The 97,827-nt window shown below is 64.0% G+C and carries 95 protein-coding genes and 1 tRNA gene; 63 read left to right on the top strand and 33 right to left on the bottom strand.

What is annotated here, in order from left to right; translation table 11 throughout:
• Nucleotides 1-65: 65 nt before the first annotated feature.
• Nucleotides 66-1,610: an acyl-CoA synthetase gene (locus XI08_RS18955; protein ID WP_271575549.1), complete on the bottom strand. Its 1,545-nt coding sequence runs from the start codon at nt 1,608-1,610 to the stop codon at nt 66-68.
• Nucleotides 1,611-1,789: 179 nt separating this feature from the next.
• Nucleotides 1,790-2,962, bottom strand: coding sequence for an acetyl-CoA C-acetyltransferase (locus tag XI08_RS18950; protein ID WP_271575548.1), 1,173 nt, complete (start codon nt 2,960-2,962; stop codon nt 1,790-1,792).
• Between the two features lie 213 nt (nt 2,963-3,175).
• On the opposite strand from XI08_RS18950, the gene XI08_RS18945 reads away from it, so the two are divergent.
• The 8 genes from XI08_RS18945 (at nt 3,176) to XI08_RS18910 (ending at nt 12,302) form a co-directional block, all read left to right on the top strand.
• A complete protein-coding gene (locus tag XI08_RS18945) occupies nt 3,176-3,778 on the top strand; it encodes a TetR family transcriptional regulator (protein ID WP_442869839.1) in 603 nt (200 codons plus the stop codon).
• Between the two features lie 67 nt (nt 3,779-3,845).
• Nucleotides 3,846-4,604 (top strand): SDR family NAD(P)-dependent oxidoreductase, encoded by a 759-nt coding sequence (locus XI08_RS18940; protein WP_271575546.1) that lies wholly within the window; start codon nt 3,846-3,848, stop codon nt 4,602-4,604.
• A gap of 196 nt (nt 4,605-4,800) precedes the next feature.
• The gene (locus tag XI08_RS18935) at nt 4,801-5,607 is read left to right on the top strand and encodes an enoyl-CoA hydratase/isomerase family protein (RefSeq protein ID WP_271575545.1); all 807 of its coding nucleotides are present in this window, start codon (nt 4,801-4,803) and stop codon (nt 5,605-5,607) included.
• A gap of 43 nt (nt 5,608-5,650) precedes the next feature.
• Complete coding sequence (locus XI08_RS18930; protein ID WP_271575544.1) at nt 5,651-7,522, top strand: AMP-binding protein; 1,872 nt, start codon at nt 5,651-5,653, stop codon at nt 7,520-7,522.
• Between the two features lie 160 nt (nt 7,523-7,682).
• Nucleotides 7,683-8,810: an acyl-CoA dehydrogenase family protein gene (locus XI08_RS18925; RefSeq protein ID WP_092187376.1), complete on the top strand. Its 1,128-nt coding sequence runs from the start codon at nt 7,683-7,685 to the stop codon at nt 8,808-8,810.
• A 136-nt stretch (nt 8,811-8,946) separates the two neighbouring features.
• Nucleotides 8,947-10,194 (top strand): acyl-CoA dehydrogenase, encoded by a 1,248-nt coding sequence (locus XI08_RS18920; protein ID WP_271575543.1) that lies wholly within the window; start codon nt 8,947-8,949, stop codon nt 10,192-10,194.
• A 9-nt stretch (nt 10,195-10,203) separates the two neighbouring features.
• Nucleotides 10,204-11,451, top strand: coding sequence for an acyl-CoA dehydrogenase (locus XI08_RS18915; protein ID WP_271575542.1), 1,248 nt, complete (start codon nt 10,204-10,206; stop codon nt 11,449-11,451).
• 137 nt (nt 11,452-11,588) lie between these two features.
• The gene (locus tag XI08_RS18910) at nt 11,589-12,302 is read left to right on the top strand and encodes a nitroreductase (RefSeq protein WP_271575541.1); all 714 of its coding nucleotides are present in this window, start codon (nt 11,589-11,591) and stop codon (nt 12,300-12,302) included.
• A gap of 92 nt (nt 12,303-12,394) precedes the next feature.
• Here the strand turns inward: XI08_RS18910 and XI08_RS18905 are convergent, their stop codons facing one another.
• Nucleotides 12,395-12,943 carry a sigma-70 family RNA polymerase sigma factor gene (locus tag XI08_RS18905; RefSeq protein ID WP_011090521.1) on the bottom strand — a complete coding sequence of 183 codons (549 nt, stop codon included), beginning with the start codon at nt 12,941-12,943 and terminating at the stop codon, nt 12,395-12,397.
• A complete protein-coding gene (locus XI08_RS18900) occupies nt 12,943-13,176 on the bottom strand; it encodes a NepR family anti-sigma factor (protein WP_027543308.1) in 234 nt (77 codons plus the stop codon). The genes XI08_RS18905 and XI08_RS18900 overlap by 1 nt, the downstream gene beginning before the upstream one ends.
• Nucleotides 13,177-13,401: 225 nt before the next feature.
• Between XI08_RS18900 and XI08_RS18895 the strand changes: the two genes are divergently transcribed.
• The gene (locus XI08_RS18895; protein WP_027543307.1) at nt 13,402-14,208 is read left to right on the top strand and encodes a response regulator; all 807 of its coding nucleotides are present in this window, start codon (nt 13,402-13,404) and stop codon (nt 14,206-14,208) included.
• Nucleotides 14,209-14,280: 72 nt separating this feature from the next.
• On the opposite strand, the gene XI08_RS18890 is transcribed toward XI08_RS18895, so the two are convergent.
• On the bottom strand, nt 14,281-15,054 hold the full coding sequence (locus tag XI08_RS18890) for an energy transducer TonB family protein (protein ID WP_271575540.1): 774 nt from the start codon (nt 15,052-15,054) through the stop codon (nt 14,281-14,283).
• A gap of 190 nt (nt 15,055-15,244) precedes the next feature.
• Here XI08_RS18890 and XI08_RS18885 point away from each other — a divergent pair, with 190 nt between their 5' ends.
• From XI08_RS18885 to XI08_RS18845, 9 genes are all read left to right on the top strand, one after another.
• Nucleotides 15,245-15,844: a nuclear transport factor 2 family protein gene (locus XI08_RS18885; RefSeq protein WP_271575539.1), complete on the top strand. Its 600-nt coding sequence runs from the start codon at nt 15,245-15,247 to the stop codon at nt 15,842-15,844.
• A gap of 247 nt (nt 15,845-16,091) precedes the next feature.
• Nucleotides 16,092-16,496: a hypothetical protein gene (locus XI08_RS18880; RefSeq protein ID WP_271575538.1), complete on the top strand. Its 405-nt coding sequence runs from the start codon at nt 16,092-16,094 to the stop codon at nt 16,494-16,496.
• A gap of 145 nt (nt 16,497-16,641) precedes the next feature.
• The gene (gene htpG, locus XI08_RS18875; RefSeq protein ID WP_271575537.1) at nt 16,642-18,516 is read left to right on the top strand and encodes a molecular chaperone HtpG; all 1,875 of its coding nucleotides are present in this window, start codon (nt 16,642-16,644) and stop codon (nt 18,514-18,516) included.
• 206 nt (nt 18,517-18,722) lie between these two features.
• Nucleotides 18,723-18,998, top strand: a complete 276-nt coding sequence (locus XI08_RS18870) for a DUF3551 domain-containing protein (protein WP_271575536.1) — start codon at nt 18,723-18,725, stop codon at nt 18,996-18,998.
• Nucleotides 18,999-19,225: 227 nt separating this feature from the next.
• Nucleotides 19,226-21,040 (top strand): long-chain-acyl-CoA synthetase, encoded by a 1,815-nt coding sequence (locus XI08_RS18865; protein ID WP_271575535.1) that lies wholly within the window; start codon nt 19,226-19,228, stop codon nt 21,038-21,040.
• A 151-nt stretch (nt 21,041-21,191) separates the two neighbouring features.
• Nucleotides 21,192-21,437: an acyl carrier protein gene (locus tag XI08_RS18860; protein WP_027543300.1), complete on the top strand. Its 246-nt coding sequence runs from the start codon at nt 21,192-21,194 to the stop codon at nt 21,435-21,437.
• Complete coding sequence (locus XI08_RS18855; protein WP_271575534.1) at nt 21,424-22,806, top strand: class I adenylate-forming enzyme family protein; 1,383 nt, start codon at nt 21,424-21,426, stop codon at nt 22,804-22,806. Before XI08_RS18860 ends, XI08_RS18855 begins: the two co-directional genes overlap by 14 nt.
• Nucleotides 22,799-23,521, top strand: coding sequence for an SDR family NAD(P)-dependent oxidoreductase (locus XI08_RS18850; protein WP_271575533.1), 723 nt, complete (start codon nt 22,799-22,801; stop codon nt 23,519-23,521). Before XI08_RS18855 ends, XI08_RS18850 begins: the two co-directional genes overlap by 8 nt.
• Nucleotides 23,522-23,649: 128 nt before the next feature.
• Entirely contained in the window at nt 23,650-23,859 is a 210-nt protein-coding gene (locus tag XI08_RS18845; protein WP_271575532.1) for a hypothetical protein, read from the top strand.
• 4 nt (nt 23,860-23,863) lie between these two features.
• Here the strand turns inward: XI08_RS18845 and XI08_RS18840 are convergent, their stop codons facing one another.
• Complete coding sequence (locus XI08_RS18840) at nt 23,864-24,250, bottom strand: hypothetical protein (RefSeq protein ID WP_027543296.1); 387 nt, start codon at nt 24,248-24,250, stop codon at nt 23,864-23,866.
• A gap of 220 nt (nt 24,251-24,470) precedes the next feature.
• On the opposite strand from XI08_RS18840, the gene XI08_RS18835 reads away from it, so the two are divergent.
• Nucleotides 24,471-25,616 (top strand): DUF3095 domain-containing protein, encoded by a 1,146-nt coding sequence (locus tag XI08_RS18835; RefSeq protein WP_271575531.1) that lies wholly within the window; start codon nt 24,471-24,473, stop codon nt 25,614-25,616.
• 4 nt (nt 25,617-25,620) lie between these two features.
• Here XI08_RS18835 and XI08_RS18830 read toward each other — a convergent pair whose 3' ends face one another.
• The 3 genes from XI08_RS18830 to XI08_RS18820 all read right to left on the bottom strand — a co-directional run bounded on the left by XI08_RS18830 (nt 25,621) and on the right by XI08_RS18820 (nt 28,142).
• Nucleotides 25,621-26,055, bottom strand: a complete 435-nt coding sequence (locus tag XI08_RS18830) for a DUF2147 domain-containing protein (protein ID WP_271575530.1) — start codon at nt 26,053-26,055, stop codon at nt 25,621-25,623.
• Between the two features lie 92 nt (nt 26,056-26,147).
• Entirely contained in the window at nt 26,148-27,533 is a 1,386-nt protein-coding gene (locus XI08_RS18825; RefSeq protein ID WP_271575529.1) for an MATE family efflux transporter, read from the bottom strand.
• 81 nt (nt 27,534-27,614) lie between these two features.
• Nucleotides 27,615-28,142 carry a GNAT family N-acetyltransferase gene (locus XI08_RS18820; RefSeq protein ID WP_271575528.1) on the bottom strand — a complete coding sequence of 176 codons (528 nt, stop codon included), beginning with the start codon at nt 28,140-28,142 and terminating at the stop codon, nt 27,615-27,617.
• A gap of 233 nt (nt 28,143-28,375) precedes the next feature.
• On the opposite strand from XI08_RS18820, the gene XI08_RS18815 reads away from it, so the two are divergent.
• The 12 genes from XI08_RS18815 to XI08_RS18760 all read left to right on the top strand — a co-directional run bounded on the left by XI08_RS18815 (nt 28,376) and on the right by XI08_RS18760 (nt 37,302).
• The gene (locus XI08_RS18815; RefSeq protein WP_014491764.1) at nt 28,376-28,972 is read left to right on the top strand and encodes a superoxide dismutase; all 597 of its coding nucleotides are present in this window, start codon (nt 28,376-28,378) and stop codon (nt 28,970-28,972) included.
• Between the two features lie 281 nt (nt 28,973-29,253).
• Nucleotides 29,254-29,865 (top strand): permease, encoded by a 612-nt coding sequence (locus XI08_RS18810; RefSeq protein WP_271575527.1) that lies wholly within the window; start codon nt 29,254-29,256, stop codon nt 29,863-29,865.
• Entirely contained in the window at nt 29,862-30,362 is a 501-nt protein-coding gene (locus XI08_RS18805) for a hypothetical protein (protein WP_008138982.1), read from the top strand. Before XI08_RS18810 ends, XI08_RS18805 begins: the two co-directional genes overlap by 4 nt.
• 43 nt (nt 30,363-30,405) lie before the next feature.
• Complete coding sequence (locus tag XI08_RS18800; RefSeq protein WP_271575526.1) at nt 30,406-30,642, top strand: hypothetical protein; 237 nt, start codon at nt 30,406-30,408, stop codon at nt 30,640-30,642.
• A 2-nt stretch (nt 30,643-30,644) separates the two neighbouring features.
• Nucleotides 30,645-31,400: a metal ABC transporter ATP-binding protein gene (locus tag XI08_RS18795; protein ID WP_271575525.1), complete on the top strand. Its 756-nt coding sequence runs from the start codon at nt 30,645-30,647 to the stop codon at nt 31,398-31,400.
• A gap of 6 nt (nt 31,401-31,406) precedes the next feature.
• Nucleotides 31,407-32,276 (top strand): metal ABC transporter permease, encoded by an 870-nt coding sequence (locus XI08_RS18790; protein ID WP_135175481.1) that lies wholly within the window; start codon nt 31,407-31,409, stop codon nt 32,274-32,276.
• 5 nt (nt 32,277-32,281) lie between these two features.
• The gene (locus tag XI08_RS18785) at nt 32,282-33,145 is read left to right on the top strand and encodes a metal ABC transporter solute-binding protein, Zn/Mn family (RefSeq protein WP_271575524.1); all 864 of its coding nucleotides are present in this window, start codon (nt 32,282-32,284) and stop codon (nt 33,143-33,145) included.
• Nucleotides 33,146-33,199: 54 nt separating this feature from the next.
• Entirely contained in the window at nt 33,200-34,246 is a 1,047-nt protein-coding gene (locus XI08_RS18780) for a CobW family GTP-binding protein (RefSeq protein WP_271575523.1), read from the top strand.
• Nucleotides 34,246-35,265: a WD40 repeat domain-containing protein gene (locus XI08_RS18775; RefSeq protein ID WP_271575552.1), complete on the top strand. Its 1,020-nt coding sequence runs from the start codon at nt 34,246-34,248 to the stop codon at nt 35,263-35,265. The genes XI08_RS18780 and XI08_RS18775 overlap by 1 nt, the downstream gene beginning before the upstream one ends.
• A gap of 30 nt (nt 35,266-35,295) precedes the next feature.
• A complete protein-coding gene (locus tag XI08_RS18770; protein WP_011090491.1) occupies nt 35,296-36,012 on the top strand; it encodes an MgtC/SapB family protein in 717 nt (238 codons plus the stop codon).
• Nucleotides 36,013-36,113: 101 nt separating this feature from the next.
• Nucleotides 36,114-36,446 carry a hypothetical protein gene (locus XI08_RS18765; protein ID WP_271575551.1) on the top strand — a complete coding sequence of 111 codons (333 nt, stop codon included), beginning with the start codon at nt 36,114-36,116 and terminating at the stop codon, nt 36,444-36,446.
• Nucleotides 36,447-36,561: 115 nt separating this feature from the next.
• Nucleotides 36,562-37,302 (top strand): acetoacetate decarboxylase, encoded by a 741-nt coding sequence (locus XI08_RS18760; protein WP_271575522.1) that lies wholly within the window; start codon nt 36,562-36,564, stop codon nt 37,300-37,302.
• 101 nt (nt 37,303-37,403) lie between these two features.
• Here XI08_RS18760 and XI08_RS18755 read toward each other — a convergent pair whose 3' ends face one another.
• The 5 genes from XI08_RS18755 to XI08_RS18735 form a co-directional block, all read right to left on the bottom strand.
• Nucleotides 37,404-38,846, bottom strand: a complete 1,443-nt coding sequence (locus XI08_RS18755) for a homospermidine synthase (RefSeq protein WP_135175475.1) — start codon at nt 38,844-38,846, stop codon at nt 37,404-37,406.
• A gap of 47 nt (nt 38,847-38,893) precedes the next feature.
• The gene (locus XI08_RS18750; RefSeq protein ID WP_027543280.1) at nt 38,894-39,283 is read right to left on the bottom strand and encodes a RidA family protein; all 390 of its coding nucleotides are present in this window, start codon (nt 39,281-39,283) and stop codon (nt 38,894-38,896) included.
• A gap of 148 nt (nt 39,284-39,431) precedes the next feature.
• Nucleotides 39,432-40,019, bottom strand: coding sequence for a GNAT family N-acetyltransferase (locus tag XI08_RS18745; protein ID WP_271575521.1), 588 nt, complete (start codon nt 40,017-40,019; stop codon nt 39,432-39,434).
• Between the two features lie 147 nt (nt 40,020-40,166).
• Nucleotides 40,167-41,309, bottom strand: coding sequence for a type III PLP-dependent enzyme (locus tag XI08_RS18740; RefSeq protein WP_271575520.1), 1,143 nt, complete (start codon nt 41,307-41,309; stop codon nt 40,167-40,169).
• 679 nt (nt 41,310-41,988) lie between these two features.
• Nucleotides 41,989-42,240 carry a hypothetical protein gene (locus XI08_RS18735; protein WP_271575519.1) on the bottom strand — a complete coding sequence of 84 codons (252 nt, stop codon included), beginning with the start codon at nt 42,238-42,240 and terminating at the stop codon, nt 41,989-41,991.
• Between the two features lie 138 nt (nt 42,241-42,378).
• Between XI08_RS18735 and XI08_RS18730 the strand changes: the two genes are divergently transcribed.
• Genes XI08_RS18730 through XI08_RS18715 form a run of 4 tightly spaced genes read left to right on the top strand, consistent with a single transcriptional unit; the run spans nt 42,379 to nt 46,866 of the window.
• Entirely contained in the window at nt 42,379-44,460 is a 2,082-nt protein-coding gene (locus XI08_RS18730; RefSeq protein WP_271575518.1) for a M3 family metallopeptidase, read from the top strand.
• The gene (locus XI08_RS18725) at nt 44,460-45,107 is read left to right on the top strand and encodes a DUF1007 family protein (protein ID WP_271575517.1); all 648 of its coding nucleotides are present in this window, start codon (nt 44,460-44,462) and stop codon (nt 45,105-45,107) included. The genes XI08_RS18730 and XI08_RS18725 overlap by 1 nt, the downstream gene beginning before the upstream one ends.
• Nucleotides 45,108-45,130: 23 nt before the next feature.
• Nucleotides 45,131-45,763 carry a DUF1007 family protein gene (locus tag XI08_RS18720; RefSeq protein WP_271575550.1) on the top strand — a complete coding sequence of 211 codons (633 nt, stop codon included), beginning with the start codon at nt 45,131-45,133 and terminating at the stop codon, nt 45,761-45,763.
• A complete protein-coding gene (locus XI08_RS18715) occupies nt 45,754-46,866 on the top strand; it encodes a nickel/cobalt transporter (protein WP_271575516.1) in 1,113 nt (370 codons plus the stop codon). Before XI08_RS18720 ends, XI08_RS18715 begins: the two co-directional genes overlap by 10 nt.
• Nucleotides 46,867-47,040: 174 nt before the next feature.
• Here XI08_RS18715 and XI08_RS18710 read toward each other — a convergent pair whose 3' ends face one another.
• Nucleotides 47,041-47,439 carry an MAPEG family protein gene (locus tag XI08_RS18710; protein WP_135175469.1) on the bottom strand — a complete coding sequence of 133 codons (399 nt, stop codon included), beginning with the start codon at nt 47,437-47,439 and terminating at the stop codon, nt 47,041-47,043.
• Nucleotides 47,440-47,521: 82 nt separating this feature from the next.
• Here XI08_RS18710 and hemH point away from each other — a divergent pair, with 82 nt between their 5' ends.
• From hemH to XI08_RS18690, 4 genes are all read left to right on the top strand, one after another.
• On the top strand, nt 47,522-48,559 hold the full coding sequence (hemH, locus tag XI08_RS18705) for a ferrochelatase (protein ID WP_271575515.1): 1,038 nt from the start codon (nt 47,522-47,524) through the stop codon (nt 48,557-48,559).
• Between the two features lie 25 nt (nt 48,560-48,584).
• Entirely contained in the window at nt 48,585-49,556 is a 972-nt protein-coding gene (locus tag XI08_RS18700) for an ABC transporter substrate-binding protein (RefSeq protein WP_271575514.1), read from the top strand.
• A gap of 228 nt (nt 49,557-49,784) precedes the next feature.
• On the top strand, nt 49,785-50,777 hold the full coding sequence (locus XI08_RS18695) for an SPFH domain-containing protein (protein WP_027543270.1): 993 nt from the start codon (nt 49,785-49,787) through the stop codon (nt 50,775-50,777).
• A 78-nt stretch (nt 50,778-50,855) separates the two neighbouring features.
• Nucleotides 50,856-51,299: an NfeD family protein gene (locus XI08_RS18690; protein ID WP_271575513.1), complete on the top strand. Its 444-nt coding sequence runs from the start codon at nt 50,856-50,858 to the stop codon at nt 51,297-51,299.
• Nucleotides 51,300-51,426: 127 nt separating this feature from the next.
• Here XI08_RS18690 and XI08_RS18685 read toward each other — a convergent pair whose 3' ends face one another.
• Nucleotides 51,427-51,801 (bottom strand): winged helix-turn-helix transcriptional regulator, encoded by a 375-nt coding sequence (locus XI08_RS18685; RefSeq protein WP_271575512.1) that lies wholly within the window; start codon nt 51,799-51,801, stop codon nt 51,427-51,429.
• 73 nt (nt 51,802-51,874) lie between these two features.
• Here XI08_RS18685 and XI08_RS18680 point away from each other — a divergent pair, with 73 nt between their 5' ends.
• On the top strand, nt 51,875-52,423 hold the full coding sequence (locus XI08_RS18680; RefSeq protein ID WP_271575511.1) for a carboxymuconolactone decarboxylase family protein: 549 nt from the start codon (nt 51,875-51,877) through the stop codon (nt 52,421-52,423).
• 280 nt (nt 52,424-52,703) lie between these two features.
• Here XI08_RS18680 and XI08_RS18675 read toward each other — a convergent pair whose 3' ends face one another.
• On the bottom strand, nt 52,704-53,711 hold the full coding sequence (locus tag XI08_RS18675) for a KpsF/GutQ family sugar-phosphate isomerase (RefSeq protein ID WP_271575510.1): 1,008 nt from the start codon (nt 53,709-53,711) through the stop codon (nt 52,704-52,706).
• A gap of 192 nt (nt 53,712-53,903) precedes the next feature.
• Between XI08_RS18675 and XI08_RS18670 the strand changes: the two genes are divergently transcribed.
• The gene (locus XI08_RS18670) at nt 53,904-55,646 is read left to right on the top strand and encodes an outer membrane beta-barrel protein (protein ID WP_271575509.1); all 1,743 of its coding nucleotides are present in this window, start codon (nt 53,904-53,906) and stop codon (nt 55,644-55,646) included.
• A gap of 200 nt (nt 55,647-55,846) precedes the next feature.
• Here the strand turns inward: XI08_RS18670 and XI08_RS18665 are convergent, their stop codons facing one another.
• The gene (locus XI08_RS18665; RefSeq protein WP_271575508.1) at nt 55,847-57,298 is read right to left on the bottom strand and encodes a glutamate synthase subunit beta; all 1,452 of its coding nucleotides are present in this window, start codon (nt 57,296-57,298) and stop codon (nt 55,847-55,849) included.
• 156 nt (nt 57,299-57,454) lie between these two features.
• The gene (gene gltB, locus XI08_RS18660) at nt 57,455-62,188 is read right to left on the bottom strand and encodes a glutamate synthase large subunit (protein WP_271575507.1); all 4,734 of its coding nucleotides are present in this window, start codon (nt 62,186-62,188) and stop codon (nt 57,455-57,457) included.
• A 489-nt stretch (nt 62,189-62,677) separates the two neighbouring features.
• On the opposite strand from gltB, the gene XI08_RS18655 reads away from it, so the two are divergent.
• Entirely contained in the window at nt 62,678-63,442 is a 765-nt protein-coding gene (locus XI08_RS18655) for a hypothetical protein (protein ID WP_271575506.1), read from the top strand.
• 245 nt (nt 63,443-63,687) lie between these two features.
• Here XI08_RS18655 and XI08_RS18650 read toward each other — a convergent pair whose 3' ends face one another.
• Nucleotides 63,688-64,458, bottom strand: a complete 771-nt coding sequence (locus XI08_RS18650) for an alpha/beta fold hydrolase (protein ID WP_027545655.1) — start codon at nt 64,456-64,458, stop codon at nt 63,688-63,690.
• 344 nt (nt 64,459-64,802) lie between these two features.
• Nucleotides 64,803-65,273: an Hsp20 family protein gene (locus XI08_RS18645; RefSeq protein ID WP_027545656.1), complete on the bottom strand. Its 471-nt coding sequence runs from the start codon at nt 65,271-65,273 to the stop codon at nt 64,803-64,805.
• 208 nt (nt 65,274-65,481) lie between these two features.
• Between XI08_RS18645 and XI08_RS18640 the strand changes: the two genes are divergently transcribed.
• Nucleotides 65,482-66,429, top strand: coding sequence for an alpha/beta fold hydrolase (locus tag XI08_RS18640; RefSeq protein WP_027545657.1), 948 nt, complete (start codon nt 65,482-65,484; stop codon nt 66,427-66,429).
• Between the two features lie 172 nt (nt 66,430-66,601).
• Here XI08_RS18640 and XI08_RS18635 read toward each other — a convergent pair whose 3' ends face one another.
• Complete coding sequence (locus XI08_RS18635; protein WP_271575505.1) at nt 66,602-69,409, bottom strand: di-heme-cytochrome C peroxidase; 2,808 nt, start codon at nt 69,407-69,409, stop codon at nt 66,602-66,604.
• Between the two features lie 163 nt (nt 69,410-69,572).
• Complete coding sequence (locus XI08_RS18630; RefSeq protein WP_271575504.1) at nt 69,573-71,369, bottom strand: tetratricopeptide repeat protein; 1,797 nt, start codon at nt 71,367-71,369, stop codon at nt 69,573-69,575.
• Between the two features lie 222 nt (nt 71,370-71,591).
• Between XI08_RS18630 and XI08_RS18625 the strand changes: the two genes are divergently transcribed.
• On the top strand, nt 71,592-72,224 hold the full coding sequence (locus XI08_RS18625; RefSeq protein WP_271575503.1) for a LysE family translocator: 633 nt from the start codon (nt 71,592-71,594) through the stop codon (nt 72,222-72,224).
• A 176-nt stretch (nt 72,225-72,400) separates the two neighbouring features.
• On the opposite strand, the gene XI08_RS18620 is transcribed toward XI08_RS18625, so the two are convergent.
• Nucleotides 72,401-73,153 (bottom strand): sulfite exporter TauE/SafE family protein, encoded by a 753-nt coding sequence (locus tag XI08_RS18620; protein ID WP_271575502.1) that lies wholly within the window; start codon nt 73,151-73,153, stop codon nt 72,401-72,403.
• 94 nt (nt 73,154-73,247) lie between these two features.
• Here XI08_RS18620 and XI08_RS18615 point away from each other — a divergent pair, with 94 nt between their 5' ends.
• Complete coding sequence (locus XI08_RS18615; protein ID WP_271575501.1) at nt 73,248-74,138, top strand: LysR substrate-binding domain-containing protein; 891 nt, start codon at nt 73,248-73,250, stop codon at nt 74,136-74,138.
• Nucleotides 74,139-74,260: 122 nt separating this feature from the next.
• On the opposite strand, the gene XI08_RS18610 is transcribed toward XI08_RS18615, so the two are convergent.
• From XI08_RS18610 to XI08_RS18600, 3 genes are all read right to left on the bottom strand, one after another.
• Nucleotides 74,261-75,226 carry a Bug family tripartite tricarboxylate transporter substrate binding protein gene (locus tag XI08_RS18610; RefSeq protein WP_271575500.1) on the bottom strand — a complete coding sequence of 322 codons (966 nt, stop codon included), beginning with the start codon at nt 75,224-75,226 and terminating at the stop codon, nt 74,261-74,263.
• 75 nt (nt 75,227-75,301) lie between these two features.
• Nucleotides 75,302-76,084 carry a histidinol-phosphatase gene (gene hisN, locus XI08_RS18605; protein WP_271575499.1) on the bottom strand — a complete coding sequence of 261 codons (783 nt, stop codon included), beginning with the start codon at nt 76,082-76,084 and terminating at the stop codon, nt 75,302-75,304.
• 544 nt (nt 76,085-76,628) lie between these two features.
• Nucleotides 76,629-77,519, bottom strand: coding sequence for an N-formylglutamate amidohydrolase (locus XI08_RS18600; RefSeq protein ID WP_271575498.1), 891 nt, complete (start codon nt 77,517-77,519; stop codon nt 76,629-76,631).
• Between the two features lie 376 nt (nt 77,520-77,895).
• Between XI08_RS18600 and cpdR the strand changes: the two genes are divergently transcribed.
• The 4 genes from cpdR to XI08_RS18580 all read left to right on the top strand — a co-directional run bounded on the left by cpdR (nt 77,896) and on the right by XI08_RS18580 (nt 80,525).
• Nucleotides 77,896-78,255 (top strand): cell cycle two-component system response regulator CpdR, encoded by a 360-nt coding sequence (cpdR, locus tag XI08_RS18595; RefSeq protein WP_007597092.1) that lies wholly within the window; start codon nt 77,896-77,898, stop codon nt 78,253-78,255.
• 72 nt (nt 78,256-78,327) lie between these two features.
• Nucleotides 78,328-78,402: transfer RNA gene (locus XI08_RS18590), tRNA-Val, on the top strand.
• A 416-nt stretch (nt 78,403-78,818) separates the two neighbouring features.
• The gene (locus tag XI08_RS18585) at nt 78,819-79,580 is read left to right on the top strand and encodes a hypothetical protein (protein ID WP_271575497.1); all 762 of its coding nucleotides are present in this window, start codon (nt 78,819-78,821) and stop codon (nt 79,578-79,580) included.
• 216 nt (nt 79,581-79,796) lie between these two features.
• On the top strand, nt 79,797-80,525 hold the full coding sequence (locus tag XI08_RS18580) for a hypothetical protein (protein ID WP_271575496.1): 729 nt from the start codon (nt 79,797-79,799) through the stop codon (nt 80,523-80,525).
• Here the strand turns inward: XI08_RS18580 and XI08_RS18575 are convergent.
• Entirely contained in the window at nt 80,491-80,763 is a 273-nt protein-coding gene (locus tag XI08_RS18575) for a hypothetical protein (protein ID WP_271575495.1), read from the bottom strand. The two genes, XI08_RS18580 and XI08_RS18575, sit on opposite strands and share 35 nt — an antisense overlap.
• Nucleotides 80,764-81,200: 437 nt before the next feature.
• Nucleotides 81,201-81,362 (bottom strand): hypothetical protein, encoded by a 162-nt coding sequence (locus XI08_RS18570; protein WP_271575494.1) that lies wholly within the window; start codon nt 81,360-81,362, stop codon nt 81,201-81,203.
• Between the two features lie 548 nt (nt 81,363-81,910).
• Here XI08_RS18570 and XI08_RS18565 point away from each other — a divergent pair.
• A complete protein-coding gene (locus XI08_RS18565) occupies nt 81,911-82,387 on the top strand; it encodes a DUF3833 family protein (protein ID WP_135179502.1) in 477 nt (158 codons plus the stop codon).
• Nucleotides 82,388-82,905: 518 nt separating this feature from the next.
• Here XI08_RS18565 and XI08_RS18560 read toward each other — a convergent pair.
• Nucleotides 82,906-83,214 carry a hypothetical protein gene (locus XI08_RS18560; protein ID WP_333927708.1) on the bottom strand — a complete coding sequence of 103 codons (309 nt, stop codon included), beginning with the start codon at nt 83,212-83,214 and terminating at the stop codon, nt 82,906-82,908.
• A 115-nt stretch (nt 83,215-83,329) separates the two neighbouring features.
• On the opposite strand from XI08_RS18560, the gene XI08_RS18555 reads away from it, so the two are divergent.
• From XI08_RS18555 to XI08_RS46345, 10 genes are all read left to right on the top strand, one after another.
• The gene (locus tag XI08_RS18555; RefSeq protein ID WP_027548238.1) at nt 83,330-83,545 is read left to right on the top strand and encodes a hypothetical protein; all 216 of its coding nucleotides are present in this window, start codon (nt 83,330-83,332) and stop codon (nt 83,543-83,545) included.
• A gap of 71 nt (nt 83,546-83,616) precedes the next feature.
• Complete coding sequence (locus XI08_RS18550; RefSeq protein WP_271575492.1) at nt 83,617-83,907, top strand: GNAT family N-acetyltransferase; 291 nt, start codon at nt 83,617-83,619, stop codon at nt 83,905-83,907.
• A 169-nt stretch (nt 83,908-84,076) separates the two neighbouring features.
• On the top strand, nt 84,077-84,448 hold the full coding sequence (locus tag XI08_RS18545; RefSeq protein ID WP_271575491.1) for a GNAT family N-acetyltransferase: 372 nt from the start codon (nt 84,077-84,079) through the stop codon (nt 84,446-84,448).
• A gap of 258 nt (nt 84,449-84,706) precedes the next feature.
• Nucleotides 84,707-85,372, top strand: a complete 666-nt coding sequence (locus tag XI08_RS18540) for a cytochrome P460 family protein (protein WP_271575490.1) — start codon at nt 84,707-84,709, stop codon at nt 85,370-85,372.
• A 981-nt stretch (nt 85,373-86,353) separates the two neighbouring features.
• Nucleotides 86,354-87,580, top strand: a complete 1,227-nt coding sequence (locus XI08_RS18535) for a GNAT family N-acetyltransferase (RefSeq protein ID WP_442869838.1) — start codon at nt 86,354-86,356, stop codon at nt 87,578-87,580.
• Nucleotides 87,581-87,856: 276 nt separating this feature from the next.
• On the top strand, nt 87,857-89,227 hold the full coding sequence (locus XI08_RS18530) for a (Fe-S)-binding protein (protein ID WP_271575488.1): 1,371 nt from the start codon (nt 87,857-87,859) through the stop codon (nt 89,225-89,227).
• 181 nt (nt 89,228-89,408) lie between these two features.
• The gene (locus XI08_RS18525) at nt 89,409-89,963 is read left to right on the top strand and encodes a thioredoxin family protein (RefSeq protein ID WP_271575487.1); all 555 of its coding nucleotides are present in this window, start codon (nt 89,409-89,411) and stop codon (nt 89,961-89,963) included.
• 616 nt (nt 89,964-90,579) lie between these two features.
• Nucleotides 90,580-91,446 (top strand): aldo/keto reductase, encoded by an 867-nt coding sequence (locus XI08_RS18520; protein WP_271575486.1) that lies wholly within the window; start codon nt 90,580-90,582, stop codon nt 91,444-91,446.
• A gap of 114 nt (nt 91,447-91,560) precedes the next feature.
• Nucleotides 91,561-91,998 carry a hydrogenase gene (locus XI08_RS18515; RefSeq protein ID WP_271575485.1) on the top strand — a complete coding sequence of 146 codons (438 nt, stop codon included), beginning with the start codon at nt 91,561-91,563 and terminating at the stop codon, nt 91,996-91,998.
• Nucleotides 91,999-93,264: 1,266 nt separating this feature from the next.
• Nucleotides 93,265-93,561 carry a methyltransferase family protein gene (locus tag XI08_RS46345; RefSeq protein WP_442869837.1) on the top strand — a complete coding sequence of 99 codons (297 nt, stop codon included), beginning with the start codon at nt 93,265-93,267 and terminating at the stop codon, nt 93,559-93,561.
• A 259-nt stretch (nt 93,562-93,820) separates the two neighbouring features.
• On the opposite strand, the gene XI08_RS18505 is transcribed toward XI08_RS46345, so the two are convergent.
• Together XI08_RS18505 and XI08_RS18500 are read right to left on the bottom strand one after the other, a co-directional pair.
• Entirely contained in the window at nt 93,821-94,003 is a 183-nt protein-coding gene (locus XI08_RS18505; RefSeq protein WP_135178334.1) for a hypothetical protein, read from the bottom strand.
• 426 nt (nt 94,004-94,429) lie between these two features.
• On the bottom strand, nt 94,430-94,864 hold the full coding sequence (locus XI08_RS18500; protein WP_271575484.1) for a hypothetical protein: 435 nt from the start codon (nt 94,862-94,864) through the stop codon (nt 94,430-94,432).
• Between the two features lie 488 nt (nt 94,865-95,352).
• Between XI08_RS18500 and XI08_RS18495 the strand changes: the two genes are divergently transcribed.
• The 3 genes from XI08_RS18495 to XI08_RS18485 all read left to right on the top strand — a co-directional run bounded on the left by XI08_RS18495 (nt 95,353) and on the right by XI08_RS18485 (nt 97,082).
• Complete coding sequence (locus tag XI08_RS18495; protein WP_271575483.1) at nt 95,353-95,649, top strand: hypothetical protein; 297 nt, start codon at nt 95,353-95,355, stop codon at nt 95,647-95,649.
• Between the two features lie 282 nt (nt 95,650-95,931).
• The gene (locus tag XI08_RS18490; RefSeq protein WP_271575482.1) at nt 95,932-96,450 is read left to right on the top strand and encodes a hypothetical protein; all 519 of its coding nucleotides are present in this window, start codon (nt 95,932-95,934) and stop codon (nt 96,448-96,450) included.
• Between the two features lie 338 nt (nt 96,451-96,788).
• Nucleotides 96,789-97,082: a GYD domain-containing protein gene (locus tag XI08_RS18485; RefSeq protein WP_027548304.1), complete on the top strand. Its 294-nt coding sequence runs from the start codon at nt 96,789-96,791 to the stop codon at nt 97,080-97,082.
• Between the two features lie 188 nt (nt 97,083-97,270).
• Here XI08_RS18485 and XI08_RS18480 read toward each other — a convergent pair whose 3' ends face one another.
• Complete coding sequence (locus XI08_RS18480) at nt 97,271-97,471, bottom strand: DUF6494 family protein (RefSeq protein WP_027548237.1); 201 nt, start codon at nt 97,469-97,471, stop codon at nt 97,271-97,273.
• Nucleotides 97,472-97,827 lie beyond the last annotated feature (356 nt).

Genomic DNA, 97,827 nt, shown 5'->3' with positions numbered 1-97,827 from the left:
ACTGTTTGTCTCTGCGAAAACAGAAGAGGTGGATTACGCTTCGCTAATCCACCCTACGAAGCGCCTTAAATCTTCGCTGCCGTCTTCGGCCAATATCTGTCGCGCAGGTGACGCTTCACCAGCTTGCCGGTCGGCGTGCGCGGCAGCTCGGCCTCGAAATCGATCGAGCGCGGGCACTTGATGGCGGAGAGGCGGCCCTTGCAGTAGGCGATCAGGTCGGCTTCCAGCGCCTTGCCCGCACGCGTCATGTCGTGCGGCTGCACCACCGCCTTCACCTCCTCGCCCATCTCCTCGTTCGGCACGCCGAACACGGCGACGTCGGCGACATCGGGGTGGGTGATGAGCACGTCCTCGGTCTCCTGCGGGTAGATGTTCACCCCGCCCGAGATAATCATGTAGGACTTGCGATCGGTGAGATAGAGAAAGCCGTCCTTGTCGAGATAGCCGACATCGCCGAGCGTCGACCAGCCCTTGGCGTTGTAGGCCTTCTTGGTCTTCTCGGGATCGTTGTGATAGGTGAAAACGGGCGCGTCGGCGAAATAGACCGTGCCGATCTCACCTAGCGGCTGCTCCTCGTCGTTCTCGTCGAGAATCTTGATCTTGCCGACCACGGCGCGGCCGACGCTGCCGCGATGCTCCAGCCATTCTTTCGAATTGCACACGGTGACGCCGTTACCTTCCGAGCCGGCGTAATACTCGATCAGGATCGGTCCCCACCATTCGATCATTGCTGCTTTGACGTCGACCGGGCAGGGGGCGGCGGCGTGGATGGCGCCCTTGAGCGTCGAGACGTTGTACTTCGTGCGGATCTCGTCCGGCAGCTTCAGCATGCGTACGAACATGGTCGGCACGAGCTGCGATTGCGTGATCTTGTACTTCTCGGCCAGCCTCAAGAACTCTTCGGCGTCAAAACGCTCCATGATGACGGAAGTGCCGCCGAGCACGATCGCCATCATGTTGAAGCGCAGGGGCGCCGCGTGATAGAGCGGCGCCGGCGAGAGATACGTGCTCTCCGCATTCATGCCGCACATGTCGGCGCATAGCACGCGCAGGAAGGCGTTCGGCAGGTCGATCCTGTTGCCCTCGAACGCCTTCTTGATGCCCTTGGGCCGGCCGGTGGTGCCGGACGAGTACAGCATGTCGTAGCCGGCGACCTCGTCGGCAATCGGTGTCGTTGGCTGCGCGGCGGCTTCCTTGTCGTAGGAACGGAATCCGGGCAGCGGCTCGTCCATCATGTAGAAGACCGGCTCGTCGGGCGTACCCTTGATCAGGGCCTTGATCTGGTCGGCGCATTTCGGCGTGGTGATCACGACCTTGGCCCCGCAATCGGCGATGATGTAGTCGATCTCGTCTTGCTTCAGATAGCGGCTGATCGCGGTGTAATAGAGCCCGCTGCGCTGCGCGGCCCAGCAGATCTCCATGAAGGCAAGCCGGTTCTCCATCAACAGCGCGATGTGGTCGCCGGCCTTCAGGCCGAGCGAGCGGAACAGGTGTGCGCCCTGGTTCGAGAGCTCGTCGAGCTCGCGATAGGTGATCGCCTTGCCGGTGCCGGCCATCTGGTAGGCGATCTTGTTCGGCGTGGTCTTCGCGTAGACGGACGGATGGGTCATAAGCGTAGGTCCCAAAAGGCACACGAGATGTCGTTCCGGCGAAAGCCGGGACCCATAACCACAGGGCGTCGTTTGGCGGAGGGTCGTCGTTCGGTACTGCGACCAACCACGATCGATAGATTTCGCGGTATGGGTCCCGGCTTTCGCCGGGACGACACCGCTAGTGTGGCAGCAGCAGCTTACAGCCGCTCCACGATCGTCACATTGGCCATGCCGCCGCCTTCGCACATGGTTTGCAGGCCATAACGCTTGCCACGCTGGTGCAGCGCGTGGACCAGCGTCGTCATCAGCTTGGTGCCGGAGCCGCCGAGCGGATGGCCGAGCGCGATGGCGCCGCCATTGACGTTGAGCCGCTCCGGATCGGCGCCGGTGGTCTTCAGCCAAGCGGTCGGCACCGAGGCGAAGGCCTCGTTGACCTCGAACAGGTCGATGTCGCCGATCGTCATGCCGGCCTTCTCCAGCGCGCGCTTGGTGGCGTGCAGCGGCGCGTCCAGCATGATCACGGGATCGCCGCCCATCATGGTCATGTGATGGACGCGCGCGAGCGGCTTGACGCCGAGCTGCTTCAACCCGCGCTCGTTCACCACCATGACGCCGGAAGCGCCGTCGCAGATCTGGCTGGCGCTGGCCGCGGAGAGCTTGCCGTTCTCGGCGATCAGCTTGACGCCCTTGATGCCGTCGAGCGTGGCGTCGAAGCGGATGCCCTCGTCGATGTGGTGGGTATCCTTGCTGCCGTCGGCGCGGGTGATCTCGAACGGCACGATCTCCTTCTTGAAGTGACCGGCTTGCGTCGCCGCGATCGCGCGCTGATGGCTGTTGAAGGAATATTCGTCGAGGTCATTCTTGGAGAGGCCGTACTTCTCGGCCATCATCTCCGCGCCGGTGAACTGGCTGAACACGATGTTGGGGTACTTCGCCTCGATGCCCGGGCTCTTGTAATTGCCAAAGCCGTTCTTGGCCGGGAGCTGCGAGGACAGGCCCATCGGCACGCGCGTCATCGATTCCACGCCGGCGGCGATCACGACGTCCATCGCACCGGACATCACGGCTTGGGCCGCGAAGTGCAGCGCCTGCTGCGAGGAGCCGCACTGGCGGTCGATCGAGGTGCCCGGCACGCTTTCCGGCAGCTTCGAGGCCATGATCGCATTGCGCGCGACGTTGTTGGACTGTTCGCCGACCTGCATCACGCAGCCCATGATCACGTCCTCGACCAGGGCCGGATCGACCTTGGTGCGATCGACCAACTCGTCCAGCACCTTGGCGGCGAGATCGGCCGGATGCCAGCCGGCGAGGCGGCCCCCCTTGCGCCCGCCGGCGGTACGCGCAGCGGCGACGATGTAAGCCTCGGCCATTTCGGTTTCTCCCTGAATTTTTCTGGATCGGGTTGGTTGTCGGGGCGGATTAAAAGGGCGCGACATCATTTAGTCAATCGATCAATTAACTCTTGTGATGAGGCGCTGCTTGGGCTTATCTGCCCCCCGCTTCAAGCAGCGAGGACAGGGAACTCCGTGGCTACCAGCGTACCGACCAAGCTCCCCAGCGGAAAGAATTCCACGGCAGGGAAATTGCTCGTGGCCGCAAGCGAGCTGATGATCGAACGTTCCTCGATCGAGATTTCGCTCTCCGACATCGCCCAGAAGTCGGGCGCCAACGCCGCGCTGGTCAAATATCATTTCGGCAACAAGGACGGCCTGCTGTTGGCGCTGCTCGAGCGCGACGCGGGAACGGAGCTGTCCAACCTCGAATATCTGCTGGCCCAGCCGATCACGCCGACCGCGAAGCTGAAGCTGCATATTGGCGGCATCATCCGGGCCTATCACCGGTTCCCCTACATGAACCGGCTGATCCACTATCTCCTGCACGAGAGCGTTGCCGGCTCCGCCGACGAAGTCTCGAAATTCTTCGTCGCGCCGCTGCTGGATTTTCATCGCCGCCTGCTCGCCGAAGGCGTCAGCAGCGGCGAATTCCGTCAGACCGATCCGGTGCTGTTCTACACCAGCCTGATCGGCGCCTGCGATCACCTGTTCTTCGGCCGGCACGCGATGTCTCGCGCGACCGGCGTCGGCCCGGTCACCGACGAAGTCTGCCGGCAATACATCAAGCACATGGAAACGCTGATCTGCGGCGGCATCCTCACGCAAGCCGAGGAAGCTGCCGCGGCCGGATGATCCGGCCGAACCCGTCAAGTCCAGAGAAGAAACGCCCAAGGAAAAGGTAGAGGAAAGGTAGCTTACGATGCAGCTGAAAGACGTAGCCGTTCTCATCACCGGCGGTGGTTCGGGCCTTGGTGCCGCGACCGCCCGCGCCATGGCCGCCAAGGGCGCCAAGATCGGCGTGATCGACCAGAGCAAGGAAAACGCCGAGAAGGTGGCCGCCGAGGTGAAGGGCGTCGCGCTGCATGCCGACGTCACCGACGAGGACGGCATCAAGGCTGCGATCGCCAAGGCCGAAGCCGCGCATGGCGTCGCCCGCGTGCTGATGAACTGCGCCGGCATCGGCGGCTCGCAGCGCATCGTCGGCAAGGACGGCGTCTATCCGCTCGCCAAGTTCGCCCGCATCATCAACGTCAATTTGATCGGCACGTTCAACTGCCTGCGGCTGTTCGCGGAGCGCCTGGTCAGCGTCGAGCCGATTGGCGAGGAGCGCGGTGTCATCATCAACACCGCGTCGGTGGCGGCCTATGAAGGTCAGATCGGCCAGATCGCCTATGCGGCGTCGAAGGGTGGCGTCGTCGGCCTCACGCTGCCGGCCGCGCGCGACTTCGCGAGCCAGAAGATCCGCGTCAACACCATCGCGCCCGGCCTGTTCCTGACGCCGCTGCTGATGGGCCTGAACGAAGAGGCCCGCAAGAGCCTTGGCGCCCAGGTGCCGCATCCCGCGCGCCTTGGCGATGCCGCTGAATACGGCTCGCTGGCCGTGCACATCGTCGAGAACCCGATGCTGAACGGCGAGACCATCCGCCTCGACGGCGCCATCCGCATGGCGCCGCGGTAAAGCTCTCTTCCCGTCTCCCCCTGTGGGAGAAGGTGGCGCGCGCAGCGCGACGGATGAGGGGTTCTCTCCGCGATCTCACCTGTGGAGGCAGACCCCTCACCCGAGCGAATGCGCGGCGAGCGACGTACATGCCCTCTCCCACAAGGGGAGAGGGCGCAGCAATCGGCACCATTGTTGCGGATGAAGGAAGTCGCGCATGTCCCAACCGCTGCTGATCGAGCATGACGACGGCCTCGACCGGGTGACGCTCAATCGTCCTGACAGCCTCAACGCACTCGATCCCGCGCTGATCGATGCGCTCAACGTCTATTTCCAGGGCCTCCAGCGCAACCGCGAGACGCGCGTTGTAGTGCTGAAGGGCGCCGGCAAGAATTTTTGCGCGGGCCTCGATCTCAAGGCCGCGATGGCGCGCCGGGCTGGGCAGCAGGAGCCGCCCGGCGTCACCGAATCCCTGGACTCGCAGCGGCGCATCGCCGACATCGTGATGCTGATGCGGCGCTGTCCGCAGCCGATCCTGGCGCTGGTGCAGGGCGCGGCGGCCGGCGGCGGCTTTGCGCTGGCGCTGGCGGCCGACATCCGCATCGCGACGAAGTCGGCGCGGATGAACTGCGCCTTCATCAAGCTCGGCCTTGGCGGCTGCGACATCGGCACCAGCTATTTTCTGCCGCGCCTCGTCGGTGTCTCCGTCGCCTCCGAGCTGATCCTCACGGGGCGCTTCATCGGCGCCGAGCGGGCGCTCGCGGTCGGTCTCGTCTCCGAGGTCGTCGACGAGGACAAGCTCGATGACGCGGCCGAGCCTTACATCGATGCGATGATCACGGCCTCGCCGGTAGGTCTGCGCCTCTCGAAAGAGTGCCTCAACATGAGCGTCGATGCCGGATCGCTGGAAGCTGTTATCGCGATGGAAGACCGCAATCAGGTCCTGTGCAGCCGCTCCGAGGAATTTTCGGAAGGCATCAGGGCCTTCCTTGAGAAGCGAAAGCCTGTCTATATCAGGCGCTGAACGACGAAGATCCGCAAAGGACAGTAATTCCGGGAGACGCAAAATGAGTGGAAGCGCGGCGGCGGTGATGACGAAGCCCGCCTTTCGCAAGGTCGAGTGGCTGGCACGCGACATCGACGTCGAGCGCCGCGGCGACGGCACGGTGGTGCTGAAGTCGCGCATTCCGCTGCAACCTCACGAGAGGCACATCCCGGCCTCGCTCGCCAAATGGGCGAGGGAAGCACCCGAGCGCGTCTGGCTCGCCCAGCGCGGCGGCCCGAACCGCGAATGGCGGAAGGTCTCTTACGGCGACGCCAAGCGCACCGTGGATTCGCTGACGCAAGGCCTGCTCAATCTTGGCCTCAATGGCCGCCCGGTCACGATCCTGTCCGGCAACTCGATCGAGCATGCGCTGATGACGCAGGCGGCGATGCAGGCGCGCGTTCCGGCGGCTCCCGTGTCGCCGGCCTACTCGCTGATGAGCCATGATCACGTCAAGCTGAAATACCTGTTCGACCTGATCAAGCCGGCCGTGGTGATGGTGCAGGACGGGCCGACCTTCGAGAAGGCACTCAAAGCGCTCGATCTCACCGGCGTCACCGTGGTCCACGTCCTGCGTCCCTGCGACGGCATCAAGAGCGTCAGCTTTGCCGAGCTTGCGGCAACGCCGGTGACCGCCGCCGTCGCGGAGTCGATTGACAAAATCACGCCCGACACCGTCGGCAAGCTGCTCTTCACCTCCGGTTCGACCGGCATGCCGAAAGCCGTCATCAACACGCAGCGCATGATGTGCGCCAATGCCGCGATGATGATGCAGGTGCGGCCGCGCGATCCAGGCGGTCCGATCTCGACCATGCTGGACTGGATGCCCTGGAACCACACGATGGGCGGCAATGCCGCGTTCCATCCCATCCTGGTCGACGGCGGCACGCTCTATATCGACGACGGCCGGCCGATGCCGGGCCAGTTCGAGGAGACGCTGCGCAATCTGCACGAGATCGCGCCGACCTATTACGCCAACGTGCCCGCCGGCTATGCCGCGCTCGCCGCTGCCATGGAGAAGGACGATGCGCTGTGCCGCTCCTTCTTCAAGAACCTGTCGATCATGGCCTATGGCGGCGCGCGGCTGCCTGACGATCTCTATGAGCGCATGCAGGCCCTCGCGGTGAAGACCACCGGCGAGCGCATCGTGTTCTATACCGGCTGGGGCTCGACCGAGACCGCGCCGACCTCGACCGGCACCTATTGGGACACCGAGCGCGTCGGCCTGATCGGCCTGCCGTTTCCCGGCGTCGAATTGAAGATGGTGCCGTGCGGCTCGAAATACGAGCTGCGCCTGCGCGGCGTCAACGTCACGCCCGGCTATTTCGGCCAGCCGGATCTGACCAGGAAGATGTTCGACGAGGAAGGCTTCTACTGCATCGGCGACGCCGGCATCTTCGTCGACGACGCCGATCCGGTGAAGGGCATCGTCTTTGCCGGGCGCGTCGTCGAAGACTTCAAGCTGACCACCGGCACGTTCGTCCATGTCGGCTCGCTCCGCACCGACACCATCGCAGCCGCAACGCCCGTCGTGCATGACGCGCTGGTCGCGGGGCAGGATCGCGCCTTCATCGGCCTGCTCGCCTGGCCGAACCTGCATGCCTGCCGCCAGCTTGTCGGCAATCCCGATCTCAGCTTTGAGCAGGCCGTGAAACATCCCGAGGTGATCGCCTGTTTCAGGCGCGGTCTGGAAGCGCACAACAGGGAGTGCGAAGGCGCCAGCAGCCGCATCATCGCGCGCGCCATGCTGATGGTCGAGCCGCCCTCGATCGACGGCAATGAGCTGACCGACAAGGGCTACATCAACCAGCGCGCCGGCCTGGAGCGCCGGGCTGTGCTGGTGGAGCGGCTCTATGCGGACAAGCCGGATCAGGATGTGATCGTGCTGCGATGAAGCACTCCTCTCTCCATTCGTCATTCCGGGGCGCGCATAGCGCGAACCCGGAATCCATCGGGCCGCATACGCGTGGCGAAATGGATTCCGGGCTCGCGACTTCGTCGCGCCCCGGAATGACGGCATCAATTCAAGTGACCCAATAAGAAGGCAGGCCGCCATGAACTTCGACTTCTCCGACGACCAGAAGCAACTCCGCGACCAGGCGCGCAAATTCCTCACCGAAAAATGCTCGCCCAAGGCGGTGCGCGTCGTGCTTGACGGCAAGGCACCCTACGACAAGGAACTCTGGAAGGGCCTCGCCGAGATGGGCTTCCTCGGCGTCGCGATCCCCGAGGAATTCGGCGGCGCCGGCGCCGGCCATCTCGAGCTGTGCGTGATCGCGGAAGAGATGGGCCGGGCCAACGCGCCGGTGCCGTTCTCCTCGACCGTTTATCTCGCCGCCGAAGCGCTGCTGATCGCCGGCAGCGATGCGCAAAAGAAAAAGTGGCTTCCCGCGATCGCCTCGGGCGAGGCGATCGGGACGCTGGCGCTGTTCGAGGGCAAGGGCAATCCGTCGCCGAAGGCCATCAAGCTGACTGCTGCGAATGGCGTGCTCAACGGCGTCAAGAAGCCCGTGGCCGATGGCGCGATCGCCGACTTCGCCGTCGTTGCAGCGCGCACGGGGTCGAGCGGGCGTGAGAGCGACATCTCGCTGTTCCTGGTCGATCTCAAGGGCGGCGGCGTCGAGGTGAAAAGCCTGACCAACCTTGATCCGACGCGTGGCCAGGCGGAGATCACTTTCAAGGACTGCAAGGCCGAGCCGCTGGGCGCGGCCGGCGAGGGCTGGAGCATCCTCACCCAGGTGCTCGACCGTGCCGCGGTGCTGTGCGCCTTCGAGCAGGTTGGCGGCTCCGACCGCGCGCTGGAGATGGGCCGCGACTATGCGCTCGACCGCATTGCCTTCGGCCGCCAGATCGGCTCGTTCCAGGCGGTGAAGCACATGCTCGCCGACATGTACGTCTCGGCGACGCTGGCGCGCTCCAACAGCTATTACGGCGCCTGGGCGCTTTCGACCAATGCGTCCGAATTGCCGGAAGCCGCCGCCGCCGCCCGCATCAGCGCGACGCAGGCGTTCCAGCACTGCGCCAAGAACAACATCCAGGTGCACGGCGGCATGGGTTTCACGTGGGAGTTCGACTGCCACATGTACTACCGCCGGGCGAACGCGATGGCGCTGGCCCTCGGCAGCCTGTCCTATTGGGAAGACCAGTTGATCGACCGCATGCGCAAGAAGAACGCGGCTTGATGTCATTCCGGGGCGCCGCAACGCGGCGAACGATGATGTGCAATTGCACATCTGAGAATCCAGAGATGAGTGAATAACATCTAGATTCCGGGTTCGCACTGCGTGCGCCCCGGAATGACGGATAAAGAGAGACGTCATGAACTTCGACGACACCCCGCAAGAGGCCGAATTTCGCGCCACCGCACGCGCCTGGATCGCAGCGAACGCGCCCAGGCAGTACGAGGACGAGCTGCGCAAATCCTCGCTTGGCCGCACCCAGCTCAAGAACGCTGACATCCTCGAGGTCGCCAAGGCCTGGCAGAAGAAGAAGGCCGATGCCGGCTGGGCCTGCCTGCACTGGCCGAAGGAATATGGCGGCCGTGGATCGTCGCCGATCGAGCGCGTGATCTGGCAGCAGGAAGAGGGGCCGTTCGGCAAGCTCTCCCATATGTTCATCATCGGCCACGGCATGTGCGGGCCGACCGTGATGGCATTCGCACGGGAGGAGCATAAGCGCACCTATCTGCCGCCGCTCGCATCAGGCGAAAAGGTGTGGTGCCAGCTGTTCTCCGAGCCGGCCGGCGGCTCCGACGTTGCCGGCTTGCGCACGCGGGCAGAGAAGGACGGTGATGAATGGGTCATCAACGGCCAGAAGATCTGGACGTCGGGCGCGCATTACTCCGACTACGGCATCCTGCTCACCCGTACCGATCCGACCGTGCCCAAGCACAAGGGCCTCACCATGTTCTTCCTGGACATGAAGAGCGAGGGGGTCGAGGTGCGGCCGATCAAGCAGGCGAGCGGTGCTTCCGACTTCAACGAGGTCTATTTCACCAACGTGCGTATCCCCGACCATCAGCGTCTCGGCGAGGTCGGTGACGGCTGGAACGTCTCGCTGACCACGCTGATGAACGAGCGCATGTCGATCGGCGCGGGCGTCTCGACCGGTTTCCCCGAACTGTTCGACTATTGCTCCAGCCTGATGCTGGACGACGGTCCGGCGATCGAGGATCGGGCGGTGCGCTCGAAGCTCGCCAACTGGGCGGTGAAGGCGAGCGGCCTGCGCTACACCAGCATGCGCGCGATCTCGGCGCTGTCGAAGGGCGAGCGGCCGGGGCCGGAGAACTCCATCGGCAAGCTCGTTGCCGGGTCGATGATCCAGGACGTTGCGACCTACGCGCTGGACTTGCAGGGCGCGAGCGGTGTCATCAGCGGCCCCGAGGATGCCGAAGTCGCCGGCCGCTTCCAGGCCATGCTGCTGCGCGCGCCGGGCACCCGTGTCGAAGGCGGCACCGACGAGATCATGCGCAACATCATCGCCGAGCGTGTGCTGGGCCTGCCCGGCGACATCCGCGTCGACAAGGACGTGCCGTTCAACAAGATCCCGACGAAGGGAAGAGGTTAGAGGTCCGCCATGAATTTCGACGACACCCCGCAGGAAGCCGCATTCCGCGAGACCGCGCGCAAATGGGTCGAGGCCAACGCGCCGAAGGAGTTTTTGGCGGAGCTGTCCAAATCCTCGCTCGGCCGCATCCGGCTCGCCCAGCACGACATCGTCGATGTCGGCAAGGCCTGGCAGAAGAAGAAGGCGGAGGGCGGCTGGGCCTGCCTGCACTGGCCGAAGGAATATGGCGGCCGCGGCGCCACGCCGATCGAGCGCGTGATCTGGCAGCAGGAGGAGGGCGTCTACGGCAAGCTGACGCAGCCGTTCCAGATCGGCGAAGGCATGTGCGGCCCGACCGTGATGGCCTTCGGCAGCGAGGACGCCAAGCGCCGGTACTTGCCGAAGCTCGCCTCGGGCGAGGAGATCTGGTGCCAGCTCTTCTCCGAACCCTCGGCCGGCTCGGATGTCGCGGGCTTGCGCACGCGCGCGGAGAAGAAGGGCGACAATTGGGTCGTCAACGGCCAGAAGATCTGGACCTCGGGCGCGCATTATTCCGACTTCGGCCTTCTGATCGCGCGCACCGATCCGAACGTGCCCAAGCACAAGGGCCTCACCATGTTCTTCCTGGACATGAAGAGCGAGGGGGTCGAGGTGCGGCCGATCAAGCAGGCCAACGGCATGCAGGAGTTCAACGAGGTCTATTTCACCGACGTGGTGATCCCTGACAGCCAGCGCCTCGGCGCCGTCGGCGAGGGCTGGAGCGTCTCGCTGACCACGCTGATGAACGAGCGCATGTCGATCGGCTCGCGGCTTGCGACCGGCGTCCCTGAAATGTTCGAGTTCTGCGCGAACCTGATGCTCGAGGACGGGCTCGCCATCGACGATCCTGCGGTGCGTTCCAAGCTTGCGAGCTGGGCGGTGAAGTCGAGCGGGCTGAAATATACCAGCTACCGCGCGATCTCGGCGCTGTCGAAAGGCGAGCGGCCGGGCCCGGAGAACTCGATCGGCAAGCTGGTCTCGGGCATGATGCTCCAGGACATCGCGACCTACGCCATGGACCTCCAGGGCGCGGCCGGCGTTCTCACCGGCAGCGACGAGGAGACGGTGCAGGGCCAGTTCCAGCAGATGCTGCTGTCCTCGCCCTCGATGCGCATCGCCGGCGGCACCGACGAGATCCTGCGCAACATCATCGCAGAGCGCGTGCTGGGCCTGCCGGGCGACATCCGCGTCGACAAGGACGTGCCGTATAACAAGATCCCGACCAAGGGGCGGGGGTAGCCGTCATTCCGGGGCGATGCGAAGCATCGAACTATGATGTGCAATTGCACATCTGAGAATCTAGAGATGAGTGAATAACATCTAGATTCCGGGTTCGCGCTGCGCGCGCCCCGGAATGACAACGAAGAGAGCATGCCATGGACGCGAAAACACCGAACGCCCGCCACTCTACCCAGGACCGCATCGGCGTGCTCGAAGAGCTCCTCAACGAGCGCTACTCGGTGCGCGCCTTCCTGCCCAGGGAGGTCGATCGCGCCACCATCGAGCATGTGCTGAAGACCGCGCAGCGCACCGCGTCCTGGTGCAACAGCCAGCCCTGGCAGGTCATCATCGCCAGCGGCGAGGCCAAGGAGCGCTTTCGCCAGCTGATCTACAAGGAAGCCTCCGGCGGACTCGGCGACGATTACGATTTCATCCCGCCGCGCGAATATGTCGGCGTCTATCTCGATCGCCGCCGCGAAAGCGGGTTTCAGCTCTACAACACGCTCGGGATCCCCCGCGGCGACAAGATGGGCTACGCCAAGCAGGCGCTGGAGAACTACAATTTCTTCGGCGCGCCGCATGTCGCTGTCATCCACACCAACGAGCCGCTCGGCATCTACGGCGCGATCGATTGCGGCGCCTATGTCTCCAATTTCATGCTGGCCGCCCAGGCGCTCGGGCTCGGCACCATTCCGCAGGCCGCGCTGGCGCGGCACTCCGGCCTGATCCGCCGTCACTTCAATCTGCCCGATGACCGCCGCGTCGTTTGCGGCATCTCGTTCGGCTATGCCGACCACGCCCACAAGGTCAACAGCTACCGCACCTCGCGGGCGAGCGTCGCCGAGACCGTGACCTTCATGGACAAGTGAGCGGCCCAAGCAGCGCCATCGGACGCACGGAAAGGCGGCCGCGTGAACGGCCGCCTTTCCATTTGTCGCCTCAGTCCGATGACGGCCTGCCGCTATCCGCCGCTGCCGCCGATCACGGCGCGGACGGTCTCGTCGGGCCCGAAATCCTCGGCGCCGTCGACATAGAGCAGCGCGGCGAGTTTCGAACGTGCACGGTTGACCCGGCTCTTGATCGTGCCGACCGCACAGCCGCAGATCGACGCTGCATCCTCATAGGAGAAGCCGGAGGCGCCGACCAGGATGAGCGCTTCGCGCTGGTCCTGCGGGAGCTTTTCGAGCGCGGTGCGAAACTCCTCGAACTCGAGATGCGCGTTCTGCGAGGGCTGTGTCTTCAGCGTCTTCGCATAATTGCCCTCGGCGTCCTCGACCTCGCGCCGCCGCTTGCGATAGTCGGAGCGGAACAGGTTGCGCAGGATCGTGAACAGCCAGGCCGGCAGGTTGGAGCCGGGCTGGAAGGAGTCGATGTTGGCTAGCGCACGCAACAGCGTTTCCTGCACCAGATCGTCGGCGCGGTCGGCGTTGCCGCTGAGCGAGATCGCGAACGCGCGCAGACTTGGCACGGCCGCAAGGATGTCGTTACGCAGGGAGTCCGTGAGAGGCATTAATCCCTCCCATTGTTGTTGTCGTTGGATCCGCCCTCATTTTCCACGTGGGGTGTCGCTCCCGGCGCATCAAGCTTCTTGATCAGTTCCGCGAACCGATCCGGAACCCCCTGCCGGACGACGTCGTCGTACATGGCGCGGAGTTGATGCCCGATCCGGGATTGGATCTCCGGAGTGAGCCCTCCCTTGCCGGGGGTCGTGCTTTTGCTGGCTTGAGACTTGAGATCTTTCATGACCTGTTCCACGTTTCCCCGAGTTAAGTGACTGTAAATTCGAGAAGTTTTCTCAACCGGGAGCCGTTCCCTGGATAGGCTCAATTCCAGGTTCGAGAAAAAGTTCCGCCGGCTACGGAACTTTTCTTGCCTTGAGACGTAGACAGCCCGAGCAGGGGAACCCGGGCCTCCCCTCGTGATCTCTCTAAGTCTTCTAAGGTCGGTCCGAAGATGAATGGAGTGGGGATGTCCCGTTCACAGCTTGTCGCTGAACACTTGCCGTTGTTGCGCCGGTATGCACGCGCCCTGACGGGCAGCCAGGCTTCCGGCGACGCCTATGTCGCAGCCATGTTGGAAGCCATGCTCGGGGATCCCGCCGTGCTCGACGAGAGCCATGGGCCGCGGGCCGGCCTGTTCCGGCTGTTCACCCAGATCTGGAATTCCGTCTCCGTCAACGACGACGCCGAGGTGACGACCCTGCCGATGCCGCCGGAGCGGCGGCTGTCGAACATCACGCCGCTGCCGCGGCAGGCCTTCCTGCTGCTTTCGCTCGAGGGATTTTCCGAGGAGGAAGTCGCCTACATCCTCGGCACCGATGTCGCCGAGACGCGGCGGCTCGCGGACGCTGCGGGACGCGAGATGGCGGCGGAGATCGCCACCGAAGTGCTGATCATCGAGGACGAGACCTTCATCGCCATGGATCTCGAGAGCCTGGTGAAGAATCTCGGCCACAACGTCGTCGGCGTCGCGCGCACCCATGCCGATGCTGTGGCGCTGGCCAAGAACAGGCGGCCCGGCCTGATCCTCGCCGACATCCAGCTCGCCGACGGATCGTCGGGTCTCGATGCGGTCAACGAATTGCTGCGCACCTTCGAGGTGCCGGTGGTGTTCATCACGGCCTATCCGGAGCGCTTCCTCACCGGCGAGCGCCCCGAGCCGGCGTTCCTGATCTCGAAGCCGTTCCAGCCGGCGATGGTGTCGGCGGTGGCAAGCCAGGCGCTGTTCTTCCAGCGCAACTCGCGCAACCGCGCCCCGAAGGCGCCGGCGGCGTAAGGAAGTCTCTATCGAATAAGAGAACGGCGCGTCGCAAGGCGCGCCGTCTTTTTTACTCGCCGGCCTCCTGCTTCAGCAGCCTCGGCAGACATTGTTGATCTTGGCCTTTACCTTGGCTTCGTCCTCGATCCACGGCCGATACGTTCCGTCGAGCGTCATCAGGACGGTCACCCTCTGGAGATCGTCCTTCGCCTCCGGAGGTGGCTTCGGAAATGGTTCGCTCCGCTCCACCATCTTGAGAGCCGCCGCATCCAGCGGCGGGGAGCCTGTACTCTCTACCAACGCGTGCGAGATCAATTTGCCCGAGCGGTCGACCACGAATGTGACGCCGGCATCGCCCTTCAGGCCTATCGCGTCTGGCGGAAACGCCCTGTTGCGCCAGACATGCTCGGTGACCGTCTTGCGCCAGGCGGCCATGGCATCGGACTCCGTGAGGGCGGGACCCGTCCGGCTCAGCACCAACCCGGAGGACGGCACCTGGAATTGGCGGCCGTTGAAGACAATCGGCACCGTGAAAGAGAACGTATCCTCCTTCAGCTCCGAAGGCGGCTCCGGAAACGGCTGGGCGCGGGCGACGATCTCCAGCGCAGCAGCATCGAGCGGCCGCGAGCCGGTGCTCACAGCCAGCGTCCGCGAGACCAACCTGCCGGATCGGTCGATGACGAATGCAACCTTGGCCTCGCCGGTTTGTCCCAGTCCCTCAACAGGAAATTGCCTGTAGCTGCCAATATGTGCCCTCAGCCTCACCTTCCAGGCTTTGATGTTCTCGCTCTGCGGTTCTGTCTGCGCATGCGCGGGAAGAGCCGCCAACAATCCGAGAAGCGCGGCCAGCAAGGGGAATTTCATCTGCATCGGTGTCGATACTAATCGCGGTCTGGTTGATTGCAAGGCTAGTTGCTCGTATAGCGCTTGCTTGGCTGTGGGCAATTCGAAAGGCCGCGAAGCTTGGGCTGCTTGACGGCGAGCAAATTGCCTCGTTGATACGTCGGGCCGACGACACCCATCGCAGCTTCAAGCCGTCAGGAGATTTCGCATCATGGACCAGCAACTCCTCGATCGCCTCGCCATCCGCGATCTCGTCGAGAACTGGGCGGTGTGGCGCGATGCCGGCGACTGGGAGCGCTTTGCGACCGTCTGGCACGAGGAAGGCTGGATGTCCGCCACCTGGTTTCAGGGACCGGCGCGGGACTTCATCCGCGTCAGCCAGGAGGGCTTTGCCAAGGGCGTCCGCATCCTGCATTTCCTCGGCGGCACCAGCATCGATTTGTCCGGCGAGCGCGCCATCGCGCAGACCAAGATGACGATCTCGCAGCGCGCGGGCGTGCACGATGTGCTCTGCGACGTCGTCTGCACCGGGCGCTTCTACGATTTCCTGGAGAAGCGGCAGGGCCGTTGGGGCATCGTTCGCCGCCAGCCGATCTACGAGAAGGACCGGATCGACCCGGTCGATCCCGCTGCGACGCTTCGCCTCGACCAGACAGCGCTCGCCGGGCTTCCCGAAGGCTACCGCCATCTCGCCTACATGCAGGAGCTGATCGGCTACAAGGTCAAGCGCGACATGCCGGGCCTGACCGGCGCCGAGGTCGAGAAGCTCTACGGCGAGGGGCGGGCGTGGCTGGCCGGGAAGGCGAAGTGAACCCCAGACAAAAGTAAGGCGCGACTGGCATCACCACAGTCGCGCCCTACGTCGCCGGCTTATGGGGCAGGGGGGAATAGCCGGCTGCTGAGACGACTCCCAGCCGCGAAAGTCGTTCCAGGGCTCCGGAAATATTTTTCGGGGCGCGACTTTTTTGCACACGGTTAAGTGATCGTTTCTGCCGAGAACCCCCGCTCCTCCGGCCGCGTTGTTCCCTCGATCGCCATGGGGCGAGGGGTCGACAGCCATGTCACAGATTCAAAAGGTATTTTTGAGCGCCGTCGCGATTGTCGCAACGCTCGGCGCGGTGCAGGTACAATTGGCCTCCGGCCATGATCTGGCCGACCGCTGGCAGGCGGTCGCTGACAAGCCCGGCCACGACGTCAACCGGACCGGCAAGGCCGACCGGCTCGCCGAGCTCAAGCCGGGTGCGGTATCCACCCGCACCGTGTCGATGCGGCTGAACGACCTTGCCGATACCTCGGTGCTGCTGCGGGTCCCCGCGGTGATCGAGACCGGCAACGCCAAGCCGCCCGCGGCGCTCCAGAACCAGAAGCAGGGCCGCAACAAGCCGACCATCGCTTGCGAGCCGATGGTCAGCTCCCTGACCGAGGTCGCCAAGCTGCTCCAGCCGGGCCGCTGCGTGACCTGATCGCCCTGGGGCCAAGCTTGCCAAGGGATTTGGGCCAAGGGACAGGTGCCCCTGCCGCGGGCAGGGGCGGCTTCTCACGTCCTCTTGATCCGCTGTCTCATCGCGTTATATCCCGGTTTTCCATTTCGATTGACCGGGTAAACGCATGACGACGTCAGATACGGCTGTGCATACGCAGCCCTTCCAGGCCGAGGTTTCCGAACTGCTGCACCTCATGGTGCACTCCGTCTATTCGGAGACCGACATCTTCCTGCGCGAGCTCGTCTCCAACGCCTCGGATGCCTGTGACAAGCTGCGCTACGAGGCGATCGCCAGTCCGGCGCTGCTGGGCGAGGGCGACGCGCTCAAGATCCGCATCATCCCGAACAAGACGGCCGGCACGCTCACGATTGCCGATAACGGCATCGGCATGGAGCGGCAGGAGCTGATCGACCATCTCGGCACCATCGCCCGCTCCGGCACCAAGGTCTTCGTGTCCAAACTCAGGGAGGCCAAGGACGGCCTCGGCCTGATCGGCCAGTTCGGCGTCGGCTTCTATTCCGCCTTCATGGTTGCCGAGAAGATCGTCGTCGTCAGCCGCCGCGCCGGCGAGAGCGACGTCTGGAGCTGGACGTCCTCCGGCGGCTCCGGCTTCGAGATCGCCCGTGCGAGCGACGAGGAAGCGGCGCGCGTCGTGCGCGGCACCGAGATCGTCCTGCACCTGAAGGACGACGCCAAGAAATATCTCGAGACCTACGAGATCGAGCGCATCGTCAGTGCCTATTCCGACAACATCCTGTTTCCCATCGAGCTCGTGCCGGAAGAGGGCGAGCCGCGCCAGATCAACTCGGCGAGCGCGCTGTGGCAGCGCTCGAAATCCGAGCTTTCGGCAGAAGACTACAAGAAGGCCTATCAACAGATCGCGTCCGCCTTCGACGATCCCGCGATGACGCTGCACTACCGCGCCGAGGGCCGCTACTCCTACGCCGTGCTGCTGTTCGCGCCGTCGACAAAGCCGTTCGACCTGTTCGAGCCGAACCGCAAGGGCCGGGTGAAGCTCTACGTCCGCCGCGTCTTCATCACCGACGATGCCGACCTCTTGCCGGGTTATTTGCGCTTCATCCGCGGCGTGGTCGACAGCGAGGATCTCCCCCTCAACATCTCCCGCGAGATGCTGCAGAACAATCCGCAGCTGGCCCAGATCCGCAAGGCCGTGGCGACACGCGTCGTGTCCGAGCTCGAAAGCCTCGCCGAGAAGGACGCCGAGAATTTCGCCAAGATCTGGGACGCCTTCGGCGCGGTACTGAAGGAAGGCATCTACGAGGATTTCGAGCGCCGCGAGAAACTGCTGGCGCTGTCGCGCTTCACCACGACGTCAGGCGAGAAGCGGTCGCTCAAGCAGATCATCGCCGATTTCAAGCCGAACCAGACCGATATCTATTATCTGGTCGGCGAGAGCATCGAGCGGCTGAAATCCAATCCGCGGCTGGAGGCGGCGACCGCGCGCGGCATCGAGGTGCTGCTGCTGTCCGATCCGGTCGATGCGTTCTGGACCTCGATGCCGACGGAGTTCGAGGGCAAGCCGCTGAAGTCGCTGAGCCAGGGCGATCTCAACCTCGACCTGATCCCGCGCCTCGACGACAAGGACGAAGCGAAGAAGGACGAGCCCGAGGCGGATGAAGCCGCCACCATCGCCGTGATCAAGGCCGCGCTCGGCGAGCGCGTCAGCGACGTCAAGGCTTCGACGCGCCTCACGAGCTCCGCCTCCTGCCTCGTCGCCGACAGCCAGGGCCCGAGCCGCGAGCTCGAGCGCATCCTGGCGCAGCAGAACCGCGGCATGCGCACCAAGCCGATCCTCGAGATCAATCTGCGCCATCCCCTGGTCACCGCGATCACCAAGGCGCAGGCCGGCTCGAAGACGGTCGACGATCTCGGCCTGCTCCTGCTCGAGCAGGCGCAGATCCTGGATGGCGAATTGCCGGAAGATCCGGCGGCGTTTGCGGCGAGGCTGAACCGGCTGGTGCTGCAGGGGCTCGGCTAGCCGCTACGCGTCAGGCCGGGGCAAGTCCCGGCCGTGACGCCTGCGGGCTTGTGCAAGGCAACCGCCGAAACGGTCGCGTCTCTACAGCGCGCGATACTCACCTTGCCGTCATCTGTCCTCGGGAACGGTCGCCTCCGGCGCGGTGTTATGCCATATGAGGTCGCCGGCATCAGAGTCGCCGGCGCGACCGATACGAGGATTTCTCCATGCGCCTGCCCTTCCTGACCCTCACCGCGATCTTCACGCTGCTGGGCGTAGCGGATGCCAGCGCGCAGAGATACGATCCGGCCTATCCCGTTTGCATGCACCGCTACATTGGCGGCGGCCCCGGCGGCGGGGGCGGTGATTATTTCGACTGCTCCTTCACCTCGTTGCAGCAATGCCGTGCCACGGCGTCAGGGCTCGCCGCGACGTGCGACGTCAATCCTTATTACGCCTATAACGGGCCGCCGCCGCGCCGGCCCTACAAGAAGGTGCACTAGCGATCCGCACAGATCGCCCGATTGTGCGCCTCTCGGTGATGCGGCATCAGCCGCATCGTCGTCGATTTGCTATCGCAAGGATCACGCCAGGCCGCGCGCCGGTCCCGTCGGCTTGGTAAAGGATGACCAGAGTTAATCGCGCACTAACGGGCTTTTACCTTGTCTCTTAACACCTGGGCAGGGCGCGCGGACTAAGCTGGCGGAACCAGCAGACACGTTCCGAAAGCATGAACGGCATGACCACCTGCGTCATCGAGCAACCGAAGGCCGCGCGCGCGCCATCGGCGTCAAAGATCTGGCTGAAGGCGATCGAGCTCACCGCGCGGATCGAGGCGCTGCCGGGCCGGCTGTTTGCCGACGTCATCGACGATTGGGCGCAGCGTCAGCCCGATCGCGTTGCGCTGGTCACGGATGACGCAACGCTCGACTACGAAGGTTTGTCGAAACGCATCAACCGCTATGCGCGCTGGGCGCGCTCGGTCGGCGTCGCCAAGGGCGACACTGTCGGCCTGATCATGCCGAACGGCATCGACTATGTCGCCGCCTGGCTCGGCATCAGCCGCGTCGGCGGCGTGGTGGCGCTGATCAATACCAAGCTTGTCGGGCAATCGCTCGCCCATTGCCTCGATGTTGCGAGGCCCCTGCACCTCATCGTCGCGCACGACCTGGCGGAGACGCTGGAGAGTGCGAAGCCGCATCTGAAGACCGAGGCCAAGGTCTGGACCCATGGCGACGCCCGCAGCGAACGTGCCATCGATGTCGCCCTTGCCGCTCTCGACGATGGCCCGCTTTTTCCCGAAGAGCACGGCGACGTGACCATCGACGACCGTGCGCTGCTGATCTACACGTCCGGCACCACGGGCCTGCCCAAGGCCGCCAGCATCAGCCATCGCCGAATCCTCAATTGGGGCTTTTGGTTCGCCGGCCTCACCGGCGCCGGCCCACAGGATCGGCTCTACGATTGTCTGCCGCTATTCCACTCGGTCGGCGGCATCGTCGCGCCGTGCAGCATGCTGGCCGCCGGCGGCTCGGTGGTCATCGCCGAAAAATTCTCTGCGTCGAATTTCTGGCCCGACATCGTGCGCCACGACTGCACGCTGTTCCAATATATCGGCGAGCTCTGCCGCTATCTGCTCAAGGCGCCGCCGTCGGAATACGAGAACCGCCATCGCCTGCGGCTCGTTTGCGGCAACGGCCTGCGCGGCGACATCTGGGAGGACTTTCAGACTCGCTTCGCCATTCCCCGCATCCTCGAATTCTATGCGGCGACCGAAGGCAATTTCTCCCTGTTCAACGTCGAGGGCCAGCCGGGCGCGATCGGGCGCATCCCGCCGCTGCTCGCGCATCGCTTTCCTGCGAGCCTCGTCAAGCTCGACCCTGATAGCGGCGCGCCGTTGCGCAACGAAGAGGGCCTTTGCATTGCCTCCGCCCGCGGCGAGGCGGGCGAAGCCATCGGCCGCATCGGCACGGCGGACCAGGGCGGCGGCCGCTTCGAGGGCTACACCGACACCGGCGAGACCGAGAAGAAGATCCTGCGCAACGTCTTCGCCAAGGGCGATGCGTGGTTCCGCACCGGCGATCTGATGCGGCTCGACGACAAGGGCTTCTTTCATTTCGTCGATCGCATCGGCGACACCTTTCGCTGGAAGGGCGAGAACGTCGCGACCTCGGAGGTCAACGACGCCATGCGCGATTTTACCGGCGTCATCGACGCCACCACTTACGGCGTCAGCATCCCCGGCACTGATGGCCGCGCCGGGATGAGCGCGATCGTCGTGAACGAGGGTTTTGACGTCGCGGCGTTACCTGCGCATCTCGCAGGGCGCCTGCCGGCTTACGCCCGCCCGGTCTTCATCCGCATCTCACGCGAGCTCGATGCGACCGAGACGTTCAAGCAGAAGAAAGGCGAGCTCGCGCGCGAGGGATTTGACCCGGGCGCGATCTCCGATCCGCTATTCATGCTCGATCCGAAGTCCGGCGCCTATGTCGCACTCGCTTCCGGCGCCTATGCTCAGATCGCGGGTGGTACGATCAGGCTCTAGCGGAGCCGAAATCCGCCAGATAGGTCCAATTTTATCTGAATTGTCCAAGAAGCCATTTACTTCTGTCGGGTAAACAGACCTCATGGGAGGCGGTCATCAAGAGCCGCCGCAAGACATCCGATCGATCAACAAAGCAAGAGGCAAGCCAACCATGTCGGTAAGGTCCAAGGTCATTGAAGCGATCCAGCAGATCGCCAGGGAACAGCACGTCACGCTTCCCGCACTCTCGGACGATCTGTCCCTGCACGAGACGGGTTTCGACTCGCTCGCCTTCGCGATCCTCGTCGCCCGGCTCGAGGACGAAACCGGCGTCGATCCCTTCACCATTTCCGAGGACGCAGCGTTCCCCGCCACGATCGGCGATTTCGTGCGGGCCTACGAAAATGTCCCCGCGTGAGACCTTTGCGCTTCGCGACAATCTCGGCGCGGAGCTGAAGGGCCGTACGCTGTCGGATGCGCACGATGTCGTGTCGCTGACCGACATCCTGTCGCAGACGGTCTTGGGCGGCCGCCTGCGCGAGCTGTCCGGCCGCGCCGTGCTGCTCAAATTGTCCGACCAGCTGCGGTCGGGCATTGCCATGATCGAGCTCGACGGCATCGCCCGCCGCATGCTGCTGTGTCCGCCCGATCTCAACCCGACCTATCTGGACGCGCTGATCGCGGATGCCGGGATCGATGCCGTCGTCACCGACGAGCCCGATCGCTGGGCCGAGACCGGCGTGCCGCTGGTCGTCACCGCACAATTGCCGCTTCAAACCACCGTGCCCGCGCAGACCGAGCGCGCCACCGAATGGCTGATGCTGACCTCGGGCACGTCTGGCGTGCCCAAGATCGCCGGCCATACGCTGGAAGCGCTGACCGGCGCGATCGTCGCCGAAGGCCCCGCGCGCGGACCGGCGCCGGTCTGGGCGACGTTCTACGACATTCGCCGTTATGGCGGCCTCCAGATCTTCCTCCGCGCCATTCTCTCCGGCGGCTCCATGGTGCTATCGGATCCGCATGAGGCGCTCTCCGATCACGTTACGCGGCTGAATGCGCGCGGCGTCTCGCACATCTCCGGTACGCCCTCGCATTGGCGCAAGCTTCTGATGAGCGGCTCGGCCGCGCAATTCGCGCCGGCTTACGTCCGTCTCTCCGGCGAGATTGCCGACCAGGCGGTGCTCGACGGCCTGAAGGCGGCGTTCCCCGATTCCTCCGTCGGCCATGCCTATGCCTCGACCGAGGCCGGCGTCGGCTTCTCCGTCAATGACGGGCTCGAAGGCTTTCCGGCCGACTATCTCGGCAACCGCAACGGCGTCGAGATGAAGGTCGTGGACGGCTCGCTGCGCATCCGTTCCACACGCACGGCGCATGCCTATATCGGCCGCAACGCCACCGCGCTCACCGACGACGATGGGTTTGTCGACAGCGGCGACATCGTCGAGCTGCGCGGCGACCGCTATTATTTCGTGGGCCGCCGCGGCGGCATCATCAATATCGGTGGGCTGAAGGTCCACCCCGAAGAGATCGAGGCGGTCATCAACCGCCATTCCGACGTGCGGATGTCGCGGGCCAAGTCGCGGAAGAGTCCGATCACCGGCGGCATTGTCGTCGCCGACGTGATCCTCGCCGACGGCACCGATCAGGCGCGCGTGCAGGAGATTCGCGATCAGATCCTGGATCTGTGCCGCGCCCAGCTCGCTTCCCACAAGGTGCCGGCGGTGATCCGCTTCGTCGAGACGCTCGACGTCACCCCGGCCGGAAAATTGGCGCGCACCGATGCATAATGTCCTCGTCACCGGCGGCAGCCGCGGTATCGGCCTTGCGATCGGCAAGCGCCTCGTCGGCGCCGGCTACAACGTGATCGCTGCGGCACGGCGCGAGAGCGACGAACTCAAGGCGGCGATCGCCGAGTCCGGGGGGCGCCTGCATTTCCGCGCCTGCGATCTTGCCGTGATCGACGCGATTCCCGCTTTCGCAAAGCTCGTGCGTGACGAATTCGGTCCGATCTACGGCCTCGTCAACAATGCCGGCCTCGGCACCGAAGGCCTGCTCGCCACCATGCACAATTCCGAGATCGAGGCGCTGGTGCAGCTCAACGTGCTGTCGCCGATCATCCTCACCAAATATGTCGCGCGGCAGATGATGGCCGATGGCGCCGGCCGCATCATCAACATCTCCTCGATCATCGCGACCACCGGCTATAACGGCCTGTCCGTCTATGGTGCGACCAAGGCCGCCGCCACCGGCTTCACGCGCTCGCTCGCGCGCGAGGTCGGCAAGCTCGGCATCACCGTGAACGCGATCGCGCCTGGTTTCATCGACACCGAGCTGACCCACAATCTCTCCGACGAGGGACGCAAACGCATCGCGGGCCGCAGCGCGTTGCGCCGGCTGCCGGAAACGGAAGACGTCGCACGCATGGTGGAATATCTGCTTGGCGAGGGCGGCCGCAACGTCACGGGCACCGTGTTCACGGTCGACGCCGGGAATACGGCGTAAAGCGGAACCTCGCCGCCACAATTGCATTGATTCGGCGCAATGACATTCGACCGGATTTGGTCGTAAGATGCCCCCGCAATCGATTGGGTTACGTCAATCGATCTGCCCCAATCGACAGGGAGCAGTCCATGACCACGCGAAACATGACCGCTTCAAATCAGGGCCGGACGGAGCAAACGTGCGCGAAGCCGGACGACGTCCGTTGTCCGCCGATGACGCATCAGAATTCCGGCGATCACGGTCACGAGATGTACCCGCAGCAATTCGTGCGCTTGGTCGGTTGCCATGACGCGTCTGTCGAGGCCTTGCGCAAGCGTGAGGATGAGAAGCTGCACTAGTCGCTCACGTCCGATGCTTTGGCAGGTCAATCCGTTCATGTGAGAATTCCGGCGGCCCTTCGGTGAGGCGGCGGATGCGGCGCTCGCGTTCGTCCTCCGGCAATGCGGGATCGAGCAGTCCCTCGATCTCATGCACCGCGAGCTCCTCGAGCCTGGTCGCGTCCGAGGCGACCGTGGACCCTGATGCCGGTGCGGCAGGCGCAATCCTCAGGCCGAGCTCGACCAGCTTGCAGATCGCATCCGAGCGCGACAGTTGATGGGCCTCGGCCCAGGCATCGACGCTCGCGGTCAGCACCTCCGGCATTTTCACCGCACTGACCGCATCGAGCCCCGTGCGTCGGCGTACCGGCGAGGTGGAGTCCTTGTTGCCAAAATCAGACACCCCGATCATCCCGCGCAATCATTTCAGATAGCTCAACCGTAAACGTCGTTTGCGGCCGGCTGTTTGATGCCGATCAATGACGAACTGCGGCATTGCGGCGCGGTGCGATCTTGTCGTCCGCCTCCATTTCGGCCAATGATCGGGACTTCGCCGCGCATCGGCCGGCGAACCCGAATCGATCCTGCCACGTATTTCTCCTGGACGCGTCCCAACCATTCGGCATCCCCCGATGACATCAGGCGAATCCTTCTATGGCGGCATTCCCGTCTTCCGCGGCTTCACCAGCCTGATGGACCCCGCGCTCTATGCGCCGCTGCCGGATGACTGGAGCATCGGTGTCGCCGACATCGTCGATTCCACCAAGGCGATCGCGGCGCAGCGTTACAAGGCGGTCAACATGGCCGGCGCCGCCGTGATCGCGGCGGTGACCAATGCGCTGGAGGGACGGGAATTTCCCTTCGTGTTCGGCGGTGACGGCGCCAGCTTTGCGGTCGCGCCCGGCGATCTCGATCGCGCCCGGGACGCGCTGGCTGCGACCGCGACCTGGGTGCGGGAGGATCTCGATCTGACGATGCGTGTTGCGCTGGTGCCGGTGAGTGCGATCCGGGCGCAAGGTCTCGACGTGCGCGTCGCCCGCTTCGGTCCGTCGGCGAACCTGTCCTATGCGATGTTCTCCGGCGGCGGGCTCGCCTGGGCCGACGCCGCGATGAAGCGCGGCGAGTTCGCCGTCGCCGAGGCGCCGGCCGGCACGCAGCCGGATCTGTCCGGCCTGTCCTGCCGCTTCGAGGTGATTCCGGCCTCGCGCGGCCTGATCCTGTCGGTTCTGGTGATGCCGGTGCGTGGCGCGGACCCGCTGGCGTTCCGCAAGGTGATCGAGGACGTCATTCACCTCGTCGAGCGCAGCCCGGACGGCGCCCGTCCGGTGCCGCCGCAAGGGCCGCCGCTGAAATGGCCGCCGCAGGGGCTCGACTATGAAGCCCGCACCAAGCGCGGCGGCCCGCTGCTCGCGCGCCGCGCCGGCGTGCTGGCCTATACGCTGTTCGCCTATCTGATCATGCGCTTCGACATCAAGGTCGGCGGCTTCGTGCCGAGCCTCTACAAACGTCAGGTGGTCGAGAACTCGGACTTCAGGAAATATGACGACGGCCTGCGCATGATCCTCGACTGCACGGCCGAGCTCGAACGCGCCCTCAGCGATCGTCTCGCGGCTGCCGCGCGCGAGGGCATCGTTCGCTACGGCCTCTACCAGCAGGACGCTGCGATGATGACCTGCTTCACGCCGTCGGCGCTGCGCAGCGACCACGTGCACTTCATCGACGGCGCGCGGGGCGGTTATGCCTCGGCGGCGACAGCCCTGAAGGCGATGATGGCTTGAAGCGCTAGTGTCCCGAGCGCGTCCAGGTCTCGCCGCCGCAGAGCGCGCCGACGCAGCCCTCGACCCGCAGCGAATCCGCACCCGTCACGGAGACGCTGCTCGCATAGGTGCTGCCGTCATCGGCATTGTAGATCTGGCCCGACCATTTGTTCGAGCCGGATGGCTGCATGCCGCTGAACAACGGCAAGCCGATCATCGAGCGTTTGGCGAGCGCAGGATTGGGATTCTTGCTGTCGGTCGCAGGCTGGCCGGTCGCAGTGTCATAGGGCTCGCGCAGCCAGATGATATGGCCGCAGATGCCGCCGCCGCACTTGCTGATCTTGACGCGGGCGTCACCGGCCTGCGTCAGCCAGGTCCCGTCGGCGCTCTGCGCTTGGGCGGTGGTCGCGCCAAGCAGCGCAGCCAGAAGGACGATGAGAGCAGCGAATCTGGTAATCATGGAGAAGCCCCGAAGTGGAGCGCCTCCATAGCAGCCCGGCAGGATAGTGCAACGCTAGATGGAATCACATTCCCGCGCTTATTTGCCTGCGCTCATTTGCCCCAGCGGGCGAAGGCGACAGAGGCGGCAGTCGACAGCCCGAACACCACCATGGCGCCGCCGACCAGCGCGAACAAGGTCCAGGCCGGCGCCTGCGCCATCATGAGGCCGATGCCGCCGATCGCGACGATCAGAAGCCGCGCGGTGGAGGCCAGCACCGGTCCGCCGACGCGCGCCGCGCCCTGCGATGAGAAGTACAGCGACACGCCCATGCCGAAGAACGCAAAGGCCGGGCCGGCCCAGTGGAAATAGCTGTGCGCGGCGGCGGTGACGCCGGGGTCGGCCGTGAACAGCGACACCCACAACGCGGGATCGAGCGCGATGACGAACCCGATCAGGCCGACGGTGAGGGCGGACGCCGCGGCTGCGGTCCAGGCCACGCGCCGTGCGCGCTTCACATGTCCGGCGCCGATCGCCATGCCGACCATCGGCACCGAGGAGATGCCGATGGCGAAGGTGATCGGAATCAGCAGAAATTCCAGCCGCGAGCCGATGCCGTAACCGGCCAGCATCTCGGTGCCGAACGTTGCCAGAATCTTCGTGAAGATCAGGATGGTGAGCACGGTCTGGAGCGGCGAGAGGCAGGCAACCGCGCCGACCCTGAGAATGTCCAGAAACATCGCGCGCTCAAAATGAAACGCGCGGAAATCCAGTGGCAGCCGGCTGCGGCCGGACAAGAGATACCAGAGGAAGAAGATCGCGGCGCAGCTGAATGCGATCAACTGGCCGGCGGCGACGCCCGGCATGCCGAATTGCTTCACGCCGAACAGGCCGAGCCCCAGCGTACCGCCGAGCGCGATCTGGAGCACGCTCGCCCCGATCAGCGTCATCGAGGGCAGGCGCATGTCGCCGGTGCCGCGGATCACCGAGGCCAGCGTATTGACGAGCCAGATCGCGACCGCGCCGGAGAACAGCACCTGCGAATAACCGCTGGCTTCCTCGAGCACGCGCTCGCGGCCGCCGAGCAGCGTGAAGAACGAGCGGCCGAAGACGAGCATCATCACCGTGAAGAAAAGCCCGCCGCAGAGGCCGATGATGGTGGCATGCGGCGCCAGCGTCGCGGCGCGGTCGCGATCCCCGGCGCCGAGCGCGCGGCTGATCGCGGATGAGACGCCGCCGCCCATCGCGCCCGCGCTCATCATCTGCGTCAGCATCGCGAACGGGAACACCAGCGCGATCGCCGCGAGCGGAATGGTGCCGAGCCGGCCGATATAGGAGGTCTCGGCGATCGCAACCAGCGTCGAGCCGACCATCGCGATCATGTTGGGGATCGCGAGCCGCAGCAGCGTCGGCAGGATCGGCGCCGTCAGCAGGCTGGCGATGGGGGAGGCGACCGGTGCACGCGGCGGTGCGGCGTCTATGGGGGCGTCGATCGTCATGTTCACCGGGCGGAATATTGAATGATAAGCGACATATTATAAGGCGCGCGGCTGGCGCGCCAGCCGCGCCTCACGCAGGGCTCACCAGGGCAGGCCGCAGAGGTCGATGGTGCCGAGCGTCGGCGCGCGGACGATGTTGAAGACATAGGGCGCCATGTGGGTGAAGCGGATCCTCCCCTCTGGCTGCTCGCAATAGACCTCGCCCTTGAAGGGCAGCCAGCTGCGGGCCTCGTAGAACGCAAAATTGTGCGGTTCGCAGAACAGAAGTGCGAAGCGGACCGCCTCGTTGGCCCGGATGGTGTGTACCGCCGCGTCGATCGCCATGGTGGCGTAGCCGCGGCCGCGCCGGTCCTCGCGGGTGCAGACCCCGCCGATGCCGCCGATGTGAACCTTCTGTCCATTCCAGGTGACGGTGCGGAAGTAGATGCCGACGTGGCAGACGAGGCCGTCCTCGGGCGTCTCGATCAGCACGCGAAGGTCGGCATTGGCCCATTTGACGTGGCTCCACGACGGCTTCTCGGCAGCGTCGTGTCCCCAGACCGCGCTGAGCAGGGGCTGTGCGATCCGCCACGAAGCGTCGCCGTTCAGGATGTCGATCTCGATGCTCATTGCTTTCTCTTTCGCGTCTCCGCGCCGTGGTGCGTTCGTTCTGCCATAAGCGCCTCAAAGGCAATGATATTTTACGGCCAGTCGAAGCGACCCCCCACGATGCGACGATTTTATGCAATCCGGCCAAGCGGCCGCATCACGCCTTTTCGCAAATTGACGGTATTTAACGGCGACGGAACCTTCTATAAGGGGTGACCGTTAGAACGTTCCCCACCAGTTGCGGACAAGAACCCATGACATTCACGCTGCCCCCACTCCCTTACGCCTATGACGCCCTCGGCCAGTTCATGTCGAAGGAGACGCTGGAATTCCACCACGACAAGCATCATCAGGCCTACGTCACCAACGGCAACAACGCGCTCAAGGGCACCGAATGGGAAGGCAAGTCCCTTGAGGAGATCGTCAAGGGATCGTTCGGCAAGAACCCCGCGGTGTTCAACAATGCCGGCCAGCACTACAATCACATCCACTTCTGGAGCTGGATGAAGCCCAATGGCGGCGGCACCAAGCTGCCCGGCAAGCTCGAGAAGAAGATCAACGAGGACCTCGGCGGCTTCGAGAAGTTCAAGACCGACTTCCAGGCGGCCGGCGTCGGCCAGTTCGGCTCTGGCTGGTGCTGGCTCCAGGTCAAGAACGGCAAGCTCGAAATCTCCAAGACCCCGAACGGCGAGAATCCGCTGGTGCACGGCGCCACCCCGATCCTCGGCTGCGACGTCTGGGAGCACTCCTACTACATCGACTATCGCAACCGCCGTCCGGACTATCTCAAGGCGTTCGTCGAGAACCTCGTGAACTGGGAATACGTCGAGTCCCTGTTCGACAAGGCGTAATTGGAGTCATTCCGGGGCGCGCGAAGCGCGAGCCCGGAATCCATTTGTCCACTCGGGCTGACGCCCGATGGATTCCGGGCTCGGCGCTCGCGCGCCGCCCCGGAATGACGAAAACAAGAGGCGGTCGCATGCGCGGCCGCCTTTTTGCTGTGCGGAATTCGACTGCTGCTTCGCATGGGCCTGCGCGAGGTGCGCATCGCTTCCCGTCATCGTACTGTTTGCATCGCATGGGCGGCGCCCTTAATCAGGATGGGCATCACCCTCGAGCCGACCCGAGCCCGTTGTCAGACCCTTCCCCGAAAGACCCGGCGCCTGCCGAGGACGCGGAGTCCGAGCCGCGGCCGGGCCGTGTGCGCAAGCCGATCGGCTGGTCGACGATCATCATCGCGGCCCTGGTGGCGGTCAGCGCGGCGCTGGTCTGGCGGCGTGACGGCACCGACGGCGTTCTCGACATTCTCACCCACGACCTGTCGCTGTTCGGCGGCATCCTGCCGCGCGTGCTGGCCGGCTGCCTGCTCGGCGCCTTCATCTCCGAGATCCTGCCGCACGAAAAAGTCTCGCGCTCGCTCGGGCCGCAACCCGGCCTGAAGGGCCTTCTGATCGGCACCGCCTTCGGCGCGATCCTGCCGGGCGGGCCATTCACCGCCTATCCGGTGGCGAGCGCGCTGCTGGCGGTCGGCGCCGATTTCGGCGCCACCATCGCCATGGTCGTGAGCTGGACCCTCATCGGCTACGGCCGGGCGGTCGCCTGGGAAATCCCCATCATGGGCACCGATTTCACGCTGTGGCGGATCGTGATCTCGCTGCCGCTGCCGGTGCTCGCAGGCGGCCTCGGCCGCTTCGTCTATGTCCGGCTCTATCCGAAGCGCGACAGCGACGAGGAGGCGAATTGAGCGCGGCGCTCCTGATCGACATCCTGCTGTGGGGCTCGGTGTTCGGCGTCGGCCTGATCGCCTTCCGCCGCGGGCCCCCGGTGTTCAAGGCCTCGCTGCGCGAGGGCTCGATGGACTTCATCAACATCGTGCCGCGGATTGCGCTGGGCGTGATCGGCTCGGGCTATATCGCCGCCATCATTCCGCAGGAGGTGATCACCGGCTGGCTCGGACCGGACAGCGGCTGGCTCGGGGTTGCGACCGCCGTGGTCGCCGGTGCCGCCACGCCCGGCGGCCCCGTGATCGGCTTCTCCATCGGGACCGTAGCGCTGAAGTCGGGCGGCGGGGTGCCCCAAGTGGTCGCCTATGTCGTCGCCTGGGCGCTGTTCGCCTTCCAGCGGGTGATCTTGTGGGAAATCCCGTTCATGCCGGCCCGGTTCGTCTGGTTCCGCTGCGCCGTGTCGGTGCCGTTCCCGTTCGTGGCGGCCGCCATCGCGATGGTGATCGGCAAGCCCTGAGCCCGGCGTGGACAGGCGTAATGTTATAATATAACGTCATGGCATGGTTCCCGCCGCGTCCCACGCCCACCATCACGACCATGCGCACGGCCATTCTCATGGCGACGCGCATTCGCATGGGCACGACCACACCCACGCCCATGTCCATGATGCGGCCTCGCCGCACCCGGCCCAGGCCGCGACCTGGTCGATCCTGCGCATGACCATGGCGGGCCGCCTTGGGGCGGCGGTCGCCGTTTGTGCCGTGCTCTGGGGCATCGTCTTTCTGGCGATGAGGTGACGATGGCGGCGCTGCATTTCCACAACGTCACGCTCGGTTACGACCGGCATCCGGCCGTGCACCATCTCAACGGCGAGGTCGCGCCAGGCGCGCTGGTCGCCGTGATCGGCCCGAACGGGGCCGGCAAGTCGACCCTGCTGCGCGGCATCGTCGGCATCCTCAGGCCGCTCGATGGTAGCATCCATCTCGGCGGGCTCGACTCCCGCGATATCGCCTATCTGCCGCAGAGCGCGGAGATCGACCGCAGCTTCCCGATCTCGGTGTTCGACTTCGTCGGCACCGGCCTGTGGCGCGGCACCGGCCTGTTCGGCGGCATTGGCAAAGCGGCGCGCGACAAGATGCTCCGCGCGATCGCGTCCGTCGGTCTCAATGGCTTCGAGAACCGCCCGATCGGTACGCTCTCCGGCGGTCAGATGCAGCGCGTGCTGTTCGCCCGCGTGTTGCTCCAGGATGCGCGGCTGATCGTGCTCGACGAGCCCTTCAACGCCATCGACAGCAAGACCACGACCGACCTGCTTGCGCTGGTGAAGCACTGGCACGGCGAGGGCCGCACGGTGCTCGCCGCATTGCATGACATGGAGATGGTGCGCAGCCATTTCACCGAGACCCTGGTGCTGGCGCGGGGCCCCGTGGCCTGGGGCCCGACGGCGGAGGTGCTGACGCCGGAGAACCTCATGGTCGCGATGCGGATGTGCGAGGCGTTCGACGACAGCGCCGCGGCCTGCGCGGACGACGATGCCCGCTCGCGGGCGGCGTGACGCCCAATGCTCCATGACGCGCTGATCGGTCCGTTCACCGAATTCGAGTTCATGCGGCGGGCGCTTGCCGCCGTCATCGCGCTGTCGCTGGCGGGCGCGCCGATCGGCGTATTCCTGATGCTGCGGCGGATGAGCCTCGTCGGCGATGCCATGGCGCACGCGATCCTGCCCGGTGCTGCCGTCGGCTTCCTGCTCTCCGGCCTCAATCTGTTTGCGATGACGGCCGGCGGCCTGATCGCGGGCTTTGCGGTCGCGATCCTCGCCGGCGTGGTCGCGCGCTCGACCGGGCTGAAGGAGGACGCCTCGCTCGCGACCTTCTATCTGGCCTCGCTGGCGCTGGGGGTGACCATCGTCTCGATCAAGGGCACCAATATCGACCTGCTGCACGTGCTGTTCGGCAACATCCTCGCGATGGACGACCAGACGCTGCTGGTGGTCGCCTTCAACGCCACGGTCACGCTGCTGGTGCTGGCCGTGATCTACCGCCCGCTGGTGATCGAGAGTGTCGATCCGCTGTTTCTGCGCACGGTCAGTCGGGCCGGGGGACCTGCGCATCTCGCTTTCCTCGCGCTCGTCGTGATCAACCTCGTCAACGGCTTTCAGGCGCTCGGCACGCTGCTCGCGGTGGGCTTGATGATCCTGCCGGCCGGCATCGCGCGGTTCTGGTCGCGCGATCTCACCGTCATGATCTGCATCGCGGTCGTCGCTGCCGCGGTCTCGGGTTATGCCGGCCTCGTGCTGTCGTTCCAGACCCGCGTGCCGTCGGGCCCTGCGATCATTCTGGTCGCGACAATGCTCTACATCGTCTCGGTGCTGTTCGGCCGCGTCGGCGGCATCGTCCGGCAGTTGTTTCCCGGCCGGCATCTGGAAGCGTGACGGCGATGCGCTTCCTTCCGCTCTTTGCCCTGCTGCTGATCGCCTCGCCGCTGCATGCCGCGGAACGGCTCAACGTCGTCGCCAGCTTCTCGATCCTCGGCGATTTCGTCCGCAATGTCGGCGGCGACCGGGTCAGCGTCACGACGCTGGTCGGCCCCGACAGCGACGTCCATGTCTATACGCCGGCGCCAAGCGATGCGAAGCGGATCGCGGACGCAAAGTTCGTTGTCGTCAATGGGCTCGGCCTCGAGGGCTGGCTGCCGCGCCTCGTGCAATCCTCTGGCAGCAAGGCAACGGTCGTCACCGCCAGCGCGGGCATCGCGCCGCTGAAGCTCGGCTCGGCTGCAGATCCACATGCCTGGCAGTCCGTCCCCAATGCCAAGGTCTACGTGACGGATATCGCCAACGCGCTGGCCGCGGCCGATCCTGATGATGCGGAGTTCTTCCGCGCCCAGGCCAAGGCCTATCTGGAAAAGCTCGAAACGCTCGACCGCGAGGTACGCGAGGCCGTTGCGAAAATTCCGCCCGAGCGGCGCAAGGTGATCTCCACCCATGACGCCTTCGGCTATTTCGCCGCCGAATACGGTATCCGGTTCATCGCGCCGCTCGGTGTCTCCACCGAAACCGAGCCCAGCGCGCGGGACATCGCCGCCATCATCGGCCAGATCAAGGCCCAGAAAATCCCGGCCGTTTTCCTGGAGAATATCAGCGACGACCGCCTGATCCGGCGGATCGCCGCCGAGACCGGGGCAAAGGTCGGCGGGACCTTGATTTCGGACGGTTTGACGGGTGAAAAGGGGGCTGCCCCCACTTACATTGACATGGTCAGGCACAATATAAAGGCCCTGACCAGCGCGCTTGACCACTAGGGCAGGGGCCACCCCGCCTCGCGTCGCGCGGAAAAGCCCGACCCCGGAGAAGTTATGTCTGAAGCGACCTCCCAGAAAATTCCCGTGACCGTTCTGACCGGCTATCTCGGTGCCGGCAAGACCACGCTTTTGAACCGCATCCTGTCGGAAAACCACGGCAAGAAATACGCCGTCATCGTCAACGAATTCGGCGAGATCGGCATCGACAACGACCTCATCATCGGCGCCGATGAGGAAGTGTTCGAGATGAACAATGGCTGCATCTGCTGCACCGTGCGCGGCGATCTCGTGCGCATCATGGACGGGCTGATGAAGCGCAAGGGCAAGTTCGACGCCATCATCGTCGAGACCACCGGCCTCGCCGATCCGGCGCCGGTGGCCCAGACCTTCTTCGTCGACGAAGACGTGCAGAAGAACGCGCGCCTCGATGCGGTGGTCACGGTCGCCGACGCCAAATGGCTGTCAGACCGTCTGAAGGACGCGCCCGAGGCCAAGAACCAGATCGCCTTTGCCGACGTCATTGTGCTGAACAAGACCGACCTCGTCACCAAGCCCGAGCTCGCCGAGGTCGAGGCCCGCATCCGCGCCATCAACCCCTATGCGAAACTCCACCGCACCGAGCGCTGCTCGGTGGCGCTGGCCGACGTGCTCGATCGTGGCGCCTTCGACCTCGACCGCATCCTCGACATCGAGCCGGACTTTCTGGAGGCCCACGATCATGACCACGACCATGATCATCACCATCATGGCCACGATCATCACCACCATGATCACGGCCACGGCCTGAAGCACTATCACGACGAGGACATGCAATCGCTGTCGCTCAAGACCGACAAGCCGCTCGATCCGAACATGTTCATGCCCTGGCTCCAGAACCTGGTGCAGGTGGAAGGCGGCAAGATCCTGCGCTCCAAGGGCATCCTCGCCTTCCACGACGACGATGACCGCTACGTCTTCCAGGGCGTCCACATGATGCTGGAGGGCAACCACCAGCGGAAATGGAAGGACGGCGAGCCGCGCGAGAGCCGCCTCGTCTTCATCGGCCGCGAATTGCCGGAACAGGCCATTCGCGAGGGTTTTGAGAGCTGCATCGTCTCGTGATGAAAGAGTTTACGCCGGCGCCCGATTCCGCCTCGATCGTCTCCGTCACCGATCGCGTCAAGCCGGTCGCGCTGGGGATGGCCGTGACCTCGGTGCATTTCCTTGGGCCCCGCGCCGCCTTCGTCGGCGGCGAGGAGAATGTCGCGTTCGTCGACAGCAAGGGCGAGATCACCACCGTCGCCGTGCATAGCGGCGGCATCCTCTCGGCCGCCTCCGACGGCAAGCGCCTCATCATGGGCGGCGACGACGGCAAGGTCGTCGCGCTCGACGCCAAGGGCGAGGTGACGCTGCTCGCCACCGACCCGAAGCGCCGCTGGATCGACGCAGTGGCGCTGCATGCCGACGGTGCCTATGCCTGGTCGGCCGGCAAGACGGCCACCGTCAAGAGCGGCAAGAACGAGGAGAAGTCGCTCGAGGTGCCCTCGACCGTCGGCGGGCTCGCCTTCGCACCGAAGGGCCTGCGGCTCGCGATCGCGCACTACAACGGCGCGACGCTGTGGTTTCCGAATATGGAAGGATCGGCCGAATTCCTGCCCTGGGCCGGCTCGCATCTCGGCGTCACCTTCAGTCCGGACAACAAGTTCCTGGTCACCACGATGCACGAGGCCGCCCTGCACGGCTGGCGGCTTGCCGACAACAGGCACATGCGCATGACCGGCTATCCCGGCCGCGTCCGTTCGATGTCCTGGAGCGCGGGCGGCAAGGCGCTTGCGACCTCGGGCGCCGACACCATCATCCTGTGGCCGTTCGCCAGCAAGGACGGTCCGATGGGCAAGGAGCCCGCGATGCTCGCGCCGCTGCAGGCGCGCGTGTCGGTGGTCGCCTGCCACCCCAAGAACGACATCCTCGCCGCCGGCTATAGCGACGGCACCGTGCTGATGGTGCGGCTCGAGGACGGCGCCGAGATACTGGTCCGCCGCAACGGTACCCCGCCGGTCGCCGCGCTCGCCTGGAACGCCAAGGGCACGCTGCTGGCCTTTGCGGATGAAAATGGGGACGGCGGTCTGCTGGAGCTTTAATCTGTCATCGTTCTGACCGTATAGGGGCTCATGCGGTTTCTAACGACCTTCCAGATTGCTGATTTCGCCGACACGCTGGTCAGCCTGTTCACGGCCTTCGTGCTGGGCACGCTGATCGGCGCCGAGCGGCAATACCGCCAGCGCACCGCGGGCCTGCGCACCAATGTGCTGGTCGCGGTCGGGGCCGCCGCGTTCGTCGATCTCGCCATGCACCTGACCGGCGCGGACGGCGCGGTGCGGGTGATCTCTTATGTCGTCTCCGGCATCGGCTTCCTGGGCGCCGGCGTCATCATGAAGCAGGGCATGGACGTTCGCGGGCTCAACACCGCGGCGACGCTGTGGGCCTCGGCTGCCGTCGGCTCCTGCGCCGGCGCCGACATGGTCGCGCAGGCGGCCGCGCTGACCGTGTTCGTGATCGCTGGCAACACCATGCTGCGTCCGCTGGTCAATGCCATCAACCGCATCCCGCTGAACGAGAAGACTTCGGAGGCGACCTACTACTTCAAGCTCGCGGTGGCGGCGGACGCCTTGCCCGACATGCGCGACCGGCTCGTTGAGAAGCTCGAGGGCGCAAAATATCCGGTGGCCGATATCGACGTGGTCGAGACCGGGGACGATCTGATCGAAATCGTGGCAAAGTTGGTCGCGACCGCGGTCGATCCGAACGAGCTGAATGCGGTGGCGACCGATCTTCAGCACCTGCCGGGCGTGCGCCACGCCACCTGGGAAGTCAGCACCACGGATTGAGCGCGGCGTTTTGGCGCGCGGAGGCACGGTTCCCGCCTTGCCCGGCACGGAACCGCAGTCGGGCCATTTCGTTGATTCCGCGGACAAAGGCGGTGATCGACATGCCCGGCCAATATGACAAGCGCAGACTGAAATTCGACCTGATGATCGCCTGCTTGCTGTTCGCAGCCGGCGTCGTGGTATCAGGCCTGTCGCTGGCGCAAATCCGCGCCGAGAGCCGGATGCAGACGGCGCAGGCGACGCCACCGCTCCAGGGCACGCCGTCCGACGATCAGAGCAAGACTCCGGCTGAATCCAAGCCCGGCGGCGACCGGCCGACCACACCGGCGCCCGAGCCCGCGCGCCCCGATCCGCAGACGCAGGGCGCGGCCACCAAGCCGGCACTGCCGGCGGCGCCCGCGGAGAAGATCGCGCCGCCGATCAGGGAGAAGTAGCCCGACGGCCGGCGTATTGTGACGCGCATTTGACGACCGATGCCGATTATACGATCTCGCCTCGGCAGGCGGCCCGCTCCATAATCCGTCGCGCCAACGACAGATGGGGCCGCCCATGAAGATCGAAGACGTCCGCCGCACCGCTTATTCGATGCCGCTCACCAACCCGTCATTCCCGCCGGGGCCATATCGCTTCTTCGACCGCGAATATTTCATCATCACCTACAGGACCGATCCCGAAGCCCTCGCCGCCATCGTGCCCGAGCCGCTTGAGGTGGCGGAGCCGGTGGTGAAATACGAATTCATCCGTATGCCAGACTCGACCGGATTCGGCGACTACACCGAAACCGGGCAGGTGATCCCGGTCCGCTTCAAAGGCGAGGAGGGCAGCTACACCCACGCGATGTATCTGGACGACGAGGCCCCGATCGCCGGCGGCCGCGAGCTGTGGGGCTTTCCGAAGAAGCTCGCGAGGCCCAAGATCGAGGTCGAGAGCGACGTCCTGGTCGGCTCGCTGCATTACGGCTCGGTGCTCTGTGCTTCGGCCACGATGGGTTACAAGCACCGCAAGGTCGACCACGACGCGGTGCTGAAGTCGATGGCGTCGCCGAACTTCATCCTGAAGATCATCCCGCATGTCGACGGCAGCCCGCGGATCTGCGAGCTGGTGCGCTTTCATCTCGATGACGTCGTGCTGAAGGAAGCGTGGACCGGCCCTGCCGCACTCGGCCTGTTTCCCCACGCACTCTGCGACGTCGCCCGCCTGCCAGTGCGCGAGGTGGTCTCGGCGCTGCATTTCAAGGCGGACCTGACGCTCGGGCTCGGCAGCGTGGCGTTCGATTACATGGCCAAGTAACTTGGCCAAGTAACCTGGCGAAGCAACAAGGCGGGGTAGGCCGCGAAACGAGATGCCCGGCGCGAGGCCGGGCATCATGATCGATCAGGCGTGGTGTGCGATCAACGCACCAGAATATTCCGGAACTGCCAGGGATCGCTGGTGTCGATATCTTCCGGAAACAGTCCCGGACGATCCGTCAGCGGCGTCCAGTCGGTGTAGAAACCCTTCACCGGGCCGAGATAAGGCAGCTGGATTTCCAGCAGACGATCGAAATCCATCTCGTCGGCTTCGACGATGCCCTCGTTCGGATTTTCCAGCGCCCACACCATGCCGCCGAGCACGGCGGAGGTCACCTGCAGGCCGGTGGCGTTCTGATAGGGCGCGAGCTTGCGGGTCTCTTCGATGGAGAGCTGCGAGCCGTACCAGTAGGCATTGTTGTCATGCCCGAACAGCAGCACGCCGAGTTCGTCGATGCCGTCGACGATTTCGTTCTCATCGAGGATGTGGTGCTTTTCCTGCATCTTGGCGGCGCGGCCGAACATCTCATGCAGCGACAGCACGGCGTCGTCAGCCGGATGATAGGCATAGTGGCAGGTCGGCCGATAGACCGCCGTACCGGAGGCGTCTCGCACCGTGAAGTAATCGGCAATCGAGATCGACTCGTTGTGGGTGACGAGGAAGCCATACTGCGCGCCGCGGGTCGGGCACCAGGTGCGCACGCGGGTATTGGCGCCGGGCTGCATCAGATAGATGGCGGCGCCGCAGCCGGCTTCGTGGGTCCGCGCATTTTCGGGCATCCATTTTTCATGGGTGCCCCAGCCGAGTTCGGACGGCTGCACGCCTTCCGACAGGAAACCTTCCACCGACCAGGTGTTGACGAAGACATCAGGCTCTTTCGGCGACTTGGAGCGCTGGGTGTCGCGTTCGGCGATGTGGATGCCCTTGATGCCGGCCTGCCGCATCAGGTCCGCCCATTCGGCCTTGGTCTTCGGCTTGGGGGCATTGAGCTTCAGATCGGCGGCGACATTGAGCAGCGCCTGCTTGACGAAGAAGGACACCATGCCGGGATTGGCGCCACAGCAGGAGACGGCCGTCGTCGAGCCTGCGGGGCGCGCCTTCTTGGCGGCCAGCGTCACTTCGCGAAGGGCGTAGTTGGAGCGTGCCTCCGGGCCCTTCGAGGAATCGAAATAGAAGCCGAGCCAGGGCTCGTTGACGGTGTCGATATAGAGCGCGCCGAGCTCGTTGCAGAGCTCCATGATGTCGGTGGAGCCGGTATCGACCGAGAGATTGACGCAAAAGCCCTGGCCGCCGCCTTCGGTGAGCAGCGGGGTCAGCAACTCGCGGTAATTGTCCTTGGTCACGCCCTTCTGGATGAAGCGGACATTGTGCTTCTCGCAATGCGCCTTGCGGCCCTCGTCCTTGGGATCGATCACCGTGACGCGCGACTTGTCGTAATCGAGATGCCGCTCGATCAGCGGCAGCGTGCCTTTGCCGATGGAGCCGAAGCCGACCATGACGATGGGACCGGTGATCTTCGCGTAGATCTGCGAGGCGGGACTCATGGGATGGTTTCTCCGGAACGTGCTGGCAAACAAAGGGTGAGGGGGGATCAGGCGCTGCGGCGCTTGGCGGTGACTTCGATCTCGACCTTCATCTCGGGCTTGGCGAGAGCGGTGACGACCAGCAACGTCGCGGCCGGTCTGATGTCACCGAGAACCTCGCCGCAGACGGCGAAGTGGGCATCGATGTAGCTGGCGTCGGTGACGTAGTAGGTCGCACGGACGATATCGGCCATCTCGAATCCGCCCTCCTTCAGGGCGGCTTCGATGGTCTTGAAGCAGTTGCGTGACTGGCTCGTGACATCGGCCGGCATCGTCATCGTCGTGTAGTCATAGCCGGTGGTTCCCGCAACGAAGGCGAAATCGCCGTCGATCACGGCGCGGCTGTAGCCGACAGTCTTCTCGAGGGGAGAGCCGGTAGAGATCAGGCGACGGGACATGGTTTGGACCTCGACTGAAAGAGGTGTTTCGCGGGGGTTAAAGGGCGTTTCCGGGGCCTGCGCAACCCCAAAGGAATAGAGCCTAGCGCAGGCGCGGCCGGGCGTTGCCGTTCAAGGCGGCTTCGGTCGTCGCCATCATGGCAATCACTTAGGCCGCGTGCGCCTGGAGGGGGCGAACTACCCTCCGTTTGGGCAGGGCCGCGCCGGTCGGGACGATCATCCCCTCAACGCCATCCAGCGCGCCGGCCTGGAATTCGATCGCCAGCAGGCGGTCGCGCTCGAACGGGCCGGGCAGCATCAGTGCGCCGGTCTTCTCCGCCGAGAAGCCGAAGCGGGCGTAGTAGGGGGCATCGCCGAGCAGGATGACGGCTTCATGCCCGCGCGCCCGGGCGGCGGCCAGCGCTTGTTGCATCAGCGCGGCGCCGATCCCGAGCTCGCGGCAGGCAGGGTCCACCGCCAGCGGTCCGAGGACCAGAGCGGGCCTGCCTCCGGCGCTGACGTGCCACAGCCGCACGGTTCCCACGAGTGTCCCCTCGCGCACAGCCGACAGGGCGAGGCCTGCGGCAGGTGCACGTCCGTCGCGCAGGCGCTGGCAGGTGCGGCCATGGCGGTTCTCGCCAAAGCTGGCATCGAGCAGCACTTCACGGGCGGCGACGTCGGCAGCACGTTCCGCACGGATTGCGAACGGAGCGGCTTTCGAAGTGAGGGCGACTTGTGGCTTCCGAAAAGCAGTCATGGCGCGTCAGTCCCCGCTTGAGACCTGCGTGCGATCAGCACGCCGGCTCAAGGCGTCGTCAGAAATCGAAAATGTGAGGGAGGAGCCGGCAAGCCGGCTCCCGGGTTCGTCAGGCCTCAGACAGAGAGGCGGGTCAGATGTGGCAAATCAGATGTGGTACGTCTTCAGCGGCGGGATGCCGTTGAATGCCACCGACGAGTAGGTCGACGTATAGGCCCCGGTGCCTTCGATCAGCACCTTGTCGCCGATCTCGAGCGTGACGGGGAGCGGATACGGGGTCTTCTCGTACAGCACGTCGGCGCTGTCGCAGGTGGGTCCCGCGAGCACGCACGGCGTCATGTCCGCACCGTCATGGGCGGTGCGGATGGCGTAGCGGATCGACTCGTCCATGGTCTCGGCGAGACCGCCGAACTTGCCGATGTCGAGATAGACCCAGCGCACCTCGTCCTCGTCGCTCTTCTTCGAGATGAGCACGACCTCGGATTCGATGATGCCGGCATTGCCCACCATGCCGCGGCCCGGCTCGATGATGGTCTCCGGGATCTGGTTGCCGAAGTGCTTGCGCAGCGCGCGGAAGATCGAGCGGCCGTAGGTCACGACCGGCGGCACGTCCTTCAGGTACTTGGTCGGGAAGCCGCCGCCCATGTTGACCATGGACAGGTTGATGCCGCGCTCGGCGCAGTCGCGGAACACCTGCGAGGCCATGGCCAGCGCACGGTCCCACGCCTTCACCTTGCGCTGCTGCGAGCCGACATGGAAGGAGATGCCGCACGGCTCGAGGCCCAGGCGCTTGGCGACGTCGAGCACGTCGACGGCCATCTCCGGGTCGCAGCCGAACTTGCGCGACAGCGGCCACTCGGCGCCGGCGCAGTCATAGAGAATGCGGCAGAACACCTTCGCGCCGGGGGCGGCACGGGCGATCTTCTCGACCTCGGCGGCGCAATCGACCGCGAACAGCCGGATGCCGAGCGCGAAGGCGCGCGCAATGTCGCGCTCCTTCTTGATCGTGTTGCCGAAGGAGATGCGGTCGGGCGTCGCTCCAGCGGCCAGCGCCATCTCGATCTCGGCGACCGTCGCGGTGTCGAAGCAGGAGCCCATGGAGGCGAGCAGGGCCAGCACTTCCGGCGCGGGGTTCGCCTTGACGGCATAGAACACGCGGCTGTCGGGCAGCGCCTTGGCAAAGGTCTGGTAATTGTCGCGCACGACCTCGAGGTCGACGACGAGGCAAGGCTCGGTGTCCCGGCCCTCGCTGCGGCGGTTGCGCAGGAATTCCTGAATACGTTCGGTCATAGCACTCTCCCAAACGGCCCAGCGACGGGGATCCGTTCAAAAAATGACGTCGGATAAGAGTGCTCTGGCCGGATCGCGCGATGGAGGCGCGACGAAGCCACAAGACTCAAACCAGACTGTGCTGCCGTGGATTGGTTGGGAATTTCCCGCCCGCACACCTGGCAATGAAGGACAAGCCTTTTCAGTAGCCCGCGCCGGCGTTGGACTGCCGGTAGAGACCAAAAAAGCCCGATCCGTCGTTGCTTTAAGTCGCGTCCCCCGTTGAGAGCGGGGTGCGCCGGTTCGCCTCCGGCTGCCAGTCACGGTTGCAAAGAGTGAAGTCACCTTCGACATGGCATCTCTTGAGAGAGATGCTGGACACTCCGGGTTTGCTTCGTCGTCCGACCTTTCGGTCCTTTGACTTCCGCACTTCCGAAGAGCCCCTCGGCTTCTTCACCCCTTGGCGGCTGTCCGGCCTCTTGTCCGGATACCTACCGACTGACACACGACCACAGGCACGTGCGAAATTGGGCAAGAGCGCACATAAGCGTTTTGACTCTGCTTCGCAACAATTTTTTTAGGTTGAGGACAGATTTGCCTAACATCTGCTTGCGCAGTGTGGCGCGCACGACGCGGAAGATGAACGTGCGTTAAGTTTTCAAGCCTGCGCGCGCGTCTCGCGCGCGCGAGCGAGCGAGCGTCAGCGGCGCTTGGTGAAGGGCTCGACGCGCTGCGCTGCGCGGATGAACGCGGTCATCACCAGCACGCCGAGTGCGAACAGCACGGCCTGGAGGATGTGCGCGCCCTGATCGCCTAAACCGAACAGGATCGCCAGCGCCCAGCCGCCGGCAAAGGCCGCGCCGAACACCTCCGCGCCGATCAGGATGGCGGCGCTCATGACGGTGATGACGCTGGGCCAGACGATCTGGCGGGAGGAGGAAGGCGCGTTCATGGGGCTCAGGAATCCCTAGTCTTCGAGGGCCGCAATCTCTCCGAAAAGGCGGGCGGGAGCAAGGCCAAATGGCCCAAAAAAGCCCCATCGCGTGCTATAGCTGGCCGCAACAAACCAGCTCGAAAACCGGGACTTGCGATGTCAGACCTCCGCCAAACTACGGACGCCGAGACCAACCCGCTGCTGAAGGCCTGGGTGACGCCGTTCGCGACCCCGCCCTTCGACGAGATCACGCCGGAGCACTTCCTCCCGGCCTTCGAGCAGGCCTTCGCCGACCATTCCGCCGAGATCGCGGCGGTCACCAACGATCCGGCCGCGCCCGACTTCGCCAACACCATCACGGCGCTGGAGCGCTCCGGCAAGCTGCTGAGCAAGGTCGCGGCGGTGTTCTACGACCTCGTCTCGGCGCATTCCAACCCGGCCATCCTGGAGATCGACAAGGAGGTTTCCTTGCGGACGGCGCGGCACTGGAATCCGATCATGATGAATGCCGTGCTGTTTGGTCGCATCGCCCAGCTGCACGAGAACCGCGCCAATCTGGGTCTTTCGCCCGAACAGCTCCGCCTGCTGGAGCGCACCTATACCCGCTTCCACCGCTCCGGCGCCGGCCTGTCCGAGGAGGCCAAGACGCGGATGGCCGAGATCAACGAGAGGCTCGCCCAGCTCGGCACCGGCTTCAGCCATCATCTGCTCGGCGACGAGCAGGAATGGTTCATGGAGCTCGGCGAGGCCGACCGCCAGGGCCTGCCGGAGAGCTTCGTCGCCAGCGCCAAGGCCGCGGCGGAAGAGCGCGGCATGGCCGGCAAGGCCATCGTCACGCTGTCGCGCTCCTCGGTCGAGTCATTCCTCAAGAGCTCGGCGCGACGCGACCTGCGCGAGAAGGTCTACAAGGCCTTCACCGCGCGCGGCGACAACGGCAATGCCAACGACAACAATACGACCATCGTCGAGATCCTGAAGCTGCGCGAGGAGAGCGCGAACCTGCTCGGCTACCCGACCTACGCCGCCTACCGGCTCGAGGACTCCATGGCCAAGACGCCGGAAGCGGTGCGGGGACTGCTCGAGCGGGTCTGGAAGCCGGCGCGCGCCCGGGCGCTCGCCGACCGCGACGAGATGCAGACGCTGATCTCGGCCGAGGGCGGCAATTTCAAGCTCGCGCCGTGGGACTGGCGCTTCTATGCCGAAAAGCTCCGCCTCCAGCGGGCCAATTTCGACGACGCTGCGATCAAGCCGTATCTCGCGCTCGACCACATGATCGCCGCCGCCTTCGACTGCGCCACGCGGCTGTTCGGCATCACCTTCGAGGAGCGCAAGGACGTGCCGGTCTGGCACCCGGACGTCCGGGTCTGGGAGGTGAAGGGGCGGGACGGCAAGCACAAGGCGCTGTTCTATGGCGACTATTTCGCCCGACCGTCGAAGCGCTCCGGCGCCTGGATGACCTCGCTGCGCGACCAGCAGAAGCTCGACGGCGACGTCGCGCCGCTCGTTCTCAATATCTGCAATTTTGCGAAAGGGGCCGGCGGCGAGCCCTCGCTGCTGTCGCCCGACGACGCCCGCACCCTGTTTCACGAATTCGGCCACGGCCTGCACGGCATGCTGTCCAACGTGACCTATCCGTCGCTGTCGGGCACCGCCGTGTTCACCGACTTCGTCGAGCTGCCGTCGCAGCTCTACGAGCACTGGCAGGAACGGCCCGAGGTGCTCCAGCAATTCGCCCGCCACTACCAGACCGGCGAGCCGCTGCCGGACGACCTGCTGCAGCGCTTCCTCGCGGCGCGAAAATTCAACCAGGGCTTTGCCACGGTCGAGTTCGTCTCCTCGGCGCTGGTGGACCTCGAATTCCATACCCAGCCGGCCGCGGCGGCCAGCGACGTGCGCGCCTTCGAGAAGAAGGAGCTGGAGAAGATCGGCATGCCCGAGGAGATCGCGCTGCGGCACCGGCCCACGCAGTTCGGTCACATCTTCACCGGCGACCATTATGCCGCCGGCTATTACAGCTACATGTGGTCGGAGGTGATGGATGCCGACGCCTTCGGCGCGTTCGAGGAGGCCGGCGACATCTTCGATCCCGCCGTCGCAAAACGCCTCCACGACGACATCTACTCCTCGGGCGGATCGGTCGATCCGGAGGCCGCCTACGAGGCCTTCCGCGGCCGCCCGCCGGAGCCCGACGCGCTGCTCCGCCGCCGCGGCCTGCTAGACGCTCCGAAGGCGGCCTGATGGGCATGCGCGCCCTTCTCGGTCTGCTGCTCGCCGCCGTCCTCACGCTCGCGGCGGGTGCGGCAAGCGCGCATCCGCATGTCTGGATCACCGCGACCAGCGAACTGCTCTACGCTCCGGACGGCACCATTACCGGCATCCGTCACGCCTGGACTTTTGACGACGCATTCTCGGCCAATGCTGTACAGGGGCTTCGGGAGAAGTCTACGGCCGCCTATACCCGCGAGGAGCTGACGCCGTTGGCGCAGACCCAAGTCGGGTCGCTGAAGGATAACGCCTACTTCACCTTCTTGAGGGTAGACGAGAGGCTCCCGTTTGCAGAGCCGGTCGATTACTTCTTTGAATACAAGGACGGCCGCCTCACTCTGCATTTCACGCTGCCGCTGAAAACGCCTGTGAAAGCGAAGACTGTTCGTCTGACTATTTTTGATCGTTCCTTTTTCATCGATTTTCGATTGGCAAAGGAGCATCCGCTCAAACTCGTCGGTGCGCCCGCCGGTTGTGAGGTATGGCTGCGGCGGTCAATGGGCGACGACCGGGACCGCAAGCTGGTGCAGGATGCGAGCGAGGATACCTTCAAGGAGGGCGGTGCGAACGTCGCTGTCGGCCTTTTGTTCATCGTCCCGATCGAGGTGGAGTGCCCATGATCCTGCCGGTTTGGATGCCTCCGATGCGCCGCCTGTTCGGATGGCTGCTTGCCGCCGCGATGACGCTCGTATCAGGCGCGGCGAATGCGCATCCGCATGTCTGGATCACCGCGACCAGCGAATTGCTCTACGCCGCGGACGGCAGCATCACCGGCGTGCGTCACGCCTGGACCTTCGACGACATGTTCTCGGCCTATGCGGTGCAGGGGCTCGAGAGCAAGACCAAGGGCGCCTATACGCGCGAGGAGCTCGGGCCGCTGGCGCAGACCAATGTCGAGTCGCTGAAGGAATATGCCTACTTCACCTTCGCGCGAGCGGACGGCAAGAAGGAGCGATTCCAGGAGCCGGTCGACTACTTCCTCGACTACAAGGATACGGTGCTGACCCTGCACTTCACGCTGCCGCTGAAGAACCCGGTCAAGCCCAAGCAGCTGGTGCTCGAAGTGTTCGACCGTTCCTTCTTCATCGACTTCCAGATGGCCAAGGACAACCCGGTCAAGCTGGTCGGCGCGCCCGCCGGCTGCCAGATGAAGCTCGACCGTCCCAGCGACGGCACCGCGACCGCGCAGAAGCTCAACGAGCAGACCTTCATGAGCGGTGAGAACAGCAATTTCGGCATGATGTTCGCCAACAAGATCACGGTGGATTGCCCTTGATCGGTCGTCTGCATTCTCCGCTTGCCCGCGGGCTTCTCGCCTGTGCCGCGGCCATCGCCGTGCTGGGCGTGGCCGATGCCGCGCTTCACGAACTTCTCGCGCAAAATCCGTTCGGCGCACCGAAACCCGCGCAGGCGGCCGAGCCCGAGGCCGGCGGCCTCATCGGCTGGCTATTGGCAAAACAGTCGGAGTTCTATCGCCAGATGTCGGCGACCATCCGCGCCGCGAAGTCCGACGGCTCGGCGGTGTGGACGCTGTTCTTCATCTCCTTTGCCTATGGCATCTTCCATGCCGCCGGACCCGGCCACGGCAAGGCGGTGATCGCCTCCTATCTCGTCGCCAACCGCGAGACCGCGCGGCGCGGCATTGCGTTGTCGTTTGCCTCGGCCCTGATGCAGTCGCTGGTGGCGATCCTCATCGTCGGCATCTCGGCCTGGGTGCTGAATGCGACGGCCAAGACCATGTGCAAGGCCGAAGGCGTGATCGAGATCGCGAGCTATGGCCTGATCGCGCTGTTCGGCCTGCGGCTGGTCTGGGTCAAGGGCGGCGCCTTCATCCGCGCGCTTCAGGTGGCGCAGCCGGTGCCGGCGATCGCTGGCGTGCCGCAGCACCATGATCATGGCCATCACCACCATCATGACGCACATGATCATCATGACCACGATCACCATGATCATGGTCACACCCACGCCCATCACGCCCACGTCCATGACGAGCATTGCGGCCATTCCCACGGCCCGGCGCCGAGCGAGCTCGCCGGCCCCGGCGGCTGGCGGCGCGGATTCGCCGCGATCCTGACCGTCGGCATCCGGCCCTGTTCGGGTGCGATCCTCGTGCTGGTGTTCGCGCTCGCCCAGGGCCTGTTCTGGGCCGGCATCGCCGCGACCTTCCTGATGGGGCTCGGCACCGCGATCACGGTCGCGGCCATTGCCGTCGTCGCCGTCTCCGCCAAGGACATCGCCGCCCGCCTGAGCGCAGGTCGCGACGGCGGTGGCGCGCTGTTCATGCGCGGCATCGAATTCGGCGCCGCAGGTCTCGTGCTGCTGTTCGGCGTCGGCCTGTTGTTCGGCTATATCGCCGCCGAACGGACGACGTGTTTTTGAGAAGCCTCGTAGCCCGGATGGAGCGAAGCGCAATCCGGGACAGTGCCGCCGCGGAGGGACCCCGGATTACGCTTCGCTCCATCCGGGCTACAATCAACTATCACCGTCATCCTGAGGTGCTCGCCTTGCAACGCAAGGCGAGCCTCGAAGGACGACGGGTTGAGGTAGAGAGCCTCACACCGGCAGAAACCGCTTCAGCATCGGCATGAAGAAGATCCCGAGATTGATCGCAAAGCCGATGCTCCAGAGGATCGAGCGCAGCGTCGGGCGGTTGCCGAGATAGGTCAGCACGTAGGCGATCCGCACGATCAGGAACAGCACCGCGAGCTCGTCGATCAGCCGCTGCGGCGCGTCCCTGAATTCGGCGAGCAGCACCGCGAAGGCGAAGAACGGAAAGGTCTCGATGCCGTTCTGATGGGCGCCGAGCGCGCGCTGCGCGATGGCGTCTGCATAGAAGGCGGGATCGCGCGGCCGGGAATTGTCGAACCCGCGAAACCGGATCCATTTGATCGAGGCGATTGTCGCAAGATAGAGCAGCAGCGCTCCGAATACGCACCATTCCGCGAGTGTCATCTTCCCTCCCCCGCTTGGGTGTGACCCTAGCGAAACCGGGCTCATCTTGACAAGTTCGGTGCAACGCGCGACGCAACTGATCATGACGACCGTCGCCCTCAACGAGACCACGCAGCCAGCCGTCCAGTCCGGCCAGAAACGGGTCGGCGTGCTCCTGGTCAATCTCGGCACGCCCGATACGGCCGATGCGCCGGGCGTGCGGGTCTATCTCAAGGAATTCCTCTCGGACGCCCGGGTCATCGAGGACCAGGGCCTGGTCTGGCAGTTCGTGCTGAACGGGATCATCCTGCGCAGCCGCCCCCGCACCAAGGCGCTCGACTACCAGAAGATCTGGAACAACGAGAAGAACGAGTCGCCGCTGAAGACCATCACGCGGTCGCAAGCCGACAAGCTCGCGGCCGCGCTGTCGGATCGCGATCACGTCGTCGTGGACTGGGCGATGCGCTACGGCAATCCTTCGATCAGGTCGGGCATCGACGCGCTGATCGCGGAGGGATGCGACCGCATCCTCGCCGTCCCCCTTTATCCGCAATATTCCGCCTCGACCTCGGCAACCGTCTGCGACGAGGTGTTCCGCGTGCTCGCTCGCCTGCGTGCGCAGCCGACGCTGCGGGTGACGCCGCCGTACTACGAGGACGAGTCCTATATCGAGGCGCTCGCCGTCTCGATCGAGACGCATCTGGCAACCCTGCCGTTCAAGCCGGAGCTGATCGTCGCCTCCTTCCACGGCATGCCGAAATCCTATGTCGACAAGGGCGATCCCTATCAGGAGCATTGCATCGCCACGACCGAGGCGCTGCGCCGCCGGCTCGGCATGGACGCGTCAAAATTGCTGCTGACGTTCCAGTCGCGCTTCGGCAATGACGAGTGGCTCCAGCCCTACACCGACAAGACGATGGAGCGGCTTGCCAAAGAGGGCGTGCGGCGCATCGCGGTGGTGACGCCGGGCTTTGCCGCCGACTGCCTGGAGACGCTGGAGGAGATCGCGCAGGAGAATGCCGAGATCTTCAAGCACAATGGCGGCGAGCAGTTTTCCGCGATCCCCTGCCTCAACGACAGCGAACCCGGCATGGACGTGATCCGCACCCTGGTGCTGCGCGAGCTCCAGGGGTGGATATAATGAGCCTGGATTTGATGGGCTCCCCATGAACCGCCGCGAGGTGTTGGGGCTTGTTGGGATGATCGCGGCGCTGCCGTCCCCAGCACTGGCGCAGCAACCGGCGCGGCGGCTCGGCGTGCTCTCGGTCACGGCCGCCGACGATGCGATCGGGCAGACGCGCAGCGCCATCCTGGTCGAGGCGCTTGCCGCCCATGGCTGGAAAGAGCACGACAATCTCAGGATCGACTGGCGCAGCGGCGCCGGCGACCGGGCGCGGATCGCCGGGCTCGCCGAGGAGCTGATCGCGCTCAAGCCCGACATCCTGCTCGCGATCGGCACGCCCTCGGTCGAAGAGCTGCGGCGGCGCACCGCGACGATCCCGATCGTATTCGCCGTGGTGACCGATCCCGTCAGCCAGGGCTTTGTCGAAAACCTCGCCCATCCCGGCGGCAACATCACCGGCTTCACCGATTACGACGGCCCGCTGGCCGGCAAATGGCTGGAGATGCTGACGCAAGTGACGCCCAAAGTGTCCCGCGTCTGCGTCGTCTATAATCCCGCCACTGCGCCGTTCGCTGGCCTCATGCTGCGCACGATCGAGGAGGCCGCACGGACGCTTCATGTGACCGTCGAGACCGCGCCGGTCCATGACGCAGCCTCGATCGCAGCGCTGGCCTCGCGCAAGGTCGGCGGCCTGCTGATCCTGCCGGACTTCTACACGATGGCCAACCGCGCCCATCTGCTCGCGGCGATCGCTGAGGCGCGCGTGCCTGCGGTGTTCTGGAGCCGCACCTTCGTCGACGAGGGCGGGCTGATGTCCTACAGCACCGACAGCGCCGAGCAGCTCCGCCGCGCCGCCAACTACATCGATCGCATCCTGAAGGGTGCGCGGCCCGCCGACCTGCCGGTGCAGAACCCCACCAAGTTCGAGCTTGCGGTCAACCTCAAGACCGCCAAGGCGCTTGGCGTCACCATTCCTCCAAGCCTGCTTGCAACGGCGAACGATGTCATCGAATAAGGTCGTCCGCCACGGACACATGCCCAGATTCGTTAACTTTCGCCGCTAGGTCTGCGCCCGAACGCTTTCAAGAGCCCTTCGGAAATACATATCGTGACCGTTTCCTCCTGCTGTGTCTTGTGCAGAATCGTCCGAATGCCGACGTGAATCGCGACCGCTGAACCGGTAGGGTTGCGATCCCGACCAATGACAGCGCGGGAAAGGGCTTTTTCCTGCCTTGGAGGACATATGAGCGGTTTCGACATTTTCGCGATTGTTCTGGTTTTGCTCGTCATCGTCACGCTGATTGCCGGCGTGAAGACGGTGCCGCAGGGCTATGACTGGACCATCGAGCGGTTCGGAAAATACACCCAGACGCTGAGCCCCGGGCTCAACCTGATCGTGCCCTATTTCGACCGCGTCGGGCGCAAGATCAACATGATGGAGCAGGTGATCGACATTCCCGAGCAGGAGGTGATCACCAAGGACAACGCCACCGTGACGGTGGACGGCGTCGCCTTCTACCAGGTGTTCGACGCCGCCAAGGCGAGCTACGAAGTCTCCAACCTGACCCAGGCCATCACCGTCCTGACCATGACCAACATCCGCTCGGTGATGGGTGCGATGGATCTCGACCAGGTGCTGTCGCATCGCGACGAGATCAACGAGCGCCTGTTGCGCGTGGTCGACGCCGCGGTCTCGCCCTGGGGCCTGAAGGTCAACCGCATCGAGATCAAGGACATCGTGCCGCCCGCCGATCTTGTCGAGGCGATGGGCCGGCAGATGAAGGCCGAGCGCGTCAAGCGCGCCGACATTCTCGCCGCCGAAGGCCAGCGGCAGTCGGAGATCCTGCGCGCCGAGGGCGCCAAGCAGGGCCAGATCCTCCAGGCAGAAGGCCGCAAGGAAGCCGCGTTCCGCGACGCCGAGGCCCGCGAGCGGTCCGCCGAGGCCGAGGCCAAGGCGACGCAGATGGTCAGCGAAGCCATCGCCAAGGGCGACGTCGCGGCGTTGAACTATTTCATCGCCGACAAGTATATCAAGGCGTTCGGGCAACTGGCGGACTCGCCGAACCAGAAGGTCATCATGCTTCCGGTCGAGGCGATGAGCATGCTGGGCTCGCTTGCCGGCATCGGCGAGATCGCCAAGGCGACGTTCGGCGAGAGTGCGGCATCCGCCGCTGCCGCGGCCCGCCGTGGCGGCTCGGTGCCGTCGTCCGGCCCGACGCCGCCAGCGGTGCCGTAACGGGACCATGCGCATGCTCCGGAAAAGTGGACACCGGTTTTCCGATAGGGGCATGCGCCACTTCAAAGAGGTCGTGTCATGACCGACATGTTCGTATCGCTCGGTACCTGGAACTGGCTGATCTTCGGCTTCATCCTGATGGGGCTGGAGGTGCTGGCGCCGGGCGTATTCCTGTTCTGGCTCGGGCTCGCCGCGCTGCTGGTCGGGCTGATCTCGTTCACCGTCGCCGTGTCCTGGCAGGTGCAGCTGGTGATGTTCGCGTTCTTCGCGGCAGCCGCCGTGCCGGTGTGGCGTCGCCTCTCGCGGCCGAATCCCGATGCGAGCGGAAGCCCCTTCCTCAACAAGCGCACCGAGGCACTGCTCGGCCGCGAGTTCACGCTGGAGAAGCCGATCATCGACGGCAACGGCACCATGCGCATCGGCGACACGGTCTGGCGCGTCGCAGGTCCCGATACGCCGGCCGGGACGCGCGTGAAAGTGGTGCAGGTGGACGGCGTGAATCTGACGGTGGCGGTGGCGTGAGGACCCTTCGCCTCTCCCCGCTTGCGGGGAGAGGCCGGATTGCATCGTAGATGCAATCCGGGTGAGGGGGGCTCTCCGCGAGTCGGCTCTCACCGTCTGCGCGGAGGCTCCCCCTCACCCCGCCCTCTCAGCGCGAGCGAAGCTCGTCGCGGCCCCGCAAGCGGGGAGAGGGGGAAGAACTCCCCCACCTCTCCGCAAACCGGTGCAGCGGCATGAACGTCTCGCACAAATCCCGCCCGAGCGGCGTCAGCCCGTAGCCTCCACCTTCGCCGAGCTTCACGAACCCCGCCTCGCGCAAATCGTCCAGCCGCGCTTGCAGCACTGTCGGCGAGGCCTCGTCACAGGCGGTGCGCAAGCCGCGGGAGGTGAGGGGGGCGTCGCGCAACTCCCACAGGATCCGCAAGGTCCAGCGCCGGCCGAGCAGGTCGAGCAGCGCCATGATCGGCCGTCCGGTGCGGGAGCCGCGGACGCTGCGTGTTGTCGAGCCGGCCTGTTTCGCCATCGTCGCCCTCTTGCCTATTGCTACAGATAATGTAGCGTAATGCTACGATAATTGTAGCATACGGAGACGGCCGATGTCCCAGGCCACACCGCGCATTGCGCCGCTCGCGCCGCCTTATCCCCCGGAGATCCAGGCGCAGTTCGACCGCATCATGCGCGGCGCGCCGCCGTTGCTGCTGTTCCGGGTGATGGCGGGCCACAGCCGCGCCTGGGACAAGTTCCGCGCCGGCGGCCTGCTCGATCCCGGGCCGCTGTCGTTGCGTGAACGCGAGATCGTCATCGACCGCACCTGCGCGCTGAACAAATGCGAATATGAATGGGGCGTGCATGTCGCAGTCTTTGCCGGTCCGGCGCGCCTCACCGAGGACGAGGTCCGCGCCACCGTAGAGGGCGATGCGACGTCGCCGTGCTGGTCACCGGGCGAGCAGGTGCTGATCGCAGCCGTCGACGCGCTGCATCACCGCGCGACGTTCACCGATGCGGAATTCGCCGCGCTCGCGGCGCATTACGACGAGGCGCAGATCCTGGAGGTCATGCTGCTGTGCGGCTTCTATCGCACGGTCTCGTATCTGGCGAACGGCCTGAGGCTGTCGCTGGAGGAGAAGGCGGCGCGGTTTCCGTAGCTCTTGCCCCCGTTATTGCGAGCCAACGGGTCCGCGCAAAGCGCGGCCCGATGACAGGCTCCGCGAAGCAATCCAGGGTCTTTCCGCGGAGGCAGTCTGGATTGCTTCGCTGCGCTCGCAATGACGGAGGAGAGAGGGGCGCCACACTTTTCTCGTCATTCCGGGGCGCGACGAAGTCGCGAGCCCGGAATCCATCGCGCCCCGAGTGTGCTGCCCGATGGATTCCGGGCTCGCGCCCAAGCGGGCGCGCCCCGGAATGACGGCGCGGAGAGAGCGTGCCTTACGCCACACCCGCGCGCAGCAGATCGTGCAGGTGGACGATGCCCACGACCTTGTCTGCCTCGGTCACGAGCAGCGTCGTGATCTTGCGGGTGTTCAGCACCTCGATCATCTCGGTGGCGAGCATCGAGGGCGGCACGGTCTTCGGCTGCCTGGTCATGATGTCGTCGACCGTCACCGTCAGCAGATCGGGCCGCATGTGGCGGCGCAGATCGCCGTCGGTGATGATGCCGACGGCCTCGTTCGCGTCATTGACGATGCAGACGCAGCCGAGGCCCTTGGCCGACATCTCGACCACGGCCTCCGACATCTCGGTGCCGAGCGGCTTGAGCGGGATCTCCGCGCCGGTGCGCATGTAGTCGCGAACGAATTTCAGCATCGCGCCGAGCTTGCCGCCGGGGTGGAAATGCGCGAACTCGAGCGCCGTGAAGCCGCGCCCTTCCAGCAGCGCGATGGCGAGCGCATCGCCGATCGCGGCCTGCATCAGGGTCGAGGTGGTTGGCGCCAGATTGTGTGGGCAGGCCTCGCGCGCCTTTGGCAGCTCGATCACGAGGTCGGCGGCCTGTCCGAGCGAGGACGCCGCGTTCGACGTCACCGCGATCATGGGGATCGCAAAGCGCGCCGAATAGTTCACGAGGTTCTTCATCTCCGGCTGCTCGCCGGACCAGGACAGCGCCATGATGACGTCGTCGGTGGTGATCATGCCGAGGTCGCCGTGGCCGGCTTCAGCGGTGTGAACGAAGAAGGAGGGCGTGCCGGTCGAGGCCAGCGTCGCCGCGATCTTGCGGCCCATATGGCCTGACTTGCCGAGCCCGGTGACGATGACGCGGCCCTTGGCCTGCCGGATCAGGTCGACCACCTTGGCGAAGGTCGCACCCAGCGGGCCGCGCAGCGCCGCGGCGAGCGCGTTGATGCCGCCGCTCTCGGTCTCCAGCGTGCGGAGCGCGGATTCGACGCTTGCAGGGACGGGGCCGGATGATTGGGTCATCAGCGGTTTCGAACTCGGCATGTACAGGTCCAGGGAGGAGGGGCGATGGCCCATTGGCGCCTGCTTTAGCACGCCTCAGCGCATGAGGCGACGCGGCCGCCCCGCCCCTCAACGGGTCATTAACCATAATTGTTTTAAGTCCATTAACGATGGTTTCTGCCAGTCGGCGGAGGTCATCGGGAAAGTGTTTGATTTCGTTGGGGTAATTCCATCGTGGGGTCGTCTCCAGGCACGGGCCGGAGCCAACGCGCGCATTTCCTGTGCGCGGCTTTGCCGTGTCTTGTGCTGACGGCCCTGCAAAGCGGCCCAGCGGCCGCCCAGAGCCTCACGCCCGACCTGTTCAATCCCAACCGCGGCGGTTTCGCCGCGCCCGACACCTTGCCCACGCGCCGCACGGCGGGCGTACCGCAGGCGCCTTCGGACGCGCTGCCGGCATTGCCCGATCCCAACGCCGATCCGCGCAAGCGCCAGCAGGCGCCGGCGACCTCGCGCGTCGGCCAGGTGCCGACCTACGGTCTGCCAGCCGCCAACGGCGCCAGCGGCTCGGGTTACGACTCGCTCAACCGCAGGCGGCAGCAGCCCAAGCTCTATCCCGGGCAGCCGAAGCCGAAGCGCCCGGTCGGGCCCGGCTCGCCGGTGCCGCCGGCAACGCCGGACAGGACGCTCGGCCCGCCGCGCATCGCGCCGCCGCCGTCCGAGACTGCGCACAAGGTGCCGGTGTCGCCGGCGATGGCCGGCAACGTGCCCGGCCAGCCGCTGCGCCGCCGCCTCAAGCCGGACGAGGATCCGTTCGGCGCGGTCGGCGATTATGCCGGCAGCTTCCTGATCAAGGGCGGGCTCGAGCTTTCCGCCGGCTATGACACCAACCCGGCGCGTCTGAACAAGCCGGTCGGCTCGCCGGTCTACGTCGTCGCGCCCGACCTCCTCGTGGTGTCGGACTGGGAGCGCCACGCGCTGGTCGCCGATTTGCGCGGCTCGTTCTCGGGCTACACCAACAACATGCCGGCGACGATCGACGGCTTCGCCTCGCCCTCGCCGGTCGAGATCGACCGGCCCGATTTCACCGGCCATGTCGACGGCCGCATCGACGTCGACCGCGACCTCAAGCTGACCTCGCAGCTGCGCCTGCGGCTCGCCACCGACAATCCCGGCAGCCCGAACGTGCAGGCCGGCCTCCAGAAATATCCCGTCTATGCGACCTATGGCACCACCGTCGGCTTCGACCAGACCTTCAACCGTTTCCAGGTCGCCGCCGGCGCCACCGTCGATCGCACCGCCTACACGGATTCAAAACTCACCGACGGCTCGACCTTCAGCAACAGCGATCGCGACTTTAATCAGTACGGCGGGGTCGGCCGCTTCTCTTACGAGCTGAAGCCTGGGCTAAAACCGTTCGTCGAGATCCAGGGCGACACCCGCGTCCACGACCAGGCGGCCGATCGCAACGGCTTCTTCCGCGATTCAAACGGCGGCTATGCCAAGGTCGGCTCGTCCTTCGAGTTCTCGCGCATCCTCACCGGCGAGGTCTCGGTCGGCTATTCCGCGCGCAACTATGTCGACCCGCGCCTCAGCCAGCTCTCCGGCTTCCTCACCTCGGGCTCGCTGATCTGGAACGCCAGCGGCCTCACCACGGTGAAACTTGCGACCGACACGCAGATCAACGAGACCACGGTCCCCGGCTCATCCGGCGTGCTGGTGCACACCTACGGGGTCGAAGTCGATCACGACTTCCGCCGCTGGCTCACGGCCGTCGGCAAGTTCACCTACGGCACCTACGACTACCAAAACCAGAATCGCAACGACAAGACCTACTCGCTCGAAGGCAATCTGATCTACAAGCTCAACCGCAACGTCTGGATCAAGGGCACGCTGCGCCACGACATCCTGGATTCGAACCAGTCGGGCTCGAGCTCGCAGGGCACGGTGGTGATGCTGGGGGTGAGGCTGCAGAACTAGCGATGAGGCGCGCCTTGATGCGCAGTCGTCGCTACCCGCTCAGCTGTCATGCCCCGGCTTGACCGGGGCATCCAGTACGCCGCGGCTTATCCGTATACGTCTGACGTCTCTGGAATACTGGATCGCCCGCTCCAGTGCGCGAGTGCGCACAAGGCGGGCGATGACACTGTTTGTAAATCTGGCGGCGGAGTGAGCCGCGCCTACCGCGGCAGATCCGTCTTCCCCATCAGGAATGTGTCGATCGACCGGGCACACAGCCGGCCCTCACGGATGGCCCAGACCACCAGCGACTGGCCGCGGCGCATGTCGCCGGCGGTGAACACGTTCGGGCGCGAGGTCTGGTAGTCCAAGGTGTTGGCCTTGACGTTGCCGCGCGGGTCGAGCTCGACCGAGAGCAGCTTGAGCAGGCCTTCGTGCACGGGATGGACGAAGCCCATGGCGAGCAGGACCAGCTCGGCGTCGAGCTCGAACTCGGTACCGGCAATCGGCTTGAACTTGTCGTCGACGCGGACGCAGTGCAGCTTCTTGACCTGGCCGTTCTCGCCGGTGAACTTTTGGGTCAGCACGGCGAATTCGCGGATGGCGCCTTCGGCCTGGCTGGAGGACGTGCGCATCTTCAGCGGCCAGTTCGGCCAGGTCAGGCCCTTGTTCTCGCGCTCGGGCGGAGCGGGCATGATCTCGAGCTGGGTCACGGACAGCGCGCCTTGGCGCAGCGAGGTGCCGATGCAGTCCGAGCCGGTGTCGCCGCCGCCGATGACGACGACATGCTTGCCGCCGGCGAGGATCTCGGTGATGCCGTTCAGCGGCTCCTCGGAGACGCGGCGGTTTTGCTGCGGCAGGAAGTCCATGGCGTAGTGGATGCCAGCGAGATCGCGGCCGGGGATCGGCAGGTCGCGCGGGGCTTCGGCGCCGCCGGTCAGGGCGACGGCGTCATACTCGTTGAGCATCTCGCGCGGATCGACATTGCCGTCGGCGCCGACATGGCTGTTGTAGTGGAAGGTGACGCCTTCGCCTTCCATCTGCTTGACGCGGCGGTCGATGATGCCCTTCTCCATCTTGAAGTCGGGGATGCCGTAGCGCAGCAGGCCGCCGGCCTTGGCGAACTTCTCGAACAGGTGCACGTCGTGGCCGGCGCGCGCGAGCTGCTGCGCGCAGGCCATGCCTGCGGGTCCCGAGCCGATCACCGCGACCTTCTTGCCGGTCTTGACGGCGGCGACCTCCGGCTTCAGCCAGCCATTATCCCAGGCGCGGTCGACGATCGCGCATTCGATGGTCTTGATGGTGACCGGGTTGTCGTCGATGTTGAGCGTGCAGGACGCTTCGCACGGCGCAGGGCAGATGCGACCGGTGAACTCAGGGAAATTATTGGTCGAGTGCAGGTTGCGCGAGGCCTCTTCCCAGTTGCCCTGATAGACGAGGTCGTTGAAGTCAGGGATCTGGTTGTTGACCGGGCAGCCGGGCGTGCCGGGCGCGACCGAGCCGGTGCCGTGGCAATAGGGAATGCCGCAATTCATGCAGCGCGCGGCCTGGTCGCGCGTTTCCTTCTCGGTCAAGGGAACGACGAACTCGTTGAAATGCTTCACGCGCTCGGCGACCGGGGTGTACTTGCGGTCGTGCCGTTCGATTTCCAGAAAACCCGTGATCTTGCCCATAAAACCCGAAGTCCTGCCGCTTAGTCGTTTGTTCTCTCACTCCTCATCCTGAGGAGCGGCGCGCTCTTCGCGCCGCGTCTCGAAGGATAGAGGCCCGGATGGTGGTCTCATGGTTCGAGACGGCGCTACGCGCCTCCTCACCATGAGGCTTCTTTATTACGCCCCGATCGCGATCTTCGGCTCGGCGTCCGCGTTGGCCGCCATTTCGCGCAGCGCGCGCCGGTACTCGACCGGCATCACCTTGCGGAATTTGGGCAGCCAGTCCTTCCAATTGGCAAGGATCTCGGCGGCGCGCTTGGAGCCGGTCGCTTTCGCATGGCGCGTGATCAGGACGTGCAGCCGCTCGACATCGGAGTCGAGCAGGTTCTTGAACACGTCGACCCGGCCATGCGCCTCGAGGTCACCGGTGTGATTGTAGGTGCCGGCGTTGATCAGCTCCTCCGACAAGACCGGTTCGAGCTCGACCATGCTGAGGTTGCACAGCTTGTCGAAGTCGCCGGTCTCGTCGAGCACGTAGGCGATGCCGCCGGACATGCCGGCCGCGAAGTTGCGTCCGGTCTTGCCGAGCACGACCACGATGCCGCCGGTCATGTATTCGCAGCAATGATCGCCCGCGCCCTCGACCACGGCGACCGCGCCAGAGTTGCGGACGGCGAAGCGTTCGCCGGCGATGCCGCGGAAGTAGCACTCGCCTTGGATCGCGCCGTACATCACGGTGTTGCCGACGATGATGCTCTCTTCCGGCACGATGGCAGAGTTCTTCGGCGGCTTGACGATGATCTTGCCGCCCGAGAGACCCTTGCCGACATAGTCGTTGGCTTCACCCTCGAGCTCGAAGGTGACGCCGTGGGCGAGCCACGCGCCGAAGGCCTGGCCGGCGGTGCCCTTGAGGCTGACATGGATGGTGTCGTGCGGCAGGCCGGCATGGCCGTAGATCTTGGCGACCGCACCCGACAGCATCGCGCCCGCGGAGCGGTTGGTGCTGTTGATCGAAGCCTCGATCTTCACCGGCGCGCCGCGGTCGAGCGCGGGCGTCGCCTTCTCGATCAGCGTGCGGTCGAGCACCGCTTCCAGATGATGGTTCTGGCGCTCGGAGTGATAGATCTTCTGGCCCTTCTCCTCCTTCTGCTTGACGAACAGCTTGGAGAAGTCGAGGCCCTTGGCCTTCCAGTGCGCGACCAGCCTGGTCTGGTCGAGCAGCTGAACCTGGCCGATCATCTCGTTGAAGGTGCGGAAGCCGAGCGAGGCCATGATCTCGCGGACCTCTTCCGCAACGAAGAAGAAGTAGTTGATCACGTGCTCGGGCTGGCCGGTGAAGCGCTTGCGCAGGACGGGGTCCTGGGTCGCGACGCCGACCGGGCAGGTGTTGAGATGGCACTTGCGCATCATGATGCAGCCGGCCGCGATCAGCGGCGCGGTGGCGAAGCCGAACTCGTCGGCGCCGAGCAGCGCGCCGATCACGACGTCACGGCCGGTGCGGAAGCCGCCGTCGACCTGGACCACGATGCGGCTGCGCAGCCGTTCGCGCACCAGCGTCTGGTGGGTTTCGGCAAGGCCGATCTCCCACGGCGAGCCGGCGTGCTTGATCGAGGTCAGGGGCGATGCACCGGTGCCGCCCTCGAAGCCCGCGATGGTGACATGGTCGGCGCGCGCCTTGGCGACGCCCGCGGCGACCGTGCCGACGCCGATCTCGGAGACGAGCTTGACCGAGACGTCGCCCGTCGGGTTGACGTTCTTGAGGTCGTAGATGAGCTGCGCCAGGTCCTCGATCGAGTAGATGTCGTGATGCGGCGGCGGCGAGATCAGGCCGACGCCCGGCGTCGAATGCCGGACCTTGGCGATGGTCGCGTCGACCTTGTGGCCGGGCAGCTGGCCGCCTTCGCCGGGCTTGGCGCCCTGCGCCATCTTGATCTGCATCATGTCGGAGTTGACGAGATACTCCGTGGTGACGCCGAACCGGCCCGAGGCGACCTGCTTGATCGCCGAGCGCATGGAATCGCCGTTCGGCATCGGCTTGAAGCGGTCGGCTTCCTCGCCGCCTTCGCCGGTGTTCGACTTGCCGCCGATCCGGTTCATGGCGATCGCGAGCGTGGTGTGCGCCTCGCGCGAGATCGAGCCGAAGCTCATCGCGCCGGTGGCGAAACGCTTAACGATGTCTTTGGCCGGCTCGACCTGGTCGAGCGGCACCGGCTTGCGCTTCTCTTCCTCGGCGCTCTTGATCCGGAACAGGCCGCGCAGCGTCAGCAGGCGCTCGGACTGCTCGTTGAGGATCTTGGCGAAGGCGCGATAGCGTTCCAGCGAATTGCCGCGCGCGGCATGCTGAAGCAGCCCGACCGACTCGGCGGTCCAGGCATGGTCCTCGCCGCGGCTGCGATAGGCATATTCGCCGCCGACGTCGAGCGAGGTCTTGTAGACCAGCGCGTCGCCGAACGCGTCGGCATGGCGGCGCACGGCTTCTTCCGCGATCTCGGCGAGACCGACGCCCTCGACGCGGGTATGCGTGCCGGCGAAGAACTTTCCGACGAAGTCCGCCTTGAGGCCGACCGCGTCGAAGATCTGCGCGCCGCAATAGGACTGGTAGGTCGAGATGCCCATCTTGGACATCACCTTCAGCAGGCCCTTGCCGATCGACTTGATGTAGCGCTTGACGATCTCGTAGTCGTCGAGCGAGCCGGGCAGGCGGTCCTTCATCGCGATGATGGTCTCGAACGCGAGGTAAGGATTGATCGCTTCGGCGCCGTAGCCGGCGAGGCAGGCGAAGTGATGCACTTCGCGCGGCTCGCCGGATTCGACGACGAGACCGACCGAGGTGCGCAGTCCGACGCGGATCAGATGATGATGCACGGCGGCGCAGGCCAGCAGTGCCGGGATCGGCACCCGGTCGGTGCCGACCATGCGGTCGGACAGGATGATGATGTTGACGCCCTCGCGGACGGCGGCTTCCGCACGCGCGCAGAGCTCATCTAGCACCTGATCCATGCCGGCCGCGCCGAGACCGGCGTGGAAGGTGGTGTCCAGCGTGCGCGACTTGAAGTGCGACTCGGCGACGTCGGAGATCGAGCGGATCTTCTCGAGGTCCGCATCGGTCAGGATCGGCTGGCGCGCTTCGAGGCGCTTGGTGGTGGCGAGGCCCTGCAGGTCGAACAGGTTCGGGCGCGGTCCGATGATCGAGACGAGGCTCATCACCAGCTCCTCGCGGATCGGGTCGATCGGCGGGTTGGTGACCTGCGCGAAGTTCTGCTTGAAGTAGGTGAACAGCGGCTTGGCCTTGGCCGACAGCGCCGAGATCGGCGTGTCGTTGCCCATCGAGCCCGCGGCTTCCTCGCCGGTGGCCGCCATCGGCGTCATCAGGATGGTGATGTCTTCCTGGCTGTAACCGAATGCCTGCTGGCGATCGAGCAGCGACAGGTTGGAGCGCACGCCGGTGGTCGGAACCTTCGGCAGCTCTTCCAGCACGATCTGGGTCCGCTCCAGCCACTCCTTGTAGGGATGGCTCTTGGCGAGCTCGGCCTTGATCTCGTCGTCGGGGATCAGGCGGCCCTGCTCGAGGTCGACCAGCAGCATCTTGCCGGGCTGCAGACGCCACTTGGTGATGATCTGGTCCTCGGGAATCGTCAGCACGCCCATCTCAGACGCCATCACGATGCGGTCGTCCTTGGTCACGAGATAGCGCGCCGGCCGCAATCCGTTGCGGTCGAGCGTCGCGCCGATCTGGCGGCCGTCGGTGAAGGCGATCGCGGCGGGGCCGTCCCACGGCTCCATCAGCGCGGCGTGATATTCGTAGAAGGCGCGGCGCGTCTCATCCATCAGCGGATTGCCGGCCCACGCCTCCGGGATCATCATCATGACGGCGTGCGGCAGCGAGTAGCCGCCCTGCACCAGGAATTCGAGCGCGTTGTCGAAGCAGGCGGTGTCGGACTGGCCTTCGTAGGAGATCGGCCAGAGCCGGTTGATGTCCTTGCCGTAGAGCTCGGAGCTCACCGAGGCCTGGCGCGCCGCCATCCAGTTGGTGTTGCCGCGCAGCGTGTTGATCTCGCCGTTATGCGCGATCATGCGGTAGGGATGCGCCAGCGACCAGGCCGGGAAGGTGTTGGTCGAGAAGCGCTGATGCACCAGCGCCAACGCGCTCTCGAAGTCCGCCTCGTGCAGGTCGGGATAGTACTTGCCGAGCTGGTCGGCGAGGAACATGCCCTTGTAGATCACCGTGCGGCAGGACATCGAGCAGGGGTAATAGCCCGCAAGGCCGCGGTCGCGGCGCTGGTAGATCGCCTGCGAGATCGATTTGCGCAGGATGTAGAGCCGGCGCTCGAAATCGTCCTCGGTCTTGGCGGTGCCGTTGCGGCCGATGAACACCTGCATGCAGGCGGGCTCGGTCGGCTTCACGGTGACGCCGAGCGAGGAATTGTCGGTCGGCACGTCGCGCCAGCCGAGCAGGGTCAGACCCTCTTCCTTGATCTGGTCGGCGATGATGCTCTTGATGACGTTGCGCCAGGCGGTGTCGCGCGGCATGAACAGCGCGCCGATGGCGTATTCGCCGGGTTGCGGCAGCGTGAAGCCGAGCTCCTTGGCCTTGCGGCTGAAGAACGCGTGCGGGATCTGCACCAGGATGCCGGCGCCGTCACCGGCGCGCGGATCGGCGCCGACGGCGCCGCGATGCTCGAGGTTGCAGAGGATGCTCAGCGCGTCCGAGACGATCTCGTGCGACTTCTTGCCCTTGATGTTGGCGATGAAGCCGACGCCGCAGGAATCCTTCTCCAGGCTCGGATCGTAGAGGCCTTCGGCCGGCGGGCGCGAATTGTGTTCCTGAATCGGATCAGTCGTTTTCGAGGCGACCGTCGCCGACAGTTCTTCTGCCACGATGTTTGCGCGCTCGAATTGCGACCCGTTCATGTCCTCGTCCTCTCCATGCGGCAAGCTGTCTCACCGCCATCTTCGGCGCACCTTGGGCGTTCCGCGGCACCCGCCTCTGGGTCACCGCTCGTCCGCTGCGAGCCGCATTTTCTTAAATTCAGGCCAAGACGTTCTACGTCCCCGTGAACGGCTTTGCCTGTTGCCTTCTTGGTGCTCGGAAGCACCAACTTTCGCTGCAATCCCTATGCCGGAATCGCTAGCAAAATTGAGACAGCTGTCCTGTCCTAACCATCACCTTGCCAAATTTTTGTCTATCACACAAGCGCGCGAAAGTCCCGATTCCCAAAGTGTCAATCATCGCTTTCCGCAAGGCGCGCGGCCCCGGTTTTGAAGCAAACGCGCCCTGATCCGGCCCCGCAGACGCCGGAATCCCGAATGAAGCTTCGGATCGACCCTTCGGAAGGCGCGCCACGCCGCAAGAAGCGAAAGAGCGCGATCCATCCGGGGCCTGACAGGAGCGTGTCGACCATGAAGTTTTTCACAAGATGTGTGGCCGCCGCCGCGCTGGCGCTGGTCGTGACCGCGGCAGAGGCGCAAGTTCCAGCGAACGGTATTGTGGGAGGGGCTACGATCGCGGCGTCGGATTTCGACGGGCCCTATGGGCCGCCGAACGCCGTGCAGCCTCCGCCGCCACGGTACGGTTATGGCTACGAAGAACGCGGCCCGGCGCCGGCGCTGTTGCCGGCCACCGAAGTCTATGCGGTGTTGCGCGACAACGGCTTCTCGCCGCTCGGCATCCCGCGCCTGCGCGGCAGCGTCTACACCATCGCGGTGATCGACCGCCGTGGCGATGACGGCCGGCTGGTGATCGACGCCCGCGATGGACGAATCCTGCGCTTCATGCCCGCCGCCGACGCCTATGGTATGGCCCCCACCTATGAGGGGCGTGCGGTCGCCCCTTACGGTCCGCAAAGCGCGCTGCCGCCGCCGACCGTGGTCCGCAGCGGCCCGCCGCGCCCGCCCGCCCCGATCCCGCGTGTTGCCAGCCGCACCGTGCCGCTGCCGAAGGCGGCTCCTCCGCGCGGCCAAGTGCCGGTCGCAGCCGTGAAGCCGGCCGAGCCTGCGGTACAGCAGGCCCAGGCACCGCAGCCTCAACCTGCGCAGACCGCGGCCGTGCAGCCCAAGCCTACTGAAGCCGCGCCGCAAGCCGCTGCGCCGACAGTGGAGCAGGCAAAGCCTACGGCAACGATTCCGCCGACACAGGACATGCCGCCCGCGCAGGGGCTGGAATAGCAAGCTGCTCGCGTGATGCGACGGCGCTAGTCGAACTCACGGTGTCGTCCCGGCGAAGGCCGGGACCCATACCGCGAGGTCTATCGGTTGTGGTAGATGCCCCAGTCCCGAACGACGGGTCTTCGCCAAACTTCTCCCTGTGAGTATGGGTCCCGGCCTTCGCCGGGACGACGTGGGGGAAGAGCTGAGCAAAACAAAAGGCGCCTGAGATTTCAGGCGCCTTTTTGCATCGTGACGATCGCCTCTCAGCTTCGCCCATACCCCGCAGCTTCCAGGATCAGATTCGCCACTTCCTTCGGATGCGACACGAGCGAGAGGTGGCCGGCATCGAGCTCGATCGTGGTGGCGTTCATGCGCTTGGCGAGGAAGCGTTCGAGATCGGGATTGATGGTGTAGTCGTTCTTCGACACCGCGTACCAGCTCGGCTTGGAGCGCCATGCGGCTTCGGTGGTGCGGCCGCCGAAGATCGAGGCGGCGGTCGGCCATTGCACCGCGTAGAGCTCCCTGGCCTGCTCCGGCTTCACGCCATTGGCGAAATACTTCAGGAAGGCGTCTTCCGAGAGTTTTGTGTAGCCGTCGCGCTCGACGATGCCGGCGCGCACCGGGCCGGTCGGGAACTGCTTCGACAGCGCGACGAAATCCTCGTTCGCGTCGGGCGCGCGTGCGGCGACATAGACGAGGCCGGTGACCTTCGGGTCGGTGCCGACCTGGCTGATCACGGTGCCGCCCCAGGAATGCGCGACCAGCACGGTCGGCCCGTCCTGCTCTGCCAGCGCGCGCTTGGTCGCCTCGACGGAGTCCGCAAGCGACGACAGCGGATTTTGCACGGCGGTCACGTGAAGGCCCGCTGCCTGGAGGATCGGGATCACCTCCGACCAGCTCGATCCGTCGGCCCAGGCGCCATGCACCAGCACGACGTTCTTGGCCTTCACGGTTTGCGGGGTTTGTGCGTGAGCCAGGCTGAGAGGGGCCGCCAGCAGGCTCGCGGCGACGAAAAGGCTGCGCCAGAAAGTCATGATTGTTCTCCGTCTTGTCTTGGGTTCGATCTCCAAATGACGAGGCGCGGGGCGGCGGTGTTACGCCGTTTCACCGCTCTGTGATGCGGCGCAATAGTCCAGCAACGCAGTTCAGCAATCGGTGACGTCCTGGCGAAGGCCGAGACATCACCTCAGGCAGACCATCACCTCGGGGAAGATATGGCATATCCGTCGTTCGGTATTTCTTCCGCGCACGATTGATAGATCTCGCGGTAGGGTTCCCTGGCTTCGCTGGGACGACAACCGGGACGAGGAGAGCCAAACAAAAAAACGCCCCGGGGCACCGGGGCGTTTTCGCAACTCGGAAGTGGCGTGCGTGCGGTTTAGGCGGCGACTTGCGCGGCCGAGTTCTCGATCACCTGCGCCTTGGGCGCGCCGGCATTGATCGCGATCTGGCGCGGCTTCTTGGCTTCGGGAATCTCGCGCACGAGGTCGACATGAAGCAGCCCGTTCTCGAGCGAGGCGTCCTTCACCTGCACGAAATCGGCAAGCTGGAAGGCGCGCTCGAAGGCCCTCGCGGCGATGCCGCGGTAGAGCACCTCGGACTTCGAGTTCTCGCCTGCGACTTTCTCGCCCTTGATCGTCAGCGTGTTTTCCTTCGCGACGATGGAGAGCTCGTCCTTGGCGAAGCCCGAGACCGCAACCGTGATGCGGTAGGCGTTCTCGCCGGTACGCTCGATATTGTAGGGGGGATAACCGGGGCTGCCGTCCGAACCGGCCTGGTCGAGCAGGCTGAAGAGGCGGTCGAAGCCGACGGTGGAACGATAGAAGGGGGTGAGATCGTAGGTACGCATGGTCAAGTCCTCCATTGAGCGACTGTTTGCCAACCCGCCCGCCAATCGGGCCGGGCTTTAGTCTGTGTGCAGCCTGATGTTCCGGTTCCGAAACACTGGTAGCGGCCTGCACCATGGTGATATGGGTTCAGGGGAACGGCGTTCAAGAGGGCGGCAACTTGCGCCTTTTCGGCGCTCCAGCCCCTTGATTTGCAGCATTTCTCGCCCAATGACGCTGATCTCGATTCCGTCCAATCCCGTTCCCGAAGACGTCGTCAGCGGCACCATCAAGACACCCGATGGCGCCGAGCTGCGCTTTGCGCGCTGGGCGCCGCCGGCGAACCGCAAGGGCACGGTCTGCGTCTTCACCGGACGCAGCGAGCAGATCGAGAAATATTTCGAGACCGTGCGCGACCTGCGCGACCGCGGCTTTGCGGTGGCGATGATCGACTGGCGCGGGCAGGGCCACTCCTCTCGTCGCCTGCGCGATCCGCGCAAGGGCTATGTGCGCGACTTCGCCGATTTCGAGATCGACGTCGAGACCTTCGTGCAGCAGGTGGTGCTGCCGGATTGCCCGCCGCCCTTCTTCGCGCTCGCCCACTCCATGGGCGGCACGGTGATGCTGCGCGTTGCGCATGCGGGCAAGCGCTGGTTCGACCGCATGGTGCTGTCGGCGCCGATGATCGACCTGCCCGGCCGCACCACCTCGTTGCCGGCGCGGGCGCTGCTGAAGACGATGCGCCTGATGGGGATGGGCGGCCGCTATGTCCCCGGCGGCAGCGACCGCATTACCGGGCTCGATCCCTTCATCAACAATCCCCTGACCAGCGATCCCGTGCGTTATGCGCGCAATGCCGCGATCCTGGAGGAGGATTCGACGCTCGGGCTGGCGTCACCGACGGTCGCCTGGGCCGATTCCGCCTTTCGTGCCATGCACACCTTCAAGGGCATGAACTACCCCTCCGAGATCCGCCAGCCGATCCTGATGCTGGCGGCCTCCAGCGACACCGTGGTCTCGACCGCGGCGATCGAGGAGTTCGCCTACCATCTGCGCGCCGGCTCCCATCTCGTGATCGCCGGCTCGAAGCACGAGATCCTCCAGGAGCAGGACCGCTACCGCTCCCAGTTCTGGGCCGCCTTCGACGCCTTCGTGCCGGGCACGCCGCTGTTCAAGTGAGGGGCAGTGACGGTGTGCTCCCTCGCCCCGCTTGCGGGGAGAGGGTTGGGGTGAGGGGGAGTCTCCGCAAGGGAGGTGAGAGTTGGACTCGTGGAGAGTCCCCCTCACCCGGATTGCATCTCCGATGCAATCCGACCTCTCCCCGCAAGCGGGGCGAGGTAAGAAGACCAGCTCACAGCGTCTTGAGATACTCGATCAGGTCGTAGCGCTCTTGCTCTTTGAGCACGCGGCCGATGGTGCCGTCCTTGCCGGGGCCCGGCGTGCCATCGAACGAGTGGCCGGCATTGCTGTTGCCGAACATCTCGGTGCCGTCCGACGCTCGCGTCGAGAAGCGCGACTGCCCGGTCTTGCAGCTCTCGCCGTCGACGACCGCGAAGCCGACCTGCTTCGGATCGTAGTCGCGACCACCTCCCATGCAGAACGATTTGGGGCGCTCGGCCGCGGGGCTCAGCATCCAGTAGAGCGAAGGCACCGATCCGTTGTGCAGGTAAGGCGCGGTGGCCCAGACGCCGTTGAGCGGGCGCGCGCGATACCAGGGCGGCGGCTCCTTCTTGTCGGGCGGCTGCGGACCGGGATTAGGGCAGTTCTTGCGCTCACCCCACCAGGCCTGCTGGACCTTCGGGGGGATCTTCGCATCGTCCATCGCTTTGCGGCTGACGATGTCGACGAGCACCATCAGCCCGAGCGAGTACGGCATGTCGGTCGACGAGATATCCGGCAGATTGCAGCTCCACCAGGTATTGAGGTTCTGCGTGGGATCGAGCTTGAGAAACCCCGGGACCTGAACCGTCCGCGTCTGCAGCACGCTGGCCTGGGCGGGATCGGTCCCCATGCCTTTGACGCTTTTCTGGACCTCGTTCAGGAATTTGTCGTTGCCGATGGTCTCCCAACGCGACGAGGACCAGATGCTCTGGTCCGGAAACTCGGTGTCGAACACGGGATCGTTGACCGGCCCGAGATGGCATTCGGTGCAGATCTGCGCGTAGAGCTTGCGGCCGTTCTTGACGCGTTCGCCATCGATCTTCCAGGCATTGTCGCCGAAGATGTCCGACGGCCATTTCGGCGATGTCAGTCCGGAGAGCTGCTTCTTCGGATAGGGCGCCGACCCCTTCAGCAGATCCTCGATCCAGTTCAGATTCTTGATGTCCATCGACGAGCGGAACAGCGTGTCCTTGGGGCTATTGTCGGACAAATTGAGCAGCGCGGTCACGCCCAGTGCTTCGCCGGCGTTGCGGATCAGCGGTTGTTCGATGGACGCGTCATATTGCGCGAATTTGAGCCAGGGCACGGTCCAGATCGGCGGGAAGCTGACCGGCGCGTCCTTGGCATGCAGATTCTTTTCGAAGCCGCTGAGGCCACTGAGCGTCATGTCCTGGGCGAAGACCTGATTGCCGATGCGGTTGAGCGCGTCGAGACGGCCGTATCCTTCCTCGGTGTCCTGCTGCGGCTCTTCCCGCTTCGTCTTCTCGTTGAACCTCGTCTTGCCGTCGATGGTTTTCGCGTAGGTCTTCTCCCAGTCGATCAGGAATGTGCTGATCGCACGCAGCTTCTGCTTCAGCGCATCGCGATCCGCATCGCTGGCGGAGGGGCCGAGCACACGGTCGGCGAAGCGCGTGAAGCGACCCGGCACGAGGAGCGTGTAGGCGATCGACAGACCAGTCGTGACCTCGAGCTTCCTCAAATCGGTCATCGCCGGACCGCCGTCGAAACGGATGTCGATGCCTTTGTAGTGGATCTGGCCGGTGTGGCAGGCGGCGCAGGTCAGGCCGATCCGGTCCTCGCCGATTTGGCCGGTCGCAGGATCGGGTACGCCGGTCATGCGCGCAAAGCCGACGGGCAGGCCGTCGACGTTTTCAGCCTGGGTGCCCCAGTTGACCGGCGGATTCCAAAGCCGCGCCGGCACCGGCTTCGTCTTGTCGTAGACGTTGGCGTAGCCGAACCGGCGCAGCGTGGCGTCGTCGGTGTTGATCGTCTGCGGGCTGGGGATGAAGCCGAAGCGCTGCAGATGGTCGCTGTCGTGTAGCATCCCGGGCTTTGCGAAGAAATGAAGCCGCGGCTGCTCGAGCGCCATGAACCAGTTATAGGGCACCGGGAAGGTCGCGGTGCCCTGGCTGGCGTGATGAAACCAGTGCCGGTCCTCCAGCGCCCAGTTTTGCTCGAGCCAGTACGCGGCCCGGGGTTCGACGTGCTCCGGCAACGGCGGCGCCACCAGGTCCCCGAGGATACCGGGCAGCATCGGCTGGAATTGATCCGGAAAGCGCAGCGCCACGACGCCAAAGACGAGGAGCGCGGCAACGAGTCCGCCGGCAACGCGCAATATGAGCGAGGGCGGGGTGACCGGCTGGCTGACGACCCGCTGGGTGATCCTATCCGGGAATTTGCGCTCGTCGAACAATGTCCTCACCTCGGCCACGCTGAGATAGCGGTCATCGCCGTGACCCTTGCCCATGATCTTGAGCAGGATCGGCCATTCGAACTTCATCAGGATCGGGTAGTACCAGCGCGATTGCTTGCCGGCGCGCTTGAGATTGTCGTCCATGAAGCTCTGGATTTGCGAGGCGTTGAGCCCGGTCTCGGCGCCGCCGTCGGGATCGGCATAGGTGCCGCCGAAACTGGCGAGCCGCGCGATCTCGTCCTCGTTGACGCGCCCGTCGACGCCGAGGATGCGCGAGCCGGCACCGAGCTTGTCGAGCGGGCCGCCGCGCAGCGTATTGAGCTGTGCGCCCCAGCAGATGCTTTGCAGGATGTGACAGGCGCCGTTGGCGATCAGCGCGACGCCACGGGTCTGGATGCGGGCCAGAGTCTTTTTCGCTCCCGTCTCGCCGCTTGCATTTGCGATGGTCTGCGATAGCGTCCGGAGAGGCACGGTGCCGCCGTCGACAAAACCTTCGCCGACGAGGCCGCGCAGGAACGGACAGGGATTGTTCGGCGAGACCTGGATCGAGGGATTGACGGGGGGCTTCGAGGCGGGGTCGTTCATGGCCCAAATTCCTGAAAACGGCGAATCGTGAAATGCAGACGCGCCGATCAAGCGCGGAAAGTCCTAACAAACCGACAGCAGGGTATACTACCTCAGCGTGTGACGAAGTGTGGCCGAATTCACTGTTGTGTCAACAAGAGCCGAAGCGGCCGCGGCCTGCCGGTCAGGACTCGGCGGCGCGTTTGACGTCGCTCTGGACGAGGGTCAGCTTGCCGAGCGGCACGCCCGCCTTGAGCAGCCCGTCGCGGTAATGGGCGAGGTCCTCGGGCCGCTTCCAGTGGAAATTGCGCAAATGGCGGTCGACGTTCAGGGTCGGGTAATTGCCCATGAGCACGCGGGTGGCCTCGACGGCCTCGTCGGTCCGCTCCAATTGCGCCAGTGCCGCGGCACGGATCGCCAGCGCCTGCATGTGGTTCGGGTTGATGTAGAGCTGCTCGCGGGCCCACGACAGGGTCGCGTCATACTGCCCCAGCAGATAATGGCTGAACGCGTTCAGCGCGGCCCATTGGTAGCGCGGGTCGCTGTTGTCGCGCTGCGCGGCCATCGAAAACAGCTCGATCGCCTCGCGGTGCTCGCCGATGACGAAATGGCAGATGCCGAGCACGCCGCGCGCGCCCATGTCGTAGGGGTTGAGCGCGACCGCGCGCTTGGCGGCGTCCATCGCGGCCTCGTAATGCCCCTCCATCGCATGGGCCCAGGACAGGATCGAGAACGCAAAGGAGGAGCGCGGGTCGAGCCGGACGCTGGTTTCGGCGAGGTTCATCGCCTCGGCCCACATCTCCCGCGTGCCCTTGATCCAGCCGAACTGGATGCTCTGGATCTGGATCGTGCCAAGATAGGCGTGCGCGATCGCCAGGTTGGGATCGATCTCGATGGCCTCCCGGAACAGGTCGATTGCGGCGGCCAGGTCCTCCTTGGTCTGCCGGTAGTAATGCGACAGCCCCTTGAGGAAACGGTCCCACGCGGTCACGTCGGTCGAGAGCCGCGCCGGCGCCGAGGCCTCCGCGCGAACGATCTCGGTGGCGATGGCGGCGGACAGGTTGGTGGTGATCTCGTCCTGCATCGCGAAGAAGTCGCCGATGTCGCGGTCGTAGCGCCCGGTCCAGAGCTGCTCGCCGGTCTCCGGCGCGATCAGCTCGGCGGTGACGCGGATCTTGGCTCCGGCGCGCCGCACCGAGCCCTGGATCAGATAGGTGGCGTCGATCTCGCGTGCGATCAGCCGGGTGCTCGTGTTCTTGCCCTTGAAGGCGAAGGTCGAGTTGCGGCTCAGCACGCGATAGAAGGATTGCAGCGACAGTGCGTGGATCAGATCCTCGGTGAGGCCGTCGGAGAAATATTCGTCCTGGGCGTCGCTGAGATTGGCGAAGGGCAGCACGCCGACGATGGCGGTGCGGTACTGCTGCGAGAGGGTGGACGCCTCCCTCAGCTCGGGAGCGAGCGCCGGCGCGCCCTCGGGCTTCCAGGTCCAGACCCCGACCGCATCCTTGATGTTCTTGAAGCGATGGTTGCCGACATCGACCAGCGGCACGGTGAGATGCTTGCTCGCCTCCCTGTAGGCCTTGGCCGAGATGGCGAAGCCGCCGGGGCTCGCCACCGATTCCAGGCGGACGGCAATGTTGACATCGTCACCGAACACCTCGTCCTCGTCGGCGATGACGTCGCCCATGTGGATGCCGAGCCGGAATTGCATGGCGCGGTCGGCCGGCAGGTGGTGGTTGCGCTCCGCCATCAGCGTCTGCATCGCGATCGCGGCCTCGGTGGCGCCGACGATCGAGGGGAATTCCAGCAGGAAGCCGTCGCCGGTGTTCTTCACGACGCGGCCGCCGTGATTGAGGATGATGGGGTGAATCGCGCTGCGATGGGCCTTGAAGGCGGCATGGGTGCCGGCCTCGTCGCTGCCCATCATGCGCGAATAGCCGGCGACATCGGCGCAGACAATGGCGGCCAGACGTCTTTCCATAGCCCCGGAGCTCCAACGGACCGAGGACCGGCCACGGCGTGGCAATCGCCTCGAATCCCGCATTTCAAGAACCCAGCCTTTATAGAACAGATGAGGCCGCGGGAAAGTATGATCCGCATTGCAAATTCAAGGTAAATCCTACGCAGTCCCGGCGGTGGACGACGGCGGCCGAACCGACTAAGCCCGATCTCTTGAGACGGACGGGGCGGCGGGGCACCTCACATGCTAGGCATTCACGAAATCTGGCTCTTCATCCTGTCAGGCGTGCTGCTCAATATCACGCCGGGACCTGATACCGTCTACGTTATCGGCCGCAGCATGCAGATGGGCTGGCGGGGCGGGGCCGCCGCCGCCTTCGGCATCAGTTGCGGCTGTTTTTTCCACGTCGCGGGCGCGGCGATTGGCCTTTCGGCCCTGCTGATGGCCTCATCCACCGCCTTCTCGATCCTGAAGCTGGTCGGCGCGGCCTATCTGGTCGTAACCGGGCTTCAGATGCTGTGGTCGCGGCCGACACTGGCATCGGCGATCGACGAGCCGGCGCGGAGCTCGCTGCGGCGGGTGTTCCTCCAGGGCGTCTTCACCAACGCGCTCAATCCCAAGGTCGCGCTGTTCTTCCTGGCCTTCCTGCCGCAATTCGTCGCAGCCGATTCACCGCACATGCCGCTCGCCTTCCTGACGCTCGGGCTGATCTTCATCTGCACGGGAACGCTGTGGTGCCTGGTGCTGGCGGCGTTCGCCGCAAAGGCCGCGCACCGGTTGCGAAAGTCCGAAGGTGCGATTGCCTGGGTCAATCGGGCCCTCGGCGGCCTCTTCATCTATCTCGGCATCCGCGTCGCCATGCTGGAGACGCGGTAACTCGTTCGAACGAATGACATGAGGCTGCGTAGGGTGGGTTAGCTCCGGGCTGCGCGAAGCGCAGTCCCTTGGCGTAACCCACCACTTCTGTCACCGCGGAAATCAAAAGAGGTGGGTTACGCCTCGCGGCTTGCGCTTTGCGCAATCTGCGAGGCTAACCCACCCTACGATCTGCCTCAGGCGAATTCCTTCAGTAGCGCGCTGCCGGCGAGATAAAGGCCGAGCAGGATCATCGCGATCAGGAACCAGCGGCGGAACGCTTCCGCCGGCATCCGCGCCCGCACCGACTGGCCGATGAACATGCCGGCGAAGGCCATGGCCATGCCCACGGCGCCGGGCACGGCATTGGCCGGCGTCAGCAATCCGCCGGCGGTGAGGTTGAAGGCGAGCGCCAGCGTCGCGGTCGTGAAGAACACGCCCAGCGCCTGCACCAGCTCGTCCTTCTCCATGCCGATCGCCTGCATGAACGGCATCGAGGGGATCACCTGCACGCCGGTCGAGGCGGAGATCACGCCGGTGACCACGCCGACCACGCCGCCGACCCATTTCTCGTTCTGCGGCGCGACGCGGAACTGGAATTTGTTCAGGCCGATCACCGCGTAGATCACGAGCAGGGCGCCGAGCACGATCGTGCCATAGCGCGCATGCGGGCCGGTCAGCGCGCCGGCATTGAGCCAGCAGCCGATCACGGTGCCGATCATCAGCGGCCACAGCCGCCTGAGGATGTCGCGCAGATGGGGGCCGACGAAAGTCTGCCAGATATTGGTGACAATGGCGGGCACGATAACGATGGCGATCGCACGGCTCGGGGCCATGCTCACCGCGAGCAGGCCCATGGAGACGGTCGGCAGGCCGAGCCCGACCACGCCCTTGACGAATCCGGCGATCAGGAAGACGGCGGCGATGACGATGAGGAGAGGGTCGATCATGACCTGCACATTGACCGAAGCCGCGCCCGGGCACAATCTGGAGGTTACGGAGACAGCCTTCGCCATAGACGAAGGCTAGGTTGGAGGAATCCGGATGCGTTTCGATCTCGTCGATCTCCAGCTGTTCATCGCAGTCGCCGACCAGCGCAGCATCACGCGTGGCGCCGAGCGGTCGCATCTGGCGCTGGCCTCGGCCAGCGCGCGCATCAAGGGGCTCGAGGACGCGCTCGGCGTCGCGCTGCTGAAGCGCGGGCGCCGCGGCGTCGAGTTGACCGCAGCGGGCGAGAGCCTGCTCGATCACGCGCGCCTCGTGATCCACCAGATCGACGCCATGCGCGGCGATCTCGCAGGCTTTGCCAGTGGCGTGCGCGCCAGCGTGCATTTCCTCGCCAACACCTCCGGCCTGTCGGAGCATCTGCCGAAGGCGCTGGCCGGCTTCCTGCGCGAGCATCGCGACGTCGCCATCGACATCGAGGAGCGCGAGAGCACCGACATCGCGGCCGCGATCACCGCCGGCGCCGCCGATCTCGGCTTCGCCGCCGAGCACGCGCTGCCCGACCATATCGAGCGCTTCGTCTTCAGCGAGGACCGCCTGACACTGGTGACGTCCAGGCGCGGCCCGTTCGCCGGCCGCCGTCAGATCGATTTCCAGGAGGCGGGCGCGTGCGAGTTCGTCGGGTTGACCAGCGCCACCGCGCTCCAGGTTCATATTTCGAAGCACGCGGCCCGGCTCGGCATGCGGCCGCATTACCGCGCGCGCCTGCGCGATTTCGACGCGATCTGCCAGATGGTCGCCGCCGATGTCGGCGTCGCCCTGGTGCCCGAAGCCGCCGCCCGCCGCTGCGCCAGGCTGATGCCGCTCGCCATGGTCCGCCTGCGCGATGCCTTCGCCAACCGCAAACTCGTGATCTGCGCGCGAAGCTTCAAGACGCTGCCGCGCCCGGCCAAGATGCTGGTGGAGCATTTGCGGGCAGAGGCGGCGTGAGATGGCGGCGCAAACTCGTCATGCCCGGGCTTGTCCCGGGCATCCACGTTCGTGGTGCCGCGTCGCGAAGACGTGGATGGCCGGGACAAGCCCGGCGATGACGGTGCGGCAACTGTCCTTGTCTACTTCGCCGTCTCCACCCCTGCGTCCTTGATCACCTTCGTCCACTTCCTGGTCTCGTCCGCGATGAATTGGCGAAAATGCTCCGGCTCGTCGCCGATCAGCGTCGCGCCTTGTGCGGCGAGCTTTTCCTTCACGGCCGGATCCGCCATCGCCTTCGTCGCCAGGCCATGCAGCGCGGTGATGATCTCCTTCGGCGTGCCCTTGGGCGCGACCATGCCGTACCAGTTCTCGATGCGCAGATCAGGAAAGCCCGCTTCCGCCGTGGTCGGCACCTCAGGCGCCGTCGGTGCGCGCTCGGCCGAGCCGACCGCGATCGGCCGCAAGGCGCCGGCCTTGACCTGCGGCAGCAGCACGGGGAGATCGAGGAACGTCATCTGCACCTGCTGGCCGAGCAGGTCGTTCACCGCGGGCGCGGCGCCGCGATAGGGCACATGCACGATGTCGATCCTGGCGGTCAGCTTGAACAATTCGCCGGCGAGATGCGGCAGGCTGCCGGGGCCGGAGGAGGCGAAGTTGAGCTTTCCCGGCTGCGCCTTGGCGAGCGCGATCAGTTCGCCGATGTCCTTGGCGGGCACGTTGGTGGCGACGACCAGCATTTCCGGCACGGTCGCAACCAGCGTCACCGGCGTGAGGTCGGACAATGTGTCGTAGGCAACCCGCTCCATGCTCGGGCTGATCGCAAGCGCGCCGGCTGAGGAGATCGCGATGGTGTAGCCGTCGGGCGCGGCCTTCGCGACCGCGTCGGTGCCGAGCACGCCACCCTGGCCGCCGCGATTGTCGATCAGCACCGGCTGCCCTGATAGCTCCGACATGCGCTGGCCGATCACGCGCGCGATGATGTCGTTGGGACCGCCGGCCGGGAACGGCACGATCAGCTTGATCGGCTTGGCTGGAAAATTCTGGGCGGAGGCGAGGGCGGGAAACAGAAGCAGGCTTGCGAGGAAGAGCTTACGCCAGTTTTTCATACAAGCCCCCTGAAGCATGATCCGGAAAAGTGTGCAGCGGTTTTCCGAATGGATCATGCGCAAACGACGGGTCGTTTATCCATTGAGCAGTTTCATTGCTTCTTCGTGAACCCTGGCGTCGCCGGCCGCGATGATGCGGCCGCCGCCCTGGGCCGGCTTGCCTTCCCAGGTGGTGACGACGCCGCCGGCGCCGGTCACGATCGGGATCAGGGCCGCGATGTCGTAGGGCTTCAGCTCGGTCTCGACCACGAGATCGACGTGGCCGGCCGCCAGCATGCAATAGGAGTAGCAGTCGCCGCCATAGCGCGACAGCCGCGCGCCCTTCTCGATGCGGCCGAAAGTGGCACGGTCGCGCTCGTTCATGAGCAGCGGGCTGGTGGTGTAGGTCGTCGCCTCCGACAGCGAAGTGCAGCGGCGGACCTGGAGCCGGCGCTCGCCGGAGGGGCCTTTATAGTTGGCCGAGCCGTTGTCGCCGGAAAAACGCTCGCCGATGAAGGGCTGGTGCATCATGCCGAACACCGGCGCGCCCTTGTGCAGCAGCGCGATCAGCGTGCCCCAGATCGGGAACCCGCCGATGAAGGACTTGGTGCCGTCGATCGGATCGAGCACCCAGACATAGTCGGCGTCCTCGCGCTCATTGCCGAATTCCTCGCCGACGATGCCGTGCTGGGGGAAGTTGGCCTTGATCAGCCGCCGCATCACCGCCTCCGCGGCGCGGTCGGCCTCGGTGACGGGATCGAAATCCTTGGTCTTGCTCTTGTCGTCGATCGACAGCGAGGTGCGGAAGAACGGCAGGATGGTTTCGCCGGAGGCGGTGGCGAGCCGTCCGATGAAGGCTGAGAAGTCGATCACCGTCACGGCGCATCCTCAAAACGAAAGTCGGGTGAAGCTCGCATCTGCCTATCTCAATTCGCCTCTCGCGTGCAGCGCTGTCTTGATTTGCACCCTGGTATTTTGGATGCGGAGACCGGCTGCCTCATCCGAGCCATATGCTGGCCAAATATCGATCATTGAGTTGAAAACTTAGTTCCGAACATGCCTTGTTCGTATGCAAATGACTATCAACCCATTGAATTTCCTTATCAAAGAGACTGAATCTGGGTTTCTCTGGAAGCAACAGAGCCATGTGTGTTTTGCATGGGAAACCGCTCAAAAGCCCTTGCACTTTGTGCGGCGCGGCCGCATATTGTTGCGGTGCGGTAGCGCTCTGCGTTACCGCTGCCCTCCTTGGGCGTTTCCTCCCTAGACTTGGGCCGCTTGCGTCATTCGCGAGCGGCCCTTTTTTCTTGGGCCGTCTGTTTCGTTTCGACTGCGCGAAAACGCGAAGTGAAGATCCGGCGTCCGATATGCGCGCAGCTGTGTTCTGTGATTCGCGACGTCGTCGCGCGATGACGGCTTGCGCCTATTCCGCCGCGGCCTGGAACGGGCCGAGATCGCCGAACGGAATCGTGCTCGCCAGCACGTCCGCGAGGACGCCGAAGTCGGTTGCCACCTGCGCAAAGCGCGGACTGCGCTCGCGCCGTCGCTCGTCCATGTAGATCGCGCGGTTGAGTTCGAGCTGCACCGCGTGAAGCCCGCTCGCCGGGTTGCCGTAATGCTCGGTGATGAAGCCGCCGGCATAGGGCTTGTTGCGGCCGATCGAATAGCCGAGCCCGCCCATGGTCTCCTCGACCCGGTCGGGCAAAAACGGCGTGCAGCTCGTGCCGTAGCGGTCGCCGATCACGATGTCGGGCCGGCGCGGCTCGTCTCGGCTGACGCCGACCGAGGGCATCGAGTGGCAATCGACCAGCACCACGGTGCCGAACATCTGGTGCACCTTGTTGATCAGCCGACGCAGCGCGCGGTGGTAGGGCTTGTAGAGCGTCTCGATCCGCGCCAGCGCATCGTCGACCAGGATGCGGTCGCGATAGATCTCCTGGCCGTCGCCGACCACGCGCGGAATGGTGCCGAGGCCGCCGGCGACCCGCATCGAGCGGGTATTGGCAAAGCTCGGCAGCCGCCCGGTGAACATACGGGGGTCGAGCTCGTAGGGCTCGCGGTTGACGTCGACATAGGAGCGGGGAAAGTTGACCCGCACGGTCGGAAAGCCGCGGGCGCTGAGATGGCCGATCAGCTCGTCCATGAAGGAGTCTTCCGACCGCCGCAGCGTCGGCAGGTCGATCCTGGAGGCGCTGAGGAATTCGTCCGGATAGGTCGAGCCGGAATGGGGCGAGTTGAAGATGACCGGCGCGCGCCATTCGGCGGGCTCGACGATCTCGAAGGCTGGCGACATCTCGCCGTCAAACCGGGTCATCTTCTCAGGCTTCGTCCCTTATTCCCAGGCTTCGTCCCTTCACGCCACAAGATCCGGCCCCGCAGGATCCTGCAAGGTCCGGCAAAGGCTTGAACGGATTGATTCGGCCGGTCGAGCGGCTCTTATGTGTCGTCATTGTCTGGAATCGCAACCATTCTGCCAAGCGAAAAGATGTGATTGGCGCTGGAACATGTCTTAACCGTGCGGGCAGCGGGCGGGGATCGACTGGTCGGCTTCGATTGATTCGAGCCGCATTCGGGTTCACAAGGAGCCGGCAGCGCGAGCCGTCCAGGGTAAAGATTTTCACCCCAAATTTACCCTCTGTCGGGCTTAGTGACCTCTGCTGATATCCTCTGGGGATTCGACGTTTCCTGCCATGCCAAAGATCCTGCTCGCCGAAGACGACAACGACATGCGCCGTTTCCTGGTCAAGGCGCTGGAAAACGCCGGTTTTCAGGTCTCGTCCCATGACAACGGCATGGCCGCCTATCAGCGGCTCCGCGAAGAGCCGTTCGAGATGCTGCTGACCGACATCGTGATGCCGGAAATGGACGGGATCGAGCTCGCCCGCCGGGCCTCGGAACTCGACCCCGACATCAAGATCATGTTCATCACCGGCTTCGCTGCGGTCGCCCTGAATTCGGATTCGGACGCCCCCAAGAACGCCAAGGTGCTGTCCAAGCCCGTGCATCTGCGCGAATTGGTCAGCGAAGTGAACAAGATGCTGGCGGCCTAAATCGGCCCCGTTCCGTCCTTGCGCCGGGTCCCCTGAGCCGTTATAGGGACCCCACCGATGAAATGACCTCTAGGGCACGTAGCTCAGCGGGAGAGCACTACCTTGACATGGTAGGGGTCACAGGTTCGATCCCTGTCGTGCCCACCATCCTCTTCAATGACTTAGGCGCCCCGCGCCTGAGGCCTGAAGGGGTGGTTTCCACGAGATTTCCACGAAGGCCCATTTCCGCGCGGGCTGCCCCGTCCAGATGAGGCTGGCTGCCCCGGTGCGGGCGCTCGATTTCCAGACCCCTGGAGAGGGATGCCGAAGCATAGCCTTGCTTCCCCCACGTTACTCCGAAGGTAACGCAGAAGGCCGCGTGCTCTATCTCGATCATCGCTTCGGCCGTAGCCATCACTGCTCTATCTCGCATCGAGCGCGCTAGATCGTATTGACCGGAGACAGCGCGCCCGAACAGTGTCACGCGAAGTGCCTCTTTCGTCAACAACACGTTTCTCGTGGTTAAGCCAGTGCACTGGCTTATACTAATGGGCCCTTGCTCTCTCGATTCGGCCCCTCAGCGCATGTCTCCATCTCCAGGAAGAATAGCCAGCGAGTGGCTCGCTTATATTCGACCTCACGTCCGACCCTACGAGGCGCTGGGCCGGGGCGATCGTCGCGACTACATCGCCAAGCTGTCGAAGCGGGTGAAGCTGAGCGACAACACGCTCCGGCGTTTTATCTCGGCTGCCCAGTACCTGGAGGCCGAGGGTATTACCCAACTGCCATCTGGCGTTCGGATGCCTGTCGCGGCCGTCGAGCGGGTCGCCCGCATTGCAGCACGCCAACCCGAGAAACGACAGCAACTGCTCAAGGATGTTGCCGAGGGCAGGCTTACGATCATTGAACTCAGGGGCCTCCTCAAGAAGAGCACCAAGGCTGTCGCCAAGCGCCAGCGCGTTTCACATCCTGAAGAGCCGCTGGAGAAGCGGGCGTTGGCGGCGCTCGAGGCGCGAGGGGCCCTCAAACGTGCCGAAGCGGTGCTCACGACGTTTCAGGATATGGACCACTGGTCGTACTTCGATTCGCACACCAAGCCTGTCCTGGTTATTCAGCTTCCGCGGGACCGGCGCATCGTCGTCATGGATGACAGATCGATCGGTGGTACGGCCGCCTCGTTCATGAGGCAGCGGAAGGAGTTCTTGCGCAACATTCTCGCGGGTGCGGCGCTATATGACCTTGTGTGCGTCTTCGCCTCGATCTGGCAGGAGGACATCGGGAAATTGATAGGAGCGATGCGGCCAGAGATACGGCGGCGGGTTATTCTGTTAGGGCCGGAGACGTAGCGGCAAAGAGCATCAATCCGCGCGATTTGGTCCGAAGCTGCCCGAAGAAGCAATCAGTAGGTCGAACGGCGGCGGCGATGCGCCCGCGTTCGGCGCTCGGTCGGACCCGGCCTGTTGCAACCGCTGGTTTATCTAGTTGTTAGTAAAGTTTGGTCGCGACGCAATAGTGCTTTCGATTGCTTGACTGCCCAGGAAGCGGGCACTCATTCTGGACGCATGAACTATGATTTCGCGAGTCTGTCCCACAGCGAGTTTGAGGATCTGGCCCGCGACCTCGTCGGGCGCGAGATAGAGCTTCGCTTCGAAGCGTTTTCCGAGGGCCCTGACGACGGGATGGACGGCCGCCATGCGCGTGCGGACGGATCGATCGTGATGCAGGCGAAGCATTACCACGGCTCCGGTTTTGCGGCGTTGAAGTCGAAGATGACTAAGGAGCGGCTATCGATCGACCGGCTGGCGCCGACGCGGTACATCCTTGTGACGTCTGCGCCACTCACGCCAAAGAACAAGAACGCACTAGCCGAGATCATCGGCCCGTCGCTGCGAACGCCGGGCGACATTTTCGGACCCGGCGACCTCAACGCCCTGTTGCGCAAATATCCAGATATCGAGAAGGCCCATCAAAAGCTTTGGGCGCAGAGCACATCGGTTCTGCAAACGGTTATCACTGAGGCTGTCGGAAAGGCTCTTTCAAAGCCGGGGGCGGTTCCCGTCGTCCTTGCCAATCTCCTGCCCCCCAAGGAGGCTACCGGAGACGCAGCGCCTGTCGAGAAAGCGGCGCGGGACACCATATTTCTAATCAAGGCGTCGCCAATCGACGACCTGCTTGAGCTTCCCCAAGGTCCAAGCACCCACGGCCCCGGCCTCAACGCCCACCACGACACCCCACGGCCGGGGCCGTTTTTCCCCGCTATCGATAGCCCATTGCCGGCATCGGCGGCCTAAGCCAATCAAAGTTTGGCCTGACGTCGGCGCCACGCCCGCCGCAGGCGGTGCAGACGAAGCGCGGCTCGATATCTGACAGCCGGACATCGTCGGGCCAGCGATCGGCGCTCAGTGCAACGTGATGGCCGCAATGGCAGTAGACCAGGACGCCACGCAAGCCCATCTGCCGCATCTCGCCGAAGGTGATCTTGATCGGTCGACCGTCGACGTGCGAAGGCGGTGGCGGTGGATGAGGCATGCCGAGATCAAAGCGGCGTCGCCAGCACGTTGCAAATTATCGATTCCTAGTAGCACGGCACGAGCGCGAGCTACTGCCGGTCGTGGGTTAAGTGCCTTGTGCGCAGGCCGCCGGTTCACGCTGGCGGGCCACAATCGGCGTACAATTTTGGATTGTGCGACAAAGTTGTAGGTGCTACTTTTTCCCGGCTATGTGGAGCGAGATACTAGTTCGTATCGCCATTATCTGTGTAGGGCTCACACCTGTCGTGGCGCTAGCAGTGCTGACGTTCTGGAAGTGAGGCCGCCTCAGGTGGCGGTCGGTTTCAAGCTGGCGGGTCTACTCTTGGGCGCGATAGCCCTGGCCGGCGAGCAGCTCTCTGATCCACGCCACCTTCTTTTTGGCGCTGCTCGGTCCCTCTATGGTCTTCCGGATGTCCTCGACCAGGCCCTCTAATCTCAGTCGATGCGCGCGGTCAGCTTCGCGCCGGATGGCATCTGCAATCTCATCGAGAGCAACCATACGGCGAGTATTGCCGATTTTTCCCGATGCGTCAAAGCGCCGTTGGCGGACTCTGACCTGATCGGCTCCTCGAAAGGCCGCCCCCAGCCCGCCTTCATCAGGTCTGCTTCACGCTGTCCGCGATTGCGCGTTCAACTTCTGAGGCGAGAACCGACAGGTGATCAGCCAGCTTCGTAAAAAGCTCTCGTTTCTTCGGGTCGGTCGCCAGGTCACGGATGAGGGCGCACTCGGCAGCATCCGTGCGGAGCTTTCCAACTGAGCCTGCATGTCTTTTGCGATCAGTTCCGTTCCCGAGCGGGAACCATACCGCTTGTGTACGAAAGCGGACAGACCTGATTGCCAGTTTTTCCTAAGCTAGGGATGCTTAGCGCTCCAACCGCCAAGCAAACCTCCAACGGTCCCAGCATAGGGGTATGCTGGGGCCGTTTTTATTGGGCCTCAGCCTTGATCAGCCGCACGAAGGTCCCGCTCTCGTGCAGCTCGAGCCCAACCTTTCTCGACCGCGTTATCCGATCGTATGAATGCCCGTCCTGCAAAGCGTGCTGCGCATGGTAGAGTGCACCGAACCGAGCATGTTTCCGCGCCGGTCGGGAACCTGCCCGATAGAGGCGACTTAGTTCGTTGGACGCTTTTCGAGGGCTTACCGATGGCGATCTATGCTTTCGCTGGCACAACGCCGCTGTTTCTTCCTGAACGATTTTTCGTCGGGCAGCTCGAAGGCTGGGTAGTGCTGGAGAATTTGGTCGGTGGACTACTGAAGCGAGCAGCGATAGCTGGGCACGGCGAACGGGATGCGGACACCGATGCGCTGGTGTTCAACGAGACATATACGTTTGACGATGGACACAGCGACACCTTGCATTGGACGATACGAAAAGGCGAGGCCGGCAAGTACACCGGATTGGAAAACCGACTTGAAGGTGAGGCAGTAGGCGAGCAAGCCGGTTGCGCGTTCCATTGGAAGTACACGCGCGACACACCGCAAGCGGGCGGTAAGTCCATCAAGCTGAATTTCGACGACTGGTTCTATGCGATCGACGACAGGGTTTGCATCGTGCGAGGTAGCGCCGGGCGTGCGGGAATTCCGTTTGCGACGGCACACGTCACCTATCGGAAGCTATAGCTTCGCTTGGTTCAGTAGACTCGGCCGGACGAACGGCTGGGCGAACCAATGGTTTACAATTGAGATAAAAACTCCTGAGAGTTCGGTAGGACCCCGCTCGCTAGTTTCCAAATTTTACCTTGCAGGAACAAACATCTGCTTCCGCCTGGGAGACTAGGGGTCGGAGGTTCAAATCCTCTCGCTCCGACCATTTTTTCCAAATCATCTGTCGGGTGGATTGACCGTCGGCGTGGAGAGCGCCCCGGCCGGTGACGCATGCGCGGCGATCAGTAGCGGATGGCTGCTTAGGGGGCGGCCAGCCTAAAATGCCGAAAACAACCCCATGCACAGTAGCGAGGCCATGGACGGATAACGGTTTTCCGAATCGATTTGACCCGTCGGGCAAAACAGGGGCATGATGTCATCATGCCGGTTCGTGGGATGAACGTCCGGAGCGGAGCTGTCGTCTCCCCGCGCCATGAAGCGTAACCTGTCCTCGCGGCCAGCAGGTCGCGTGCAAGCCCCAGACATCGTTCCACCTACCTCAAATACCCCACCACCATCCGCGTCGTCTCGTCCACCAGCGTCCGCACCGTCTTCTCCGTGAGCATCTCGGCGTGGTTCAGCACCGTGTTGTGCGCGACGGCCTCGATCGCGCTGACGCAGATGAAGGTGGCCAGGGCCGGGTCGATCTTGCGCATCTCGTTGCGGCGGCTTTCGAGATAGGTGCGGACGAGGGCGCCGAGCGCGTGAGCCCGTCCAAGTGCGCCCATGACTCGTGGGTAGCAGGTATCCAAAGCTACTTCCCCGTCTCGCGGGAGTGGATTTGCACGCGCTGCCCGTCGTATCGGGTCGATTGCTCGCGAGCGACGCCACCCCTCCCGGTAGCGTCAAAACGGTCGGGAAAAAACGGAGGAACGGTGAAACGTGGATCGGGTTGATCGAGCACCGTGGAGCGCTGCGATGGACAGAACCTCGATCTATGATGAGTTGGGCCGTGTTGAACGCGAGGTGGTCGCAGGAGAGCGCCAGCTTGCAGAACAGGAGCGGCTAGTTCTCGACTTGAAACGTGAGGGTCAAAATGCTGCAAGCGCTGAAAAGGAGCTGGAACGGCTGCGTGAATGCCAGCGCCTACGCGATCAAGACCGTCAAAGGCTCCTATCACTCCTGCAGCCCTGAGACAGCGAAAACAGCCGGAGGTGCTCGTTGACGAGGATTGATTAGCTCGCGGTAACGGTTTGAGAGTACGGATGTGGCCCTTCGCGAACCTGAACCGCGGATCCGGTCATGTCCGCGAGTTGCTCTCGCTATTCGTGCATCCCGATTTCCAGCGTCGCAGCATAGGGTCGGCTCTTCTGTCCGCATGTCTTGAGGATGCCACGCGGAGGGGGGCGATCATTTCGAACGTGAAGTCTGTGCTCGGTGCAGAAGAGTTTTATGAACGTCATGGATTTGTGGTTGTTGGCTCGGGCTCGACCACCAAGCGGGGAGTGATCATTCCCGACACACGGATGCAGCGCCTAGCTTGCGAACAGGGGTGAAGCAGACCAGTTGCGCTCGCCTTGAGTTTTCCGAACTTTGGTCCGTGTGATGCGTCTCGGCATTCGCCCCCGGCAACGTCAACTGTTATTCCGTCTGCTCGCAACGAAGGTTGGTCCGATGCAGCTACGCAGCTAATATGCGCAAATCTCATCTCCATGGGATTAGCACATGAAAGAAGCCATTATCCGCCGTGCAACAGAACATGATCTGCCCGAGGTGTTGAGCCTTTACCGACATCTTCATCCGCACGAGGCTCGACTGGAAACAAGTACTGCTGAGCGCGTTTGGTCCACGTTGCTTAGATCCGGCTTCATGACCGTAATCGTGGCGCAAGCAGCGAAGCAGCTTGTCTCTTCCTGCACGCTCGCAATTGTGCCTAATCTGTCTCGCGGCGGTAGATCATATGGAGTGATTGAGAATGTGGTCACCCACGCGGATTACCGCAAACGAGGGCTCGGGCGACGGGTTCTTGCTCATGCGCTCGATATTGCATCGCAGGCCGATTGCTACAAAGTTCACTTGGCCACCGGTTCGAAGTAGGAGAGCACCCTACGCTTTTACGAGGAAGCGGGGTTTGAGCGGGGGAGCAAGACGTATTTCGACGTACGGCGATAGTTTGCCCTAGTTGGCGCTTCGATCGCATGTCCGGATGTGGCCCATCCCGACAAATGCAGGAGGTTGTGCTGAGGTCTCCTATCGGAGCCGGAGCTGACAAGATGTGCTCACCGCAGGTATTACGGCACGTGACCCATCTGCGACATCAGGGTCCCACGGCCAGCCGTTTTCATGTTATCTCTAATGGACTTTCTCAAAGCAATTTATCGTTTCACGCGCCCGCTCCGAGCCGGCAATTCTCATGAGCGTCGATCTATTCAAGGAGTGATGCGGCTTTCGCGAGCACTGAGAACGCGACTATCCTCAAACGAAATAAGGACAGCCATGAAACGCAAAAGCAAGCTATCGATCACGGCAATACTCGCCGTCCTGGGCGGAACGGCCGTTTACGCGGAGGACAAGTACTCGCTGAAATCGCCGGATGGAATCGCGTTCTCCGATTTCAAGGGATACGAGGACTGGGCGGTGGTCTCTTCCGCCCGGACCGATGAAGTGCTCAAGGTGATCGTCGCCAATCCGACCATGATCGAGGCGTACAAGGCTGGTGTTCCGAACAACGGCCAACCTTTCCCGGATGGCTCCAAGATCGCGAAGCTCCAGTGGAAGCCGAAGAAGAGCACGGAGGCTCCCTTCGTTGTGGATGTGCCAGATGTCTTCACGCAGGCTTTCGTCATCGAGAAGGACAGCAAGAGATTTCCGAAAAGCGGCGGATGGGGATACGCGCTATTCAACTACGAGGCCGCATCCGACATGTTCACGGCCGATCCCAGCCCCACAGACTGCGGACACGCTTGCCATGTGACCGTGAAGGCGAAGGACTATATCTTCCACCCGTACCAGAAGCGTTGAACCGCGCGTGCCCTCTGCATAGAGCCTTCACCGCGTTATGTCCAAAGGCGAGAAGGCTCAGGCAGTCACAGAAGTCCGCTGTGTCGGGTAGACCGGACATAGGCGGCACAGTCGCCGATCGACGCGATTGACCCTTCTCGGACATCCCACGATGTCTGCTTTTGCGCCGCGTTGATCACCGAGCGCGGAAAGGTACTTGCGCCCGCAATCAGTTTGCGAAAGGGTTCGGGTCCGACGGCGCCCGCAGTTTGGGCGGGGAAGCGTGACGTTCGCCTGGCATCTCCGAACGCATCCGCCATTATTGGTCGAGGGGACTATGAACCCGACCCGACGCCTGCTGCAGCTGTGGATTGTTCTTTCTCTCGTGTGGGGCTGTGTCGCTGGCCCGACAGCCATCCTTATTTGGAAGAGAGACGCACATGTGCGCGCATACGAGCGCGCGGCCGCTGCGGTTTGGGCCAAATACGAGAGTGACTGTGGACCGTCGAAGAGCAAGGGGCCTTTGTGTGATTTTCCGCCTGCCGTCCCGCCGGCTTCTGCGATCCCGAAAGCCGTCTATCCAGTAATGGTCTTGGGTCCTCCTCTCCTACTCTTCTTCATCGGTTGGATAGGGCTCTGGGTAACGAGCGGCTTGCGCCGCTAAACCACGCAGCGGCCAGCCGAGTTCCGCTTTTTCCCGACCGAAGTAGCTCTAAATTTCCACCCTGAATAGAAATTCTTGCAACAATATAGGCGAGCCGCTGACGAGGGATGCGCGGCGACTCCGGGTGGGCTCAAATGAGCAATTGGCGTGCATCGGTACACCATAACTACAGGGTGTTCATCCTCGACAACGAAGGCCACGTCATCAGCCGCGCGCACCTGGCGTCGCAAAATGACGAAGCTGCAAAGGAACGCGCCAGGCACCTCGCCAGCTACGGGCTGGCCGTCGAGCTATGGGACGGCCCCCGCAGGATCGCGATCGCGAGCGAAAGCCGGACGATGCAAGCCAATATTTGCTCGCGATCAAGGCGCGTCGCTTCGGTCGATATCGTCCACGACCTCGCTGCTGCCGAAGCGGTCTGGCGCAGTCTTGAGAGCCCGAACCATTCTGCCACGCCCTATCAGCGGTTCGATTTCCTCGCCGCTTGGCAGCGTCGAGCCGGGCAGCGCGCGGGGCTTTCCCCCTTCCTCGTGATCGCCCGTGACGACGATGGCCGGCCGCTTGGGTTGCTGCCGCTTGCCTTGCAAACAGTCTTCGGCGTGCGCTGCGCGAGCTTCATGGGAGGCAACCACTCAACCTTCAACATGGGCCTGTGGCAGCGCGAATTCGCGGCGACCGCTACCGAACACGATCTCCACTCGCTGACGGCGATGCTCGCCGCGCGCGACAAAGCCGACGTGCTCGTGCTGCGCCGCCAGCCGACTTACTGGCGCGACCTGCAAAACCCCTTGAGGCTGCTGCCTCATGAGCCCTCGACCGTTCACTGCCCGGTGCGAACGATCGAGCCGGGCGCGACAACGGTGACCCTGATCAGCGAATCTCTCCGCCGCCGGCTGCAGCGCAAGGAGCGCAAGCTGCAGTCGCTTGCCGGCTACCGCTATTACATCGCGTCTGATGACGTCGAGATCAGCCGCCTGCTCGACTGGTTCTTCCAGGTCAAGCCGCAACGAATGGCGCAGCAGAAGCTGCCAAGCGTGTTCGCCGACCCTGGCGTGCAGGAATTCATCCGCAGCGCCTGCATGACAAAGCTAGCCGACGGCGGCCGCGCGATCGAGATCCATGCGCTCGAATGCGACGAGGAGGTGCTCGCGATCTTCGCCGGTGTGGCCGACGACCACCGCTTTTCGACGATGTTCAACACCTATACCATGTCGCAGAAAGCGAGGTTTAGCCCTGGCCTGATTCTCATGCGCTATGTCATCGATCATTTTGCCGGTCAGAGCTATCGCGCCTTCGACTTTGGCATTGGCTTGTACGACTACAAGCTGCTGGTCTGCCCGGACTACGAGCCGATCTTTGACAGTTTCATCCCGCTCAGCGTGCGCGGCCGGTTCGCCGTCGGCGCAATATCCGCCGTCAACGAAGCCAAGCGTTTCGTGAAAAGCAATCCGGCGCTGCTTGACATCGCTCAGAACCTGCGCAGCAGGTTGCAGAGTGCAAAAACATTCCAAACAACTTCTCTGGTTTTCTTACTTCAAAACTGCTGCCGTCAGTTGGGGCTTTAGCCAGGTCCGCAAGGCTTTTGGCACTTTTCAGAAGTGCCCCTCCAGCTGACGACGTCCGTTGATGGCCCGTTGCTGACCTTCGCTCGGAGAGCCGCAACGTCTGCTTCCGGGAGATGGGCCGACCAAGATGAAGTAGCCTGCCAAGGGCAGCTTGTGACCCAAAGGCGACAAATCCCGATTGCGGCCTGCTCGTGTACAGCTCGCCATTTGTGGGTTAGGTTCCGAAGTTGTCAAGTGCCGCACGTAGCTGATCCGTCAGCAGGTCTGGAGCTGGTCATGCAGCCGATGAACGAGGTCCCATTCGAGGCGACCCTGGCTGAATATGTCGAAGAAATGCTCGACGCCTGTACGCGATGCGGGAAATGCGTCGAGGCTTGTCCGAGTGTCGAGCCGGCCGGCATCTTGGGGACAAAGTCCGAAGACATCATCGGCGGCATCCTCGAACTGGTACGTACCGGCAACGGCCCGGAAGCGTCGCGCAAATGGGCGCAGTCCTGCATGCGGAGCGGGGCATGCATCAAGGCGTGTGACTATGGCGTCAATCCGCGTTTCTTGCTGAGCATGGCGCGGCTTGGCATCGCGAAGTCGGACAATGGGCTTGCCGAACGACGCCGACAGGGTGTCGAGAAGTACCGCGACGGCAGTCGTGGAGTGAGCGTGCTTTCGCACCTGCAACTCGATACGGACGTGCTCGAACGACTGGGTCAGAAATCGGCGTCGGTCTCCACGCCCGTTGAGGCGCCGGATTTCGTGTTTTACACCGGCTGCAATGTGCTCAAGACGCCGCACGTCGCCTTGCTTGCCCTCGATATCATGGATGCGCTCGGCGTCAGTTACCAGGTGATGGGCGGACCGAGCCATTGTTGCGGCATCCTCCAACTCAAGTCTGGGGACGCAGAGATGGCCGGTCGTATGGGCTCGAGTACTATGGAAAAGCTGTCGCACTCCAACTCGGGGCAGGTGATCTCCTGGTGCCCGTCGTGCTACGTCCAGTACACGGAAACCATCCTGCCAACGGTGGAGCGGCAGCGCGGCTCCCGCCCGTTCGAGATGAGCCCGTTCATGCGCTTTCTCGGTGACCGGCTGGCGCAGCTAAAGCCGCACCTTCAGCGCAGGGTCGAAATGCGGGTCGCGCTGCACAAGCATCCCGGCGTGGCCGGCGTTGTGGAAGCCGCCGCTGAAATCCTGACGACGGTCCCCGGTATCGAACTCGTCGATCTGAACCAGCCGGCGGTGGGTTTGCAGAGTGTGGATGTCGGCGTACTTCCAAAGTTCAAGCGCGAATTGCAACTTATGGAACTTGAGGCGGCGCGCGATGCAGGTGTCGATGCACTGGTCGCGGTCTATCATTCCGATCATCGCGAACTGTGCGCGCACGAACGCGACTGGCCATTCCGCATAATAAACATCCTTGAAGTTGTTGGCGAAAGCATGGGCCTGCATTGGCACGATCGCTACAAAGAGCTCAAGATCACGCAGGACGCCGACCAGATCGTCGCCGACTGTAGCGACCTGATCGCAAAGCACTCGCTTGATCCCAGCAATGCGCGTGACGTGGTGGTGAAGGTGCTGCTTGGCGACCAGCCGCTTCCCCTGAGGGGCGGCGCGCTCCCAGAGCCGCGCGTGGGGGGTGTGGCGCCGTCGTAGCAGCTTGACGTCGCCTATTGGCCCACACCGACGAAATCCCGCGCTCGTCCAAATGTCGGCTGTTAAGGGTCGACGGGAAATGGCTGACGTATGGCCAAAACGACGCGACTGCGAGCAGGCTTTGGAAACTGTGCCCCGGCAGGCCGTCGTCAGCATATATTTGGGCACAAGGAGGTGCGATATGGCGACAACAGCTACCCAAGTCGTTCTTGATACGCCGGCGGCGGAGTTCCGGCTCGTCGCTACCGACGGCAAGATTTACGCACTGGACGACGTTGCGGGCGAAAAAGGCACGGTCGTCGTCTTCATCTGCAACCATTGTCCCTATGTTAAAGCAGTGATCGACCGCATGGTTTCGGACGCCCGCGTGCTGATGTCGGAGAGCGTAGGCTTTGCGGCGATTTGCTCGAACGATGCGGCGAGCTATCCCGAAGACTCATTTGAGAATATGAAGCGTTTCGCGAAGGCCCATGATTTCCCGTTTCCATATCTCCACGACGAGACCCAGACAGTCGCTCGGGCGTATGGGGCGGTCTGTACGCCGGACTTCTTCGGTTACAATGCCGACCGCAAGCTCAAGTATCGCGGCCGGCTCGACGAAGGCCGCACAACTCCGCCTCGCGCGGCGGCGCCCCGAGAGCTTGTCGAGGCCATGCGCGCGATTGCGACCACCGGTCTGGCGCCGGCTGACCAGAAGGCGTCTATTGGCTGCTCGATCAAATGGAAGGACGAATAAAGCCGGGCCCTATCAACATGTTTCGTATCTAAGACCGCCGCGTGCGGCAGCATTTCACATGTGCGATTTGACTAGCGGCATCACGAGGGCCCAGCGGCGGCTGCCGGAGTCGCATTCGCCCCTTCTGCTTCAGGTCTGCTTCCGGGGCAACACGGACATCAACCGGTGAGATAACCGGCTAAGTCGGTCGAAAATGACCCCAAGCCGACACGGGGCCCGCCACCTCATTCGATCAGGGTGCGACGAACGAGTAGATAATCCAGACCACGATGAGAGCCGCTAGAACGAGTATCCAATTGGAAATTTGGGTACCCGCTATCGATGTTTTCCGGCCAAACCATTCCATGGCCCTTCCTCCCAGCTAGACCGCCCCACTTGGGCGGCTTCCCAAGCTTCCAACACTCCAACGATATCACCGATTTCCCAAAGCCGGTCGGTTACCTTTGCTACGCGGCGATCAGGAGCTAGTCTGCTGCCAGTTCATGATAAGCGCGGTTTGGCATCGTTCCGATCCGGACATAGCCGCAGAAGATGATGCGGCCGTAGTCGCTATGGATTAACCTGGAAGCGCCACACCAACCAGCCAACGGCGCTCTCGCCTTGTGAGAGGTCAGCGATGCCCGCAAATCATGCTACGCGCCCCTTGGGTCGAACCGGCATCCATGTGCTGCCCTTGGGCATCGGCACGAACAAGTGGCGCCGTGCCAATCGTGGGGCCGTGTTGGAAACATACAGGACTATTCATGATGCCGGCCCGTGCATGATTGACACGGCTGAGATCTACTTCTCCGAGCGCGTTGTGGGTGACTGCTTGCGTGCTGCCGGGCCTACCCGCGCGGTGATAGCATCGAAATTCCTTCCCCTTCCGGGCCGAATCTCTCCGCGCCGCCTGATCGGTGCGCTTGACGGTTCGCTCGCGCGTCTGGGCCTCAAGACAATCGATCTCTACTATGTTCATTATCCGCTGCCCTTGATCGACGTGGGAGTGTTCGCCGAAGGTCTCGTCGAAGCGGTGAAGTCCGGCAAGGCACGCGCGGTCGGCGTGGCAAATTTCAATGCGGACCAGATGCGCCGGATCGCCGATCACCTCGCAAGGGCAGGCGTTCCGCTCGCCGCCAATCAGGTCAACTACAGCCTGCTCCGACGAGCAGCGGAAGCAAATGGCGTGCTCGAAGCCTGCCGTGAACTCGATGTGGCACTTGTCGCGTATTTTCCCCTCGCGTCCGGCCGCCTCACGCAGCCGTCGGACAGCATGAACACGAAAGCGCTGCTGACATGTCTCGCCAATATTGCCGGCGCGCACGACGCCAGCATCAGCCAGGTCGCCCTGAACTGGCTGTTGGCGTGCGACAGTCACGTGATCCCCATCCCCGGCGCGACCAAGCCTCATCACGCCAGGGCCAATCTCGATGCACTCGGTTGGCGATTGAGTGAGGCCGAGTTCGACGCGATCGACCGAGCGTCAGCAAAGAGTGGAACATGAATCAGACGCCTTTCGCCCCTCCACCTTAGCGATGACCCGCCGCTCGAAGCGGCGCGGAGGTGGCGGCCAGGACGTGTGCGGAAAAGCGTGCTCCTGAAGGGAGGGCGGAGGAATATGACGAACAGCAAGCGGCGTCTGATTTGGCACGGGATGTTTCTTTTCCTGCTCGGATTGTTGACCGGCTTTATCGAAACAAGCTTTCAAAACCCGCGCATGGGACTTGCGGCACATCTTGAGGGCGTCATGAACGGCGCGTTTCTTGTTGCGCTGGGAGCCATATGGTCCGAAGTGAGGCTACGGGTTTGCCAGAAGGCACTGGCCTATTGGACTGTGCTGTATGGCACGTACGGCAATTGGGTCTTTACCACTCTGGCAGCGCTATTGGGCACGGCTGCGCTCTCGCCAATCACTGCTGCCGGTCACAGTGCCACGCTATGGCAAGAGGCTCTTGTGATGCTTGGCTTCATTTCAGTCGGGCTGACCATCGTCACTGCCTCAGTCATAGTGCTGTGGGGACTGCGAAGGTCGGCGGTAATTCATGAAGATCGATAGCTGGTCAGAGAGGGTAGCTTAGTCTGGTTGTGGCCCGTTTGAGACCTTACGATAGGCACTGAACATGTCCGCTCGCCGGGGCGCTCCGGAAGTCATGTGGGAACTCGCGCCGACGGGGCGGTCAAGGCTGATCAGGGCATTGTTGGCGATCGGCCCGGCGCTTCTCACCCGGCAAAGAGGCGCCGGGCCTATTGTTTGCGCGAATTGCACAACATTTCCGCGGGCCATCTGTGCGGCGAAAGCGTTCTGATCACGCGGGTCCTTGGTGCGACACCTGGAACATCCCAGCCTCGGACCATCCATCCGCGAGCCCCTGCTTCCTATCGGTAGCAGGGGCTTTGGCATTCGTCGGACATTTTCCATGCCTCTGTATTCATTCAAGCTCATCAATACCCGCCTTGTCTCGGATTTCGGAGTGCATGAACTTCCAGGCGAAGCGGAGGCGCAGATAGAAGCTATCAGGACTTGCTCGGTCGCTGCGCGAAACTCGCCCGGAGCTGATCGGCCATCACTATTCGGTCTCTGTGATTAACGATGATGGCGCAGCTGTTTGCACCATTCCGTTGGATAATGAATGGGCTGATTAAGCCCGCCAGCGTGAACCGGCGGGCGGTCAGGGACGTCGCTTGTCCGCCCGGACTTCGAGTGGAGCCAACCAACAGTTGCTGCGAGGGTATCGAAACATTAAATGACCAAGGGCTAGAGGGCCTTTCGCGGATCCCGGGTGCTGCCCTAATGTGGCCACTTCAAGTTCTGCCCATGGTCTGCGGGCGTTCGCGTTTGTGACGCTCATCTACCTCTAAAGGGGTAGGTATGTCCGTGTATGTTCGATGCTGGCAGCGCTCGCGGCGGGAATCGAACACCTGGGAACCAAAGGTTCCACCGGGGGTTGGTCCAGTTCACCGGATGCCCTACCGCCGATTACCATCCGGTGCGGAATGGCGGCCCCAGCCCCGCCCCCCAGCCTAGCTGGGGCCGTTTGTTTTGCGGAAAATCCGAGGTAGATCAGCTGCCCGCAATCCGCTCTACCTCGCCGGCACGATACTTGTACTGGGGATTGGACTGGTCTCAGGGATCGCGTGGTTTTTGCTGATGCCGTCCTCGCTGCCTTCGCGGTGCAAAAGCTCGCCATCGAGAGGGAGGAAAGGCATCTCCAGGCGCGATTCGGGAGGACCTATGCGGATTACGCCGGGCGTGTGCGGCGGTGGATCTAGGGTCATGTGTGGCACCACTTCGCTTCCTCCGAAATGGTAAAGTAGCGGATGCCTGTCTCGGCTTACCTCCTCTGCCATTCGCATCCAGACCGACCGCGGCCAGCACGTCGTCACCACGGGGCCCTACGCATTCGTCCGCCATCCCGGATATACCGCTGGGATTCTGGTGATAGCGGCAAGCGGACCCGCACTCGGATCGTGGCTCGCGGCCGCGCTCGTCGTGATCTTCAGCCTGCCGTTTCTGCTCCATCGCACCATCATGGAGGACCGAGTTCTTCACGCAGAGCTTGCGGGTTACGCGGATTACGCCGCGCGGGTCCGATGGCGGCTCGTTCCGGGCATTTGGTGAGAGCCAGACCTCACTTGGGAAAGCATGCTGCTCACCAATCCGGGTCATTGCCATCTCAGAGAGGAAGCAAGCGAGCCATGTCTGAAAGTGGCCCACAGCATCGAACCGTGACGTTCACTCTGGCGTCGGTTGTTTGGGGAAGACCGGGGCATGCTAAATCGACGCGAATGACCCATCTGCGACATTGGGCAGCACTCAAGAAAGTGTACGACCTCACTTGATCGGCGGAATGGTTCGCCCAGGCGGCGATGTCCTCAGCCTACCCGCTAATGTTCAACTGCCGCTGCACGTCAGCGATGAGTTGCTTCACGTCCTGATGGCCACCGTTGTTGAGGGTGATGCGCGTGCCTTGTCCGTCGGGCAGTGGCGTGGCGGTCACGATCCTATCCGTGTTGATGACGATGGGCTGATCGTCCGGTTGCGTGAACTGCACGAATGCCATGAAAGATGGATCCTGTCTGGTGGGCGCGCGAGCCGCGCGCGGCGCCCCGAAACCTGCGACGCGCGGGCGTCAAGGTCAAGCCTGTGGACCGAAAACGTAAAGGCAAGGCGCTTCAAATAGCTTGCGGCGTTTATGCCCGCTCTACCCGACGCGCCGCCTCGCTTCCCGGTGAGGGCAGCACTCATCTACGGGGTTGCGGAATGACCGCTGTTGGCACAGATGCGAAGTGCGCGATGTCCGCTATTTGGTCGCTATCAGGAAGAGCGGACGTCGCGGACATCGCGTTTTTGTAGATGCGGAGGTCATGCGAGGCGGGCCGCTGCTAGAGGTGGCGTGGCGGGCGCGGTAGAGAAGCTTGGCGAGCCGCCCAGGTTCCGCGCGGTTGCTGTGAGCGCATTTCTTCCCGCACACAATCCGCGGGCGGTTTTACTGCGTCAGATATCTATATGCGACAATCAGAGCCACCATGCTCGCGAAAATCAGCAGTGCCGAGAGGGATTTTCGAATCATTGGCCTCGTCGGATGGCGCGCAGCCGATGGAGCGGGCTGAGGTTTAGGCCGTCTCTGGAAGCGCACGACTTTGCCCTCCGTCGTTGGTGCGCGGGCCTTTGGTTCCGGCGCCGCGCCCACGCCTCCCATCTCGCTGTAATAAGCGCTGTAGACCTCGCGAACGGCCAGGGCCGTGGACTCGGCTTCGCTCATCGTCTCGAGTCGGGTTCGATAGTTGGTCAGAAAGCCCTGTGCGTTTGACGGAAGGTCATCGAAACCACCGAGCTTGGCCATCATGAGCCAAGTGGCAAAATCCGCCTCGGCCTTCGTGCGAGCTTTCTTGGCGATACTGGCGTTGGAGCTAGAGGACATGGTGGTCCGATTGGTTCGCCCGCCCAAACTCGCCGGCGTTCATGGCTATCGTTGGCCAGTTCGCTTAGGTATCTCGGTTGACGTCAAGTGTCCCGCCTCGCGCCTGGCTGGCGCGCCAGGATTTGCCCTGGCGCCGAAGCCGTCAAGCGCGCTGGACCAAATTAAGGGGCTTGCCTGCCGGCATCGTTGATCCGATCAATCTACTCCTTTGCCGAAGTCGTGTATCTTGAACGAGCCGAAAAGCTCGCTCATAAAACCGTCATTGAAAGGTTGGTGGCCGTGGTCCGAAGCAAAAATGCCTCGCCAACTTGGAACGATGTTAGGACCGTGCTCTTAGACTTCGATCGCGCAGGCCTTCGGGGACTGGTGCAAGACCTCTACACTGCGAGCAAAGACAACCGAGCATTCTTGCACGCCCGCTTGGGCTTGGTCATGATCAGCTCCAGCCCTTCAAAGCAAATATTACTACCTGGATATGCCCAGACTTAATGAACAACCAGTCCGTGTCGGTTTCAAGAGCCAAGAAGGCGATTGCGGACTACAAGAAAGCGATTGGTCGCCCGGAGGGGATGGCGGAGCTGTCGATATTTTATTGCGAAGAGGCATTCGGCTTTCTAGAATCCTGCAGCATGGAAGATGAAAGCTGCTTTGCTGCTCTGATCCGCATGTATGGACGGTCCCTCGAATTTGTATCGAGCCTACCTACTGCCCAGAGCGCCGCCTATCTCGAGCGTCTCGACAAGCTTAGATCACGCGGGAGCCACGTCGGCTGGGGGGCAGGATGAACTCAATAGCCTTTGGCACGCTGCCGCTCTGGACGAGCAACAGAGTGAATGACGGCTCCTTCTGTTGGATGAGGTAATCGACGAAGCTGCGCGAACAGTCTACGAGGAGGTTGCATGGCGCGCGCAGCTTGGCTTTACGGACTCGTCATGAAGCTTATTGCGCATCGTGGATGATCCGCGGGTCCGGGTGAAAACTCGCTCGCCGCGTTCGCACGTGCCGCCCGTGACGGCAGAATATCTGGTGTCGAATTCGACGTCTGCCTTGCAGCGGATTCCGACACATTGGTGGTGTCACACGACCCGCCGCGTCATGTCGAGAATGCGCTTACCCTCGATGCGGCACTGTCGCTTCTTTCACCAACTGACTTTGAACTGTTTGTGGAGGTGAAGGAGACGGGACTTGTCTCTAGAGTCATCGAGAGGCTGGTTGCCAGCAATGTGGCCGGTCGCTCAGTCGTATTTGCTTTTGCCACCGTCGCAAGATCCTTTCCGTGGGAGGGTGCGCGACCGGTGCGCCTGGGCATCATCGTCATGTACCCGTGGAACCTGACTCGTGCGGTGCGCAGGTATGCGCCGGATGTCCTCCTGCTCGGCTGGGACGCGCGCGCTTGGACGCGAGTCGCTTTTCGCGCCTGGTGGTCCGTTTTCCCGCTTGAGCAGCTTACGCGACGCCACCACGTGCCGGTTGTGGTAGGAATCGTGCAACGCATGGACGACCTTCATTGGCTCTCGCGGCAGCGCCTCTACGGGGCGGTTGCCGACGTCGACCGCATTATCGGCCGCAGCGCCAGACCTGATTAGGCCGGCGCAAACCCATTCGTCGCCCGTGAAATATTCGAAAGCGGCTGACAGATCGGCCTGATCTGGCGTGGCCGGCCTTTTCGGTGACGTCGCCTTTTGGCCTTAAACGATGGTTTGCGCGACGCCTGAATATTTCCGAAGTTGAGGGTAGTCCGCACTTTGGCTGCTAACGGCGCTAAACCGGACGCCACGCGGATAGCCCAATTCGGTCGAGAATGACCCCGCCACTTCGAGCCGCCCTGAGGGGATCTTGGTGGTTGGGCGGGGTCAGGCAGTGTGGCATAATCCACGACGTGGACTCGTTAAGTCCATTGCTTCTTTGTCAAAGGAGAATCGCCATGTCCACGTACATGCTTCTCTGCAATTTCACCGAGCAAGGTGTTCGGACCATCAAGGAAATGCCGCAGCGTCGAGCGGCCGCCAGGGAGTTGGGCAAAAAGTTTGGCGTTGACATCAAGGCCGGCTATCTCGCCATGGGAACATATGACCTCATCATCCACACCGAGGCCACCGACGATGAGGCCATGGCCAAGTTTCTCTTGTCGCTGGCCGCCATCGGGAACGTACGGACGACGTCGGTCAAGGTGTTCCCGGAAGCGGACGTTGACAAGATCATCGCGGGACTTGCGTAAGCTAACGCAAATCAAAACGAAGGTCAGTTGTTGGCACATAACGACGGCCAGCGCAGTGACATGTCTGAAGTTGACGGTAGACCGGAAATGACAAGCCGACCTTCAAAACAACGCTAATGACCCGAAGGCGACGTTCGGCCGGCGACCGCAATGATAGCTTTCGTGAGGTCCCACAGCCGGGACAATCGTCAGAGCGCGACTGTTTCCTCGACCACATGTTTCAGCGGCGTCCCCTCAGCTGACAGGGTCATTCGCAGTTTGAGCTTGCCACCCTTCACCTCCCCGCTACGCACTAGGTTCTCAATTTCACGCTGCGATGTAACTCCGACATGCTTCAGAAATTTACGGATAGCCATATTGAAGCGGTCTTCATCGAACTCGGCGGTCATGGCTGTTCTCCCTGATCGGGCAGGCAAAGTCTAACACGAGGCGAGCAATGACGAAACATCGAGGCCCCCGCTCGCGTCGCCGCCGACTTCCTCCTCAACCTGATTGCCTGCAACCTCGGCCCGAAGCTGAAGACTACACCTGGAAGCGAAAGTCTCACTCAGTGGAGTGCTTCCGCTCGTGGCCCTTCGCAGACCTGAACCGCGGATCCGGTGATGTCCGCTCACAGTGGCAGAGCAGACCATCTACCATGGACCCGCCGACTTCCGAGCTTGACCCGAAGCGGACTTCCCTCCGTCCATCGACTCGACCGCGGCAACAAAGCGACGGCCAACTCGCGAGAGAACAACGAAAGTTG

This window comes from Bradyrhizobium sp. CCBAU 11361 (assembly GCF_028128935.1).
In the GTDB taxonomy this organism is placed as follows: domain Bacteria; phylum Pseudomonadota; class Alphaproteobacteria; order Rhizobiales; family Xanthobacteraceae; genus Bradyrhizobium; species Bradyrhizobium niftali.
Note: the sequence above shows the minus strand (reverse complement) of the source record. Positions and strands in the feature narration are given on the sequence as shown.

Coding starts and splice junctions, on each gene's coding strand:
- XI08_RS18900 (WP_027543308.1), bottom strand. CDS start 13,176: ATGAAAGATCTCAAGTCTCAAGCCAGCAAAAGCACGACCCCCGGCAAG.
- XI08_RS18860 (WP_027543300.1), top strand. CDS start 21,192: ATGTCGGTAAGGTCCAAGGTCATTGAAGCGATCCAGCAGATCGCCAGG.
- XI08_RS18905 (WP_011090521.1), bottom strand. CDS start 12,943: ATGCCTCTCACGGACTCCCTGCGTAACGACATCCTTGCGGCCGTGCCA.
- XI08_RS18840 (WP_027543296.1), bottom strand. CDS start 24,250: ATGATCGGGGTGTCTGATTTTGGCAACAAGGACTCCACCTCGCCGGTA.
- XI08_RS18795 (WP_271575525.1), top strand. CDS start 30,645: ATGGCGGCGCTGCATTTCCACAACGTCACGCTCGGTTACGACCGGCAT.
- XI08_RS18620 (WP_271575502.1), bottom strand. CDS start 73,153: ATGATCGACCCTCTCCTCATCGTCATCGCCGCCGTCTTCCTGATCGCC.
- gltB (WP_271575507.1), bottom strand. CDS start 62,188: ATGAACGGGTCGCAATTCGAGCGCGCAAACATCGTGGCAGAAGAACTG.
- XI08_RS18845 (WP_271575532.1), top strand. CDS start 23,650: ATGACCACGCGAAACATGACCGCTTCAAATCAGGGCCGGACGGAGCAA.
- XI08_RS18725 (WP_271575517.1), top strand. CDS start 44,460: ATGGGCATGCGCGCCCTTCTCGGTCTGCTGCTCGCCGCCGTCCTCACG.
- XI08_RS18585 (WP_271575497.1), top strand. CDS start 78,819: ATGTCTCCATCTCCAGGAAGAATAGCCAGCGAGTGGCTCGCTTATATT.
- XI08_RS18890 (WP_271575540.1), bottom strand. CDS start 15,054: ATGAAATTCCCCTTGCTGGCCGCGCTTCTCGGATTGTTGGCGGCTCTT.
- XI08_RS18485 (WP_027548304.1), top strand. CDS start 96,789: ATGTCCACGTACATGCTTCTCTGCAATTTCACCGAGCAAGGTGTTCGG.
- XI08_RS18515 (WP_271575485.1), top strand. CDS start 91,561: ATGACGAACAGCAAGCGGCGTCTGATTTGGCACGGGATGTTTCTTTTC.
- XI08_RS18935 (WP_271575545.1), top strand. CDS start 4,801: ATGTCCCAACCGCTGCTGATCGAGCATGACGACGGCCTCGACCGGGTG.
- XI08_RS18700 (WP_271575514.1), top strand. CDS start 48,585: ATGAACCGCCGCGAGGTGTTGGGGCTTGTTGGGATGATCGCGGCGCTG.
- XI08_RS18830 (WP_271575530.1), bottom strand. CDS start 26,055: ATGATTACCAGATTCGCTGCTCTCATCGTCCTTCTGGCTGCGCTGCTT.
- XI08_RS18615 (WP_271575501.1), top strand. CDS start 73,248: ATGCGTTTCGATCTCGTCGATCTCCAGCTGTTCATCGCAGTCGCCGAC.
- XI08_RS18920 (WP_271575543.1), top strand. CDS start 8,947: ATGAACTTCGACGACACCCCGCAAGAGGCCGAATTTCGCGCCACCGCA.
- XI08_RS18555 (WP_027548238.1), top strand. CDS start 83,330: ATGGACAGAACCTCGATCTATGATGAGTTGGGCCGTGTTGAACGCGAG.
- XI08_RS18855 (WP_271575534.1), top strand. CDS start 21,424: ATGTCCCCGCGTGAGACCTTTGCGCTTCGCGACAATCTCGGCGCGGAG.
- XI08_RS18525 (WP_271575487.1), top strand. CDS start 89,409: ATGGCGACAACAGCTACCCAAGTCGTTCTTGATACGCCGGCGGCGGAG.
- XI08_RS18755 (WP_135175475.1), bottom strand. CDS start 38,846: ATGAGTCCCGCCTCGCAGATCTACGCGAAGATCACCGGTCCCATCGTC.
- XI08_RS18630 (WP_271575504.1), bottom strand. CDS start 71,369: ATGGAAAGACGTCTGGCCGCCATTGTCTGCGCCGATGTCGCCGGCTAT.
- XI08_RS18750 (WP_027543280.1), bottom strand. CDS start 39,283: ATGTCCCGTCGCCTGATCTCTACCGGCTCTCCCCTCGAGAAGACTGTC.
- XI08_RS18800 (WP_271575526.1), top strand. CDS start 30,406: ATGGTTCCCGCCGCGTCCCACGCCCACCATCACGACCATGCGCACGGC.
- XI08_RS18675 (WP_271575510.1), bottom strand. CDS start 53,711: ATGCCGAGTTCGAAACCGCTGATGACCCAATCATCCGGCCCCGTCCCT.
- XI08_RS18635 (WP_271575505.1), bottom strand. CDS start 69,409: ATGAACGACCCCGCCTCGAAGCCCCCCGTCAATCCCTCGATCCAGGTC.
- XI08_RS18850 (WP_271575533.1), top strand. CDS start 22,799: ATGCATAATGTCCTCGTCACCGGCGGCAGCCGCGGTATCGGCCTTGCG.
- XI08_RS18550 (WP_271575492.1), top strand. CDS start 83,617: ATGTGGCCCTTCGCGAACCTGAACCGCGGATCCGGTCATGTCCGCGAG.
- XI08_RS18570 (WP_271575494.1), bottom strand. CDS start 81,362: ATGAAGGCGGGCTGGGGGCGGCCTTTCGAGGAGCCGATCAGGTCAGAG.
- XI08_RS18580 (WP_271575496.1), top strand. CDS start 79,797: ATGAACTATGATTTCGCGAGTCTGTCCCACAGCGAGTTTGAGGATCTG.
- XI08_RS18540 (WP_271575490.1), top strand. CDS start 84,707: ATGGACTTTCTCAAAGCAATTTATCGTTTCACGCGCCCGCTCCGAGCC.
- XI08_RS18565 (WP_135179502.1), top strand. CDS start 81,911: ATGGCGATCTATGCTTTCGCTGGCACAACGCCGCTGTTTCTTCCTGAA.
- XI08_RS18925 (WP_092187376.1), top strand. CDS start 7,683: ATGAACTTCGACTTCTCCGACGACCAGAAGCAACTCCGCGACCAGGCG.
- XI08_RS18545 (WP_271575491.1), top strand. CDS start 84,077: ATGAAAGAAGCCATTATCCGCCGTGCAACAGAACATGATCTGCCCGAG.
- XI08_RS18530 (WP_271575488.1), top strand. CDS start 87,857: ATGCAGCCGATGAACGAGGTCCCATTCGAGGCGACCCTGGCTGAATAT.
- XI08_RS18640 (WP_027545657.1), top strand. CDS start 65,482: ATGACGCTGATCTCGATTCCGTCCAATCCCGTTCCCGAAGACGTCGTC.
- XI08_RS18940 (WP_271575546.1), top strand. CDS start 3,846: ATGCAGCTGAAAGACGTAGCCGTTCTCATCACCGGCGGTGGTTCGGGC.
- XI08_RS18915 (WP_271575542.1), top strand. CDS start 10,204: ATGAATTTCGACGACACCCCGCAGGAAGCCGCATTCCGCGAGACCGCG.
- XI08_RS18910 (WP_271575541.1), top strand. CDS start 11,589: ATGGACGCGAAAACACCGAACGCCCGCCACTCTACCCAGGACCGCATC.
- XI08_RS18930 (WP_271575544.1), top strand. CDS start 5,651: ATGAGTGGAAGCGCGGCGGCGGTGATGACGAAGCCCGCCTTTCGCAAG.
- XI08_RS18480 (WP_027548237.1), bottom strand. CDS start 97,471: ATGACCGCCGAGTTCGATGAAGACCGCTTCAATATGGCTATCCGTAAA.
- XI08_RS18600 (WP_271575498.1), bottom strand. CDS start 77,519: ATGACCCGGTTTGACGGCGAGATGTCGCCAGCCTTCGAGATCGTCGAG.
- XI08_RS18770 (WP_011090491.1), top strand. CDS start 35,296: ATGCGGTTTCTAACGACCTTCCAGATTGCTGATTTCGCCGACACGCTG.
- XI08_RS18650 (WP_027545655.1), bottom strand. CDS start 64,458: ATGACTTTCTGGCGCAGCCTTTTCGTCGCCGCGAGCCTGCTGGCGGCC.
- hemH (WP_271575515.1), top strand. CDS start 47,522: ATGACGACCGTCGCCCTCAACGAGACCACGCAGCCAGCCGTCCAGTCC.
- XI08_RS18950 (WP_271575548.1), bottom strand. CDS start 2,962: ATGGCCGAGGCTTACATCGTCGCCGCTGCGCGTACCGCCGGCGGGCGC.
- XI08_RS18695 (WP_027543270.1), top strand. CDS start 49,785: ATGAGCGGTTTCGACATTTTCGCGATTGTTCTGGTTTTGCTCGTCATC.
- XI08_RS18895 (WP_027543307.1), top strand. CDS start 13,402: ATGTCCCGTTCACAGCTTGTCGCTGAACACTTGCCGTTGTTGCGCCGG.
- XI08_RS18740 (WP_271575520.1), bottom strand. CDS start 41,309: ATGACCGAACGTATTCAGGAATTCCTGCGCAACCGCCGCAGCGAGGGC.
- XI08_RS18820 (WP_271575528.1), bottom strand. CDS start 28,142: ATGAGCATCGAGATCGACATCCTGAACGGCGACGCTTCGTGGCGGATC.
- XI08_RS18690 (WP_271575513.1), top strand. CDS start 50,856: ATGACCGACATGTTCGTATCGCTCGGTACCTGGAACTGGCTGATCTTC.
- XI08_RS18495 (WP_271575483.1), top strand. CDS start 95,353: ATGAACAACCAGTCCGTGTCGGTTTCAAGAGCCAAGAAGGCGATTGCG.
- XI08_RS18520 (WP_271575486.1), top strand. CDS start 90,580: ATGCCCGCAAATCATGCTACGCGCCCCTTGGGTCGAACCGGCATCCAT.
- XI08_RS18870 (WP_271575536.1), top strand. CDS start 18,723: ATGCGCCTGCCCTTCCTGACCCTCACCGCGATCTTCACGCTGCTGGGC.
- XI08_RS18680 (WP_271575511.1), top strand. CDS start 51,875: ATGTCCCAGGCCACACCGCGCATTGCGCCGCTCGCGCCGCCTTATCCC.
- XI08_RS18665 (WP_271575508.1), bottom strand. CDS start 57,298: ATGGGCAAGATCACGGGTTTTCTGGAAATCGAACGGCACGACCGCAAG.
- XI08_RS18685 (WP_271575512.1), bottom strand. CDS start 51,801: ATGGCGAAACAGGCCGGCTCGACAACACGCAGCGTCCGCGGCTCCCGC.
- XI08_RS18655 (WP_271575506.1), top strand. CDS start 62,678: ATGAAGTTTTTCACAAGATGTGTGGCCGCCGCCGCGCTGGCGCTGGTC.
- XI08_RS18505 (WP_135178334.1), bottom strand. CDS start 94,003: ATGGCATTCGTGCAGTTCACGCAACCGGACGATCAGCCCATCGTCATC.
- htpG (WP_271575537.1), top strand. CDS start 16,642: ATGACGACGTCAGATACGGCTGTGCATACGCAGCCCTTCCAGGCCGAG.
- XI08_RS18625 (WP_271575503.1), top strand. CDS start 71,592: ATGCTAGGCATTCACGAAATCTGGCTCTTCATCCTGTCAGGCGTGCTG.
- XI08_RS18775 (WP_271575552.1), top strand. CDS start 34,246: ATGAAAGAGTTTACGCCGGCGCCCGATTCCGCCTCGATCGTCTCCGTC.
- XI08_RS18815 (WP_014491764.1), top strand. CDS start 28,376: ATGACATTCACGCTGCCCCCACTCCCTTACGCCTATGACGCCCTCGGC.
- XI08_RS18575 (WP_271575495.1), bottom strand. CDS start 80,763: ATGCCTCATCCACCGCCACCGCCTTCGCACGTCGACGGTCGACCGATC.
- XI08_RS18825 (WP_271575529.1), bottom strand. CDS start 27,533: ATGACGATCGACGCCCCCATAGACGCCGCACCGCCGCGTGCACCGGTC.
- XI08_RS18780 (WP_271575523.1), top strand. CDS start 33,200: ATGTCTGAAGCGACCTCCCAGAAAATTCCCGTGACCGTTCTGACCGGC.
- XI08_RS18785 (WP_271575524.1), top strand. CDS start 32,282: ATGCGCTTCCTTCCGCTCTTTGCCCTGCTGCTGATCGCCTCGCCGCTG.
- XI08_RS18535 (WP_442869838.1), top strand. CDS start 86,354: ATGCAAGCCAATATTTGCTCGCGATCAAGGCGCGTCGCTTCGGTCGAT.
- XI08_RS18610 (WP_271575500.1), bottom strand. CDS start 75,226: ATGAAAAACTGGCGTAAGCTCTTCCTCGCAAGCCTGCTTCTGTTTCCC.
- XI08_RS18790 (WP_135175481.1), top strand. CDS start 31,407: ATGCTCCATGACGCGCTGATCGGTCCGTTCACCGAATTCGAGTTCATG.
- XI08_RS18880 (WP_271575538.1), top strand. CDS start 16,092: ATGTCACAGATTCAAAAGGTATTTTTGAGCGCCGTCGCGATTGTCGCA.
- XI08_RS18760 (WP_271575522.1), top strand. CDS start 36,562: ATGAAGATCGAAGACGTCCGCCGCACCGCTTATTCGATGCCGCTCACC.
- XI08_RS18720 (WP_271575550.1), top strand. CDS start 45,131: ATGCGCCGCCTGTTCGGATGGCTGCTTGCCGCCGCGATGACGCTCGTA.
- XI08_RS18865 (WP_271575535.1), top strand. CDS start 19,226: ATGAACGGCATGACCACCTGCGTCATCGAGCAACCGAAGGCCGCGCGC.
- XI08_RS18710 (WP_135175469.1), bottom strand. CDS start 47,439: ATGACACTCGCGGAATGGTGCGTATTCGGAGCGCTGCTGCTCTATCTT.
- XI08_RS18955 (WP_271575549.1), bottom strand. CDS start 1,610: ATGACCCATCCGTCCGTCTACGCGAAGACCACGCCGAACAAGATCGCC.
- XI08_RS18765 (WP_271575551.1), top strand. CDS start 36,114: ATGCCCGGCCAATATGACAAGCGCAGACTGAAATTCGACCTGATGATC.
- XI08_RS18885 (WP_271575539.1), top strand. CDS start 15,245: ATGGACCAGCAACTCCTCGATCGCCTCGCCATCCGCGATCTCGTCGAG.
- XI08_RS18745 (WP_271575521.1), bottom strand. CDS start 40,019: ATGACTGCTTTTCGGAAGCCACAAGTCGCCCTCACTTCGAAAGCCGCT.
- XI08_RS18500 (WP_271575484.1), bottom strand. CDS start 94,864: ATGTCCTCTAGCTCCAACGCCAGTATCGCCAAGAAAGCTCGCACGAAG.
- XI08_RS18645 (WP_027545656.1), bottom strand. CDS start 65,273: ATGCGTACCTACGATCTCACCCCCTTCTATCGTTCCACCGTCGGCTTC.
- XI08_RS18730 (WP_271575518.1), top strand. CDS start 42,379: ATGTCAGACCTCCGCCAAACTACGGACGCCGAGACCAACCCGCTGCTG.
- XI08_RS18835 (WP_271575531.1), top strand. CDS start 24,471: ATGACATCAGGCGAATCCTTCTATGGCGGCATTCCCGTCTTCCGCGGC.
- cpdR (WP_007597092.1), top strand. CDS start 77,896: ATGCCAAAGATCCTGCTCGCCGAAGACGACAACGACATGCGCCGTTTC.
- XI08_RS18735 (WP_271575519.1), bottom strand. CDS start 42,240: ATGAACGCGCCTTCCTCCTCCCGCCAGATCGTCTGGCCCAGCGTCATC.